At 65.9% G+C, this 115343-nt stretch carries 93 protein-coding genes and 2 pseudogenes (2 of these 95 running past the window's edge); 47 read left to right on the top strand and 48 right to left on the bottom strand.

The window, feature by feature from the left end:
* Both QX121_RS03090 and QX121_RS03085 read right to left on the bottom strand, forming a co-directional pair.
* On the bottom strand, positions 1-1023 hold the 5' portion of the coding sequence (locus QX121_RS03090; RefSeq protein WP_315774611.1) for a pentapeptide repeat-containing protein. 204 nt of this gene lie to the left of the window's left edge; only the first 1023 of its 1227 coding nucleotides appear in the window; the start codon lies at positions 1021-1023; the stop codon falls past the left edge of the window.
* Between the two features lie 108 nt (positions 1024-1131).
* Entirely contained in the window at positions 1132-4905 is a 3774-nt protein-coding gene (locus tag QX121_RS03085) for a vitamin B12-dependent ribonucleotide reductase (RefSeq protein ID WP_315774612.1), read from the bottom strand.
* A gap of 832 nt (positions 4906-5737) precedes the next feature.
* Here QX121_RS03085 and QX121_RS03080 point away from each other — a divergent pair.
* Positions 5738-6631 (top strand): DMT family transporter, encoded by an 894-nt coding sequence (locus QX121_RS03080; protein WP_315774613.1) that lies wholly within the window; start codon positions 5738-5740, stop codon positions 6629-6631.
* Here the strand turns inward: QX121_RS03080 and QX121_RS03075 are convergent.
* From QX121_RS03075 to QX121_RS03065, 3 genes are all read right to left on the bottom strand, one after another.
* Positions 6594-8879: a CHASE3 domain-containing protein gene (locus tag QX121_RS03075; protein ID WP_315774614.1), complete on the bottom strand. Its 2286-nt coding sequence runs from the start codon at positions 8877-8879 to the stop codon at positions 6594-6596. The genes QX121_RS03080 and QX121_RS03075 overlap by 38 nt on opposite strands.
* A 214-nt stretch (positions 8880-9093) precedes the next feature.
* Positions 9094-11412 carry a CHASE3 domain-containing protein gene (locus tag QX121_RS03070; protein ID WP_315811127.1) on the bottom strand — a complete coding sequence of 773 codons (2319 nt, stop codon included), beginning with the start codon at positions 11410-11412 and terminating at the stop codon, positions 9094-9096.
* Between the two features lie 455 nt (positions 11413-11867).
* Positions 11868-12542: a BA14K family protein gene (locus QX121_RS03065; protein WP_315737752.1), complete on the bottom strand. Its 675-nt coding sequence runs from the start codon at positions 12540-12542 to the stop codon at positions 11868-11870.
* 162 nt (positions 12543-12704) lie between these two features.
* Here QX121_RS03065 and QX121_RS03060 point away from each other — a divergent pair, with 162 nt between their 5' ends.
* Complete coding sequence (locus tag QX121_RS03060; protein WP_315755810.1) at positions 12705-13115, top strand: NADH:ubiquinone oxidoreductase subunit NDUFA12; 411 nt, start codon at positions 12705-12707, stop codon at positions 13113-13115.
* Positions 13116-13203: 88 nt separating this feature from the next.
* Here the strand turns inward: QX121_RS03060 and QX121_RS03055 are convergent, their stop codons facing one another.
* Positions 13204-13902, bottom strand: coding sequence for a DJ-1/PfpI family protein (locus tag QX121_RS03055; protein WP_315798513.1), 699 nt, complete (start codon positions 13900-13902; stop codon positions 13204-13206).
* A gap of 200 nt (positions 13903-14102) precedes the next feature.
* On the opposite strand from QX121_RS03055, the gene QX121_RS03050 reads away from it, so the two are divergent.
* The 5 genes from QX121_RS03050 (at position 14103) to QX121_RS03030 (ending at position 18336) form a co-directional block, all read left to right on the top strand.
* On the top strand, positions 14103-15044 hold the full coding sequence (locus QX121_RS03050) for a GlxA family transcriptional regulator (RefSeq protein WP_315755639.1): 942 nt from the start codon (positions 14103-14105) through the stop codon (positions 15042-15044).
* Between the two features lie 72 nt (positions 15045-15116).
* The gene (locus QX121_RS03045; protein WP_315798514.1) at positions 15117-15446 is read left to right on the top strand and encodes a hypothetical protein; all 330 of its coding nucleotides are present in this window, start codon (positions 15117-15119) and stop codon (positions 15444-15446) included.
* A 158-nt stretch (positions 15447-15604) separates the two neighbouring features.
* Positions 15605-16363 (top strand): SDR family NAD(P)-dependent oxidoreductase, encoded by a 759-nt coding sequence (locus QX121_RS03040; protein ID WP_315811126.1) that lies wholly within the window; start codon positions 15605-15607, stop codon positions 16361-16363.
* A gap of 22 nt (positions 16364-16385) precedes the next feature.
* Entirely contained in the window at positions 16386-17636 is a 1251-nt protein-coding gene (locus QX121_RS03035; protein ID WP_315811125.1) for an FAD-dependent oxidoreductase, read from the top strand.
* A 31-nt stretch (positions 17637-17667) separates the two neighbouring features.
* Positions 17668-18336, top strand: a complete 669-nt coding sequence (locus QX121_RS03030; RefSeq protein ID WP_315755635.1) for an amino acid ABC transporter permease — start codon at positions 17668-17670, stop codon at positions 18334-18336.
* Positions 18337-18463: 127 nt separating this feature from the next.
* Here QX121_RS03030 and QX121_RS03025 read toward each other — a convergent pair whose 3' ends face one another.
* The 9 genes from QX121_RS03025 to QX121_RS02985 form a co-directional block, all read right to left on the bottom strand.
* Positions 18464-19342, bottom strand: coding sequence for a transporter substrate-binding domain-containing protein (locus tag QX121_RS03025; RefSeq protein ID WP_315737759.1), 879 nt, complete (start codon positions 19340-19342; stop codon positions 18464-18466).
* A 133-nt stretch (positions 19343-19475) separates the two neighbouring features.
* A complete protein-coding gene (locus QX121_RS03020) occupies positions 19476-20489 on the bottom strand; it encodes a Na+-dependent transporter (RefSeq protein WP_315811136.1) in 1014 nt (337 codons plus the stop codon).
* Between the two features lie 101 nt (positions 20490-20590).
* Positions 20591-21655, bottom strand: a complete 1065-nt coding sequence (locus QX121_RS03015) for a ketopantoate reductase family protein (RefSeq protein WP_315811124.1) — start codon at positions 21653-21655, stop codon at positions 20591-20593.
* Positions 21656-21916: 261 nt separating this feature from the next.
* On the bottom strand, positions 21917-22528 hold the full coding sequence (locus QX121_RS03010) for a YitT family protein (protein ID WP_315811123.1): 612 nt from the start codon (positions 22526-22528) through the stop codon (positions 21917-21919).
* A 25-nt stretch (positions 22529-22553) separates the two neighbouring features.
* A complete protein-coding gene (locus QX121_RS03005; RefSeq protein WP_315737762.1) occupies positions 22554-23720 on the bottom strand; it encodes an amino acid aminotransferase in 1167 nt (388 codons plus the stop codon).
* Between the two features lie 181 nt (positions 23721-23901).
* Positions 23902-24231: a hypothetical protein gene (locus tag QX121_RS03000; protein WP_315811122.1), complete on the bottom strand. Its 330-nt coding sequence runs from the start codon at positions 24229-24231 to the stop codon at positions 23902-23904.
* Positions 24232-24309: 78 nt separating this feature from the next.
* On the bottom strand, positions 24310-24666 hold the full coding sequence (locus tag QX121_RS02995) for a cupin domain-containing protein (protein WP_315737764.1): 357 nt from the start codon (positions 24664-24666) through the stop codon (positions 24310-24312).
* Between the two features lie 182 nt (positions 24667-24848).
* The gene (locus QX121_RS02990) at positions 24849-25811 is read right to left on the bottom strand and encodes an alpha/beta hydrolase (RefSeq protein ID WP_315737765.1); all 963 of its coding nucleotides are present in this window, start codon (positions 25809-25811) and stop codon (positions 24849-24851) included.
* 28 nt (positions 25812-25839) lie between these two features.
* Positions 25840-26613, bottom strand: coding sequence for an SDR family oxidoreductase (locus QX121_RS02985; RefSeq protein ID WP_315811121.1), 774 nt, complete (start codon positions 26611-26613; stop codon positions 25840-25842).
* 213 nt (positions 26614-26826) lie between these two features.
* Here QX121_RS02985 and QX121_RS02980 point away from each other — a divergent pair, with 213 nt between their 5' ends.
* The gene (locus tag QX121_RS02980) at positions 26827-27807 is read left to right on the top strand and encodes a DUF2155 domain-containing protein (RefSeq protein WP_315737766.1); all 981 of its coding nucleotides are present in this window, start codon (positions 26827-26829) and stop codon (positions 27805-27807) included.
* 6 nt (positions 27808-27813) lie between these two features.
* Here QX121_RS02980 and aat read toward each other — a convergent pair whose 3' ends face one another.
* The 10 genes from aat to tcuA all read right to left on the bottom strand — a co-directional run bounded on the left by aat (position 27814) and on the right by tcuA (position 37787).
* Positions 27814-28494 (bottom strand): leucyl/phenylalanyl-tRNA--protein transferase, encoded by a 681-nt coding sequence (gene aat, locus QX121_RS02975; RefSeq protein WP_315737767.1) that lies wholly within the window; start codon positions 28492-28494, stop codon positions 27814-27816.
* Between the two features lie 59 nt (positions 28495-28553).
* Positions 28554-29642 carry a sensor histidine kinase gene (locus tag QX121_RS02970; RefSeq protein WP_315737768.1) on the bottom strand — a complete coding sequence of 363 codons (1089 nt, stop codon included), beginning with the start codon at positions 29640-29642 and terminating at the stop codon, positions 28554-28556.
* Positions 29639-30076, bottom strand: coding sequence for a response regulator (locus tag QX121_RS02965; RefSeq protein WP_315737769.1), 438 nt, complete (start codon positions 30074-30076; stop codon positions 29639-29641). Before QX121_RS02965 ends, QX121_RS02970 begins: the two co-directional genes overlap by 4 nt.
* Positions 30073-31593 carry a sensor histidine kinase gene (locus QX121_RS02960; RefSeq protein ID WP_315811120.1) on the bottom strand — a complete coding sequence of 507 codons (1521 nt, stop codon included), beginning with the start codon at positions 31591-31593 and terminating at the stop codon, positions 30073-30075. The genes QX121_RS02965 and QX121_RS02960 overlap by 4 nt, the downstream gene beginning before the upstream one ends.
* A 114-nt stretch (positions 31594-31707) precedes the next feature.
* A complete protein-coding gene (gene accC, locus QX121_RS02955; protein ID WP_315737771.1) occupies positions 31708-33057 on the bottom strand; it encodes an acetyl-CoA carboxylase biotin carboxylase subunit in 1350 nt (449 codons plus the stop codon).
* Positions 33058-33147: 90 nt separating this feature from the next.
* Positions 33148-33633: an acetyl-CoA carboxylase biotin carboxyl carrier protein gene (gene accB / locus QX121_RS02950; RefSeq protein ID WP_315737772.1), complete on the bottom strand. Its 486-nt coding sequence runs from the start codon at positions 33631-33633 to the stop codon at positions 33148-33150.
* 51 nt (positions 33634-33684) lie between these two features.
* Positions 33685-34164, bottom strand: coding sequence for a type II 3-dehydroquinate dehydratase (gene aroQ / locus QX121_RS02945; RefSeq protein ID WP_315755619.1), 480 nt, complete (start codon positions 34162-34164; stop codon positions 33685-33687).
* Between the two features lie 277 nt (positions 34165-34441).
* On the bottom strand, positions 34442-35104 hold the full coding sequence (locus QX121_RS02940; protein WP_315780587.1) for a DUF1236 domain-containing protein: 663 nt from the start codon (positions 35102-35104) through the stop codon (positions 34442-34444).
* Between the two features lie 183 nt (positions 35105-35287).
* Positions 35288-36385, bottom strand: a complete 1098-nt coding sequence (gene tcuB / locus QX121_RS02935) for a tricarballylate utilization 4Fe-4S protein TcuB (RefSeq protein WP_315772234.1) — start codon at positions 36383-36385, stop codon at positions 35288-35290.
* Positions 36372-37787, bottom strand: coding sequence for an FAD-dependent tricarballylate dehydrogenase TcuA (gene tcuA / locus QX121_RS02930; RefSeq protein ID WP_315811119.1), 1416 nt, complete (start codon positions 37785-37787; stop codon positions 36372-36374). The genes tcuB and tcuA overlap by 14 nt, the downstream gene beginning before the upstream one ends.
* Before the next feature lie 203 nt (positions 37788-37990).
* Here tcuA and QX121_RS02925 point away from each other — a divergent pair, with 203 nt between their 5' ends.
* Positions 37991-38662, top strand: coding sequence for a GntR family transcriptional regulator (locus QX121_RS02925; RefSeq protein ID WP_315772230.1), 672 nt, complete (start codon positions 37991-37993; stop codon positions 38660-38662).
* A gap of 122 nt (positions 38663-38784) precedes the next feature.
* Here QX121_RS02925 and QX121_RS02920 read toward each other — a convergent pair whose 3' ends face one another.
* Both QX121_RS02920 and QX121_RS02915 read right to left on the bottom strand, forming a co-directional pair.
* Positions 38785-39549 carry a DsbA family protein gene (locus tag QX121_RS02920; RefSeq protein WP_315737778.1) on the bottom strand — a complete coding sequence of 255 codons (765 nt, stop codon included), beginning with the start codon at positions 39547-39549 and terminating at the stop codon, positions 38785-38787.
* 128 nt (positions 39550-39677) lie between these two features.
* Entirely contained in the window at positions 39678-41072 is a 1395-nt protein-coding gene (locus QX121_RS02915; RefSeq protein WP_315737779.1) for a M48 family metalloprotease, read from the bottom strand.
* A 152-nt stretch (positions 41073-41224) separates the two neighbouring features.
* On the opposite strand from QX121_RS02915, the gene QX121_RS02910 reads away from it, so the two are divergent.
* Both QX121_RS02910 and QX121_RS02905 read left to right on the top strand, forming a co-directional pair.
* Positions 41225-42424 carry a pyridoxal phosphate-dependent aminotransferase gene (locus QX121_RS02910; RefSeq protein WP_315737780.1) on the top strand — a complete coding sequence of 400 codons (1200 nt, stop codon included), beginning with the start codon at positions 41225-41227 and terminating at the stop codon, positions 42422-42424.
* A 12-nt stretch (positions 42425-42436) separates the two neighbouring features.
* A pseudogene (locus QX121_RS02905) lies at positions 42437-42625 on the top strand (cation:dicarboxylate symporter family transporter); the annotation flags it as partial.
* Between the two features lie 72 nt (positions 42626-42697).
* Here QX121_RS02905 and QX121_RS02900 read toward each other — a convergent pair.
* Positions 42698-45901, bottom strand: a complete 3204-nt coding sequence (locus QX121_RS02900) for an Rne/Rng family ribonuclease (RefSeq protein WP_409999303.1) — start codon at positions 45899-45901, stop codon at positions 42698-42700.
* An 806-nt stretch (positions 45902-46707) separates the two neighbouring features.
* Here QX121_RS02900 and QX121_RS02890 point away from each other — a divergent pair.
* The 5 genes and pseudogenes from QX121_RS02890 (at position 46708) to QX121_RS02870 (ending at position 53921) form a co-directional block, all read left to right on the top strand.
* On the top strand, positions 46708-48033 hold the full coding sequence (locus QX121_RS02890) for an N-acetylmuramoyl-L-alanine amidase (RefSeq protein ID WP_315798563.1): 1326 nt from the start codon (positions 46708-46710) through the stop codon (positions 48031-48033).
* 230 nt (positions 48034-48263) lie between these two features.
* Positions 48264-50771, top strand: coding sequence for a penicillin-binding protein 1A (locus tag QX121_RS02885; protein WP_315737782.1), 2508 nt, complete (start codon positions 48264-48266; stop codon positions 50769-50771).
* Positions 50772-50888: 117 nt separating this feature from the next.
* A protein-coding gene (prfB, locus tag QX121_RS02880) for a peptide chain release factor 2 (protein WP_315737783.1) occupies positions 50889-52023 on the top strand; the annotation gives its coding sequence in 2 pieces (ribosomal slippage) (positions 50889-50957 and positions 50959-52023; 1134 coding nt in all).
* Positions 52002-52907, top strand: a pseudogene (locus QX121_RS02875) (NAD(P)-dependent oxidoreductase); the annotation flags it as partial. The gene prfB and the pseudogene QX121_RS02875, both read left to right, overlap by 22 nt.
* Before the next feature lie 111 nt (positions 52908-53018).
* Positions 53019-53921, top strand: a complete 903-nt coding sequence (locus QX121_RS02870; protein WP_409999302.1) for a DMT family transporter — start codon at positions 53019-53021, stop codon at positions 53919-53921.
* A gap of 15 nt (positions 53922-53936) precedes the next feature.
* Here QX121_RS02870 and upp read toward each other — a convergent pair whose 3' ends face one another.
* Together upp and QX121_RS02860 are read right to left on the bottom strand one after the other, a co-directional pair.
* On the bottom strand, positions 53937-54572 hold the full coding sequence (gene upp / locus QX121_RS02865; protein WP_315755610.1) for a uracil phosphoribosyltransferase: 636 nt from the start codon (positions 54570-54572) through the stop codon (positions 53937-53939).
* Between the two features lie 53 nt (positions 54573-54625).
* Positions 54626-56353, bottom strand: a complete 1728-nt coding sequence (locus QX121_RS02860) for a cation:proton antiporter (RefSeq protein ID WP_315755609.1) — start codon at positions 56351-56353, stop codon at positions 54626-54628.
* A 25-nt stretch (positions 56354-56378) separates the two neighbouring features.
* On the opposite strand from QX121_RS02860, the gene QX121_RS02855 reads away from it, so the two are divergent.
* Entirely contained in the window at positions 56379-56933 is a 555-nt protein-coding gene (locus tag QX121_RS02855; RefSeq protein WP_315811134.1) for a DUF3124 domain-containing protein, read from the top strand.
* 12 nt (positions 56934-56945) lie between these two features.
* Here the strand turns inward: QX121_RS02855 and QX121_RS02850 are convergent, their stop codons facing one another.
* Positions 56946-59096, bottom strand: coding sequence for a methyl-accepting chemotaxis protein (locus tag QX121_RS02850; RefSeq protein ID WP_315811116.1), 2151 nt, complete (start codon positions 59094-59096; stop codon positions 56946-56948).
* A 773-nt stretch (positions 59097-59869) separates the two neighbouring features.
* On the opposite strand from QX121_RS02850, the gene QX121_RS02845 reads away from it, so the two are divergent.
* Positions 59870-61117 carry a LysM peptidoglycan-binding domain-containing protein gene (locus tag QX121_RS02845; RefSeq protein ID WP_315811115.1) on the top strand — a complete coding sequence of 416 codons (1248 nt, stop codon included), beginning with the start codon at positions 59870-59872 and terminating at the stop codon, positions 61115-61117.
* Positions 61118-61324: 207 nt separating this feature from the next.
* On the opposite strand, the gene QX121_RS02840 is transcribed toward QX121_RS02845, so the two are convergent.
* Positions 61325-62761, bottom strand: coding sequence for a PLP-dependent aminotransferase family protein (locus QX121_RS02840; protein ID WP_315811114.1), 1437 nt, complete (start codon positions 62759-62761; stop codon positions 61325-61327).
* Between the two features lie 107 nt (positions 62762-62868).
* Here QX121_RS02840 and QX121_RS02835 point away from each other — a divergent pair, with 107 nt between their 5' ends.
* Entirely contained in the window at positions 62869-63996 is a 1128-nt protein-coding gene (locus QX121_RS02835) for a pyridoxal phosphate-dependent aminotransferase (RefSeq protein ID WP_315780599.1), read from the top strand.
* Positions 63997-64245: 249 nt separating this feature from the next.
* Positions 64246-65412 carry a trans-sulfuration enzyme family protein gene (locus QX121_RS02830; protein ID WP_315737794.1) on the top strand — a complete coding sequence of 389 codons (1167 nt, stop codon included), beginning with the start codon at positions 64246-64248 and terminating at the stop codon, positions 65410-65412.
* Here the strand turns inward: QX121_RS02830 and QX121_RS02825 are convergent, their stop codons facing one another.
* Entirely contained in the window at positions 65413-66771 is a 1359-nt protein-coding gene (locus tag QX121_RS02825; protein WP_315811113.1) for a peptidoglycan DD-metalloendopeptidase family protein, read from the bottom strand.
* A gap of 105 nt (positions 66772-66876) precedes the next feature.
* Positions 66877-67563: a peroxiredoxin gene (locus QX121_RS02820; RefSeq protein ID WP_315811112.1), complete on the bottom strand. Its 687-nt coding sequence runs from the start codon at positions 67561-67563 to the stop codon at positions 66877-66879.
* 514 nt (positions 67564-68077) lie between these two features.
* Between QX121_RS02820 and QX121_RS02815 the strand changes: the two genes are divergently transcribed.
* On the top strand, positions 68078-71788 hold the full coding sequence (locus tag QX121_RS02815; RefSeq protein ID WP_315811111.1) for a DUF3971 domain-containing protein: 3711 nt from the start codon (positions 68078-68080) through the stop codon (positions 71786-71788).
* Positions 71789-71840: 52 nt separating this feature from the next.
* Here QX121_RS02815 and QX121_RS02810 read toward each other — a convergent pair whose 3' ends face one another.
* The 3 genes from QX121_RS02810 to tyrS all read right to left on the bottom strand — a co-directional run bounded on the left by QX121_RS02810 (position 71841) and on the right by tyrS (position 76257).
* Entirely contained in the window at positions 71841-73538 is a 1698-nt protein-coding gene (locus tag QX121_RS02810; RefSeq protein ID WP_315811110.1) for a methyl-accepting chemotaxis protein, read from the bottom strand.
* A gap of 149 nt (positions 73539-73687) precedes the next feature.
* Complete coding sequence (locus tag QX121_RS02805) at positions 73688-74947, bottom strand: MFS transporter (protein WP_315811109.1); 1260 nt, start codon at positions 74945-74947, stop codon at positions 73688-73690.
* A gap of 56 nt (positions 74948-75003) precedes the next feature.
* A complete protein-coding gene (gene tyrS / locus QX121_RS02800) occupies positions 75004-76257 on the bottom strand; it encodes a tyrosine--tRNA ligase (protein WP_315737800.1) in 1254 nt (417 codons plus the stop codon).
* Positions 76258-76450: 193 nt separating this feature from the next.
* On the opposite strand from tyrS, the gene QX121_RS02795 reads away from it, so the two are divergent.
* Both QX121_RS02795 and QX121_RS02790 read left to right on the top strand, forming a co-directional pair.
* Entirely contained in the window at positions 76451-77554 is a 1104-nt protein-coding gene (locus QX121_RS02795; protein WP_315737801.1) for an anhydro-N-acetylmuramic acid kinase, read from the top strand.
* An 81-nt stretch (positions 77555-77635) separates the two neighbouring features.
* Positions 77636-78313 (top strand): glutathione S-transferase family protein, encoded by a 678-nt coding sequence (locus QX121_RS02790; RefSeq protein WP_315811108.1) that lies wholly within the window; start codon positions 77636-77638, stop codon positions 78311-78313.
* A gap of 327 nt (positions 78314-78640) precedes the next feature.
* Here the strand turns inward: QX121_RS02790 and QX121_RS02785 are convergent, their stop codons facing one another.
* Both QX121_RS02785 and QX121_RS02780 read right to left on the bottom strand, forming a co-directional pair.
* Entirely contained in the window at positions 78641-79288 is a 648-nt protein-coding gene (locus tag QX121_RS02785) for an alpha/beta hydrolase (protein ID WP_008971476.1), read from the bottom strand.
* 318 nt (positions 79289-79606) lie between these two features.
* Positions 79607-80458 (bottom strand): LytTR family DNA-binding domain-containing protein, encoded by an 852-nt coding sequence (locus tag QX121_RS02780; RefSeq protein ID WP_315811107.1) that lies wholly within the window; start codon positions 80456-80458, stop codon positions 79607-79609.
* 115 nt (positions 80459-80573) lie between these two features.
* On the opposite strand from QX121_RS02780, the gene QX121_RS02775 reads away from it, so the two are divergent.
* The 8 genes from QX121_RS02775 to QX121_RS02740 all read left to right on the top strand — a co-directional run bounded on the left by QX121_RS02775 (position 80574) and on the right by QX121_RS02740 (position 88273).
* Positions 80574-81737, top strand: a complete 1164-nt coding sequence (locus tag QX121_RS02775; RefSeq protein WP_315811106.1) for a cysteine desulfurase family protein — start codon at positions 80574-80576, stop codon at positions 81735-81737.
* 84 nt (positions 81738-81821) lie between these two features.
* Positions 81822-83318 (top strand): Fe-S cluster assembly protein SufB, encoded by a 1497-nt coding sequence (sufB, locus tag QX121_RS02770; protein WP_315798542.1) that lies wholly within the window; start codon positions 81822-81824, stop codon positions 83316-83318.
* Positions 83319-83431: 113 nt separating this feature from the next.
* The gene (sufC, locus tag QX121_RS02765) at positions 83432-84184 is read left to right on the top strand and encodes a Fe-S cluster assembly ATPase SufC (RefSeq protein ID WP_315712154.1); all 753 of its coding nucleotides are present in this window, start codon (positions 83432-83434) and stop codon (positions 84182-84184) included.
* Positions 84185-84206: 22 nt separating this feature from the next.
* Entirely contained in the window at positions 84207-85529 is a 1323-nt protein-coding gene (gene sufD, locus QX121_RS02760) for a Fe-S cluster assembly protein SufD (RefSeq protein WP_315811105.1), read from the top strand.
* Positions 85526-86773 (top strand): cysteine desulfurase, encoded by a 1248-nt coding sequence (locus tag QX121_RS02755; RefSeq protein ID WP_315798544.1) that lies wholly within the window; start codon positions 85526-85528, stop codon positions 86771-86773. Before sufD ends, QX121_RS02755 begins: the two co-directional genes overlap by 4 nt.
* Positions 86770-87141, top strand: a complete 372-nt coding sequence (locus QX121_RS02750) for an SUF system Fe-S cluster assembly protein (RefSeq protein ID WP_315737808.1) — start codon at positions 86770-86772, stop codon at positions 87139-87141. Before QX121_RS02755 ends, QX121_RS02750 begins: the two co-directional genes overlap by 4 nt.
* Before the next feature lie 61 nt (positions 87142-87202).
* Positions 87203-87604: an iron-sulfur cluster assembly accessory protein gene (locus QX121_RS02745; RefSeq protein ID WP_315737809.1), complete on the top strand. Its 402-nt coding sequence runs from the start codon at positions 87203-87205 to the stop codon at positions 87602-87604.
* Between the two features lie 117 nt (positions 87605-87721).
* On the top strand, positions 87722-88273 hold the full coding sequence (locus QX121_RS02740; protein ID WP_315737810.1) for a TfoX/Sxy family protein: 552 nt from the start codon (positions 87722-87724) through the stop codon (positions 88271-88273).
* 34 nt (positions 88274-88307) lie between these two features.
* On the opposite strand, the gene QX121_RS02735 is transcribed toward QX121_RS02740, so the two are convergent.
* Positions 88308-89375, bottom strand: a complete 1068-nt coding sequence (locus QX121_RS02735) for a GGDEF domain-containing protein (RefSeq protein WP_315811104.1) — start codon at positions 89373-89375, stop codon at positions 88308-88310.
* A gap of 348 nt (positions 89376-89723) precedes the next feature.
* Positions 89724-91184 (bottom strand): DEAD/DEAH box helicase, encoded by a 1461-nt coding sequence (locus tag QX121_RS02730; protein ID WP_315780613.1) that lies wholly within the window; start codon positions 91182-91184, stop codon positions 89724-89726.
* Positions 91185-91668: 484 nt separating this feature from the next.
* Here QX121_RS02730 and QX121_RS02725 point away from each other — a divergent pair, with 484 nt between their 5' ends.
* Positions 91669-93168 carry a caspase domain-containing protein gene (locus QX121_RS02725; RefSeq protein WP_409999301.1) on the top strand — a complete coding sequence of 500 codons (1500 nt, stop codon included), beginning with the start codon at positions 91669-91671 and terminating at the stop codon, positions 93166-93168.
* Between the two features lie 8 nt (positions 93169-93176).
* Here the strand turns inward: QX121_RS02725 and QX121_RS02720 are convergent, their stop codons facing one another.
* From QX121_RS02720 to parE, 4 genes are all read right to left on the bottom strand, one after another.
* Positions 93177-93944, bottom strand: coding sequence for a glucose 1-dehydrogenase (locus QX121_RS02720; RefSeq protein ID WP_315811102.1), 768 nt, complete (start codon positions 93942-93944; stop codon positions 93177-93179).
* 28 nt (positions 93945-93972) lie between these two features.
* On the bottom strand, positions 93973-94158 hold the full coding sequence (locus QX121_RS02715; RefSeq protein ID WP_315712631.1) for a hypothetical protein: 186 nt from the start codon (positions 94156-94158) through the stop codon (positions 93973-93975).
* Between the two features lie 202 nt (positions 94159-94360).
* A complete protein-coding gene (locus tag QX121_RS02710; RefSeq protein ID WP_315751666.1) occupies positions 94361-95137 on the bottom strand; it encodes an outer membrane beta-barrel protein in 777 nt (258 codons plus the stop codon).
* Between the two features lie 238 nt (positions 95138-95375).
* The gene (parE, locus tag QX121_RS02705; protein ID WP_315737816.1) at positions 95376-97439 is read right to left on the bottom strand and encodes a DNA topoisomerase IV subunit B; all 2064 of its coding nucleotides are present in this window, start codon (positions 97437-97439) and stop codon (positions 95376-95378) included.
* 270 nt (positions 97440-97709) lie between these two features.
* Here parE and QX121_RS02700 point away from each other — a divergent pair, with 270 nt between their 5' ends.
* From QX121_RS02700 to QX121_RS02655, 10 genes are all read left to right on the top strand, one after another.
* The gene (locus QX121_RS02700) at positions 97710-98240 is read left to right on the top strand and encodes a DedA family protein (RefSeq protein ID WP_315737817.1); all 531 of its coding nucleotides are present in this window, start codon (positions 97710-97712) and stop codon (positions 98238-98240) included.
* A 250-nt stretch (positions 98241-98490) separates the two neighbouring features.
* Complete coding sequence (locus QX121_RS02695) at positions 98491-99156, top strand: FMN-binding negative transcriptional regulator (protein WP_315811101.1); 666 nt, start codon at positions 98491-98493, stop codon at positions 99154-99156.
* Positions 99153-100145 (top strand): N-acetyl-gamma-glutamyl-phosphate reductase, encoded by a 993-nt coding sequence (gene argC / locus QX121_RS02690; protein WP_315811100.1) that lies wholly within the window; start codon positions 99153-99155, stop codon positions 100143-100145. Before QX121_RS02695 ends, argC begins: the two co-directional genes overlap by 4 nt.
* A gap of 117 nt (positions 100146-100262) precedes the next feature.
* Complete coding sequence (locus QX121_RS02685) at positions 100263-101489, top strand: threonine ammonia-lyase (RefSeq protein WP_315811099.1); 1227 nt, start codon at positions 100263-100265, stop codon at positions 101487-101489.
* A 247-nt stretch (positions 101490-101736) separates the two neighbouring features.
* Positions 101737-102996 carry an extracellular solute-binding protein gene (locus QX121_RS02680; RefSeq protein ID WP_315811098.1) on the top strand — a complete coding sequence of 420 codons (1260 nt, stop codon included), beginning with the start codon at positions 101737-101739 and terminating at the stop codon, positions 102994-102996.
* 1 nt (position 102997) lies between these two features.
* Positions 102998-103939 carry a sugar ABC transporter permease gene (locus QX121_RS02675; RefSeq protein ID WP_315811097.1) on the top strand — a complete coding sequence of 314 codons (942 nt, stop codon included), beginning with the start codon at positions 102998-103000 and terminating at the stop codon, positions 103937-103939.
* Positions 103932-104780: a carbohydrate ABC transporter permease gene (locus tag QX121_RS02670; RefSeq protein WP_315798550.1), complete on the top strand. Its 849-nt coding sequence runs from the start codon at positions 103932-103934 to the stop codon at positions 104778-104780. The genes QX121_RS02675 and QX121_RS02670 overlap by 8 nt, the downstream gene beginning before the upstream one ends.
* Before the next feature lie 22 nt (positions 104781-104802).
* The gene (locus tag QX121_RS02665) at positions 104803-105900 is read left to right on the top strand and encodes a Gfo/Idh/MocA family oxidoreductase (protein WP_315811096.1); all 1098 of its coding nucleotides are present in this window, start codon (positions 104803-104805) and stop codon (positions 105898-105900) included.
* Positions 105901-105910: 10 nt separating this feature from the next.
* A complete protein-coding gene (locus tag QX121_RS02660) occupies positions 105911-106555 on the top strand; it encodes a ThuA domain-containing protein (protein ID WP_315712128.1) in 645 nt (214 codons plus the stop codon).
* Complete coding sequence (locus tag QX121_RS02655) at positions 106552-107601, top strand: LacI family DNA-binding transcriptional regulator (protein WP_315811095.1); 1050 nt, start codon at positions 106552-106554, stop codon at positions 107599-107601. Before QX121_RS02660 ends, QX121_RS02655 begins: the two co-directional genes overlap by 4 nt.
* Positions 107602-107610: 9 nt before the next feature.
* On the opposite strand, the gene QX121_RS02650 is transcribed toward QX121_RS02655, so the two are convergent.
* Both QX121_RS02650 and QX121_RS02645 read right to left on the bottom strand, forming a co-directional pair.
* A complete protein-coding gene (locus tag QX121_RS02650; protein WP_315737826.1) occupies positions 107611-108009 on the bottom strand; it encodes an MAPEG family protein in 399 nt (132 codons plus the stop codon).
* A gap of 73 nt (positions 108010-108082) precedes the next feature.
* Entirely contained in the window at positions 108083-109888 is a 1806-nt protein-coding gene (locus QX121_RS02645) for a class I poly(R)-hydroxyalkanoic acid synthase (protein ID WP_315772192.1), read from the bottom strand.
* 369 nt (positions 109889-110257) lie between these two features.
* Here QX121_RS02645 and QX121_RS31610 point away from each other — a divergent pair, with 369 nt between their 5' ends.
* From QX121_RS31610 to QX121_RS02620, 5 genes are all read left to right on the top strand, one after another.
* Positions 110258-110446: a hypothetical protein gene (locus QX121_RS31610; protein ID WP_409999088.1), complete on the top strand. Its 189-nt coding sequence runs from the start codon at positions 110258-110260 to the stop codon at positions 110444-110446.
* A 234-nt stretch (positions 110447-110680) separates the two neighbouring features.
* Positions 110681-111901 carry an LL-diaminopimelate aminotransferase gene (locus tag QX121_RS02635; protein WP_315737828.1) on the top strand — a complete coding sequence of 407 codons (1221 nt, stop codon included), beginning with the start codon at positions 110681-110683 and terminating at the stop codon, positions 111899-111901.
* A gap of 39 nt (positions 111902-111940) precedes the next feature.
* The gene (locus QX121_RS02630) at positions 111941-113260 is read left to right on the top strand and encodes a homoserine dehydrogenase (protein ID WP_315737829.1); all 1320 of its coding nucleotides are present in this window, start codon (positions 111941-111943) and stop codon (positions 113258-113260) included.
* Positions 113261-113464: 204 nt separating this feature from the next.
* The gene (gene glpX, locus QX121_RS02625) at positions 113465-114466 is read left to right on the top strand and encodes a class II fructose-bisphosphatase (RefSeq protein WP_315737830.1); all 1002 of its coding nucleotides are present in this window, start codon (positions 113465-113467) and stop codon (positions 114464-114466) included.
* Between the two features lie 123 nt (positions 114467-114589).
* A complete protein-coding gene (locus tag QX121_RS02620) occupies positions 114590-115309 on the top strand; it encodes a haloacid dehalogenase type II (protein ID WP_315811094.1) in 720 nt (239 codons plus the stop codon).
* A 10-nt stretch (positions 115310-115319) separates the two neighbouring features.
* On the opposite strand, the gene QX121_RS02615 is transcribed toward QX121_RS02620, so the two are convergent.
* Positions 115320-115343: the final stretch of a methyl-accepting chemotaxis protein gene (locus tag QX121_RS02615; RefSeq protein ID WP_315737832.1), read on the bottom strand. 1065 nt of this gene lie beyond the right edge of the window; the window shows 24 of its 1089 coding nt (coding positions 1066-1089); the start codon falls outside the window, past its right edge; it ends in the stop codon at positions 115320-115322.

The raw sequence follows: 115343 nt of genomic DNA, 5'->3' as shown, positions 1-115343 counted from the left end.
TGCTCCGGAGATATCTAACGACGTCAGATTTGCTCCACAAAGGTCTGTTCTTTCGAGCTTTGTATCTCTGAAGTCTGTGTTGACGATCTGTGCTCCGCCTAGGTTGGCATGTTTGAAGCAGGAAAATCTAAACGATGTGTCCTCAAGGTTCGCGTTCCTAAGGACGGATCGGTCAAATACACTTCTTGCGAAGCTGGATTCATTTAGTTTGGAAGCGTTGAGAAATGACCCGGTAAAGTCAGATCGGTCAAAGTTTAAGCCAGAAAGATCATATCCCACCAGATTGGTATCTCTGAAATCTAAGTTCCAAACGCCATGCTCGGCTTCTTGCCGAACTTGCAAGGAGCGCCGACCTATGATCGTGAGGGCAGCTTGGACATCGCTCCGGCGCGTAGCCTTAGGTGTTCGCGCCCCGAAAAAGAACTCCTGCCGTTCCTTATCTTCTTCTGGGAGTTCGAGAGGAGAGTTCTCTCTCACGTATGCGCACAACGTTTCAAGTATGGCTCGCCGGTCGCTTTTACTCTCGTTGAGCAGGCGCTCTAGAGAGTACAGTGCCCCGAGACGTGCTTCATAATTTGGCATGGATCGGGTTATGGATGTTCCGTCTGGCCGAATCGTCTTCAACTCTCGAATTCCGCCGAGCAGCTCTACAGACTTTGTAAAAATCCCTGTTATCTGGTTTTCGAATGCAACGTTCGCTTGCCGTGCAGCAGCGGCCGCTTGCATGTGAGCTACCCACGTTCTCCAAACGAGAAACGGTGCCCCAAAGACGCCCACGAGTGCGAAGAAGAAGTTCTTAGCGGAATCTTGATAGACGGTGCTTGGAAGCGTTAGAGCATCCCAAATCAATCGAGCTAGAAGGAATAAGCTTAGAAGAACAAGGGCGGCAAAGACTAGCATTGCGATGATCGCAATTACGCTGGCTGAGGCCCGTGCAACAGACGGCAAAGCGCGTATTGCTTTTCTGTTCAGAAAGAAATCGCTAAGCCAATCGGTTTCCGTGTCGGAGTCGACGGCGGCCATGTTGTCAAGGCTCCTGCGTTTCGTCGGCCTTGCAAAGCCGAGAGCGACCTGAAGGTCGCCCTCGATGTCGTCGATGCTTGAGCGAGCAGCACGCCGATCAGAGCGCCCTTACGAACACCCCGTCGTGCTTCCGCACGTATCGCACTTCATGCACGTGCCATTCCGCACCAGCGTGAAGTTGCCGCACTCCGAGCACATCTCGCCTTCGTAGCCCTTGGCCTTGGCTTCGGCGCGGCGTTCGGCCTTGGAGGCGACTTGCGTGTTCGCCGTGCCGGCCTTGCTCCATTGCAGCGCTTCGAGCTTCTCGGTCGGCGAGAGGTCGTGCTGCGGCTCCTGCTTCAGGGCGACGGCGCCTTCGATGGCGTCGCCGGCGCGGGCATGGGAGAGGGCGGTGACAGTCACCCCGCCCCGATCGGAAGCTGCGTTTCCGATCGACCCTCCCCCTGCAGGGGAGGGTGACGAGGAGCCGCCGCGCATCACGACGAGATTGTCGGTGCGGGAGCGGGTCAGGCCGCGCGACACGTACTTCGTGGCCTGCTGGCTCCCGTCCTCCGACGGCTTGCCTTCGTCGACGCCGCGGCCGAGCGCGTCAAAGTTGCTCTCGGAGGGGTCGACATGGGCGAGGTCGAAGCGCGACATGTAGCTGACGGCGAGCTCGCGGAACACGTAGTCGAGGATCGACGTGGCGTATTTGATGCTGTCGTTGCCCTGCACGGGACCTGCCGGCTCGAAGCGGGTGAAGGTGAAGGCGTCGACATACTCCTCCAGCGGCACGCCGTATTGGAGACCCAGCGACACCGCGATGGCGAAGTTGTTGATGAAGGAGCGCAGCGCCGCGCCCTCCTTGTGCATGTCGATGAAGATCTCGCCGAGGCGGCCGTCATCATACTCGCCGGTGCGCAGGTACACCTTGTGGCCGCCGACGACCGCCTTCTGGGTGTAGCCCTTGCGGCGATCCGGCATCTTCTCGCGCTCGCGCATCACGACGATGCGCTCGACCAGCTTCTCGACGATCTTCTCCGAAACCTGCGTGGCGCGCGCGGCCATCGGCTTCTCGTAGAAGGACTCGACCGCATCGTCCTCGTCCTCGTCGTCGGCGATGAGCTGCGAGTTGAGCGGCTGCGACAGCTTCGAGCCGTCGCGGTAGAGCGCGTTGGCCTTCAGCGCAAGCTTCCACGACAGCAGATACGCCGCCTTGCAGTCCTCGACCGTGGCGTCGTTCGGCATGTTGATGGTCTTGGAGATCGCACCCGAGATGAACGGCTGCGCCGCCGCCATCATGCGGATGTGGCTCTCGACCGAGAGATAGCGCTTGCCGATCTTGCCGCAGGGGTTGGCGCAATCGAACACCGCGTAGTGCTCCGCCTTCAGATGCGGGGCGCCCTCGACCGTCATCGCGCCGCAGATGTGCACGTTGGCGGCCTCGATCTCGCGCTTGGTGAAGCCGATCGCGGTGAGCAGGTCGAAGGTGGGGGCGGCGATCGCATCAGTGGTGACGCCGAGCTGCTTGACGATGAAGTCCTCGCCGAGCGTCCACTTGTTGAACACGAACTTGATGTCGAACGCGGTCGGCAGCGCCTTCTCGACCTTGGCGATGGCTTCGTCGGTAAAGCCCTTGGCCCTCAGGGTGGTGGCGTTGACGCCGGGGGCGTTCGACAGCGAGCCGTGGCCGACCGCATAGGCCTCGATCTCGGCGATCTCGCTCTCGCGATAGCCGAGCACGCGCAACGCCGCCGGCACGGCGCGGTTGATGATCTTGAAGTAGCCGCCGCCGGCCAGCTTCTTGAACTTCACCAGCGCGAAATCAGGCTCGATGCCGGTGGTGTCGCAATCCATCACCAGGCCGATGGTGCCGGTGGGGGCGACCACGGTGACCTGGGCGTTGCGATAGCCGTTGGTCTCGCCGAGCGTGAGCGCGTCGTCCCAGGCCTGGATGGCGTGGCTGACCAGCGAGACCTGCGGGCAGTGGGCGTGATCGAGCGGCACGGGCGCGACCGAGAGCGCCTCATAGCCGGTCGCCTCGCCGCGCGCGGCGCGGCGATGGTTCTTGATGACGCGCAGCATGTGCGCGGCGTTCTTCTTGTAGCCGGGGAAGGGGCCGAGCTCGCCGGCCATCTCGGCCGAGGTCTTATACGCAATGCCGGTCATGATCGCCGACAGCGCGCCGCACAGCGCGCGGCCTTCCTTGCTGTCGTAGGGCAGGCCCATGGTCATCAACAGGCCGCCGATATTGGCGTAGCCGAGGCCGAGCGTGCGGAACTCGTAGGACAGCTCGGCGATCGCCTTCGATGGGAACTGCGCCATCAGCACGGAGATCTCGAGCACGACCGTCCAGAGCCGGCAGAGATGCTCATAGGCGCCGACGTCGAAGTGCTTGGTCTCGGTGTTGTAGAAGGTCAGCAGGTTGGCCGAGGCCAGGTTGCAGGCGGTGTCGTCCAGGAACATGTATTCCGAGCACGGATTGGAGGCGCGGATGTCGCCGGACGCCTTGCAGGTGTGCCAGTCGTTCATCGTGGTGTTGAAGTGCAGGCCGGGGTCGGCCGAGGCCCAGGCGGCGTGGCCGATCTTCTCCCAGAGGTCGCGCGCCTTCAGCGTCTTGACGACCTTCTTGTTGGTGCGGCCGATCAGATTCCAGTCGCCGTCGGTCTCGACGGCGCGGAGGAAGTCGTCCTTCAGCGACACCGAGTTGTTGGAGTTCTGGCCGGAGACGGTCAGATACGCCTCCGAATCCCAGTCCGTGTCGTAGATCGGGAAGTCGATGTCCTTGTAGCCCTGCTTGGCGAACTGGATGACCCGCTTGATGTAGTTGTCGGGCACCAGCGCGCGGCGCGCGAGCTTGATCTCGCGGCGCAGGGCAGGGTTCTTCTCGGGATCGAAGCAGTCGTCGCCGGAGCCCTCGCAATTGACGCAGGCCTTCATCACGGCCTTGAGGTGCTTCTGGTTGATCTTGGAGCCGGTGACCAGCGCGGCGACCTTCTGCTCCTCCTTCACCTTCCAGTCGATATAGGCCTCGATGTCCGGATGGTCGGCGTCGACCACCACCATCTTGGCGGCGCGGCGGGTGGTGCCGCCCGACTTGATGGCGCCGGCGGCGCGGTCGCCGATCTTGAGGAAGCTCATCAGGCCGGACGAGCGGCCGCCGCCCGACAGCCGCTCGCCTTCGCCGCGCAGCCGCGAGAAGTTGGAGCCGGTGCCGGAGCCGTATTTGAACAGGCGCGCCTCGCGCACCCACAGGTCCATGATGCCGCCGTCATTGACGAGGTCGTCCTCGACGCCCTGGATGAAGCAGGCGTGCGGCTGCGGATGCTCGTAGGACGACTTCGACTTGGTCAGCTTGCCGGTCTTGTAGTCGACGTAATAGTGGCCCTGGCCGGGGCCGTCGATGCCGTAGGCCCAGTGCAGCCCGGTGTTGAACCATTGCGGCGAGTTCGGCGCGACCATCTGCTTGGCGAGCATGAAGCGCAGCTCGTCGTAGAACGCCACCGCGTCCTCCTCCGACGAGAAGTAGTTGCCCTTCCAGCCCCAATAGGTCCAGCAGCCGGCGAGGCGGTCGAACACCTGCTTGGCCGAGCGCTCGCTGCCGTAGCGCTCGTTCTCAGGGAGAGCAGCCAGCGCCTCGGTGTCCGGCACCGAGCGCCACAGCCAGGACGGCACGGTCTCTTCCTCGACCTTCTTCAGGCGCGCGGCGACGCCCGCCTTGCGGAAATACTTCTGCGCCAGCACGTCGGAGGCGACCTGCGACCAGAACTCGGGCACCTCGACATTCTCGAGCCGGAACACCACGGAGCCATCCGGATTCTTGATCTCGGACGTGGTCAGGCGGAAGTCGATCCCTGCATAGGGCGACTGTCCTTCGGTGGTGTTGCGCCGTTCAATCCGCATCGCGAGCCCCAATAGTTCTTGCCGGACCGCGCTTGGCGGCCGGGATCATTGCATCCAAGGGCGACGGCTGGAAGTCCCCGGACGCTGCCGGAAAATTCGTCTGCCGCCGCAGTTCAACCGGTTGCCCGGTCCGCATCTGTTCAGCCTCGAAGGCGAAGGCCTTGCGCCGTTGACCGGCGTCTCGCCCCGTCTTTCCTCGCCGGCCCGTGCAGCCCGTCCGCTGCCCGCGCCGCCGTCTCAACGCATCACGCTCTCAAACGCATCACGCCCGCCATCCGGCTCCGTCGTCACCGCAGGGGAGCCCCCACATCTAGTGGGGTTCCCTTAAGGGGACACCGGCTGCCACCGTCCCAGCCTGGGACAGACGAGGCCCCGCACGCCGGGCCGACTGGCCAAAGAGCGTGATTGTCCTCGAACCCTGCTGGGAAGCGGCCGGCCAGACCCGAAACTGACTGTGCGCCGAACCGGGCCGGAAGCTAGGACGACTCCGCTTCCCACGTCAAGGACTAGTGGGGGTTCCCTAACCAAACACTAAATATGGGGGAAAGTACGGGAAAACCAGGGCGCGTGCCGGTACCGTGATGGCCGTAACTATCGGCGAGTCCTCGCGGATTCGAAACCGAAAAAATTTGCCCGGAGCGCTGTCCACAGGGCTTCGTCCCGCTGTTCACAGGGGCAGATTTATTCGCGTGCGGACGACGTGTTTCGCTTGCATCGGCGGGACTCACGGGCGCCTACGGAGCGTTCGCGGGGCTGGCATGCCCCACAATCCCTGGTGTGGCCGGAAAAACGCCGGCAAGCTCATCGTCCCACGGACGGTGCCGGTGATTCCATGACAGACAAGCCAGTGGCCAGCGGGCGGATCACGCCCGCCGGGCTGATGTTCCTCGCCATCACCTCGCTTGGCTGGGGCTTCAACTGGCCGGTCACCAAGCACCTGGTCGGCGTGCTGCCGCCCCTGACCCTGCGCGGCACCACCGGGGTGGTCGGCGCGCTGCTGTTGGCGCTGCTGGCCGTCATCCGCAGCCAGAGCCTTGACGTGCCGCGCGAGGTCTGGCCGCGGCTCATCCTGGCCGGGATGCTCAACGTCACCGCCTGGATGGTGCTGATGGGGCTGGCGCTGCTGTGGCTGCCGGCCAGCGAGGCGGCGCTGATCGCCTACACCATGCCGGTGTGGGCCTCGCTGCTGGCGTGGCCGATCCTGGGCGAGCGGCCGACGCTCTTGCGCGTGCTCGCGCTGGTGCTGGCCTTCGCGGGGCTGGCCTCGATCATGGGCAGCAACGGGCTCACCGCCAGCCGCGACAAGCTGCCGGGCATCCTGATGGTGCTCGGCGGCGCGTTCGGCTTCGCGCTCGGCACGGTCATGGCCAAGAAGCTCCCGATCAGGCTGCCGCCGCTGTCGGCGGCGGCCTGGCAGATCGGCATCGGCTGCGTGCCGATCGTGATCGTCGGATTCGTGGTCGAGCACTCCGACTGGACGAAGCTCGACCAGCTCGACTGGGCGCTGATGTTCTATTCCACCGTGATCCAGTTCTGCGTCGCCTATGTCGCGTGGTTCGCGGCGCTGTCGCGGCTGCCGGCTTCCGTCGCGGCGATCGGCACCATGGCGGTGCCGGTGATCGGTGTCTTGGCCTCCGCGATCGCGCTGCGCGAGCCGCTCGGGGCAGGGCAGGTGGCCGCGTTGGCCTTCACGCTGGCTGCGGTGGCGATGGCGACCCGCGGCTAGCGTCAGCCGCCCTGCCGTCCAGCGCCTGCCGCACCATCTGCGCGAGCTCGGCGCGGCGATAGGGCTTGGTCAGCAACAGCGCGTCCGGCACAAGCTGCCGGTTCTCGGCGATCGCCTCGTCGGTGTAGCCGGAGGTGTAGAGCACCCGGAGCGCGGGGCGCGTCGTCATCATGGTTTCGGCCAGCTGCCGGCCGCTGATGCCGCCGGGCATGATGACGTCGGTGAACAGCAGGTCGAAGGGCTGGCTCTGCGCGGCGATGGCCAGCGCCTCCGTGGCCTGCGAGGCGACGAGGGTGGTGTAGCCGAGGCCCTGCAACTGGGCGAGCACGAAGTCGCGCACCAGCGGATCGTCCTCGACCACCAGGATCGTCTCGCGGCCATGCGGCAGCGCCTGCTCGTGCTCCGGCTCGGTCTGCTGCACCGCCTGAGCCGCCGGCAGATAGAGCCGGATCGTCGTGCCGCGGTTCTGCTCGCTCTGAAGCTTGAGGTGGCCGCCGGACTGCCTGACGAAGCCATAGACCATGCTGAGGCCGAGACCGGAGCCCTTGCCGGCATCCTTGGTGGTGAAGAACGGCTCGAAGGCGCGATCCTTCACCTCCCGTGGCATGCCGCTGCCGGTGTCGCTGACCGCGACCATGACGTAGGAGCCGGGCACGATGCCGGGATTGGCGGCTGCGTCGGCCTCGTCGAGCGCGATCTTCATCGTCTCCAGGCGCAGCCTGCCGCCGTCGGGCATCGCATCGCGCGCGTTGATCGCCATGTTGACCAGCGCGTTCGCGAGCTGCGCGGAATCGACATGAGCGATGAGATCCTCGTCGGCGAGAACGGTCCTGATCTCGACCTGCTCGCCGAGGGTCGGCCGCAGCAGCTTGGCGATGTCCTCCACCGTGGCGTTGACGTCGATGTCGCGCGGACGTAGCGGCTGCTTGCGGGCGAAGGCGAGCAGATGCCGGATGAGCTCGGTGCAGCGATCGGTGGCCCTGCCGATCAGGGCCGCGAACTCGGCCGCCGCCGGCCGGTCCTGCACCGCGTCGATCAGGACCTCGATCGACCCGGTGATGATCGTCAGCATGTTGTTGAAGTCGTGCGCGACGCCGCCGGTGAGCTTGCCGATGGCATCGAGCTTCTGCGCCTGCTGCAGCAGGCGCTCGGTCTCATGCACGTCGGTGACGTCGTGATACACCAGCGCCGCGCCGCTGATCGCACCTGCGGAATTGCGCAGCGGCCGCCCGCTGACCATCAGGCGAAACTGCGGCCGGCCGTCGGTCGGCTTGACCACGACCTCGCGGCGGTCGAACGACAGCCCGCGCAAGGCGCACGCGATCGGGAGCTCCTCGTCGACGATGCGGGTGACGGCGTCGCTCTCGTAGAACTGGTTTGCGGCCAGCATCTCGACGAAGGTCTCGCCCACATTCGTTCCCAAGAAACGTCCCACCGCCTGGTTCGACAGCATGATCGTGCCTTCGGGATCGACGACGAGGACGCCCTCGGCCATGCTGTTGAAGGTGTTCGTGAGAATGGCGGAGAAGCGGCGCAGCTCGTCATAGGCGGCGGCGAGATCGCCGCGCTGCTGCACGGCCTGGGCTTCCAGCGAGGTCGCGGTCTCCTGCGACCGGGTGAGGGACGAGCGCAGCGCCCGGTCGGAAAGATGAGCGCGCCGGACGAGATAGGCCGACATCAGGAGCAGCAGCCCGACGCCGGCGAGGTCGATCGCCAGCAGCCAGGATCCGGTCCGTCGCGAGATCGTGGCACGGTCCGCCAGCAGCCGGCGCTCGTCGTCGGTGAAGGCGTCGAGCGCCTGGTTGATCGTCGTCATCGCCGCCGGACCGGCTGCGCTCGCCGCCGCCGCCTGCAGGCCGTCGCGATCGTTCGCCGCGTGACGACGGATCAACTCACCGGCAAGCTGGATGTGCCGCTGCACGATGCCGTCAATCGATCGCAGCCGCTCGCGCTGCGAGGAATTATCCCGGACGAGCCCCTGCAGGTCCGCCCAGGCTGCAGGGATAAATCCGCTCGTCTCCCGAAGCTCGGTGATGAACCGGTCGGCTCCGGACAATGCGAAGCCGCGCGAGGCCGCTTCTGCCTGCCGCAGCAGGACGCGGAGCTCGGAGGATTTCTCCAGCACCTCCATCGTGTGCTCGACCAGGGCGGTGTCGTTGCGCGCCTTGATGTCCAGCCCCGTCGACGCGGCGCCGATCGCGAGCAGAGTTCCAAGGCCGAGCCTGATGACCACGCGCCGGCGGATCATCGGTGGCTTCCAATGGCGCGGGATGCGCTCGGTCGATCAAGCAGCATCGTGACTATGACTTGCCCTATCGTGTATGGCGAATAGTTCGGTCAGCCAATGTCGTGAGTTGTAAGCAGCGCGTCGCGTCCTGCCAATTGCATGGGGTAGGTTTCCATCGGAATTTGTGGCGCCGAGCTCCGTGATGATTGCAGTTCCAATCCGCGCGATGGTCAAGTCAGGAGAAGTGAGCGCGCGTCGGCGCGTCCTCGGAAAAGGCGTTCTCGGCCAAGGCATCATCGGCCAAGGCGTCCGCGGCGGCGCCGGCCAGCGCGAGCCGCACCATCTTGGCGAGCTCCGACTTGCGATAGGGCTTGGTGAGCAGCAGCGCCGCCTGGTCGAGGCGGCCGTGCTCGACCATCGCATTGTCGGTATAGCCGGACGTGTACAGCACCTTGGTGCCGGGCCGCTGCCGCAGCGCCTCCTCGGCGAGCTCCTTGCCGTTGACGCCGCCGGGCATGATGACGTCGGTGAAGAGGAGATCGAAGCTTTGGCCGGAGTCGATCTTGGCCAGCGCCTCGACCCCGGTCGATGCGGTGATGGTCTTGTAGCCGAGGCTCTGCAACTGCGTGACGACGAAATCCTGCACCAGTGGATCGTCCTCGACGATGAAGATCGTCTCCTCGCCGCGCGGCGGCGGCGGCTCGGGCGGAGCGGGGCTCGCAGCCTGTCCCTTGGGTGTGGGGATGTAGAGCCGGATCGTGGTGCCCCGTCCTTCCTCGCTGTAGATCTTGATGTGGCCGCCGGATTGCTTGACGAAGCCGTAGACCATGCTGAGACCGAGGCCGGAGCCCTTGCTGGCTTCCTTCGTCGTGAAGAAGGGCTCGAAGGCGCGGTCGCGGACCTCCGGCGACATGCCAGTACCCGTGTCGCTGACGGCGACCATGACATAGGATCCGGGCGTCACGCCGGCGTTGGCTGAGGCATAGGCCTCATCGAGCTCCACCCGGCGCGATTCCAGCAGCAGCTTGCCGCCATTGGGCATCGCGTCGCGGGCGTTGATCGCCATGTTGACCAGCGAGTTGGCGAGCTGCGCCGAGTCGATATGCGTGATCAGCGTCTCCTCTTCGAGGATCGAGTTGATCTCGATCTGCTCGCCAAGCGTCGGACGCAGCAGCTTTGCGATGTCGAGGATCGTGCTGTTGACGTCGCTGTCGCGCGGATGCAGCGGCTGCTTGCGGGCGAAGGCGAGCAGATGCCGGATCAGCTCGGTGCAGCGGTCTGCCGCCTGTCCGATCAGCGCGGCGGTCGCCGCGGCGGCGGGGCGGTCTTTCACCTCGTCGGCCAGCGTCTCGATGGTGCCGGTAATGATCGTCAGCATGTTGTTGAAGTCGTGTGCGACGCCGCCGGTGAGCTTGCCGATTGCATCCAGCTTCTGCGCCTGCTGCAGCAGCCGCTCGGTCTCGTGCGCCGTAGTGATGTCGTGATAGACCATCGCCGCGCCGGTAATGCCGCCGGCGGCGTCGCGCAGCGGGCGGCCGGAGATCATCAGCCGCAGCGTCTCGTCCCGGTCGGTCCGGTAGACGATCAGCTCGCGGCGGTCGAAGCTCTCGCCCCGCAAGGCTCGCGGCGTCGGCAGGTCGTGCGCTGCGACCGGCGTCACGCCGTCGCTTTCGTAGACGCGGAGGTGCGCGCGGACGTCGGTCAGATTCTTTCCCGGGCTGTAGCCGAGCAGATGTTCGACCGCGGGGTTCGAGAATACCACGGTGTCCGCGGCATCGATGACGAGCACGCCCTCCGCCATGCTGTTGAACGTGCTCTGCAGGATGTCGGCGGAATGGCGCAGCCTCTCATGGGCGGCGATCAAGTCGAGATGCTGCTGCTCGGCCTTTTCCGCCAGCGAGATGGCCTCGGCTTCGGAGCGGACCAGGGACGCGCGCAGCGCACGATCGTGCAGATACGTCCGCCGGATGAGGTAGAAGGCGATGATCAGCAGCAGCGCGAGGCCGCACAGGTCGATCGTGAGCAGCAGCGATCCGGTGGCCTTCGACGTCATCGAACGCTGCGTCAGCAGCTTGCGCTGATCGGCAACGAAACGGTCGAGATGGGCCGTGATCTCGCTCATGGTCGCCGGGCCTTCGGCGCGGCTTCTGAGCGCTTCGAGCCCCGCACGATCCGAGGCGGCGCGCAACCGGATCAGCTCCGCAGCGAGCTCGACCCTGCGGGCAATCAGGGCTTCGGTCTCGGTCAGAAGCTCCAGCGGTTCGGGATTGTCGGCCACGGCGCGCCGCAGCTCGGCCACAGCGACCGGGATTCTCGTGCTGACATCGGCAAACTCCGTCCTGAACTGATCGTCAGCGATGAGCGCGTAGCCGCGAGAGGTCGCTTCCGCTTCGCGGAGCAGCAGGCGCAGATCGGAGGTCTTCTGCAGGATGTCCAGCGAGGAATTCACCCAGGCCGCGTCGTGGCGCGACTTGATGTCGAGCGCCGTGGACGCAGCGCCGATCGCCAGCAGCGTTCCAAGACCGAGCCCCAATGCGAGGCGCTGATAGGTCATCTGCGTTTCTCAATCATCGACATGTCCGCCAGCTGGGCCGGGGATCACCGCGGCCGGCCACATGCATCCGAGTTGCGATGCAGCTGCGTCCAAGCAGTGAAGATATGTCGGCAAGGCGCGCCTCCTTGTTCGAAGTTCCTGGCGCGTTCGCGGGCGGCAGGCCCAAGCCGCTCACCCGCGGCGTTTGCACTGCGCGAGTCCCGCGAAAATCCATGTGTCCATCAACAGATGTCAACCAAGCCTGCGAAACGGCCCGAACGGGCAGAATCACGAGCTCAAACGATATTGGACCGGAACGGGCGGATCATCTGCATGTCGCGGGGCACATTTTGGAATATGGGCGAAAATCAGCCTACAACGTGGCGCTTCAGACACAGAACAAACAACAATGCGGCGCGAAAAAGGCGGCGAGCATAGCCTCGCCGCCTTATTGTCGCAGCTACTACGTCAGACTCTTACGGGCATGGATGGCGAAAACCGTCATAGCCGAGATAGGTTCCCGAAGCCGGATCATACGAGCGGTACCGGCGTGCGCAATAGCTCGGGTCGACGCCTTCGGTTCCGATGACGGCGACAGGCGCGGAGTCGTCATAGTACGAGTAGTCGGAGTAATAGTCGGGCCCGTAATAATACGGATCATTGTAGTAGGCATAGCTGCTACCCAATCCGATCCCGACGCCAACGCCGACACCCGGCCAGAAGCCGCCGCCGCGGCGATGCCAGCCGCCACGGTGACCGCCCTGCCAGCCGCCGCCACTCCAATTGCCGCCGCTCCAGTTGCCGCGGCCGCCACCAGTGTTGACGGCGACGTTGGCGCCGGCCGCCGGGCCGCGGCCCGCCAGGGCTGCGCCGCCAACGGCTGCGCGTCCGGCGAAGCTGCCGCCGCTCATGCCGCCGCCACCCGGGCCGGCCGCAAAGCCGCCGCGTCCGCCGGCGCCGATCGCGCCGCCGCCGCCACCACCGATAGCCGCGCCACCGCCACCGCCCCCGCCACCGCCGATGGCGGCACCACCACCGCCCGGACCACGACCGCCGCCGCCGGGACCCTGGGCAAAGCTCGTCGTCGCTGCCGCCAGCGGCAGAATCAGCGCCACTGCCGCCGCAGTGCTCCATGTCTTCAGTCTGGTCATCGCTATCGCTCCATCAGGGGAAAATGACCTAACCGCAGGCCGCCGATGTCGTTCCCCGCCGCGAACCGATACATCGTCGCGGGCGGAGGCGGTGCAACACTGGACAAGATGCGGGCGGGGTGGCATCAGAGCCGGGACCTTCACAGAACCGGCCCCAAGCCCATGAAACAGTTCTTTCTCAAGCTCTTCACGTGGTGGAACGGCCAGACTTTCGGCACGCAATTGTGGACCTGGCGGTTCGGCGAGCTCGTGGGGCAGGATGCACAAGGCAACCGCTATTACCGGACCGCCGGCGGCAAGATCGATCCGGTGCTGCATTTCGAGCGCAGGTGGGTGATCTACAACGGCCTGGCCGAAGCCAGCCGCATTCCGCCCGAATGGCACGCCTGGATGCATCACATGGTCGACGTGCCGCCGACTCAGGACGGCTACAAGCCGCGCGAGTGGGAAAAGCCGCATCAGCCGAACCTGACGGGGACTGCTCTGGCGTATCGCCCGGCCGGCTCGACCTTGGCCAGCGGTCGCAGGCCAAAGGCCACCGGTGATTATCAGCCCTGGACTCCTGGCAGCTGATTCGATTTCGCTCAAGATGATCCGATCGGAAGAGGCCGCCCCCAGCTCCGGGCGGCCTCTTTGCTTTCGGGAGCCTGCCAAGCCTGCGCTACGTCGGGTTGGTCCTGAGGGCGGCCGCCGCATGCTCCGCCGCCGCAATCCGCCGCTTCCGGGACGGTGCGATCCGCTCCAGCATGCGTGACACCACTTCGGGCGGTGCCGTGTCGGGGGAACCGGCGGTGAAAGGGGGCGCCGGATTGTATTCGAGCCTGAGCTGGATCGCCTCCGCCGTCTGACGATCGACCAACTGCGCCACCAGGGTCAGCGCGAAGTCGATGCCGGCCGTGACGCCTCCGCCGGTGATCCGGTTGCGGTCGATGCAGACGCGCTCGGTGCTGACGGTCGCGCCGAACACCGGCAGGCACTCGCGCGCGCTCCAATGGGTCGCCGCGCGATAGCCATCCAGCAGGCCGGCGGCGCCGAGCGCGAGCGAGCCTGTGCAGACCGACGTGACGTACCTGGCCTTTTCGGCCAGGCGGCGGATGAAGCCGATGACCTCGTCGTCATCGAGGATGGCGTCGACGCCGAAGCCGCCGGGAACGCAGATCACGTCCGCCTGCGGACAGTCGGCGAAGGTCGTGGTCGGCATCAGAGTGAGAACCGAGTCTGTCGGAATGGGCTCGATCCTCTTCCACGCCAGATGTAGCGTCGCGCCGGGCACGCTGGAGAACACCTGCACCGGACCGGTGAGATCGAGCTGGGTCAGATGTGGAAACAGGACGAGAGCGATCGAGAGCGGTTGGGCCATGGCGGTGCTCGCAGGTCTGGTGCTTGACGGCCGTCATTCTGCATGGTCCGCTGGATGGCTGATATGCCAAAGTTCCCTCGTTTCCGGACAGACTTGGGATTTCACACCTGGGCACTCAGACTTGGGATCTCAGACTTGGGATCTCAGGCTTGGGATCTCAGGCTTGGGACCTCAGACTTGAGATCACGGAGCCATCCACCATGATCGGCGTGCTCATCTATCCCGATTTTCAGTTGCTCGACGCCGCCGGGCCGATCTCGGTGTTCGAGATCGCTTCGCGCTATGCGCGTGCCGCGCCATCGATCAGGGTCGTCGCTGCCACGCCCGGACCCGTGCGGTCGTCGTCGGGGGCCGAGATGTTGGCGCGCAAATTCGGTCCGGTGTCGGCGCTGACCACGCTGCTGATCGCCGGCGGCGAGGGCGTGGAAGCGGCGAGCCGCAACGCATGCACGCTGAACTTCGTCCGTAAGGTCGCGCAGCGCGGCACCCGTCTTGCCAGCATCTGTTCCGGCGCCTTCGTGCTGGCCGAAGCGGGCCTGCTGGACGGGCGGCGCGCGACGACGCATTGGCAGCGCACGCGGCAGTTCCTGCGCGCCTACCCCCATGTGAAGCTCGAGCCTGACAGCATCTATGTCCGCGACGGCAATGTCTGGAGCTCGGCTGGGATCACTGCCGGCATCGATCTCGCGCTTGCCATGGTCGCCGACGACCACGGCGAGGAGATCGCGCAGAAGACGGCACGGCAGCTCGTACTGTATCATCGCCGCAGCGGTGGGCAGTCGCAGTTCTCCTCGCTGCTGGAGCTGAAGGCGCCGAGCGGCCGTTTTGCGGATCTGCTCACCTGGGCGCGGGAGCACCTCGATGCCCCGCTGACCGTCGACGATCTCGCCGAGCGTGCCGGCATGAGCACGCGGCATTTCACCCGCGCCTTCGTCGCCGAGACCGGCACCACGCCGTCGAAGGCGATCGAGCGTCTGCGGCTGGAAGTGGCGCGCGATCGGGTGCAGGCCTCGCATCAGCCGATCGAGCTGGTGGCGGAAGCGACCGGCTTTCGCGATCCTGAGCGGATGCGTCGCGCCTTCATTCGCGCCTTCGGCCAGCCGCCGCAGGCCCTGCGGCGCGCGGCACGCGTCACCACCTGACCTGCATCATTGGACGAGGAGCCGCGGGCAGAGATCCTCGTCGGCTATTGAAACAATTTAAAGTTGTGCAACATGCAGGAAGCGCTCATAGTGAGGGCATTGCCACTGTTCATGGAGGATACGATGCGCGTATTGCTTTACCTGATTTTATTCGTTGCTGCCGCGGTCGGCGGTCTCGACAGCGCTTTTGCGGCGAAGGCCGAACTCACCGGAATGTGCGTCTGCAAGAAAGGCGGCAGCGTGCTGAGCACCTATAGCGAGACGCAATGTGTGAAGAACGATCATGCGGGCTGCACGTCGGTGAAGGTGGCCTGCGTGAACGCCAATGCCGCCGCATGCCGCACGGCCGGCGGCACGATCTCCCAGTCGACCAAGACGTGCAGCGTCGGCGCCAAATGCTGAGCAACTGATTTTATCAGCTTCGCTCGGACGGTTCCGAACGTCTGAGGTAACAGGCAGTCCCGCGCGGCGGACATCGGCGCATGTCCGTCCGCGTGTTGGCATCGGCAGGTCCGGGACCTATAGTCCGCCCCGCGAAACGAGGGGCAGACCAGGGCGCGATGCGTGTCACCATCATCACCGGCAGCGGGGCCGGCATCGGCGCTGCCGTGGCGCGCCGCCTGGCCGCGCCGGGGCAGGCCGTGATGCTGCACGGGCAGGGGGCTGACGAACCGGGTCTCGCGCGTCTGCGGGACGTCGCCGCGGCGTGCCGGGAGGCCGGCGCCGACGCCGAGTTTCATTGCGGTGACCTGGCCAGGCAGGGCGTTGCCACCGGTTTGGCGGCTGCGGCACGAACGCGTTTCGGCCGGATCGACGCGGTGGTGCATGCCGCTGGCTTTGCCGACCGCCGCAGCTTTCGCGATCTGCCGCGCGACGGGCTCGACCGCTCACTCGCAGTGATGCCGGCGGCCTTTCATGAGCTCGCCAGCGCCGCGCTCCCTGACCTCGTGCAGAGCACTCATGCGCGCGTGGTCGCGATCTCCAGCTTCGTCGCGCACCGCTTCGTGCCGGGCGGCATCTTCCCGGCCTCGGCCGCCGCCAAGGCGGCGCTGGAAGCGCTGGTGAAATGTCTGGCCATCGAGCTGGCTGCGTGCGGCGGCACGGCGAATGTCGTCGTGCCCGGCTATACGCGCAAGGATGCGGGACGGCTCGGCTCGCTCGATCCGGCCGCGTGGCAGACGGCGGCGTCTGCCAATCCGCAACAGCGCCTCGCCGAGCCCGACGACATCGCCGCGGCTGTCGCCTTCTTGCTGTCGAAAGATGCCGGCCACGTCACCGGCGCGGTGCTGCCGGTCGATGGCGGCCTGACCCTGATGTAAACGGCGGATGGATCGAGAGACGATGGAGCGTGTGCAGCAGACAGCCGACGTGGTCGTGCTGGGAGCGGGGATCGTCGGCGTCTCCTCCGCCTACGCCATCCGGGAGCGTGGGTTCTCGGCGGTGCTGGTCGACCGCAAGGCGCCGGGCGAGGAGACATCGTATGGCAATGCCGGCATTCTCTCCTCCGGCTCGATCCTGCCGCTCAACAAGCCCTCGCTGTTCTCGGCGCTGCCGTCCTATCTCGGCAATCGGAGTGCGGCCGTGCGCTGGGACCCATCGTGGACTCTGCGCAACCTCGAATGGGTGCTGCGCTTCCTCGCCAATGCCGTGGAGTCCCGCGTCAAGCCGCGCGCGACCGCGCTGCATGGCCTGATCGGCGCGTCGCTGACGCTGCATCGCGACTGGATCGTCCGGTCTGGCGAGCCGCAGCGCATCCGCGAGACTGGCTGGCTCAAGGCGTGGCGCAGCGATGCGATCGCAGCCGCCAAGGCCGAGCAGGCGTTCCTGGCCGAATTCGGCATCAAGAGCGAGCTGCTCGACCGCCAGGGCATTTCGGCGCTCGAGCCGAATTTGCTGCCGGTCTACAAGGTCGGCCTGCTTCATAGCCAGACGGCGTCGGTCGATTCGCCCGGCAACGTCACCAAGGCCTATGCGCGCATGTTCGAGGGCACGGGCGGCGTGCTGCGCCAGTCCGAGATCAGGGCCTTGCTGGCCGACGGCGATGGCTGGCGCGTCGTGCTCGGCGACGGCGAGATCCGCGCCCGCCAGGTCGTGGTCGCGCTCGGGCCGTGGTCGCCGGACATTCTCAGGTCGCTCGGCTACCGCGTGCCGATGGCGTTCGAGCGCGGCTATCACCAGGAGTTCACACCCAATCCGGCGCGCATGCTGCACCGTCCGATCCACGACGCCGAAGGCAGCTTCCTGATGACGCCGATGGAGAACGGCGTGCGCGTCACCTCCGGCGTCGAGCTGACCGATCGAGATGCGCCGTCGAATTTCGCCCAGCTCGAGCAGGTGGTGCCGCTGGCGCGCGGCGTGGTCGAGTTCGGCGAGGCCGTGGCCCAGCCCTGGCGCGGCGCGCGGCCGACCTTGCCGGATTCGCTGCCGATGATCGGGCCGGCGCCGCGCCATTCCGGCCTGTGGCTTGCATTCGGCAATCAGCACATCGGCTTCACCACGGGGCCGGCCACGGGCGCGGCGATCGCCGCGATGATCGCGGGCGAGACGCCGTCGTTCGACGCCTCCGCCTTTGCTCCGAGCCGGTATCTGTGAGGGGCCGCGACCGCGTCACGCCGGAGCTGCGATGAACTATACCTGGGATTTCGCCATCCTCGCCAAGTACAGCCATCTGTTCTGGGTGGGGCTCGGCTGGACCATGGCGTACACGCTCGGCACCATCCTGCTCGGCTCGGTGATCGGGCTCGTCGTCGGCATCGTCAGGCTGCGCCGCCCGGTGGTGATCGACTGGCTGCTGATCGGCTATATCGAGCTGTTCCGCTGCACGCCGCTGCTGGTGCAGATCATTTGGTTCTACTACGCATTCCCGGTGGTGATCGGCATCAACATTCCGGCGCATGTCGCCGCCGTCACCGTGCTGTCGCTCTATGCCGGGGCGTTCTATGCCGAGATCGTGCGCGGCAGCATCGAGAGCGTGCCGCGCGGGCAGTGGGATGCGGCACGCGCGCTCGGCTTGCGTCCGTGGCGGATGATGCGGCTCGTGATCCTGCCGCAGGCGCTGAAGCCGATGCTTGCGCCTTATGTCAACCAGTCGGTGACGCAGTTGAAGAACACCTCGCTGGTGTCGGTGATCGCGGTGCCGGATCTCGTCTACAACGCGACGCTGATCAATGCCGACACCTACCGGCCGCTCGAGGTCTACACCATCATCGCGCTGATCTACTTCGCGATCCTGTTTCCGGCGACGCTGCTCGGCCGCCGCTTCGAGCGCGGCATGACCTACGACAAGGCGTGAGGCGATACATCATCGAATGCCTCCGTCATTGCGAGCGAAGCGTAGCAATCCAGGGCGGCACGCGCGGTCCTGGATTGCTTCGTCGCTGCGCTCCTCGCAATGACGCTAGGAGAGAGCGTAGCTTCGCTTAGATATTCACCTCGACCGGCACGTCCTCGGCCTTGACGCCGGCCAGCCCCAGGCCCTTGACGAACCATTCGCGCATCTGGCCGATGCCGCGGTTGTAGTCGATCCACACCGCGAGGAAGTCGCGCCAGCGCTTGTCGGCCTCGCGGCGCACGCCCATGCTGGAGGGGATCGCGACCGAGGGCGACTGCAGGATCTTGTAGGTGCCGAGATTGGGGTTCTTGGCGATCGCGGTGAGGCCCAGGATCAGCGCGTTGACGACGACGTCGACGCGGCCCGAGGCCATCTCCAGCATCACCTCGTCGCGCGACTTCAGCGACTTGATGGTCGCGTTCGGCGCAAAACGGCGCGCCACCGCCTCGTTGGCCGAGCCGACGTCGACGGCGATCTTCACTTCCGGCTTGTTGATGTCGGCCCAGGTCTTGGCCTCCATCCCCTTCTTCAGCATCGCGCCGAACGGATGCGGAAACACCGTGCCGCAGAAGTCGATGACCAGCGCGCGCTGCGGCGTCGGGTTGAGCGCGAAGCCGAGATCGATCTTGCCGGCCTGCAGGTCGAGCACCGAATTGCCGTAGGTCGACTCGACATATTCGAGCTTCACGTCGAGCAGCTTGGCGATGTCGTTGGCCATCTCGATCGAGAAGCCCGACCACGTGCCGGAGGCGAGGTCCTTGTTGAAATAGGGCAGCTCGCCCGGCAGCACGGCGATGCGCAGCACCTTGTTGGCGCGGACCCGGTCGAGCGTGTTGTCGGCCGCTTGCGCCGAGGCGGGCGTCGTCGTCATGGCGGACGCGAGCGCGGCACCGGATCCGATGGCGAGCGCGTAGCGCAGCGCATCGCGGCGGTCTTCGGAAATTTTCTGATCGTCTGACGTGGTCACATAATCCTCCTGCACCAACAGCCACGGAGCGTAGCGCCGGCCTTGCACGCCAGCAACAACCATGTCGGCCTTGATAGTAAGCGGCTGGCCGTCGCGTCATGCCGAAGCGGCCGCATGCCGTTACTGCTTTGCCTCATTCCGATGCAGGGCTGGTCAAGCCGTGATCGGTCCCGCCAGATGGAAGCGCCTTGGGACGCAGGCGCTCGGCGAGCGGCCGCAGCAACTGCGGGGCAAGGTGAATCGGGAACTGGCTCATCGCGAAATACAGCCAGGTGGTGCCCGGGATCGCGCCCTCGGTCGCCGCCAGCATCAGCCCCATGTTGCGCAGCGACACCATCATGCCGAGCGCCATGGCGCGTTCGCGGCCCGCGCCACGAAACAGCAGCATCGTGGTACCAAGCAACAGCAGGAACACGGCGAAGGCGAGCAGCGCCAGTCCCAGCATGCGGAACGGGCTCGCGGCCAGGTCGGCCAGGAAATGAGCCATGATGGCGGAGGCGAACACGAACAGGATGAGGACGTTGAGGCCGTCGATCGGCGCGCGATGGCGGCGGATCGTATCGTTGCCGAAGGCAAGGCGGATCGCGGCGGCCGCAGCCAGCGCGCCCGCAAGGATGGCGGCGAGCTTCAGCCCGAGCGCGGCCGGAGACAGTGACAATGTCTCGCCCAGGAACACATAGGCGAACAGCGGTGCCGTCAGCGGCACCAGCGCGGTCGAGGTCACCAGCGTGATGAGAACGAGCGTCGCGTCGAGCCCCATCAGCGCGGCGAGCGCGGGCGAGGCCATCATCGGCGAGGCCGTCCCCTGCAGCATCAGCGCGAGATACAGGTCGGGTGCTGTGGCATCGACGCCCGTGATGCGCCCGATCGAGCCGACCAGCGCCGGCACGGCGATCGTGGTCCAGGCCGTCGCGGCCACCACCAGCAGCGGGCGGCGCAGATGCGCTGTTAGCATCGCGACGTCGACGCGCATGAACGAGATGCAGAGCAGCAGGAAGATCGCGTGCGTGACGTAGGGTCGCGCCAGCTCGCCGAGCGGCGGCACGGCGATCGCCAGCAGCAGCACCGCGACGATGGCGCGGGTGCCCTGATTGCCGAGCCAGCTCAGGGCCTGCAGAGGAAAAGCGAGAGGCCCGAAGGACGGCATCTTCATCCGAACGCTGTGAATCAATGAACGCGCGAACCATGCGTTGGCCGCGCGTTCATGCAAAGTCACATCTGGTTACGGACGATGTCGGCGCCTGCTCATCACTGCGCGCTGGAGCCGCCGACCACGATCTTCTCGTTGAGCTTGAAGTCGACGGTCTGCACCGTCTGGTCGATCTCGGCATTGGGCATGCCGAGCTGCTGCGAGATCAGCTTCACCAGAAGGTCGACGCGCTCGATGAACGGCGCGCCCGCGGCGACGGCCCGCGCGGCCGACGACGGCTTGAGCAGGCTCTCGGCCGCCTTGGCGTATTTTTCGAACGGCACCTGGTCGCTCGGATCTGCGCCGAGCTTGCGCGCGATGGCATCGACGTGCTCGTAGATCGATTTCGACTGGGCGAGATTGCCATGAACGGCATCACGGATGGCCTGCGGCTCACCGCGCGTGATGCAGCGATAGTTGCCGGTGAGCAGCATCGACCACTTCGCCAGCGGCACGAACAGCGAGTCGAACACCTTCAGCTTCACCGGCACGTCCTGGCCGTCGAGCCTGACCGCGTCGATGTCGCGCTCCAGCTCACGCAGCAGCGCATTGTGCTTTTCGTCCTCGAAGGCGGCGGCCTTGAAGTTGGTCGGCAGGCCGACATGCAGCACGTTGGCGGCTTCCTCCGGCGGACGGAAGGCCTGCGGATCCGGCGAGCACAGCGTGACCAGCCCGGGCGTGAAGCGTTCCCACACCGCGGGGTTGGTGTAGGCCTCGTCGAGGTCGACGTTGGCGAGCGCCGGGATGCGCTTGAGATAGGGCAGCGGCGGCATGTTCATGATCGACAGGCACGGAAGCCTGGCCTCGGCGATCTTCACCATCAGCACGCGAATGGTGTGGTTGGTGTATTGCGGCTCCTGCATCGCAAGACCAACCAGGTCGTAGCGCGACAGGTCGACGCTATCCGGCGTGGCGGCGCCGAGCTTGCCCGGCAGGTCGCGCGAGAAGATCGAGCGATGCGCCGGCTCGTCGCGCAGCTTGATGCGGACCTCCGTGCCGTCGCGGTTGATCAGCTCGGCGGTCTTCTTGCGGCAGACCAGCGTCACGTTGTGGCCGGCCATCAGCAGCTTGGTGCCGAGGAGGGAGCCGTAGGAGGCCCCGAGAATGAGAATGTTGCGTGCCATACCTTGGTCGTCCCCAGAGATCGGTTCGAGATTTTGCGTTCGCGTTTCTTGTTGGCGATCCAGCCGCACCGAAGAGCCCGTCAGGCGCCCCGGACGGGCGGACGGAGGCGGTAACCCATTGCCTCGGTTGCTGGCATACCAGAGCTTTCATCCCACGGAATGCGCCGTCTGGCAAGGTGCAGCGCACCCATGCGGCATCCGGCGCGTGTCACGGTGGGGCTATCCGAGCGCAGATCGACCTTGCGGTTGGAGCTCGGCCGCTCAGCTCAGCGCCATGTAGCGCCCCGGCTTGTGGTTGATTGCGATGATGACGTTGACGATCACGATGCCGATGATCGACAGCGCCAGCCGGTTCACGGGGATGACGAAAAAGGCGGCGATCATGATCAGGACGTCGACCGCGAGCTGGAAGTAGCCGGCCCTGATCTTCCAGTGCTCCTGCAGATACAGCGCCAGGATGTTGATGCCGCCGAGACCCGTGCGATGGCGGAACAGCATCAGCAGCCCTGTGCCGGTCAGGCCGGCGCCGATGATGGTGGCATAGATCGGCTCGATCCACGCAATCTCCACCCAGGACGTCGTCAGGCGCGAGAACAGCGCCACAAGCCCGACCGCCAGGAAGGTGCGGATCGTGAACGGCCAGCCCATGCGTCGGACGGCGAGGACATAGAACGGCAGGTTGATGACGAAGAAGCTGAGCCCGAAGCCATAGCCGCTGATATAGCTCAGCAGCAACGACAGGCCGGCGGTGCTGCCGACCAGCAGCACCGTCTTGCTGTAGATGAGCATGCCCAGCGAGACGAACAGCGTGCCGAGCGTCAGGGCCATTGCGTCTTCGTAGAGCTTGTGCCGTTCCTGGACGATCTCGGTCACGCTGTCATTCCTCGCCCGCGCTCGCTCAAAGCGACTTGAACAGGCCGGCGACGCGCGTCACGTCTGACAGCTTCAGGCCGGCGACATTGATGCGGCCCGAGGTGGGCATGTAGACGCCGCTCTTCTCACGCAGGGTCAGCACCTCCGCCGGGGTAAGTGGCAGCAGCGAGAACATGCCTTCCTGCACGCCGATGGCGACGGTGTTCGACCAGCGGCCGCCGAGCGCCTCGGCAAAGGAGCGGCGCAGCGTCGCTAGGCGCAGCCGCATCGACTCCAACTCCTCGGCCCAGTCGCGGCGCAGATCGGGGCTGCCGAGAATGGTCTTCACGATCGCCGAGCCATGGTCCGGTGGCATCGAATAGCTGGTGCGCGCGATCGCGACGAGATTGGAGCGCGCGGTGTCGGCCGCCGCCTGCGATGCCGCGACGGCGTAAAGAGCACCAGTGCGCTCACGATAGAGTCCGAACGACTTCGAGCAGGACACTGCGACGAGCGCTTCGGGGGCGGCCGCGATCAGCATCCGCAGACCGGCCGCATCGCCGTCGATGCCGGCGCCGAAGCCCTGATAGGCGGAATCGATCAGCGGCACGAGGCCGCGCGCTGTGATCATGGCGGTGATCCGCGTCCAGTCGTCGGCGCTGAGGGGAGCGCCGCTCGGGTTATGGCAGCAGGCATGGATCAGGACGGCATCGCCCGGCTGAGCGCGCCGCAGCGCGTCGAGCATGCTGTCGAGCTGCAGGGTCTGCGATGGCACGTCGAAGTATGGATAGGTCTCGACCTCGAGCCCCGCCGCGGCGAAGATGCCGGCGTGATTGGGCCAGCTCGGCAGGCCGAGCCAGATCTTGCCGGTGCCGGCCTGCCGGATCAGATCGGCGGCGAGGCGGAGCGCGCCCGAGCCGCCCGGAGTCTGCACGCCTGCGGCATGGACCGATGGCGCGGGGCCGCCGACGAGCGACCACAACAGGTCGAGGAAGCGCTGGTCGCCTTCCGGCGCCACATAGCTCTTGCTGTCCTGGCTCTCCCAGATGATGCGCTCCGCAGCTTTCACAGCGCGGAAGATCGGCGAATGGCCGGCCTCGTCGCGATAGACGCCGACGCCGAGATCGACCTTGTCCGGCCTCGGATCGGCTTTGAAGATGCCGATCAGAGCGAGCAGGGGATCATCGGGCTGGCGGGTCAAGCGGTCGAACATCGGGGCGATCCTATCGGAGGAGGGGCCTGCCAGACGGCCACAAGCCGTCCTTGCGGGCGAGGGGACACTATCTCGGTTGCAGCGCAAAAACAGCGGACATTTCGGCGATGCTCCGCTTCGTCCGCTGCATGGGCGGCCGTTGCGCCCTCAGAACTGGCGGTGGCCCGCCTGAGCGACAACGTCAGCGACTGCCTTCTGAGCCAGAACGGGGCTCGGGGGCCGACTGTGGGGGCTCGTTGCGGATCTTGCGCGCGCCCCTGGCGGCAAGCTGTGAGCGAACTCTGCCATCGACTTTGCGCCCGGTCGCACGTTGCCATTTCCGAAGCTCGGCCGCAGTCGGGATCACTTTCACGATCCGCTCGTCCGGGCGACTGCCGATCGTGTCGATGACCTCCTGAGCGCTGGCCAGCCATTCTTCGTAGGTGTCGTGCAGATATGGACAGATCCGCCTGATATCCTCCCACTCTTCGGGCTTGAACCAAGCCAGCGCAATCTCCAGAGTTGGCTCCATGTTTATCCTGCTCACCTGTCCGCTCTGGATGATATCTCAAGCTCGCGGAGTCCCGAAGCTCTGACGTCTTCTGGCGAGTCAGATGCGCGGCTTGGGCGCGGGCACCCGGTCGGAGTCGCCGGAGTTCGGTTCGCCTTTGGGTTCGATCAGGAGCACCTTGACCTCTTTGGCCGCGCGCGGCCGGTGGACGACCCCTTTGGGGACGACGAACAACTCGCCGGCCTTCACCGTCCGCGAAGGCTGCCCCTGAATGTCCATCTCCATCTCGCCTTCCAGGACCAGGAAGAAGTCATCCGTCGTATCATGCTTGTGGAACGGGAATTCTCCCATGAACTTCACGACCATCACGTCATTGTCGTTGTAGTCCGCGATCACGTGCGGGTCCCAATGGCCTGAGAATTGGCTCAGCTTGTCGGCGAGGTTCACGGTCTTCATGCGGGAGTCTCCTGCTGCGAGGAATGAGATGTGAGCTGTCCAGTCGTCCCGCCCGGCTTGCACGGGATGTAGCTGCTGCTCGCGCGCGAGCAAGCCGATCTCACACGAGACGACTTCGGCCGCATGTGAGCACGACCCGCGAACTCGCGGGTCGTTGCGTTCTGAGCTCAGCGCGGTAACGCTCAGATGCCGCCGGGCCGGTCGAGCTGCTTCAGCCAGACGCCGATGTCGCGCGCCGCGACATTGGCCTGGTCCAACAGCTTGCCCATCGTGAAGAAGCCGTGGAACTGGCCGGGATGCGTTCGGTAGGTCACCGCCACGCCGGCCTCGCGCAGGCGCCGCGCGTAGTCGTCGCCTTCGTCGCGCAGCGGATCGGCGCCGGCGGTGAGCACATAAGCGGGCGGTAGCCCCACCAGGCTTCCCGCCTTCGCCGGCGAGGCCCGCCAATCGTGAATGTCGGCGACGCTGTTGAGATAATGGTCGCGAAACCAGCGGATGACCGAATGCGTCAGCAGCACGCTGGTCTCGGGCTCGCTGTGGGAGGGATGGCTCATCGTGAAGTCGGTGGCCGGATAGATCAGCACCTGGCCTGAGAGCTTCGGGCCGTTGCCGTCACGCGCCGAGAGTGCGACGACGGCGGCGAGATTGCCGCCAGCGGAATCGCCGCCGACGCTGAGCCTGGCGGCATCGATGCCGAGCGCGGCGGCATTGTCGGCGATCCATCGTATGGCCGCGACGGCGTCGTCGACCGCCGCCGGAAACTTGTGCTCGGGCGCGAGGCGGTAGTCGACCGAGATCACGATCAGTTCGCCTTCGTGCGCCAGCGCGCGGCATACCACGTCATGCGAATCCAGATTGCCGATCACCCAGCCGCCGCCGTGATAGAACACCAATCCCGGCGCAAGACCGTTGGTCTGCCGCACCGCCCTTGGCCGATAGAGCCGTGCCGGGATTGCGCCATGCGGGGCAGGGATGGCGAGGTCCTTGACGTCCGCAAGCTCGGGCGGCTCGGGATTGCTCACGACGCGCGCGGCCAGATAGTAGTCCCGCGCCTCCTGCGGTGTCAGCGTCTCATAGGCCGGCCGACCGCCCTCCTGGAACGCCTTGTAGACGGCGGCGGCATCGGCATCGAGCTGAACGGGCATTGCAATCGACCTGTGCGTTGAGGGGACGTCAAGCGGCGGTGCGGCCACCATCGACGGTGTAGGCGGCGCCGGAGACGTAGCTGGCATCGTCGGAGGCGAGGAAGGCGACGATCGAGGCCACCTCTGCGCCCTGGCCGAGTCGGCGTGCGGGGACGCGATCGACCACCTTGTCGGCCGGAACCGGGGCGCCGCTGCGTCCTTCGATGATCGCGCTCAGCATGCGGCTCTCGATCAGCCCGGGGCAGATGCAGTTCACACGCACATTGGTCCCGGTGCACTCCCAGGACGCGCTCTTGGTCAAGCCGATGACCGCGTGCTTGCTGGCGCTGTAGACGGCGATCTGCGGCGAGCCGATCAGGCCGGCGATCGAGGCGGTGTTGATGATCGAGCCGCGGTTCTGCTTCAGCATCACCGGAAGCACGTGCTTGAGGCCGAGGAAGACGCCGACGACGTTGACGTCGAGCACGCGACGGAACGCCTCCAGCGGATAGGCGTTGATCGGCTTGATCTCGCCTTCGATGCCGGCGTTGTTGAAGAACACGTCGATGGTGCCGAACCGATCGCACGCTTGTCGCACATAAGCCGTGACCTGGTCCTCGTCGGTGACGTCGGCGGCCACGGCGAGCGCCTCGGCGCTTGCGGGCAGGGCGGCCGTCGCGGCGGCGAGATCGGCCTCGCGCCGGTCCACCGCGACGATGCGGGCACCGCGTGCGGCCAGCAGCCGCATGGTCGCGGCGCCGATGACGCCGGCCGCGCCGGTAACGACGGCCACTCGGCCGTCGAGACGGATCGAATCAGACATCGGTTTCCTTCCCTTTGACGCCGGTTCCGATCCGGCTCTTGATCACGACTATCTCATTGGATGAACCGGCTGACCAGCACGCGGAGCGCTGGCAGCTCGCCCTTCCCCCGCCGTATTCGACATGTTAACGGGAGGGCTGATCGAGAGCGGCGGATGGGTCATGACGCGATTTGATTGTCCCGAACCCCGATTCGCCTGATAAAGCCGCGCGAGATGCACCGAACAATCGTCCTGACCGGTATCGCGGCATTGCTGGCCGCCACATCCCTCACGCTGTCCGTGCCGGCGCGCGCGCAGATCGGTACCATTTTCTCCGATCCCGTTCCGCGCCCGCCGGGCAACATTCCGCGCCGTGGCGAGCCAATTCCGCCTCCCGAGGAAGAGGAGGAGGTCCCGGAGCTGCCGCAGGGCCGGGTGCTGCCGGCGCCGACCCGTCCGCCGCCAGGGCAGGGCGCCGCCCTGCCGGGCCCGGTCCAATCCCAGCCGCTGGCGCCGCCGCCGGGAACGACGATCCTGCCACAGAACAATCCCCCAGTCGCGGCCGTGCCGCCGCCCGGCCAGGCTGCGCCCGGTCAGCGGCAGGCACCGGCTCGCGGCGCACCCCAGAATGCGGCGATCCCGCCGAACGGCGCGGTGCCGCAGACGCCGGCCACCATCCAGCCGGGCGACGAGGTCGTGACCGAGCCGCCGGCGCAGAAGATCGTGAACAAGAAGGCGAGCTTCTCCGGGCTCGACAAGATCACCGGCCGCATCATCAATTTCGACGAGGACATCGGCGAGACCGTGCAGTTCGGCGCGCTCCGGGTGAAGACCGACGCCTGCTACACGAGGCCGGCCACCGAGGCCGCCAACACCGACGCGTTCGTGCAGGTCGACGAGATCACCTTGCAGGGCGAGGTGAAGCGCATCTTCTCGGGCTGGATGTTCGCGGCCAGCCCCGGCCTGCACGGCGTCGAGCACCCGATCTACGACATCTGGCTGGTCGACTGCAAAGAGCCGCAGACCACGGTCGTCAGCGCAGCCCCCGATCAGAAGCCCACGCCCACGGCGCAGCCGGCACAGAAGCGGCCGCCGCAGCAGAGGCAGGCGGCTCCCAGGCCGCCATCGCCGCCGCAGCAATATCAGACCCAGCAGGTGCCGCCACCGCCGCCGCCGCCCCAGGCGGGCGGACCGTTCGGCGGAGTGTTCAGATAGCGGGTCTCAGCCGCGCGCGGCGATGATCGCCAACGCTTCGGTACCCGGCATCGGCCGATCAACCGCCAGCCTGGCGAAATTGGCGGCCGGTCCCCTCAGGGCCTTTTCGAGCAGCACGGTGTAGCGCCGGCGCGGGATCTCGACGGCGCCGAAGGTCTTGAGGTGCTCGGTGACGTATTGGGTGTCGAGCAACTCGAAGCCGCCGGCGATCAGCCGCGCGACGAGATGCACCAGCGCGACCTTCGAGGCGTCGCGGGTGCGATGAAACATGCTCTCGCCGAAGAAGGCGCGGCCCAGGCTGACGCCGTAGAGGCCGCCCACAAGCTCGCCATCCTGCCAGCATTCGACGCTGTGGCAATGGCCGAGCGCGTGGAGGCCGCTGTAGAGCTCGCGGATACGCTTGTTGATCCAGGTGTCCTCGCGGCCGGGCTGCGGCTCGGCACAGCCATCCATCACCGCCTTGAAGGCCTGGTTCACGGTCACGGTGAAGGTGTCCGATCGCACCGTGCGCGCAAGGCGCGAGGCGACGCGAAAGCCGTCGAGCGGAATGACGCCGCGCAGCTCCGGCTCGACCCAGAACAAGGTCGGGTCGTCGGCGCTTTCGGCCATCGGGAAGATGCCGCAGGCATAGGCACGCAGCAGGACCTCGGGCGTGATCTCGGACGCTGCAGAGTCGCGCGTATTCATGGGATCAGCATAGCAGGCCGACGTCGGGTGCGCGATGGTCGCGTGCCGCCTGCGTCGGCTCAGCCGACCCCAGCAGCCGCGGGCTTGGGAGCATCTTTTTCGAGGCGGAAGCGGACCACGATCTTGGTGCCGGCATGGCTCGGATCGGGGCCGACGGTGGCATCGAGCTTGGTCGCCATGGCGCTGACGATGCGCTGGCCCATTCCGGTCGAACGCGGATCGCTGGTTGCGTTGAGGCCGACGCCGTCGTCGGCAATCGACAGCACGATGTCCTCGCCTGCAAGCTTCAGCTCGACATGGATCGGGCCCGGCCCATCGGGGTAGGCGTATTTGACCGCGTTCATGACCAGCTCGTTGACGACGATGCCGATCGCGACCGCGCGATCCGGGTCGATCTCGACCGGCTCCGCCTTCAGGGTCAGCCGCGACATTCGGTTGCCCTCGGCCGAGCGGCGCAGGTCGTCGAGCAGCGAATCCAGATACTGGTTGAGCAGCACGCTCTTGAGATCCTGAGACGTGTAGAGCCGGCGGTGCACCTGCGCCACGGCGGCGACGCGGCCCATCGCATTGGTGAGCGCGGCCTTGACGTCGTCCTGGGTGCTGGAGTTGGCCTGAAGATGCAGCAGTGAGGCGATGATCTGCAGCGAATTGCCGACGCGGTGATTGACCTCGCGCAGCAGGACCTCGCGTTCGGCCGCCAGCGCCGCGTAGCGGTCGCGTGACGCCCGCACTTCGGCCTCCGCCTCGTCGCGGGCCTTCTGCAGCCGTGCCTGCCGCACCGCGCCTTCGGCTGCGACCTGCAGCAGCGGGACGAACTCGCCCTGCACGTCCTTGACGAGGTAGTCGGCTGCGCCCGCCTTCAGGGCCGTGACCGCGATCTTGGAATCCTGCGAGGCGGTGACGAACACCACCGGCGGCGGTTCGGGCAGCGCCATGATGCGCTCCAGCGTCTCGAGCCCGTCGAAGCCGGGCATGTACTGGTCGAGCGCAACGACGTCGATCCCGCCGCGCTCCAGCCGCTGCAAGCCCGAGCTGCCGTCGGCGGCGTGTTCCACCGTGAAGCCCAATCGCTTGAGCCCGCGCTCGACCAGCCGCGCCAGCGCCGCGTCGTCGTCGATGTAGAGCAGCGTGGGGGCGGCGGAGCTCATGCGGCGGGCGGAACCTGGATGACGGAGAAGAACAGGCCGAGCTGGCGAATGGCGTTGGCGAAGCTTTCGTAGTTGACCGGCTTGGTGATGTAGACGTTGCAGCCGAGCTCGTAGCAGCGCTTGATCTCCTGCGAGTCGTCGGTCGTGGTCAGGATGACCACGGGCGCGCTCTTCAGGAAGCTGTTCTGCTTGACCATCTTGAGGATGTCGATGCCGGTCATGTCCGGCAGGTTCAGGTCCAGCAGGATCAGCAATGCTTGCCCCTTGTGATCGAGGCCGGTGCCGTCAGCACCCAGCAGATACTTCACGGCATCTGTACCGTTGGTGAACGGCTTGATCTCGTTGTTGACTCCCGAGCGGCGGATGTTGCGCTCGATCAGGCGGGCGTGGCCTTCGTCGTCCTCGATCATGATGATCGTTACGGGCATGGTCATCGGTCTGAGTTCCGGGTTGAGGCGTTCCAGTTGATCGGGAGCGTGATGGTGAACGTGCTGCCCTGGTCGAGCTCCGACGCGACCGACATGGTTCCGCCGAGCCGGCGCACCAGCGCGCGCACATGGGCCAATCCGATCCCCTGACCCGGACGGTCCTGGGTCCCGGCGCGGCGGAACAGATCAAAGATACGTTGGTGATCCCTGGGATCAATCCCCCGGCCATTGTCCGTGATCTCGAAGATGGCGAAACCGAGTTTGGTGCGGGCGCGAATGGCGATGTCGCCGGCAACGCCGGGCTTCAGATATTTGATCGCGTTGTCGATCAGGTTGGAGAAGATCTGCTCCAGCGCAAGGCGGTCGCTGACGATGGCGGGCAGCGGCTCCACGCGGATGGTGGTGTTGGTTTCCGCAGCCTGATGCGCGAGCGTCGAGACGATGCCCTCGATCAGCTCGCGGGTGTCGATGCGCACCGGCACGAACTCGCGGCGGCCTTCGCGGGTCAAATTGAGGATGGCGGTGATGAGCCGGTCCATTTTTGCGATCGAGGACTTGATGAAGCCCAGCGCCTCGGTGAAATCCTCCGAGAGTTGCTTGTCGGCGCCTTCCAGCTCCGGCTCGGTGCCTTCGGCGGGCGGCGGCGCGTCCGACACCGCGCGCGCGAGCGCCGCGATGCGCCGGAAGATGTCGCTGCGCAGCTCGTCGAGCTCGCTGGTGAAGCCCATGATGTTGACCAGCGGCGAGCGCAGATCGTGGCTCACGATGTAGGCGAAGCGCTGGATCTCCTCATTGGCCTCGCGCAGGTCCGCGGTGCGCTCGTCGACGGTGGCTTCGAGGTTGAGGTTGCTCTCGCGCAGCTTGGCCTCGGCCTCGTCGCGGGCGCTGGTTGAGCGGCGCACAAGGAGCAGCGAGATGACGGCGAGCAGGACGACCAGCGCCGAACCGGCGACAGTGACGATGGTCGCGAGCTGCTGGCTTTCGTCGGCATTGGTGGTTCGCACCGCCAGCAGGCGTTCCTCCTCGGTGCGCATCGCCTCGGCGGTGGTACGCATGGTCGTGCTGCTGTCGATCGATGCGGCATCGCGCACCAGGGCCACCGCACTGGGAAGATCGCCGGACGCGACGAGAGCCTTCTCCCGGTCGAATTGCGCCAATCGGGTCTCGATGATGCTGCGCAATCTGGCGAGGTTCGCCACCTGAGCCTGGTTGTCGGCGAGGAGCGTCGCAAGCTTGTCGAGCACGGGCCGGATCGCGGCAACGGCGGCTTCGTGATCTCTGAGAAAATCCGGGCCCTGGGTCAGCAGGTAGGCGCGGGCGCCGCTCTCGGCGCGGCGGACCTCGAGCAGCAGCGCATTGATCTGGTTCTCCGCCTCGATGGTGTGCACCACCCAGGCGCTGTCTCTGCGGGCCTTGTTGACCAGCAGCACCGAGGCCGTGCTGACGACGACCAGCACCAGGAATCCCGCCGACAACAGCAGGATTTGTCCTAGCGTGCGCCTCTGTCTGATCTCAGGCGCCACCGCTCACTCGCATGCCGATTGAAATACCTGCCCCCTCAGCGGAACCGCCGACAGAGCAGAACGTCGTGCAGACCGAAGAGTTCCCGCCGGGCCGCGGGATTCTTCAGGTGCTGCTCAGTCCGCGTTCTGGCCGGCGAGATACTGCTCGAGCCAGTGGATGTGGTAGTCGCCATCGATGATGGCGGGCTCGCGCACCAACGCCCGGAACAGCGGCAGGGTGGTCTCGATGCCGTCGACGACCATCTCGTCCAGCGCCCGCCGCAGCCGCATCAGGCACTCGACCCGGGTCTTGCCGTGGACGATCAGCTTGCCGACCAGCGAGTCGTAATAGGGCGGGATCACGTAGCCCTGATAGACCGCCGAATCGATGCGGACGCCGAGGCCGCCCGGCGGGTGGTACTGCAGGATCTTGCCCGGCGAGGGCCGGAAGGTGACGGGATTTTCCGCATTGACGCGGCACTCGATGGAGTGGCCGTTGATGACGACCTGATCCTGCGTCATCGGCAGGTCGCCGCCGGCCGCGATGCGGATCTGCTCCAGCACGAGGTCGATGCCGGTGATCATCTCGGTGACGGGATGCTCGACCTGGATGCGGGTGTTCATCTCGATGAAGTAGAACTCGCCGTCCTCATAGAGGAATTCGACGGTGCCGACGCCGATATATTTCAGCTCCTGCATCGCCTTGGCGACGGTCTCGCCGATCTTGGCGCGGCTGGCCGGGTCGAGCACCGGCGAGGGGCCTTCCTCCCAGACCTTCTGGTGGCGCCGCTGCAGCGAGCAGTCGCGCTCGCCGAGATGGATCGCGCCGCCGCGGCCATCGCCGAGCACCTGGATCTCGATGTGGCGGGGCTTCTGCAGATACTTCTCGAGATAGACCGAAGCGTCGCCGAACGCGGATTTGGCCTCGTTGGCCGCGGTGGTCAGCGCCAGTTGCAGGTCCGCCTCGGTGTGGGCGACCTTCATGCCGCGGCCGCCGCCGCCGGCGGCCGCCTTGACCAGCACCGGAAAGCCGATCTCCTTGGCGATCGCCATAGCGTCCTGGTCGGGCGTCACCGCACCGTCGGAGCCGGGAACGACCGGAATGCCCAGCCGCTTGGCGGTCTTCTTGGCCTCGATCTTGTCGCCCATCAGGCGGATGTGTTCCGCCTTGGGTCCGATGAAGTGCAGGTTGTGGTCGGCGAGGATCTCGGCGAAGCGCGCGTTCTCCGAGAGGAAGCCGTAGCCGGGATGCACGGCGTCGGCGCCGGTGATCTCACAGGCGGCGAGCAGCGCGGGGATGTTGAGATAGCTGTCCTTCGACGGCGGCGGGCCGATGCACACGCTTTCGTCGGCGAGGCGGACATGCATGGCATCGGCGTCGGCGGTGGAATGCACCGCGACGGTGGAGATGCCGAGCTCCTTGCAGGCCCTGAGGATGCGAAGGGCGATTTCGCCGCGATTGGCGATGAGGATCTTGTCGAACATGGTGCCTCGGGCGCGAGTGGCGAGTAGCGAATAGGGAGTAGCGAATAGGGAACGGACGGCTATTCGCTATTCGCCATTCGCTACTCGCAATTATTCAATGATCACCAGCGGCTCGCCGAACTCAACGGGCTGGCCGTCCTCGACCAGGATCTGCGTCACCGTCCCGGCGCGCGGTGACGGAATCTGGTTCATCGTCTTCATCGCCTCGATGATCATCAGGGTCTGACCGACCGACACCTTGGAGCCGACCTCGACGAACGGCTTGGCGCCGGGCTCGGGCGCCCAATAGGCGGTGCCGACCATGGGCGAGGGCACCACGCCGGGATGTTTGGACAAGTCCGCGCCGGCGGCTGCCGCCGTCGCAGCTGCGACCAGGGGAACGCCAGCGGCGACCGCTCCGATGGACGAATGGACGGCCGCCGCAACGGTCACGTTGCGGGCAACGCGGATGCGAAGGCCGGCACGCTCCAGCTCGATCTCGGTCAGGCTGGTCTCATCCAGCAGCGCTGCGAGCTCGCGAATGAGCTGGCTGTCTTCGGATTTCGCGATGGTCTTGTCGTCGGGCTGGGGCGCCATGATCTGATCCGGAACGTTGGGTGGCGTGAGGACTGTGACGTCAGGCTTGCGCTAGATGTCGGTCTGCGTATCGGCTTTGGCGCCGATCTTGGCGGCGAGGCCAGTGATCGCGAGCCGGTAGCCGTCGATGCCGAAGCCGCAGATCGAGGCAAACGCCGCCTTCGCGGTGAAAGAATGGTGCCGAAAGCTCTCGCGAGCGTGGATGTTGCTGATGTGCACTTCAACGGTGGGGATCTTCACCCCCATCAGCGCGTCATGCAGGGCGATGGAGGTATGAGAGTAGGCGCCGGCATTGAGGATGATTCCGACCACACCGCGGCTGCGGGCCTCATGGATGGAGTCGACTAGCACGCCCTCATGGTTGGACTGCCGGCACTCCGCCACCAGGCCGAAGCGGGCAGCCGTCTCGACGCAGAGCCGTTCCACGTCGGCGAGGGTGGCGTGGCCATAGGTCTCCGGCTCGCGGGTGCCCAACAGGTTGAGGTTGGGTCCGTTGAGGACATAGATCGTGTTGTGAGCGGCGTCGGCCATTCCCATCCCGGCGGTGTGGCGGCAGTGGGCGGCGTTATAGGTAACAAAGCCGCCAAGGGGAAGCCTTTCGGCAGCTAGGCCGGCCGTTCGAGGCTTGGTCCGTCACACGAAAAAACCGTCTTAAGTGTGCGAAATCGCTGATTAACCAGGTTTGTCCACCGGGCTGCACGGGCTGCGTGTGATCGCCCTTGCGTGCTCTTTGCGCAATAGATTTGCGCAATAGAATGGGGCGGGCATTGCTGCCCGCCCCATGTCCTCATCGCCTGCCTGGTCGGGATCAGGCGTCGAGAACTGCGACGATCTCGTGGGTGCGAGGATCGATTACGATGATCTGCTCACGAACCAGGATGAAGTCATATCCGCGCCATTCCGGATAGATCGTCACGACTTCGGCCGGGAGCCTGTGGAAGTGAACGTCGCGCGGCACCCGGGTGCCGACCGAGATGTTGAAGTTCACGTTGGTCACCGGTTCGACGCGCTGGCTGCGGATCACGCTGGTGATCTTGGTGCGCTGCTCGGTCGTGAGCTTGGCGCCGGCGCCGGCCAGTCCGGTGGTGGTCTGCGACCGGTCGCTGCCGGTCTTGGTTTCGGCGTTCGTGCTGGTGCCGCTCTTGCTGTCGCGGCTCTCGGCCTTCATGCTCTTGGAGCCCGCCTTGTCGCTCTCGGAGGTCGCGCCCTTGGCAGTCGGACCCTTCATGCCTTCCTCGGCGCGCTGGCCCTTGGTCGCACCAGACTTCTGATCCGACTGGCTGGAGCGCATGTCGGACGCGCCGCCGGCCGCAGGCGAGGCGCTGTCGCGATGCATCGTGCCGCCGGGCGCGTTCATGCCGCCGGACTGTCCAACTGCCCCGCCCGCACCGCCGGCGCTCTGCGCATGAGCAAAACCTGCACCCGCCAGGAGCGCGATTGCAGCAACTGATACCATCAAGCGATTGGTCATCCTCTATCCTCCTCGTATTGGCACTGCCCGCGCCGACAACGGCAGGAGGTAGGAGTCGTTCCGTGCGTCTCCGATCGTTCCGGAAAAATGTCGCAGATCGCAACTTTATGAACGGATGCTCAGGGTCATGAATGCTGCATGACGACGGCGATCAGTTGCGCGTTGACGGCGACCTCGCGCGAGCTACGCGCCGTGACGTTCGCGCGCGTAGCGGAGGAGCGCCAAGAATCGATAGAGGCCGTGCACGAACTTGCCATAGGGCATCGTGATGAAGATCGCGAACACCGCACCGAGATGGACCGCGAGCAGCACGCCCATCGTGCTGGTCTCGCGAAGCACGAGGAGAGCGAGTCCGGTCGCGCCGGTGAGGACGAGCATCGCCAAGAACGCGACATCCATGCCGCGGCTGCCGCCGTCCATCATCGCCGGCTCACGCCTGCGCTTGGCGGCGTAGAGTCCGAGCGGACCGACCACGATGCCTATTCCGCCGAGCGTGCCGAGCACGACGGGTAGATCCCACAACGGATAGGGCGCCTCGCGGTGCAGAAGATAGTGATAGAGCGTCGCGACGCTGGTCGATGCGAAGCAGAGCACGAAGCCCCAGAACGTCAGATGGTGATAGAACCGCCGGGTGTCGCGCGGCCGCTCATCCTCGTTGTAGCAGCCGACGCCGCCGCCATCGAGATAGCGCAGGCTGCCTGCGTCGCGAACGGCGCGCAGCAGCGGACGTGAGCGCGTCAGGGTCGAGCTCGGCTCGCCGATGTCATTCCAGAAGGCCCGAGCGCCCATGATGATGGCGATGATGGCCCACAGGAAGGCGGCGCCGAACAACAGCGCCATCGTGTTGTGAGGCATGAGCGCGTAGAACGATCCCGGGCCGTGCCGGCTTGCAAACAGCGCGGCGGGATCGTTGAAGGCCACGAAGCCGAGGACGAACGCGGCCATGCTGATGACCGCGATGAGCGATATGGCAAGGCCGTTGCGCCTGAACAGCGGCGCCAGCGCGCGCGGCCAGGCATAGTCGGCGTAGCTCTCGTGCCGTACCCGGGTCAGAACGGACGGGACGCGAACGTCGAATTCGTGCGGCGGCGAGAATTGGCAGTCGACGTAGCAGGCGCCGCAGGCATGGCAGAGATTGGCGAGATAGTTGAGGTCGCCGCCGGTGAAGGCGCGGCGCATCTCCATGGCCGGAAACACGGCGCAGAGGCCCTCGCAATAGCGGCAGGAATTGCAGATCGTCATCAGCCGATCCGCCTCGGTCAACGCCTCACTGCGCTGCATGTGTCGCTGCTCCCCGGCCCGCGATGCGGCCGAACACGCTGCCGATCGTCATGCCGATGCCCGCAGCATAGCCGCGGCCGAGCACGTTGCCGGCCATGATCTCGCCGGCGGCGTACATGTTGTCGGCTGGCCCGCCGGCCTTCATCATCATCCTTGCCGCTTGATCGACGCGCACGCCGAGGTAGGTGAAGGTGATGCCGGGCTGGACCGGATAGGCGTAGAAGGGCGCTGAATCGAGACGGCGCGCCCAATGCGATTTGGGCGGCGCCAAGTTCTCGGTGCGACAATCGTCCAGGATGTCGGGATTGAAGCTGCCGTCGCGCACCGATGCGTTGAATTGCGCGACGGTGGTGGTCAGCTTGTCGGGATCGAGGTCGAGCTTGCCGGCGAGCTCGGTGATGCTGGCCGCCTCGATCGCGGGGTAGAGCGATGGCATGAACAGGTTCGCCGATTTCGCGTCGAAGATGATGTAGGCAATCTGGTTCGGCTGGGTCGCGACCAGGCGGCCCCAGATGGCGTAACGCTTCGGCCAGACATCCTCGCCTTCGTCGTAGAATCGCTCAGCGTTGTTGTTGACGACGATGCCGAACACGACGCAGTCGAGCCGCGTGATGATGCCGCCGTCATATTTGGGCGCCCGCGCATCGATCGCCACCGCATGGCATTGGGTCGGGTCGCCGATACTGTCGACGCCGGCGCCGAGCAGCATGTCCAGCACCGCGCCGCGATTGTTAGGCGTGCCGCGGATCAGGAAGTTACGGGCGATCTCACCCCAGCCCTCGACCAGCTTGTCGATGTTGGATTCGAAGCCGCCCGCGGCCGCCACCAGCGCCTTGCCGCCGATGCGCATCCTGCCGTTGCCGTGCTGCACGATCGCCGCGCGGAAGCGGCCGTCGTCCATCTCCAGCCCCACCACCTCGGCCTCGTAGCGCACGTCGACGCCGAGGAGCTCGGCGGTGAGATACAGCGCATTGAGCATCGCCCGGCCGCCGCCCAGGAAGAACGAGTTGGTCCGTCCTAAGCTCAGCGTTCCGCCGAGCGAGGGCTGGAAGCGCACGCCTTGTTCGACGATCCAGTCGAGCATGTCCTTGGACTCGCGGATCATCAGGCGCGCCAACTGCTCGTTGGTCTGGCCTTCGGTGACGCGCAGGAGATCGTCCCAGAACTCGTCCTCGGTGTAGGGGCCGCTCAACGTTGCGGTCGCCGCGTCATGGGCGCAGCGCATGTTGCGGGTGTGGCGCGTATTGCCGCCGCGATAGAACTTCGAGGCGGCCTCCAGCACGATGACCGAGGCCCCGGCGCGCCGTGCTGCAATGGCGGCGCAGAGGGCCGCGTTGCCGCCGCCGGCCACGACGACGTCGTAGGTCAGGGGATAGTCGACGATATCGCTCTGATCAGTCATCGCAGGCCCTTGCGAACGCAAGGCGGCAGGCCCTGGATCGGCGTGCGTCCGCACAGCCACGCCATCGGCATGCCAGCCGTCGGCCTAGCGATGATGGACAGTGCTGAAGTGCCGGCTGCGGAGGCATGTGTTCGTATACTATTGTATACGAACACATGCAAGAGATACTGTTGTTCGGAACAAGGTTGTGAGACAGTGACCCCATGTCCTCGGAATCGCCATCGCTCACCATCGATCGTGACAACGTCTCTCTCGGCGAGGCGGTATTTCGTGCGCTGTGCCATGCGCTGGAGAACGGCCTCTATCGCTCCGGCGATCGACTGCGTGAGGACGAGGTCGCCCAGAAGCTGAACGTCAGCCGCACGCCGGTCCGTGAGGCCTTCGGCAAGCTGGTGGCCAAGGGGTGGGTGCAGCCGGCTGGTGGCCGCGGCCTGATCGTGCGAAGTCTCGACGAGAATGAAATCCTCGAGCTGTACGCGATGCGGGAGATTCTCGAAGGCGCTGCGGCCCGGCTCGCGGCACAGTATGCCGTGCCGGCCGAGATCGCGGCGCTGCGCGACATTCATGCGCGCTTCGTCAGCGGGGAGGGCGACGCCGTCGAGCTCGCGCGGCTGAATCGGCTGATGCACGGTGCGATCCAGCGCGCCGCGCGCAACCGCTATCTCGATGCCGCCCTCGAGGACATGCATGTGGCGACAGCGCTGCTGGGAACCACAACGTTTGCGGCCGAAGGACGTCAGGCAACGGCCGCGGCCGAGCATGGTGAGCTGATCGAGGCGATCGCGATCCGCGATCCCGATCGGGCCGAGGCGATTGCACGCGGCCACATCCGCGAGGCACTTCGAACCCGGCTCGGCATGAAGCTGACGGGATAGGCGAGGGCGGCGGCGCCACCGGTCTCTTGCTTCTTCACCGGCTCACGGCAAAAGCAGAAGGCCGGCTGATACAGCCGGCCTTCGATTGATCTCGTGATGGCGAGACGCTTTGACAGATATGCTCAGCAGCTCGCCTTGCCGCAGCGGGCCGTGCTGATCTTCTCGCGCAGGCCCTCGACGCCGACGGCGCCGATCACGACCTGCTTGCCGATCACGTAGCTCGGCGTGCCGTTCATGCCCATCTCCTCGGCGAGCTTGAAGTTCTCCTCGATCGTCGCCTTGGCCTCGGGGCTCGCCATGTCCTTCTCGACGCGGGCCATGTCGAGGCCGAGTTCCTTGGCCACCGCGAGCGCGTGGGCCTTGTCGGCCTGGCCGCGGCCGCCGAGCAGCTTCTGGTGGAAGTCGAGATATTTCTGCGGGGCCTGCATCCGAACGGCAACCGCGACCTGCGCGGCCTCGACCGAGCCCTGGCTCAGCACCGGAAATTCCTTGAGCACGACCTTCAGCTTCGGGTCGCTCTTCATCAGGTCCATCATGTCGGCCATCGCGCGCTTGCAGTAGCCGCAATTGTAATCGAAGAACTCGACGAACGTGACGTCGCCATCCTTGTTGCCGAGCACGACACCGCGCGGCGAGTTGAAGATGGTTTCGGCGTTCTTGCTGATGCTGGCCTCGTGCTTGGCCGCCTCGGCCGCCGTCTGGCGCTTCTGCAGCTCGGCCATCGCCTCTTCGAGCACCTCGGGATGCGCGATCAGGTAGTTTCGGACGATGGTCTCGATCTCGCCACGCTGGCTGTCGGAGAAGCTCTCCGCCGACGCGAGCTGAGGCACGCCGCAGAGCGAAAGCGCGAACAACATCGCGGGAATGAGCGTGCGGACTGACGGCATGAAGGAGGTCCTCTGGGTCAAATGATCGGGTCCTTGTCGATGGTCGTGATCGGTATCTTGATATTCTGGATCGGATGATAGCAGTAATTCAAAACTTCAACGGGCGCCAACCCCCGCTGTCCGACACATTACTGGCCGGAAAGCGGCTTTGCCGTGACGATGTCGTCGGCCTTGACCCAGCCCGGCGACCCTACCGCGAAGCGGGTTTTCGCACGCGAGGCAAGCTCGCGCGCCGTCTTGTTGTCGCCACGCAGGAAGGCGGCCTGCGCCGAGGCGAGATCCGCCTCCGCATAGTCGCCCTTGCGGCCATAGGCCATCGCGAGCTGGGAATAGCCGAGCGGTGCCTCGGATTCGCGCGCGACTGCCGCGCGCAGGATCGAGATCGCCTCGTCAGTGTAGGCTTTGTTCTCGGATGCCACCAAGGCCTGACCAAGTAACATCTCGATGAGCGGAGCGTTATTGGACAGGTGCACCGCCTTGCGCAGCGGGGCGATCGCCTCAGTGGGACGGCCGCCCTCCAGCAGGGCCTGGCCACGGACCTCGTAGAAATAGGCGTTGTTGGGTTGCACCTGGATCAGGGCGTCGATCTGGCTCAGGGCGCTGCGCAGGTCGCCATGCAGGTAGGTGGAGATTGCCCTGGCGTAGCGGGCGGGCAGGCTGGTGTCCGACAAGGGATATCGCCGTGCCACCGTGTCCGGCCGTTCCATGAAGGCCGAGATCTTGGCCCGGACCATGTCGTGGCGGAGCTGCAGCGCGGGGTCGTCCTTCTTGTCCCAATAGGGGCTCTGGCGCGCAAGGCCCTCGAGCGCCTCGACGCGATCGGCCGGCATCGGATGTGATTGCAGATAGGGGTCGGCGCCACGCGCGGCGAACAGGCTCTCATTGGTGAAGCGCTTGAACGTCTCGTACATGCCCTTCGGCGATTGCGCTGCCGCAGTGAGGAATTTCACCCCCGCACGGTCGGCGTTCTCCTCCTGCTGGCGCTGATACGACAACAGCGAGCGGCGGATGACCTCGCCCGGCGCGGACAGCGTCGCGGCGCCGGCATTGGCGAGGCCGCTGCCGCCGCCGCGCGCGCCGACGGCGAGGGCGCCGGCGCCGAGAATGGTGGCGATGATCATCTGGGTCTGGGCGGTGGCGAGCTGCTGGCGCAGCTTGGCGAGATGGCCGCCGGCGAGATGGCCGGTCTCGTGCGCGAGAACGCCGATCAGCTGGTTCGGATTTTCCGACTGAAGGATCGCGCCGTAATTGACGAAGATGCGGCGGCCGTCGGCAACGAACGCGTTGAAGGACGCATCGTTGATGATGACCATCTGGATGTTCTGCCTTTCGAGTCCGGCGACGCGCAGGATCGGCCGCGTATATTCACGCAGCAGCACCTCGGTCTCGGTGTCGCGCAGGATCGGCGGTCCCTTGCCTTGCTGCGCCGACGCAGGCGCGAGCGGCGCCAGCGTCACGGCCGCAGCGACGACCGCGGCAAGCCCGCCGGACAGTTTCTTGCGAAGCACGATACGGAGCGACATCAGGCGATCTTTGCAATTGGCGCGAGGCTCGAGACGGGCTATTGCCCACCAAACGGCGGAATGCGGCTCATCTGCGGCGAATGAGGCCCATGGGCTGACCTCGACCGGTTCACGGAGCGGGTCCGAACAGCCGGGGTCAATAGCAGATATCGATGGTGGATGCGACAGTGATACCGACATTGGAACAGCGGATCGCCAACCTGACGGCGCCGTCCGCGCGCAGCAATGTTCCGCCGTTCATGGTGATGGACGTGATGGCTGCGGCCGAGCGGATCGAGGCGGGCGGCGGACATGTCATCCACATGGAGGTCGGCCAACCTGCGGCGCCTGCGCCGCGAGCGGCCATCGCGGCCGCGCACGCTGCGCTCGATCAGGCACGCATCGATTACACCTCGGCGCTCGGCCTGCTGTCGCTGCGACAGCGAATCGCGCGGCACTATCGCGAGACGCACGCTTGCGAGATCGATCCGGCGCGGATCGTGATCACGACGGGATCCTCGGCCGGATTCATCCTCGCGTTCCTGGCGATGTTCGAGCCCGGCGATCGCGTGGCCGTGACCGTGCCTGGCTATCCGCCCTATCGCCACATCCTGACGGCGCTGGGCTGCGAGCCGGTGCTGATCGAGACCACGGCGGAGAACCGTCACGCCCTGACCGGCGAGGCGCTGCTTGCCGTTCACCGCAAGACGCCGCTGAAGGGCGTGCTGGTGGCAAGTCCCGCCAATCCGACCGGCACCATGATGTCGCGTGAGGCGCTGGGCGGCGTCATCGCAGCCGCGCGCGATGCGGGCATCCGCTTCATCTCCGACGAGATCTATCACGGTCTGGACTACGCGTTTCCGGCGGTGACGGCGGCGGAGCTGTCAAGCGAGGCCCTGATCATCAACTCGTTCTCGAAGTACTTCTGCATGACCGGCTGGCGCATCGGTTGGATGGTGGTGCCGGATGCGCTGGCGCGGCCGATCGAGCGTCTGCAGCAGAACCTCGCGATTTCGGTTCCGACCCTGTCGCAGATCGCTGCGGAAGCGGCGTTCGACGGCCGGACCGAAATGGAGACCATCAAGCACGGTTATCAGGAGAACCGCCGCATCCTGATCGAGGGTTTCCCGAAGGCCGGCCTGACCCGCTTTCTGCCGGCCGACGGCGCGTTCTACCTCTATGCCGACGTGTCCGACTTCACCTCCGACAGCTTCGACTTCGCCAAGCGGATGCTGGAGGAGACCCATGTTGCGGCCACGCCGGGCGTCGACTTCGATCCGATCCACGGCCGCAGCTTCGTGCGCTTTTCCTATGCGCGTTCGGCCGAGGACATGCGCGAGGCCGTCTCCCGGATCGCCCGCTGGCTCGCGTAGGGCGGGCAGGGCGTCGGCGCCCTGGCGCGCGGCGACATCCTGCAGGTGCTGCCGTTCGCGATCCCGTTCGGCTTCGCGCTGATATCGCGCGGCGAGCGCGGTCAGCGGCCGCGGGACGTGATCGACGGTACAGCGCATGCGGTGTTCGGCGTCATCGCCATCGTCATGAAGTCGGCGCCGGTCGGCGCATTCGGTGCCATGGAAGAACGTCATATGAAAACGCCCGGCCATCTGGCCGGGCGCTTTGCATTGAAGCGTCGGAAAGCGGGGGGCTTACTGCCCGCCACCGAAACGGCGGGACCACCAGCCGGCCCGGCGCGGGGCCGCAGGGGACGAGGAATCGGTGGCCGCCGGCTCGGTGGCAACCGGCTCGGACGCAGCGACGTCGACAGCCGGAGCGGGCGCGCTGCTCTCGGCGACGTTGACGGCCGAAACCGCGCTCTCGGGCCTGGGCTCGGTGAGGAAGCTGACCTTCTCGCGAACCGTCGAACGGCGCGGGGTCTTCTCGGATTCCGTCTTCGGAGCCTCGGTCTGCTGCACTTCGGGTTGTCGAGGAGCAGCCTGGGGCACGGGCACGGAGGCGTCAGCGATGGGCTCATCGGCCTCGGCTGCGGCCGCCGCATGGACCGGCGCCGCGGGTTCGGCCGGTTCTTCCTCGTCGTGGCGGGAAGCGCCATTGCCGTCGAAATCGGCCACGGCGGCTTCTGCCTCCGATGCCGAAGCCGGCGCTAGCTCGTCGCCGATTGACGCGGCGAGACCTTCTTCCGCGCCACCGCGCCGACGGCGACCGCCGCGGCGTCCACGCCGGCGCGGACGCCGCTCGCCGCCAGGCTGATCCGTCTGCTCGCCTTGGGCGAACGCAGGCTGTTCCTCCGACTCGTCGTCTTCGCCGTCGGAGTCCTCGGCTGACTGCTCGGCGGCAAGGCCCGGCTCTGCGGGCTGCAGTCCGGCCGTTCCTTCAGGCAGCGTGCCCTCGCGGGTCTCGCCGCCGCGGCCGCGCCGGCGCCGTCGCCGCTTGCGGCGCGCGCCGTCCCGCTCGCCGTCGGCAGCGCTGCCGTCGGCCGCGTCCTCGGACAGACCTTCGGTCTCCTCGGTCTCGACCTCGGATTCCGTCTCGATGTCGAACGTCTCCTCGTCGTCGAAGACTTCCTCGGCCACCAGCGGCGGCGCGGAGGCCTGCGCCGCGAGCAGCGCCTTGGCGGCCTCGAGCGTATGCACCTGCTCGCCGCGATCGATGATGAAGGATTGCTGGCCGCTCACAGTCGGATCGGCGATGACCGCGAGCGACACCTTGAAGCTGTTCTCGAGGTCGCGCAAATGGCCGCGCTTGTGGTTGAGCACGTAGAGCGCCACCTCGGTGCGGGTGCGGACCACGAGGTTGTGGGTCGCGCCCTTCATCAGCGTCTCTTCGAGGCTGCGCAAGAGCTGCAGCGCCACCGAGGATACCGAGCGCACGTGGCCGGTGCCGCCGCAATGCGCGCACGGCTCGGTCGAGCTTTCCAGCACGCTGGCGCGGATGCGCTGGCGCGACATCTCCAGCAGGCCGAAATGCGAGATGCGGCCGACCTGGATGCGCGCGCGATCCTGCCGCAGGCAGTCCGACAGCTTGCGCTCGACGGAGCGGTTGTTGCGCTTCTCGTCCATGTCGATGAAGTCGATGACGATCAGCCCGGCGAGGTCGCGCAGCCGGAGCTGGCGCGCCACTTCCTCGGCGGCCTCCATATTGGTCTTGAGCGCGGTGTCCTCGATGTGATGCTCGCGCGTGGCGCGGCCGGAGTTCACGTCGATCGAGACCAGCGCTTCGGTCTGGTTGAGCACGATGTAGCCACCCGAGCGCAGCTGGACGGTCGGCGAGAACATCGCGTCGAGCTGGCTCTCGACGCCCATGCGCGAGAACAGCGGCTGGCCGTCGCGATACTGCTTCACCGCCCGGACGTTGGTCGGCATCAGCATCTTCATGAAGTCGTGCGCCTCGCGATAGCCGGCTTCGCCGGCCACCAGGATTTCGTCGATCTCCTTGTTGTAGAGGTCGCGCAGCGAGCGCTTGATCAGCGAGCCTTCCTCGTAGACCAGGGTCGGGGCCTGCGACTTCAAGGTCATGTCGCGGACCGTTTCCCACAGCCGCAGCAGATATTCGAAGTCGCGCTTGATCTCGGGCTTGGTGCGGTTGGCGCCGGCGGTGCGCAGGATGACGCCCATGCCCTCGGGCACGTCGAGGTCCTGCACCACTTCCTTCAGCCGCGAGCGGTCCTGCGCCGAGGTGATCTTGCGGCTGATGCCGCCACCGCGCGCCGTGTTCGGCATCAGCACGGCGTAGCGGCCGGCCAGCGACAGATAGGTCGTCAGCGCCGCGCCCTTGTTGCCACGCTCCTCCTTCACGACCTGCACCAGCATCACCTGGCGGCGTTTGATGACCTCCTGGATCTTGTACTGGCGGCGCGGGCGGAAGGTGCGCTCAGGCACTTCTTCCAGCACGTCATCGCCGCCGACGGATTCAACGAGCTCTTCCTCGATCTCTTCGCCGTCGTCCTCGTCGTCCTCGTGGTCGCCGGACCCGGATTCGGCGCCGTTGTCGTCGCCCGGCACGATCGTGACGCCGTTGCCGTCATGCTCGGCTACGGGCGCGCCGTCATCGTGGTGATCATGTTCGTCGTGATCGTGATCGTCATGACCATGCTCGTCATGATCATGGCTTGCATGGTCATATTCTTCGTCGTGCTCTTCGGCGGCGACAGCGGGGCTGGCCGCCTCGGCAGAGGTCGCGTCGCCGTTCTGCGCGACCGCGGTGTCCGCGGCTTCGCCGGCGGGCTGTTCCGCAGCCGCCACACGGTCCTGCGCGGCGACGGCATCATGCGGCTCGTCGGCCTGGTCGCGCGATTCGTCGGCTGCACCGTGGTGAGCTTCGCCCGGCGCGTCCTGACCCTGGGCCTTGACCGGGCCCTCGGAGAAGCCCTGCGCCTCGCTGGGATCGGTCGCGTCGGCGTGCGGCTGATCGTCCTGCGCATAGGCGTGGTGCTCATGCGCCTCGTGGTCGGCCTCATGCCCTTGGGGCTGGGCAGGGAGGCCTGCCTCGGCGGCCTCGACGATCTCGCTCTGAACCCGTTCGCCGCTGCCGCGGCGTCGCGAACTGCGGTGCCGGTTGCGGCGGCGATTGGAGCGGTTCTCGCTTTCCTCTTCGGCTTCGCGGTGCGCGCGCTCCTCGGCCTCGATCAGAGCCTGCCGGTCGGCGACCGGGATCTGATAATAGTCCGGATGGATTTCGCTGAAGGCCAGGAAGCCGTGGCGGTTGCCGCCATACTCGACGAAGGCGGCCTGCAGCGAGGGCTCAACGCGGGTAACCTTGGCCAGGTAGATGTTGCCGCGGAGCTGCTTGCGTTGGGCCGTTTCGAAATCAAATTCCTCGACGCGGTTGCCGCGGACGACAACGACCCGGGTCTCTTCCGGGTGGGTAGCATCGATCAACATCTTGTTGGGCATATTGGAACTCTTGGAGGCGACGGGCGCGATTGGCCGCGAGCGCGTGGCGCGCTGTCGGATGACGCGACGGTCCACCTGATTCGGGGGTGAGGGGAAGGCCTAAACGCAGCTGGTCGCGCCGCGCCAACCCTGATGCCGGCGGGGCGATTGGCCGGGCAGGGGTCTGGCCCCGCATCGGCGCGGATCGTCCGCTGGTCATGGTTGGCAACTCAGTCTGGCGCATCAAGCGTCGGCCCGTCTGGAATACGTGGGCGGCAGCGGGTGCCGCCTTGCTCTGTTGCCGAAGGCCAGATTGCGCCGAAACGCTTGCCTGGATCGAATACCCACCCTGTCACGGGTGCGGTATCAGGCTATACCGTGTCTGACCTGGTGCCCGGGCGGTCTCTGCGAGGAGGCGCCTGACAGGCGCCACTCGGCTCGTGACCGGCTCTCCGTTGCGGCCGCGCGGGATCGCGCAGGCTTTGGTGGAGCGTCGGAAAGGCGCTGGAATCTCCGCCACGATCGAGGACCCGATACCGAGCACCCCGATCACGAAGCTTCCGGCGTTTCACCGGGAGGTTGAACGCGACACAACCGGCAGTAAGGATTAGCCTTCAGCCCTTCGTACATACGAGGAATGGTCAGGTCGCGCAAGCGAAGCGTCGCGGAACCGCAACAATCGGTGGCCTTTAACGAAAATGACAAAATTTGGCGGTTAACCCCTGGGATTGGTTGCGGTAAGACCATCCCGCGGAGGCATCGATTTGGCAGCTGGCCGGGCGAATTACCTTTCTTTGCTGGGATGCGCGTCGCTGTGCGTCACGCAAATGTTATGTGCGGCCGTCATTCCGGCCCGCGCCCAGAGTGGGCCGGTCGGCCAGGTGCCGCCTGCCGTGGTCGGGCCCGGGTTCCCGATCGCCACCGATGCGCGGGTCGCCGGCGATTCCCGACAGACCCGATTCGTGCTCGATCTCGACCGGACGGTGCCGTTTCGAGCCTTCCTGCTCAGCGAACCCTATCGCGTCGTCGTCGACCTGCCCCAGGTCAGCTTTCATCTGCCCACCGGAGCCGGGACCAGCGGCCGGGGTTTGGTGAAGGCGTTCCGCTATGGGATGGTGATGCCCGGTGGGTCCCGCATCGTGTTCGATCTCACCGGCCCGGCCCGAATCGCCAACTCCACTGTGCTGGATGCCGCCAACGGTCAGCCGCCGCGGCTGGTGCTCGAACTGGAGGAGGTCGACGAGGCGACCTTCGCCCGCGCCATCGGCAGCGACAGTCGTCTTGCCGCCAGGCCTGCCGATTCGAGTTCCGCGACGGCGTCGGTCGCTGTCGCAGGAAACCCTGCGCCGCCGGCAGTCCGGCCGCCGCCGACCACGGTTGCCATCGCCCCCCTTCCGACGGACGGCCCGCCGGACACCCGCCCCGTGATCGTGATCGACCCCGGTCATGGTGGCGTCGACTACGGCACACAGGGCGGGGAGGTGCCGGAGAAGAATCTGGTGCTCGCCTTCGGCCAGGCGCTGCGCGACCGGCTGGAACGGTCGGGCAAGTTCCGCGTGGTCATGACCCGAGACGACGACACCTTCATCCCGCTCGGAGACCGGGTCCGCATCGCCCAGAAGCAGTCGGCGGCGCTGTTCGTCTCCATCCACGCCGATGCGCTGCCGCGAGGTGAGGGCACTGCGCAGGGCGCGACCATCTACACGCTGTCCGACAAGGCGTCCGACGTCGAGGCGGAACGGCTGGCCGAGGCCGAGAACCGCGCCGACCAGATCGGCGGGGTCAATCTGACGGAGGAGCCGGCTGACGTGGCCGACATCCTGATCGATCTGGCCCGCCGGGAAACGCGGACGTTTTCCAACCGGTTCGCCCGTCTGCTGATGAACGACATGAAGACGGCGGTGCATATGCATAAGCGTCCGCTCAAATCGGCCGGTTTCCGCGTGCTCAAGGCGCCCGACGTGCCATCCGTGCTGGTCGAACTCGGCTATGTCTCCAATAAGGGCGATATGGGAAACTTGGTCTCCGACGCATGGCGGTCGCGCACGGCGGACGCAATGGCGCGGGCGATCGATGCCTTTCTGGCCAAGCGCATCGCCAATGCGGGCCCCGACAGGCCGGACAAGCCGGGGCCGGTACGCGCAAAGCCCTAGTTTGGCCACAGCAACATCCCTATAAACGTGCTGCGAGGCACCCGGAATCAGTGAAGATTCCTTCTCGGCAGACTTGTGATAGGCTTGACCGCTGATAGGCTTGACCGTGCGTTTCTCTGGCATGGGTCACGTGGCATTGCAGCCGACCGTGTGATTTTTGGCGGTAGCGCCCGTGGGTGCGCCGCGTCCGAGCCGAGAGACGAAACAAGAGTTGGAACGGATATTCGCCGATGCGCTTTCTGGTGCGGTTTTTGGGCTTCCTGTTCGCGGCCGGTACCGTCTTGTTCCTGGTCGGTGTGGCAGCAGCGGCCGGCCTGATCTGGCATTTTTCCAAGGACCTGCCTGATTACTCCCAGCTGCAGGATTATGAGCCGCCGGTGATGACGCGCGTGCACGCGGCCGACGGCTCGCTGGTCGGTGAATATGCCCGGGAGCGTCGGCTGTACCTGCCGATCCAGGCGGTTCCCAAGCTCGTCATCAACGCCTTCCTCGCCGCCGAGGACAAGAACTTCTACGAGCATGGCGGCATCGACTTCACCGGCATGGCGCGCGCTGCCGTGGTCTACGCCCAGAACTTCGGCTCGAATCGCCGCCCGCAGGGTGCCTCGACGATCACGCAGCAGGTCGCCAAGAACTTCCTGCTGACCAACGAGGTATCGTTCGCCCGCAAGATCAAGGAAGCGCTGCTGGCGATGCGCATCGAGCGCACCTACTCGAAGGACAAGATTCTCGAGCTCTATCTCAACGAGATCTATCTCGGCTCCGGCGCCTACGGCATCGCCGCGGCGTCGCTGGTCTATTTCGACAAGTCGGTCAACGAACTGACGGTGGCCGAGGCCGCCTATCTGGCGGCTCTGCCGAAGATGCCGGGCAGCCTGCATCCGATCCGGAATCGCGACCGCGCCATCGAGCGCCGCAACTATGTCGTCGATCGTCTGCTTGAGAACGGCTGGATCAAGCAGGCCGACGCCGACAAGGCGCGCAAGGACCCGCTGACGATTGCGAGCCGCAACACCGGCGCCCACATCTTTGCAGGTGAATATTTCGCCGAGGAAGTGCGCCGTGACATCTTCGAGCGTTATGGCGAGAAGAAGCTCTACGAGGGCGGCCTGTCCGTCCGGACGACGCTCGATCCGAAGATCCAGGTCATGGCGCGCAAGGCCATGGTCGCCGGACTCGTGAGGTACGACCAGGAGCAGGGCTATCGCGGGCCTGTCTCCAAGCTCGATACTTCGGGCGACTGGGGCGTGAAGCTCGCGGACATCAAATCGCTCTCGGACATCTCACCGTGGCGGATGGCCGTGGTGCTCGAGACCAGCGACCAGTCCGCCCGCATCGGCTTCCAGCCGCCGCGCGAGCTCGGCGGCGCCGTGAGCAAGGAGCGCCAGACTGGCCTGATCACGCTCGACGGCGTGAAATGGGCGCGGGCTGCGACGGCCAATGGCCGTGGCAAGGTGCCGACGTCGGTCGCCCAGGTGCTGCAGCCGGGCGACGTGATCTATGCGGATCCGCTGTACAAGGAAGGCAATCCGGTCGAAGGCCAGTATCGCCTCGAGCAACTGCCCGAAGTGTCCGGCGCGATGGTTGCCATGGATCCGAATACGGGCCGTGTGCTCGCGATGGTCGGCGGCTTCTCCTTCGACCAGAGCCAGTTCAACCGGGCAACGCAGGCCTACCGGCAGCCCGGATCGTCATTTAAGCCGATCGTCTATTCGTCAGCGCTCGACAACGGCTATACGCCGTCGACCCAGGTCGTCGACGCACCGATCGAGATCGACCAGGGGCAGGGTGGCCAGGTCTGGCGCCCCGAAAACTTTACCAACGGCAAGTATCTCGGGCCCACGACCTTGCGCAACGCGCTGCGCCTGTCGCTGAACACGGTGACCGTGCGTCTCGCGCAGGACGTCGGCATGCCGCTGATTTCCGAGTATGCCAAACGGTTCGGAGTCTATGACGAACTGCCGAATTACCTGTCCTACGCACTCGGTGCGGGCGAAACCACGGCCATGCGCATGGTCACGGCCTATTCGATGATGGCCAATGGCGGCCGCCGGGTGAAGCCGACGCTGATCGACCGGATCCAGGATCGCTACGGCCACACCATCTTCAAGCATGATGCCCGCGAGTGCCGCGGCTGCGACGCGCCGGACGGCTGGAAGAACCAGAGCGAGCCGCAACTGGTCGACCGCCGCGAGCAGGTGCTGGATTCGATGACCGCCTATCAGATCACCTCGATGCTCGAGGGGGTGGTGCAGGCGGGTACGGCAACCGTGCTCAGGGAGGTCGGCAAGCCGATCGCCGGCAAGACCGGCACCACCAACGAGGCCAAGGACGCATGGTTCGTCGGCTTCTCGCCGGACCTCGCCGTCGCGATCTACATGGGTTACGACAAGCCGCGGCCGCTCGGTAAGGGTAATGCTGCGACCGGCGGTCATCTGGCCGCGCCGATCGCAAAAGATTTCATGAAGCTCGCGCTGGCCGACAAGCCGGCCACGCCCTTCAAGATCCCGGCTGGCATCAAGCTGGTGCGTGTCGACGCCAAGACCGGCATGCGGGCGAGCCCGGGCGACGGCGGCCGTACCATCATGGAGGCGTTCAAGCCTGGTACGGCGCCGCCGGACAACTACTCGGTCATCGGTGTCGCCGACGCCGATGGACGTGTGATGCCGTCGCAGGGCGGCGGCCAGCCTGATGCGGGCAGCTTCATCATCCGTCCGGGTACCGGTAGCCTCTACTAGACGGGCGAAACTGTGCTGGTGCGGTGCAGAGCGATTGCGCTTTGCGCCGAGCGCCGTTACATCCCCCTGTGAGAGATGATGCCGCGGCGCTTCGAGCCGTGGCCTGAAGAGAGCGACATGCGCGCCGAAATCGAGAAAATCGTAGAAGAGATCAAGCAGTCGGTCGGGCTGCTGAGGAGGCATCTTTGACGTCGAGACATCGACGGCAAGGCTCGCTGAGCTGAACAAGCTCGCCGAAGATCCCAATCTCTGGAACGACCCCCAAAAAGCTCAGCGGCTGATGCAGGAGCGGACCTCGCTGGAGGATTCGCTGACCGGCATTGGCAAGGTCGAGCGTGAGCTCAGCGACAACATCGAGATGATCGAGCTCGGCGAGGCCGAGAACGATCCGGGGGTCGTCACTGAAGCCGAGAATGCGCTCAAGGAGCTGAAGAAGGAGGTCGCGCGGCGCGAGCTCGAGGCGCTGCTGTCCGGCGAGGCCGACAAGTTCGACACCTATCTCGAGGTCCATGCCGGCGCCGGCGGCACCGAGAGCCAGGACTGGGCGCAGATGCTGCTGCGCATGTACACGCGCTGGGCCGAGACCCATGGCTTCAAGGTCGAGTATCTCGAAGAATCGCTGGGTGAAGAAGCCGGCATCAAGTCCGCGACCATCCAGATCTCCGGCCATAACGCCTATGGCTGGCTGAAGACGGAAGCCGGCGTGCATCGTCTGGTCCGAATCTCGCCGTTCGATTCGAATGCGCGGCGGCACACCTCGTTCTCTTCGGTGCAGATCTTCCCGGTCATCGACGACAGCATCAAGATCGACATCAAGGAGTCCGATGTCCGGGTCGACACGATGCGGTCGGGCGGCGCCGGCGGCCAGCACGTCAACAAGACCGAATCGGCGGTGCGGCTGACGCACATCCCGACCGGCGTTGCCGTGGTCTGTCAGGCCGGTCGCTCACAGCACAAGAACCGCGCTCAGGCCTGGGACATGCTGCGCGCACGTCTCTATGAGATCGAGTTGAAGAAGCGCGAGGAGAAAGCGGCGGCCGACCAGGCGGCCAAGACCGAGATCGGCTGGGGTCACCAGATCCGTTCCTACGTGCTGCAGCCGTATCAGATGGTGAAGGATCTGCGCACCGGCGTGCAGACGTCCGACACCGCCGGCGTGCTCGACGGCGATCTCGACGAGTTCATGGCGGCGACGCTGGCGCAGCGCGCGTTCGGCACGACGCCAGGCGCTGCGATCGAGGACGTCGATTGAGCGTGGTGCGCGTTGCCTTCATCGGGCTCGGGCGCATGGGCCATGGCATGGCCGGTCGTTATCTCGACGCAGGCTATTCCGTCGCAGTCTGGAATCGCAGCCGGGCGAAGGCGGAGGATCTGATCGCGCGCGGCGCGCGCTGGTCGACCTCGCCAGCTGATGCGGCAATCGATGCCGATGCGGTCGTTACGATGGTGGCTGATGACGACGCCTCGCGCGCGGTGTGGCTCGGGCCGGATGGCGCCGCGGCCACCATGCGGGTCGGCACGATCGCGATCGAATGCTCGACCGTGTCGCGCGACCATGCGCTGCGCCTGTCGCGCGAGCTGGATGCGCGCGGCGTGACCTATCTCGACTGTCCGGTGACCGGGCTGCCCGACGCGGCCGCGAGCGGCAAGCTGACCTTGCTGGTCGGCGCCGACGCCGCCGATCTCGACCGCGCGCGACCGTATCTGGCGCCGATCGGCTCGACCATTCGCCATTTCGGGCCCGTGGGCGCCGGGACAGTCTACAAGCTGATCAACAATCTGCTTGGCGCGATGCAGATCGCAGGTCTCGCCGAAGGCCTCGCGATCGCCGAGCAGGCCGGGCTCGACATGAACCTCGTGCTGGAGGCGATCCAGGGCGGCGTCGCGGCGAGCCCGCAGGTTCTGCGCCACGCGCCGCGCATGATCGCGCGCAACTTTGCCGATGCCAGCTTCACGGCGGCGCTCCGTCACAAGGATGCAGCCTATGCGCTGCAGCTCGCCGAGGAGCTGCTCGGTGAGCGTCCCGTCATGGCCCAGGCAGCCGTCGATGCCTATGCGCGGGCGAAGGCGGCGATGCCGGATGAGGACGAAGGCCGCATGATCGAGCTGGTCTCGCGGCCAAGAGATACGCGGTAGAGCGCGACGTCTGCGCCGACGGAAAGCGGGTGGACCTTGCTCCGCTTCATCTGCAACGTTCACGCGGACATTGAACAGCGGTTTGCGGTGATGACATCCCCGAACGACAGGATGGACACGCGGGATTGGTCGCTGCTTGGGCTGCTGTCGCTGCTCTGGAGCGGATCTTTCATCTTCAACGGCCTTGCCTTGAAGGAATTGCCGCCGCTGACGCTGGTGCTGCTGCGCATCGTGTTGGCGGCCGCGATCCTGCTGCCGCTGTTGCGGCTGCGCGGGCTCGGCTTTCCCAAGGGGGTTGCCGGCTGGCGACCGTTCTTTGCCGTGGCGCTGTTCAACAATGTCGTGCCGTTCTGCCTGATCGTGATCGGCCAGACGTTCATCACCTCCGGCCTTGCTGCCGTCCTCAATGCGACGACGCCGCTGTTCACGATCGTGGTGATGGCAGCCGCGGGAGAGGAAAGGCTGTCGGCCCGGCGGGCAGCGGGTCTGGTTGTAGGCTTCGTCGGCGTCGTGATCCTGCGAGGTGGGCCGGGGCTCGACGGCTCGGGAGGCGGCTACGGCTTTCTGTTCGGTCTCGGCGCGTCGCTCAGCTACGGTATCGCCGCGCTGCTGGTGCGCCGCCATCTCGCCCATTCGCCGCCGCTTGCGACCGCCACCTTCCAGCTCTCGGCTTCCAGCGTGATGATGCTGGCCATCGCCGCTGTCGTCGACCAGCCATGGCGTCCTCCAATTCCCGGACTGCAGACCTGGCTCGCGGTCATCGGGCTTGCGGTGCTGTCGACGGCCTTCGCCTATATCGTGTTCTTCCAAATCCTGCGCCGCTCCGGTGCAACCAACGTGACGCTGGTGACGTTGTTGATCCCGTTGACGACGATCCTGCTCGGGTCGCTGGTGCTCGGCGAAAGCATCTCGTTGCGGGAGATCGGCGGTGCGCTGGTGATCGGGAGTGCGCTGCTGGTGATCGATGGTCGCATCTTCAGCGTCATTCGTCCTTCGCCGCGACCGTCCTGCTGAACCGCTCGCGCACGATCACTTCGTGCCGAACATCCGATCGCCAGCATCGCCGAGACCGGGCACGATGTAGGCGTGGTCGTTCAGCTTCTCGTCGATCGCGGCGGTCCAGATTGGAATGTCCGGATGCTCCTTCTCGAATTGCGCGATGCCCTCAGGTGCCGCCAGCAGGCAGACGAAGCGGATGTCGCGGGCGCCGCGCGTCTTGAGGAGCTCGGCTGCCGCGCAGGCCGAATTGCCGGTCGCGAGCATCGGGTCCATCAGGATCACGGTGCGGTCGGTCAGGTCCTGCGGCGCCTTGAAATAGTACTCGACGGCCTGCAGCGTCTTCGGGTCACGGTACAGGCCGATATGGGCGATGCGCGCGGACGGCATCAGCGCCAGCATGCCGTCGAGGAAGCCGACGCCGGCGCGCAGGATCGGCGCAAGCGTCAGCTTCTTGCCGGCGATCTTCGGCGCCTTCATCGGCGCGATCGGCGTTTCGATGTCCACCAGCTCGAGCGGCAGGTCGCGCGTGACCTCGTAGGCCAGCAGCATGCCGATCTCGTTCAACAGCTCACGGAAGCCCTTGGTCGAGCGGTCACGCTCGCGCATCAGCGAGAGCTTGTGCTGGACCAGCGGGTGATCGACGACGTGAACGTTCGTGTTTGCCATGCTTCAAGTCCAGCGGGATCGGAGATTCTGTGGAAGATGGATGCGCGCCGGCCTCATGGCAGCACCTCGCGGCGATCGGCGAGCATGGCCTCGGCCTCGTTGCGGCGCTCCGACAACAGCCCGGCGCTGGCGTCCTGGATCAGGTTGAGCAGAACCTGCGCATCGCTGAGCCGCGGCACCGTCACATAGTCGGCGCCGGCGTCGTAGAGATCGTTGACGTCCGCGAGCAGGTCGGCGGTGGCGACGATCTTGGCCGTGGCATTAATGCTGCGGACGTGCCGCACCAGCTTCTCGTTGTTGGCGCCCTTGAGCAGCGAATCCGGGATGCTCAGGATGATCAGCTCGGCCTGGCCGACCCCCGCATGAACCAGCGTGTCGACATTGCTGATGTCGCCATAAGTCACCTGGATGCCGCGATCGGACAGGGTGCGAAACACCACCGGATTGAAATCGACCACGCCGATCTGCTCCAGCAGCGCCGGCTGGCTGCGCTCGATTTCGCTGAGGAGGGCGCTGGCGGTGCGGAAGAATCCGAGTAGCACGATCGGACGCCCGGCGCCGTGTCCGCCCTCGTGGCCGGCCTCGCCATCCTTGCTTGCATCGAGGTCGCGCAGACCGATCCGCTTGAGCAGCGGGATGCTTCGCCGCGCGATCGGATCGGAGCGGACGATGACGAAGGTCGAGAGCACCGCGAGCAGCACGAAGGCAAAAGACGCCGCGCTCGACGTGCCGTTCTTGAGGTGACCGGCGGCCGCGCCGGTCTGGATCACCACCAGCGAGAATTCGCTGATCTGGGCCAGGTTGAGCGCCGGCAGCAGGCTGGCGCGCAGGCCCTGCCGCATCATGTACAGCGGCGTGAACGTGGTGAGCAGCCGGCTCGCCACCGTGAACAGCGCGATCACCAGCGCCAGCCCGACAACGGACATCGTCGGGATCGGGATGGTCATGCCGAGCGCGACGAAGAACAGCGTGATGAAGAAATCGCGCAACGTCGTGACCTTGGCGGTGACGTCGAGCGCATAGGGGAAGGTCGATAGCGAGACGCCCGCGACCAGCGAGCCCATCTCGCGTGACAGGTGCAGCCTTTCTGCGATCTCGCCGATCAGGAAGCACCAGGCCAGCGCGCCGAGCAGGATCAGCTCCGGGGTACGCGCGATGCGATGGAACACCGGCGGCAAGACGTAGCGGCTGAGGAGCAGGGCGATCGCGACCAGCGTGCCGGCGCGGGCGAACGACAGCAGGATCACGCTGACATGGAGGTCGTCGAGGCTCGGCTGCACCGCCAGGAACAGGATCGCGAACACATCCTGCAGCACGAGCACGCCGAGCGTGATGCGGCCGGGCAGGGTGTCGAGCTCGCGCTTCTCGTACAGCACCTTGACGATAATGACGGTCGAGGACAGCGCGCAGGCGACGCAGAGATAGAGCGCGTCGTAGCTTTCGGCGCCCATCCGCATGCCGATCGCGACGAAGAACAGGATGCCGAGCGCGGCGCCGCCGAGCAGCTGGACGCCGCCCGCGATGAGAATCACCGGGCCGGCGCGGATGATCTTCTTGAGGTCGATCTCGAGCCCGATCATGAACAGCATGAAGATCAGGCCGAGCTCGGAGATCACCGAAATCGACTCCTGGGACTTGACCCAGCCGGTGCCGAAGGGGCCAATGGCGAAGCCCGCGACCAGATAAGCGAGAATCGAGGGCTGGCGCCATTTATGCGCTGCCAGTCCAAGCACCCACGCAAACAGGATGCAGAGCGTGATGTCGCCGATCAGTTCATGCATGAAGCAACCCCCGGGGCGGCAACTTATGTCGTGCCGCCGCGCAAGGAAACCCGCAATCTGTCACATCCGGACCGGCGCATTCGCGCTGCTGCTCATCGCAGCTGCTGCGGTCGGCGCGGCGCAGGCCGCGGACGACGTGACCGCCGCTTTCGCGAGCTCGCTGACGCCAGTTCCGGCGGAGCCCGTCACGGTCACGGGCGCCGTCTATGTCCCCGTCTATTCCAGCGTCGCGATGACCCCGGGCCGGGTCCAGGCCGATTTCTCGGTGACGCTGAGCATCCACAACGCCTCCGAGCAGCGGCCGCTGATCGTCCGGCGCATCAACTATTACGATACGGCCGGCACGCTGGTGGAGGCGCATCTGCGCGAGCCCGTCGCCTTGAAGCCGTTCGCGACCGTCGAGGTCTTCGTGCCCATCAAGGACACCCGCGGCGGCACGGGCGCCAATTTCGTCATCGACTGGGCCGCGACCGGTGAGATCGCCGAGCCCGTCGTCGAGGCGCTGATGGTCGGCGGCATCGGCACCGGCCATTACGCCTTCATCAGTCAGGGCCGCCCGATCCGGCTGACCGGGCGGTGAGCGCGGGGCGGCTCAGGCCGCCCGCACGTTGCCGAGGAATCGGTCGACCTCCTGCCGCAGCCGGTCGCTCTCCTGCGACAGCGACTGCGCGGCCGACAGCACGTTGCCCGAGGCAGAGCCGGTCTGCGAGGCGCCGCGCTGGACGTCGACGATGTTGGCATTGACCTCGGCGGTGCCGCGCGACGCCTCCTGGATGTTGCGCGAGATCTCCTGCGTCGCCGCGCCCTGCTGCTCGACGGCGGCGGCGATGGTCGAGGAGATTTCCGACAGCCGCTCGATCGTCGTGCTGATCTCCCGGATCGCCGACACCGATTCCTGCGTCGCCGCCTGGATGCCCGAGATCTGCTGGGCGATCTCACCGGTGGCCTTCGAGGTCTGCTCGGCGAGCGCCTTGACCTCGGACGCGACCACGGCGAAGCCGCGGCCGGCATCGCCGGCGCGCGCCGCCTCGATGGTAGCGTTCAGCGCCAGCAGGTTGGTCTGGCCGGCGATGGTGTTGATCAGCTCGACCACGTCGCCGATCCTCGCAGCTGCCTTCGAGAGCTCGTTGACGCGGTCGTTGGTGGTGCGCGCCTGATCGACGGCGCCGTTGGCGATGCGCGCCGATTCCTGCACCTGGCGGCTGATCTCGGTCACCGACGAAGTCAGTTCCTCGGTGGCCGAGGCGACCGACTGCACGTTCGTCGCGGCCTGCTCGGACGCGGCGGCCACGGTGGTGGCGAGCTCCTGCGAGCGCGTCGCGGTCGAGGTCAGCGTGCCGGCGGACGTCTCGAGCTGCGACGACGCCGAAGATACCGTCTGCACGATGCCGCCGATCGCGCTTTCGAATTCGCTGGCGAGCTTGTTCATTCCGGCCTTGCGCTTGACCTCGGCCGAGTGCTGCACAGCCCTCACTTCCTCGCTGTTGAAGCGGACGATCGCCTGCACGGTCTGCAGGTTGCGCAGCGCCTCGCCGAGCTCGTCGTCGCGCTCCACCGGGATGCGGTTGTCGAGCTTGCCCTGGCTGATGTTCTGCATCGCGTCGTTGAGCACCTTGAGCGGCCGCAGCACCGCGCGGATGCTCTGCAGGCTGAACGTAGCACCGATTCCGATACCCGCCAGGATCATCACAGAAATGATCGCGAGCACCACCAGATATTGTCTCTCGGCCTCCTCGTAGAGCGCCTTGCCTTCCTTCACCTGGATCTGAACGAGCTTGTCGAGCTCGTGCTTGGCGGCCTCGAACAGATCATGCCCCTTGGTGGCGATATGCTGGCTCGCCTCGTCGAACTTGCCCTGCTCGAGCAGAGCCAATCCTGGCCTGATGCCTTCTTCCAGATAGGCCTTGCGTCTGATCGCGAAGGCATCGGCGGCGATCTTCTCCTCCGGCGTCAGGTAGCTCGCCATGTAGTCGGCCCACACCTTGGTGATCCTGGCGCTGTTTCCGTCCACCAGCGCCCTGATGCCGTCGATCGGTTTTCCGGCCTTGCCGTTCGCCGCCGCGGACTGTTGCGACGACATGTTCTGCAAGGTGCGATCGTTGATCTCGAGCAATTGCGCCAGCGGGATCGTGCGATCTTCGTACAGCGACTTCATGGCGACGTTGGTGGAGCGGGTCGACAGCAGGCCGGCCGCGCCGATGATCAGCATGAACACGCCCAGCACCGCGGCCAAGGTCGTCAGGCGCGCCCTGAGCGTACCCGTGAACAGCGACAGGCGGTCGAACACCGAGCGGCAGCGGATGACGCCCGCGCTGATCGCGTAGCCCTGCGCCTTGTTCTGATTCAGCAGCCCGTAGACCTTCTCGGCCTCGGCGCGCTGCTCGGCCGGCAGCTTGGTGCGGATGGAGGTGTAGCCCGTGATCTCGCCATTCTCGCGGATCGCCGACGCGGTCGCCTGCACCCAGTAGAAGTCACCGTTCTTGCGGCGGTTCTTGACGGCGCCGGCCCACGGCTTGCCTTGCTTCAGCGTGTCCCAGAGGTTGGCGAATGCGGCCTCCGGCATGTCGGGATGACGGATGATGTTGTGCGGCTGGCCCATCAGCTCGTCCGGCGTAAAGCCGGCGGCGTCGACGAACTGGTCGTTGAAATAGGTCAGCTTGCCCTTGAGATCGGTGCGCGAGACGATCAGCGTCTCGTCGGTGATCGGGTATTCGTTGGACGTGACGGGTAGATTCTTGCGCACGGATATGAACTCCAGCTGCCCAGTCGTATTCGGTGTCGGAATGCCAACCTTGGAACTAACAAGAGGCCCCAATCCGTTAAAGGTTGCGTAAAAGATGGGCACCGTAGGACTACGCGTTGTGCATTGCAGTGGGGCGGGAGCTGGGCACCACCTCAAACAACCAGCAATTGATACCGCATGCGAAATGCCTCGTGACGCATAAGCGTCCGAGCTTTGGGCAGCGAGCCCTCGAAACGAGGGCGCAGGGAATGCCGGGTGAAGGCCTCACCCATGGCCCGCCTGCGAAAAAAATGCAGGCGGCAGGTACCACAGGCAAAGCCGTAGCCGGCATTCCCTGCGCGATGGTTTTAACAACTTATACGCGATCTCCCCGGGGACCGGGCTTTCTTGCCCCCGTCATCCGCGCCGTGACTTTATCGGCACCGGCACGAACTTAGCGCCAGCATCGGGGCGCCAGGACCACGCGACTTCGTCGTCCGCGAGCGGCCATGCCCGTCGTGCATCGCAGCCCACGTCCACCGCAGCCCGCCCCAACGTCCGTGACGACGCGTACGCCCCTCGCAACGAGGCGGGATGGGGAGATCATACATGATTTCTGGAAAAAAGAAACAGCAAAATGGCATGGGGGTATTCGGCTAAAGGGGATGATGCCGAGCATGGGCCCGTTCAGCCGAATGATGGCGTTTCGGCGAACATGGTGCTAAGAGCGAACCGAGCATCCTGCTGGCGGAGCCGTCGTCTCCGTGTTCGCCGCGAACAGGACGGAGCTACGCATGAGCACCGGAATCAGTCGAGGCGTGTTTTGGGCAGGCGGTTTCGTGGCCGCGCTCGCGGCGGGCGCTGCCGCGATCGTGCTGGCGCCTGGTATCGATCTCGACCTTTCGATCTTCAAGCGTGAGCTGTCGGCCGCAAGCCCGACGGATGCTGCAGCACCGCGAGCGGCGTCTGCCCCAGCGGCTCCGGGCCGCGCGGTGGTGGAGCAGGAGCCGGCAGACCCGGGCGGCGCGAAGCAAGCTGCGGCCGCGCTGGCGACTGCCCGGCAACAGGCTAGCGGTCTGGCAGCGCTGTTGGCGCCGGTCGCGCCAGCCGCTCTCGACAGCGACGAGCCGTCGTTCGACGTGGTCAGCGTGGAGCCCTCGGGGGAGACCGTGGTCGCAGGCCGGGCCGCGCCCGGCGCGACCGTCGAACTGCTGCGCAACGGCGAGCCGCATGCGCAAACGGTTGCCGATCGATCGGGACAATTCTCCATGGTTCCGCCTCCCTTGCCGGCTGGAGCGTTCGACCTGACCCTGCGGTCACGGCAGCTCGACGGCCGCGAGGTGTCATCCAAGCAGAGCGTGGCCGTCGTGGTCGACGCCCGAAAGCAACCGCCTACGGTCGCGTTGATCGCGCCGGACCAGCCGACCCGCGTGCTGTCGAAGCCTGAGGGGGCGACGCCTCAGGCCGTGGCGATAGAGGCCGTGGACTTCGAGCCGAACGGAAATCTGCGCGTCAGTGGACGGGCCCGGCCCGGCGCGACGGTGCGGCTCTATCTCAACGATCGCCTGGTCAGCTCGGCCATTGCCGGTGCTGACGGTCGTCTCGCGGCGACCATCAAGGACGCCGCCTGGGGCAGCAAGGACCGGTTGCGGCTCGACGAGGTGGATGCCAAATCGGGCACGGTTCAGGCCCGCGCGGAAGTGCCTTTGAACGTACCGGAGACGCTGACCACGGCCTCGCTGCCCGCGGCCGCTGGCCAGGGGAGCGCAGCCGCTCCCGCGAGCGCAAGCGCTCTAGGCGCGCGCACGCAGCTTGCGGCGGCATCGCCGGCCGACCTCAAGGACATGGCGGCATCACCCGCCCGCGGCGGTGGCGCCAGGACGATCACCGTGTCGCGCGGCGACAGTCTGTGGCACATCAGCCGGCGCCTGCTCGGCGAGGGCACGCGCTATGCGGTCATCTACCGTGCCAACCGCGAGCAGATCCGCCGGCCCGATCTGATCTATCCCGGCCAAGTGTTCGTGCTGCCGGCCAAGCGCTAGGCGGGGCTGAACTGACCGCTCGCGCAGATCCATGGTTGAACCATCGCTGTCATCGTCCGCGAAGGCGGACGATCCAGTACGCCGAGACGTCGCGGTTCGCATCTTCTGCCGCGGAATACTGGATGCTCCGCTTTCGCGGAGCATGGCGAGGGTGGAGACGGCCAGACTTCCACCGCCCATCAGTTGCCGGCTCTCAGGAAACGGTGTCTAGGCGAGCGGCTCATGAGCCAGCTCCCCCAGCCGTTCGACGCTGCGCTCGATGCGTGCGTCCCAGTCGTGGCTGCAGCTCAGCCGCAGGCAGTTGCGATAATCTGATGTCGCCGTGAACAGGCTGCCGGGCACGAAGCAGATGCGTTCGCGGATGGCGCGGTCATAAAGTGCGTCGGAATTGAAATCCGCGGGCAGCTCCAGCCAGAGCACGAAGCCGCCTCTGGGGTCGGTCATCCGCGTCTCCTTGGGGAAGCTGCGGTCGACAGTGCGGCGCATGCGGTCCATGTTGGCGGCGAACACCTTGCGGATGCGCCGCAGATGGGCGTCGTAGCCGCCGGAGCCGAGGAAATCCGCCATCGCCTTCTGCGGCAAGGCCGCGCCGCTCAGCGACAGCGCGAACTTCGCGGCAAGGATCTGATCGTGGCGGCGGTTGGAGGCGAGCCAGCCGATGCGATAGCCCGGCGCGATGGTCTTCGAGAACGAGCTGCACAGGATGATGTCGGCCTTCGGGGCTATCGCGGCGAATGGGCGCGGCCGGTCGTCGCCGAAGCTGATGTCGCCGTAGATGTCGTCCTCGATCAGCGGCACGCCGTGGCGCGTGAGCACGCGGATGATGGCGGCCTTGCTGGCATCGTCGGTGCGCGTGCCCAGCGGATTGTTGAAGCTCGAGGCGAGCAGGCAGGCGGCGACGCGGCGCGCGCCGAGCGCCTTGTCGAGCGCGGCGACGTCGACGCCACGGGTCGGATCGGTCGGCAGCTCCAGCGCGCGCAGGCCGCGGGCTTCGAGCACCTGGAGCAGGCCGAAATAGGTCGGGGATTCGATCGCGACCGCGTCGCCCGGCCGGGTGGTGACGCTCAAGGCGATGTTCAGCGCCTCGGTGCAGCCGTTGGTGATGAGGACGCCATCGGGCGGCACGGCGTGGCCGAGGCGCAGTGCGCGCGCGGAGATCTGCGCGCGCAGCTCGGCATCGCCATGCGGATCGGCGTAGATGTTGTAGTGGCGGCCATGGACGCGGGCGCAGCGGGCGAGATGACGGTCGAGCCGCTCGGCGGCGAGCAGGCTGGCGCTCGGGAGGGCGCAGCCCAGCGGCGCATAGGTCGGGTCGCCGGCAAAGGCGAGCACGCTGAAGACGGGACTGGAGACGGCCACCGGGTTGGCGCGCTGCGGCGGCTGCGACGCGGTCGGCAGCGCGCGCTGCCGGTGGCTCCGCTGCGTGACGTAGAAGCCGGATTTCGGCCGGGCTTCGAGCACGCCGCGATCTTCCAGCAGGCGATAGGCCTGCACCGCCGTGGTCAGACTGACGCCGTGCTGGGCGGCGAAGGCGCGCACCGAGGGCGCGCGCATGCCCGGACGCAGGACGTTGTCGTCGACCAGCGCCGTGAGGTGGCCGGCGAGGGCTTCGTAGAGCGGCGAAGACGGGGTGCGCTGGTCCATACAGATCATCCAATCGCAAATCTGTACTGGTGGCAATCGGGCGTCTCTGTATCTGTCATCCCCAGCCCCCCGGGCGGTAGCTTGAGCGCATCACTCGGAGCTCAGCCATGCCGCACGTGCCCAGCCGTTTCCCGTACAACGACATCATCAGCTTGACCTCGCAGCCGGTCCGCTACGATCTCGCCGAGAGCATCGGCCCGGATCTTGGGCTTGACGAGCTGCTCGCGGACGGGCTCGGCGACGCGCTGACGGATGTTGTGCTGAGCTATGGTCCGACCGAAGGCCACCTCGAGCTGCGCGAGCTGATCGCCGCGCGACACGGTGTCGGCGCTGACGACGTCATCACCACCGTCGGCGCCATGCAGGCGCTGTTCCTGACGGCCTTCGTTCTCAGCGCGCCCGGCGCGGAGGTCGTGATCGGACGTCCTGCGTTTCCCAACGCGCGCAACGTGCTTGCGTCGGTGGGCCTGCGCGTTCTCGACCTGCCGCTGCATTTCGATGACGGCTATCGTCTCGATGTCGGCCGCCTGCGCTCGTTGCTGACGGCGCGGACGCGGCTGGTCAGCCTGGCCTCGCCGCAGAATCCGTCCGGCGTGGCGCTGTCCGATGCCGAGCTGCGCGAGGTGCTCGCGGCGATGGACGAGATCTGCCCCGATGCGTTCCTGCTGGTCGACGAGACCTATCGCGAGGCCGTGCATGGCGAGGCGGAGCCGCGTCCGAGCGTCGTCGCGCTGGATCGGCGCATCATCAGCTGCGCGTCGTTCTCGAAATGCCATGGTGCGCCGGGCATCCGCACCGGATGGGTGATCACGCGGGACGAGGCGCTGCGCGCACAGCTCGTGCTCGGCAAGTTCAACACCACGATATCGAACTCGGTCGTCGATGAGGCGATCGCGCGATCGATCCTGCGGAATCTCGACGGGATCATGGGCGAGCGGCGCCGTCATCTTGCCGAGGGTCTGGCGCGCACCGCCGGCTTCGTTGCCGCCCATGCCCGCCTGCTCGAATGGATCAGGCCGGATGCGGGCGCGCTGTGCTGCATCAGGCTCAGGCGCGAGATGTTCGAGGACGCGGCGGTGGCGCGCTTTCATCGCGAGCTGGCCGAGCGCGAGACTCGCGTCGGTCCGGGATCGTGGTTCGGCGACGAGGCGCGGGTATTCCGTCTCGGCTTTGGCGTGCTCGCGTTGCCCGAACTCGACGAGGCGCTGCGGCGCGTCTCACAGGCGCTGAAATAGGCGTCCGTTATGGCGGTCGATCAGCCGTCATTGCGAGCGAAGCGAAGCAATCCAGGGCTGCGAGTGCGACTCTGGATTGCTTCGTCGCTTCGCTCCTCGCAATGACGGTGCCCCAAGATGACCTTTCGCCAAGCGGCGGGCCTCTTCTCAGTTGGATCGGTCACTCCCCAGTTTCGGTTATCGAAACCGACCCCCTGACCTCGCGCATTTGCGTTACGATGGCTGCACGCATTGTCTCACGAGGTGTCCATGCACGATCTCACCCGCTGCGTTCAGCATCCTGCCGTGTCGCATGACGGCTTCACGTCGCTGGCCGTTCCCACCTATCGCGCCTCGACCATCGTCTATGACGATCCGCAGGACTTTGCCGGGCGCGCCGCGCGCGGCCTCGACGGCTACACCTATGGCCTGCACGGCACGCCGACGACACGGACGCTGGAAGCGCAGATCACCGCGCTGCATGGCGGCGAGCGCACGGTGCTGGTGCCGTCCGGACAGGCCGCGGTCGCGATCACGATGCTCGCCGTGCTCAAGCCCGGCGACACCGTGCTGATCCCCGATCACGTCTATCCGCCGGTGCGGCATCTGTGCGCCAATTATCTCGCCTCGCGCGGCATCGCGCATCGCGTCTATGATCCGCTGATCGGCGCCGGGATCGCCGATCTCATCGACGCCAGCACCAAGCTGGTCTGGCTGGAGTCGCCGGGCTCGGGCACGATGGAGGTGCAGGACGTGCCGGCGATCGCGCGGGCCGCGCGGGCGCGGGGCGTGCTCACCGGTTGCGACAACACCTGGGCGAGCCCGCTGCTGTTCAAGCCGCTGGCGCATGGCGTCGATTTCGCAGTGGAGGCGCTGACCAAATATGTCGGCGGTCATTCCGACCTGCTGCTCGGCTCGATCACGGTTGGGGATCTCGGCCTGCGCAAAGCGCTGAAGGAGGTGCTCGGCGTGCTCGGCATCGGCGTCTCGCCGGACGAGGCGGCGCTGGCGCTGCGCGGCATCGAGACGATGGGCGTGCGCATGGCGCATTCCGGCCGGGTCGCGCGCGAGTTCGCCGAGCGCCTGCAGGCCGCGCCGGCGGTCGCGCGCGTGCTGCATCCGGCGCTGCCGTCCTGTCCCGGCCACGAGATCTTCGCGCGCGACTTCAAGGCCGCGAGCACGGTGTTCAGCCTGGTGATCAAGCCGGAGTTCACGGCGCGAATTAATCCGGCGCTCGGCCATGTCCGCCTGTTCGCGATCGGCGCCTCCTGGGGCGGCACCCACAGCCTGATCGCGCCGATGGATGTGGTCGCCGACCGCACGGTGCGGCCGTGGAATGCCGCGGAAGGATTGGTGCGGCTCAGCATCGGACTCGAGGAGCCGGGCGAACTGTGGGACGACCTGTCGCGCTTTCTGGATGCGCTGGTGGCGGGCTGATCAGCCAGCGCTCAACCTGATCCCCGCGCGCAAGAATTTCTGCGGGTCGACGGCTTCGCCGTCGATGCGGGTCTCGTAGTGCAGATGCGGGCCGGTCGAGCGGCCTGTCGAGCCGACCTCGCCGATGATGTCGCCGATCTTCACCTGCTGACCGATCTTGACGTTGATCTCGGAGAGATGGCCGTAGCGGGTGGAGAGGCCGTTGCCGTGATCGACCTCGACCATGCGGCCATAGCCGCCGGCCCAGCCGGCATTGACCACCTTGCCGTTCGCGGTCACGCGAACCGGATCGCCGGTGGCAGCACGGAAGTCGAGACCGGTATGCATCGCGGGGCGGCCGACGAACGGATCCGAGCGCACGCCGAAGCCGGAGGTGAACTCGACCTCGCCGATGACCGGCTTGCGATAGGGTACCAGCGACAGCGCGCGGTTCATCTTCTCGACCTGGGCGCGGGTGATGCTGATGCGGTAGAGCTGACGCTCGAACGGACCGGATTCGGCGCCGAGCTTGACCGGCACGAACGGGCCGCCCATGCCGCCCTTCGGCGCGGCCGCCTCGAGCTGGCCCATGTCGAGGCCGAGGTCGGTGATGACGCCGCGCATCCGCCGCAGCTTCGATTCCAGCGTCTCCTCGGCCGAGGACAGCATCGCGATCTGCCGCGCCTCGACTTGGTCGAGCGAGCGCGTCAGCCGCGTCAGCACGCTGTCGACGCCGGCGAGCTTGGTCGATGGGTTCGGCTGCGCATTCGCCATCACGGGGCTGCGCGATTCGAGCCGGGCCTCGCGGTCCGGCGGCGCGGTGAAGATCACGGTGTCGCTGATCGGCGACGGTTTTGGCGCGGACGACGCCGACTCGGTTGCCGCGGGTCCGCGCGCCGGCAGACGGATCGAGCCGGTGACGTCGGGCATGCTACCCAGCGCGGTGGCGCGACCTTCGAGCGCGGTCTGGCGCTTCAGAATCTGGTCGAGCTTCTGGTCGAACTGTTCCTGGTCGAGCAGCTGGCGGCTGGTGGCGCGGTCGACCTTGGCGCGCAGCTCGGCGATGCGGTCCTCATAGGCGTATTGCATCTCGGCCTGGCGCGCGATCAGCCGCGTCAGCACGTCGTCGCGGAAGGCGAAATAGGTCGCGGTCGCCGCCGACCAGAGGCCGAGCAGGCTGACGGTGCCGACCACGATCCAGAACACCACGGGGCCGATGCGCACCTGCTTGCCGGCATGCACCAGCGTGTAGTCGCTCTGCGATGCGGCCGCGACCTGCGCCGGATGGCTGACGGGTGCACGCCGATGGTGGTGGGCGTGCCCGCGATCATGAGGATGGTGCTGGGGATATTCGGCGTGATGGCCGGAACGATACGACATCGGCACTCCCGCGCCGGCCGGAGATCGTCATTCCAGCGGCGTCATTTACGGGAGCGATTTGACCCCTGCATGGTTAATTTTCCGCCAACGCCGTCAGGCGCATTCTCAGAGCGCGCGCGTCGCAGCCAGCACCGCATCGGCGTGGCCGTCGACCTTGACGTTGCGCCACACTTTGGTGACGCGGCCGTCGGCGCCGATCAGGATGGTGCTTCGGATGATGCCGAGAAACTTGCGGCCATAGAGCGACTTCTCGCCCCAGGCGCCGTAGGCCCCCAGCATCTCGTGCGTCTCGTCCGAGATCAGGGGCACGGCGAGATCGTGCTTGTCGCGGAAATTGTCCTGTGCCTTGACCGAATCGGCGGAGACGCCGAGCACGGCGGCGCCGGCGGCGGCGAAGTCCTTCGACAGGCGGGTGAAGTCGATCGCCTCCTTGGTGCAGCCGGGCGTATTGGCCTTGGGATAGAAGAACAGCACGAGTTTCCGGCCGGCATAGTCGGCCAGCGAGACGGTTCCGCCGCCATCGCGCGGCAGCTTGAAGGCGGGCGCCTTGGCGCCCTCGGCGAGGCCCGTTCCGGCCGCAGCCGGCGTCGCGGGCTTGGCCTTCGCCGCCCCGGTTTTGGTGGGCGCGGCTTTGGTCGTCGCGGTCTTGGCGGAGGTCGTCTTGGCGGCTTTCGTCAATGCCGGTTTGGCCGTCTTCTTGGTGGCCTTCTTGGCCGCGGTGGCGAGCCGGTTCCCGTCAATCGCCCCGTAGGACGCCGGGTTGGAGGATTTCTTTTGTGATTCCTTTGACATACGCCTTCCTTTCGTCGCTTTCGGCGGCTCAAAAATGAAAGTATCTCGGTTCTTGTCCGGTGTCCCGGGATCGATCTGGCATCCGTGCTTCGCGGCGCGCAGGGGATCACGCCTCTTGCGATGAAGGGAAGATCATGGCTACCAGCAGGCGTGAGCACCAGCGCAGTCGAGCACAGTGCAATGACGACTCTCGTACCGTCCGGATCAGACGCTCCACCAAAAATTTCGTCCGGCGGTGGAGCGGCGCCGGTCCGCTGGCGCGAGCAGGTGGGCAAACCTGACGGCGGTGGGGTATGGTGACGGGGATTTCGCGCGTCGTCCGCGCCGCCGGCGTACCGCCGGCAGGCGTGTTGACAGCTCCCGCCGAAGCGTGACGGGATCATTGGGGGATCGGGCCCTGCCGGCAGTGAGCACGCGCGCAGCGTGAACGGGCTGGGCTACACCGGCGACCAACCTGGCCGAGGCCAGATTGGCACGAAATGTTTCGGACACGAGGGGCCGGCACCGAGAGGCAATGGCAAGACAGACATCACCCCACCGGCCCCATCTGCAAACGGACACCCAGGGCCAACAGTGGGATGAGGCCGACTGGGATGTGGCCGACCAGTACGAGGCCGCCGCCGAGCCCGACGAGAGGGCCGGGCAGCGCGGCCGCCGCCTGTTGTCGCGGTCCGATTCGGGCGAGAGCACCGGTCGATTCGGCGGATCGCGCCCGCGCGTGCCGGGCGGCCGCATGGTCAAGCGGGTCGTCGTCACGTTGGCATCGCTGATGCTGCTCGTGGGGCTCGGCTTCGCCGGCCTGTGGCTGCGGCTGGGTGCGGGCCCGATCAGCCTCGATCTGGCGACGCCGTGGCTCGCGGCGGCGATCGAGGACAATATCGGCCACGGCAACACTGTCGAGGTCGGCGGCACCCAGATCGAGCGCGCCGGCCGGATCCGGATCGCGGTCCGGATCCGCGATATCATCGTGCGCGATCAGGATCACGCCATCGTCGCCAGCGCGCCCAAGGCCGAGGTGCGGCTGTCCGGCGCTGCGCTGCTGATGGGCCAGCTGCGCGCCGAGAGCCTCAAGCTGGTCGACGCCGAGCTCGCGATCCGCATCACGCCGGACGGCACCGTCACCGTATCGACGGGTGAGACCAACAAGCCGCTGGCGACGGGCGTCGCCTCCAAGCGCGACGCCGGCCTGCCGCCGACATTCCCGCGGCCGGGACAGGCCGCGCCACCGCCCAATGCGCCGGGACCGCAGGCCGGCTCGCAGCCGTCAGCACCGACCACTTCGACTTTGCCTGCGACTGCCGCGCCGGCCGCTCCCCAGAACGGCCTGCTGGCCGGCCTCGACTGGCTCGACAGCCTCAGCCTGACCGGGCTCGATGGCCAGAACCTGAACGAGATCGGGTTGAAGAACGGCGTGCTGGTCGTCGACGACCAGCAGCGCGGCAACAAATGGACGTTCGAGAACATCAGCCTCAGCCTGCGCCGGCCGTCCGGCGGCGGGGTGGCGCTGAGCCTCGGCGAAGAGGGCGCCAAGCCGTGGCAGCTGCGCATTCTGGTCGGGCCGCAGGCCAACGGCGTGCGCACGGTCGACATCAAGGCTGACAAGGTCTCCACCAGCAACATCCTGCTGGCGATGCGCCTCAAGGATCTCACCTACATGGCGGACCTGCCCATGAGCGGCGAGATCAAGGGCGAGCTCGCGCGCGACGGGCTGCCGACCTATCTGCGCGGCAAGATCAACATCGGCGCGGGCAAGATCATCGACACCGATACGCCCGACTATCCGATGGCGATCGACTCCGCCGAGATCAGCATGGAATGGGATGCCGGGCGCCGCGTGCTGGTCGCGCCGTTGAAGGTGATCTCGGGCGCCAACCGCGTCACGCTCAACGCCAATCTCGAGCCGCCGAACGACACCGCAAACGACTGGCGGCTGGGTCTCAACGGCGGCACCATTCTGCTCGGCGCCATCGAAAACGAGCCGCCGCTGATCTTCAACCGCATCTCGATCAACTTCCGCTTCGACACCGAGGGCAAGCGCGTGCTGCTGACGCAGGCCGAGGTGTCCAACGGCGAGATCGGCGTCGCCGGCACCGGCAGCGTCGAATATGCCGGCGAGCCGCGGCTGAAGCTCGGCTTCGCGGCGACGCCGATGCCCGCGCTGGCGATGAAGCGGATCTGGCCGGCGCTGATCGTGCCGGAGGTGCGGGCCTGGATCATCGAGCGCATCGAACGCGGCTCGGTGCAGCGGATCGATGTCGCGGTCAACTCGCCGACGCGCAACCTGCCGCGCAAGGGGCCGCCGATTCCCGACGATGGTCTCGACGTCAACATCGTCGCCACCAATGTCACCGTGCATCCGGTCGACGGCCTGCCGTCGGTGCGCGATGCCGACGTGAAGGCGCATGTCACCGGCCGCACCGCGACGGTGACGATCGGGCAGGGCGTCGCGGATACGCCGGCCGGACGCAAGCTCAACTTCTCCGACGTCGTGTTCGAAGTGCCGGACATGGCGCCGAAGCCGTCGCCGTCGCGGGTACGCATGCGCGTCGAAGGTCAGGTCGCCGCTGCCGCCGAGATCCTCGCCTCCGACCGGCTCAACGATCTGTCGTCGATGCCGATCGATCCCAACCAGACCAAGGGAACGTTCCAGGCCAGCGTCAATCTCGCGATGCCGGTCAAGGGCGAACTGACCAAGGCCGACACCAGTTACGCGGTCACGGCCGATCTCAACGGCTTTGCCGCCGACAAGCTGGTGATGAACCAGAAGCTCGAGGCCAACACGCTCAAGATCGTGGCCAACACCGCCGGCTATCAGGTGAAGGGCGACGTCAAGATCAACGGCCAGCCGGCCACGCTCGACTATCGCAAGCCGACCGAGGGCGACGCCGACATCAAGATGCAGGCGATCCTCGACGATGCCAGCCGGGCCCGGCTCGGCATGGATCTGGGCACCGCGATCACCGGCAACGTGCCGCTCAAGCTCAATGGCAAGATCGCGGGCTCCAGCGATCGCGACAGCCGCATCGGCGTCGAGGCCGATCTGACCCAGCTCAAGCTCGACAACCTGCTGCCGGGCTGGGTGAAGAATCCGGGCAAATCGGGGAAGGCCACCTTCAACGTTGTCGCCAAGCAGCAATCGACACGCTTCGAGGACATCAGCATCGAAGGCGGCGGCGTCTCCATCAAGGGCTCGCTGGAAGTCGATCAGAACGGCGACCTGATGAACGCCAACTTTCCGACCTATTCGCCGTCGGAAGGCGACAAGACGCAGCTCAAGGCCGAGCGCGGCCAGGACGGCGTGCTGAAGCTGTCGATGCGTGGCGACGTGTTCGACGGCCGCGGCTTCCTGAAGTCGGCGATCTCGGGTACCAACAAGGACGCCGACAAGAACAAGGCGCGCTCGAACCTCGACTTCGACGCCGAGGTCAAGCTCGGCGCCGTCGCCGGCTTCAACGGCGAGGCGCTGCGTAGCGTCGACGTCAAGCTCTCCAGGCGCGGCGGTGCTTTCAAGAGCTTCAATCTGAGCGGAAAGGTCGGCCGCGACACGCCGGTGACGGCCGACCTGCGCATCGGCCGCGAGGCGCCCAGCGCCGATCCGCGGGCACGCCGCCAGGGCCGCGAGGTGATCTATCTGGTGACCAATGATGCCGGCGCGCTGCTGCGGTTCGCCGACACCTATTCCAAGATGGCAGGCGGCGAGCTGGAGCTTGCGATGGAGCCGCCGACGGCCGACACCAGCCCCAAGGAGGGCCTGGCGATCGTTCGCAACTTCACCGTCAGGGGTGAGCAGGCGCTGGATCGCGCTGCCTCAGGCGCCGCACAGGGCGCCTCGCAAGGCATCGCCTTCACCATGCTGCGCGCGGAGTTCACGCGGCAGAACGGGCTACTCTCGATCCGCGACGGCGTGGTCAAGGGACCGACGCTCGGCCTGACCATCGAAGGCAGCATCGACTACAACGTCAACCAGGTCCGGGCTTCGGGCACGATCGTGCCGCTGTACGGGCTGAACAACATGTTCAACCAGATCCCGATCGTCGGCCTGTTCCTTGGCGGCAGCAATGAGGGGCTGTTCGGCGTGACCTACGAGGTTGTGGGCACGCCGAGCCAGCCTGTGGTGCGCATCAATCCGATCTCGGCCATGCTGCCGGGCGTGACGCGCAAGATCATGGACTTCAACACCGGCAAGCAGCAATACCCGCCGGCGGAGCTGCCGCCGAACAATTGACGCCGCTGGTCGCGTCAGCGTTTGGCGACGCCGTTGTGGCGGATCGAAGCGGTCAGGCGGCTCTGACGCCCGCAAGGAAGGTGTCGACCTCGCGGGAGAGCTGCTCGGCCTGCTTGGAGAGGTTGCCGGCGGCGATCAGCACGTGGCCGGCGGCGCTTCCGGTCTCATTGGCCGCCGTCGAGACGCCGCCGATGTTGGCGGTGACCTCGCGGGTGGCCTGCGCCGTCTGGGTGACGTTGCGCGCGATCTCCGCCGTTGCGGTTCCCTGCTCCTCGATCGCCGATCCGATCGTCGCGGCGATCGCCGACACCTCCTCGATGGTCAGGGTGATGCCGTCGAGCGCGCCGACCGCTTCCCTGGTCGCGTTCTGGATCTGGGCGATGCGGTCGCCGATCTCCTGCGTGGCCTGCGCGGTCTGGTTGGCCAGGCTCTTCACCTCCGCTGCGACCACGGCGAAGCCGCGGCCGGCTTCGCCGGCGCGCGCGGCCTCGATCGTGGCGTTGAGCGCCAGCAGGTTGGTCTGGCCCGCGATGCTGGAGATCAACTCGGCAACGTGCTCGATCTGCTTGGCGCCGTCGGCCAGTGCGCGAACGATCCCGTCGGTGTGGCGCGCGCTTTCGACGGCGCGTCCGGTGACCTCGGCGGATTGGGCGACCTGACGGCTGATCTCGGTGATCGACGAGGTCAGCTCCTCCGCAGCGGTGGCGACCGTCTGCACGCGCGAGCTCGCTTCCGTCGCCGCGGAGCTGACGGCGGTGGCGCGCGCATTGGTGCTCTCTGCCGTGCCGGTCATCGATTTTGCCGTCGCCTCGAGCTCTCCGGCGCCGGACGCCATCAGGGCGACGAGCTGGCCGACGGAGGCATCGAAGCGGTCGGCCATCGCAATCAGCGCGTCGCGCTTGTCCGCTTCGCTACGCTGCTTGGATGCGGCCTGCTCCTGCTCCAGCATGCGCGCGGTGATCGCCGTCTTGCGCAGCACCTCCAGGGTCTCGGCCATGCGGCCGATCTCGTCGCCACGCTCGGTCTCGGCCACCGGCTGCTCGAGCCGCCCGCCGGCGATGTCCTGCATGCGATCCTTCAGCCGATGCAGCCCGCCGACCACGTTGTGCGAGATGAGGAAGGACAGGAGGCCGAGCAGCACGAGCAGCGCCGCGCCGATCCCCGCGAGCCGCATCAGCAGTGCATAGACATCCGCCTCGATGTCGTCGACATAGAGCCCGTAGCTCATGACGATGTTCCACGGCGCGAAGCTGCGGACGAAGACGACCTTCCTGAGCGGCTCGGTCTGGCCGGGCCGGGGATAGAGATAGGACGTCGTGCTGCCTTCGGGTTTCTGCTGCGCAGCCTTGATCTGCGCATCGGCGATCATGACGCCGTTGGCGTCCTTGGTGCCGAGGATCTTGCCTTCCAGCTTCTCGTTGGCGGCGTTCAGAAGAAGCGCCGAATCGGACGCGTTGTAGGCGATCGGATATCCCTGGCCGTTGTTGAACGTCATCCGACGCGCAAGATAGCGGAACTTGTTCTTGGCCTCGTCCACCGACATCTTTCCTGCCGCGACCTCCGTCTGCAGCGTCTCCGCGAGGCCGTAGACGAGGTCGACCGCCGTATGCATCTGGGTGATGCGGTCCTCCAGCATGCGCGCGCGGCTGAGCCAACCGGAGACGGCCACGATCGCGATCACCGTTGCGATCGCAAGGATCACCATGCTTGCAAGCTTGGTGCGGAACTTCATGCGGCTGAGCAGTGTCACGGCGTCCTCTTCGTTGTTGTTGCCGGAACAACTATCATCAAGCTGCTTACTAATCATGAATGCGGCTCTGTCGAGCCGAGTCCACTATGTGGACTGACGCGGCAATCAGGCGCGTCCCAGCACATCGTGCGCGGATGGCCCGACCGCAACTACGTGCGGAGGGCAGGAACCACGAGGAACGGGATCATGCCGATGACGACGCTCACAAGCGCGAGCAGAATGACGGCATCGTAGCCGTGGGTGAGATCGTGGATGACGCCGCCGCTCCACGATCCCAGCGCGGATCCGAGCCCGCTGCCGATCGTGATGGTGCCGTAGATGGTGCCGAGCCGCTTGCCGCGGAAGATCTTCATCGCGGTGGCCGACAGGAGCGGTCCGCGCGAGCCGATCATGCTGCCAAAGCAGACGACGAAGCCGGTGAGCAGGAAGATGTTCGGCGAGAATTGCAACGCCCACAGCATCAGGATTCCTGCGATCGATACGGCGTAGGAGAACAGCACCGACGGCCGTCGGCCGATCAACCCATCGAGGGCCGAGACGCCGAGCATGCCGAACAGCAGCACCACGCCCGAGAAGCCCCAGGCGGTGGCGGCCTGCAGCGGCGCGAAGCCGGCGTCGATCAGATAGGCGACGACCTGCGGTGCGATCGCATACATGCCAACGGCGGTGAAGAAGAAGGTTGAGAACAACGCCCAGAAGGCGTGATGGCGCAGCGCCCGCGACAAAGTCCAGGCATCGTCGGCGAGCTCGTCGGCGACGGGCCTGGTGATGTGGGGCGCGCCGGCGGCAAACAGCCGCCAGGGCAGCAGCGCCAGCGGCACCAGCAGAATGAAGGCGGCGGCGCCGAACGCCTGATATGTGCTGCGCCATCCGATCGCGTCGATCAGCAGTTGCGAGCCCGGCAGCAGGATCAGCACGCCGGCGCCGGTGGCGGAATAGATCACCGCCATCGCGGTCGGCAGCTTCTTGCCGAACCAGCGGCCCAGCAGGATCGAGTTGGGGACGTTGCCGATCAGCGCGATGCCGATGCCGACGCACAGGCCGATGCTGATCTGGAATTGCCACAGCGCCTGCGCGTGCGCGGCGGCCGTGAAGGCTGAACCAAGCAGCAGGAGGCCGAGCGCATAGACGGCGCGTGGTCCGGAGTGGTCGAACAGCCGCCCGATCAGCGGAGCGGCGAGGCCGCCGGCGAGCGCCGTCAGCGAATAGATCGAGACGACCTCGGAACGATCCCAGCCGAAGCTGTCGGAGATCGGCTTGAGAAAGACGGTGAAGCTTTCTCCCAGCCCGCGGCCGATCACCGATAGCGCAAAGCAGAGACCCAGCACCACGAACGCCATGCGCAGTCGTGGTGGAGCTGTCGGGGTTTCCTCGGCTTGCGCAGGCTCTCGCGGCGCGCTGCTCGTCATGCCGTCATGGGAGCGCCTTTCGGCCTTCCCTGACAAGCAGGCAAAAAGGAATGCGGCTATGCAGGCTTGACCAGCACGTGGCGCTTCTTGCCCAGCGACAGCTTGATCACGCCCTCGCTGGTCAGCGCCGCCGGCGTCAGCGCCATCTTCTCGTCGGTGACCGCAACGTCGTTGACGCGCAGGCCACCGCCCTTGATCTGCCGCCGCGCCTCGCCGTTGGAGCCGACGAGGCCGGCCTTGACGAAGGCGTTGAGCACGCCAAGGCCGGCGTCGAGCTCGGCCTGCGGCACCTCGACCGTCGGCAGGTTCTCGGCGATGGCGCCTTCCTCGAAGGTGCGGCGGGCGGTCTCGGCAGCGGTGCGCGCCGCCTCTTCGCCATGCAGCAAGGTGGTGGCCGCATCGGCCAGTGCCTTCTTGGCCTCGTTGATCTCGGCGCCCTGCAGTGCAGCGAGCTTCTCGATTTCGGACAGCGGCAGCGTGGTGAACAGCTTGAGGAACTTGACGACGTCGGCGTCCTCGGTGTTGCGCCAGTACTGCCAGAAATCATACGGGCTGCACTGGTCGGCATTGAGCCAGATCGCGCCCTGCGCGGTCTTGCCCATCTTGGCGCCGGACGCGGTGGTCAAGAGCGGCGTGGTCAGCGCGAACAGCTGCTCGGTGCCCATGCGGCGGCCGAGCTCGACGCCGTTGACGATGTTGCCCCACTGATCGGAGCCCCCCATCTGCAGCCGGCAGCCGGTGCGCCGCGCCAGCTCGACGAAGTCGTAGGCCTGGCAGACCATGTAGTTGAACTCGATGAAGCTCATCTCCTGCTCGCGCTCGAGCCGCAGCTTGACCGAGTCCATGGTCAGCATGCGGTTGACCGAGAAGTGCCGGCCGATGTCGCGCAGCATCTCGATCCATTTCAGCTGCGTCAGCCATTCGGCATTGTCGAGCATGATGGCGTCGGTGGCGCCATCGCCGTAGCGCAGCACCTTGGCAAACACGCCGCGGATCGACGCCTTGTTGGCCTCGATCTCCTCGACCGTGCGCATCGCGCGGGTCTCGTCCTTGCCGGAGGGATCGCCGACCATCGTCGTGCCGCCGCCCATCAGGGTGATCGGCTTGTTCCCGGTCTGCTGCAGCCAGTACAGCATCATCATGGTCAGGAAGTTGCCGATGTGCAGCGAGCGTGCGGTGCAGTCGTAGCCGACATAGGCGGTCGCCTGGCCCTTGGCGGCGAGGGCATCCAGCCCCTCGAAATCCGAACACTGATGAATGAACCCGCGGCTCTGCAGCACGTTCAGGAAATCAGACTTGAAGCCAGTCATTGTCGGCGACTCTGAGCATTTGTTTACGGTATTGACCGCTTGTCGCGGGGACGTGCGGGGGGCACATGCCACGGATACGGGCGTTGTGGCATTATAAGATGCGCCGGGCTTGTACAAGCATGTGCACGGCCTGGGCGGGACCTCAAATCGGCCGTACTTGGCAAGCAGGGCAGGGTTTTTAGGTTCGACTGCAATGATTCTGACCGCACTTGGCCTCATGAGTGGCACCTCGCTCGACGGGGTGGACGTGGCCCTGATCGAGACCGATGGGCGGCAGATCAAGAGCCTCGGTCCCTCGGGCTACCGGGCCTATAGCGCTGCGGAGCGCAGCCTGCTGCGCGAGGCGCTCGCCGATGCGGTGCAGATCGAGCGGCGCGATGCGCGCCCCGGACGGGTGCGCGACGCCGAGCGCGTCGTGACGGTGGCGCATGCCGAGGCGGTCGCCGCGTTCCTGGCGCAGCACCGGCTGAAGCCCGAGGACATCGATATCATCGGCTTTCATGGCCAGACCGTGCTGCACCGCCCCGAACGCCGCCTGACCGTGCAGATCGGCGACGCGGCCGCGCTCGCCAAGTCCGTCCATATCCCGGTGATGCACGATTTCCGCGCTGCCGACGTCGATTTCGGCGGGCAGGGCGCGCCGTTCGTGCCGGTCTATCACCGCGCCCTGGCGCAATCGCTGTCGCGCGCGGGGCCGATCGCCGTGGTCAATATCGGCGGCGTCTCCAACATCACCTATATCGACGGCGACGACGTGCTGATCGCCTGCGACACCGGTCCCGGGAATGCGCTGCTCGACGACTTCATGCACCGGACCACGGGCCAAGCATTCGATCAGGATGGCCGCGTGGCGGAGCAGGGCAACCCGGACGAGGCCTGGATCACCAGCGCGCTGGAAATGCCCTTTTTCGCGCTGCCGCCGCCGAAATCTCTCGACCGCAACGATTTTGCCGCGCTGAAGCTGGGCGATGTGAAGCCGGCGGACGGGGCCGCGACCCTGACGGCGTTCACGGCCGCAGCGATTGCCCGCATCATCCCGCTGCTGCCGAAGCCGCCGGCGAGCTGGATCGTCTGCGGCGGCGGCGCCCGCAACCATACCATGATGCGGATGCTGCGCGAGCGTGTCGCGCCGGCGAGCGTCGAATCGGCCGATGCGCTGGGCTGGTCGGCGGACGCCATCGAGGCCCAGGCGTTTGGCTTCCTGGCGGTACGCGGCATGAAGGGCCTGCCGCTGAGCTATCCCACTACCACAGGCGTGCCGTTTCCGATGACCGGCGGGGTCATTGCGCGCCCTTGATTCATGCAATTGCATGAACCTTGACAGTTCGATGCGTATGCATCTAGTTTGATGCATCTGCATCAAACTGCCGAGGATGTCATGGCGCCTGTCCTGAAGCTGATCAGCCACAAGCTCTGCCCCTATGTGCAACGCGCCGTCATTGCGCTGAACGAAAAGGGCGTCGCATTCGAGCGGATCGACATCGATCTCGCCAACAAGCCCGACTGGTTCCTGAAGATCTCGCCGCTCGGCAAGGTGCCGGTGCTGGTGGTACCCTTGGGCCAGGGCGAGGTGGCGCTGTTCGAGAGCAACGTGATCTGCGAGTACATCGAGGAGACGCAGCCGGCTGTGAGGCTGCATCCCGAGGACGCGCTGGTCCGCGCGCAGCATCGGGCCTGGATGGAGTTCGGCTCAGCGATCCTCGGCGATCTCTGGGGCCTGGAGACGACGCAGGATGCCGCATTGTTCGCCGCCAAGCGCGAGGCGCTGACGGCGAAGTTTGCTCGCGTCGAGGATGCGCTGGGCGAGGGGCCGTATTTTGCCGGCGCGCGTTTCAGCCTGGTCGACGCCGTGTTCGCGCCGATCTTCCGCTACTTCGATGTGTTCGATGCGTACGGTGATCTCGGCATCTTTGCGTCCACGCCGAAAGTTCGGGCGTGGCGCGATCAACTCGCGCAGCGGCCGAGCGTGAGGACGGCGGTCAGCGTCGACTATCCGCAGCTGCTGCGCGCGTTCCTCGCGCGGCACGATGCGTATTTGTTGAAGCAGGCGGCGTAGAGAGGCACGACGTTGTCATGGAAGGTGCCGGCTCCACTCGCAGCGTCATCGTCCGCGCAGGCGGACGATCAAGTATTCCGAGACGCCGGTGACGAACTGAGAAGCCGCGGCGCACTGGATCACCCGCCTGCGGACGATGACGGCGGAGGATGTGGCGGCAGTTCGTAGTTCGTAGGGTGGGCAAAGCCGCAGGCGTGCCCACCATTGTCTCCGAGCCGCCAAATGAAGATGGTGGGCGCGGCGCGTTGCGACCATCCGCGTTGACGGAGTGTCGGACGCGCCTTTGCCCACCCTACAGATCGAGGGCTTTGCAACGACGCGCCGACCTCACCTCACATTGGCGAGGCGCATGTCGAGATAGGCGGTGATGGTTTCCATCAGCGGCTCGAGCTTGCCGTCGAAGAAGTGGTTGGCGCCGGGGATGACCTGCTGGTCGATCACGATGCCCTTCTGCGTCTTCAGCTTCTCGACCAGCGTGTTGACGTCCTTGGGCGGCACCACCGCGTCGCGCTCGCCATGCACGATCAGCCCGGAGGACGGGCAGGGCGCCAGGAACGAGAAGTCGTAGAGATTGGCGGGCGGGGCGATCGAGATGAAGCCCTCGACCTCCGGGCGGCGCATCAAAAGCTGCATGCCGATCCAGGCGCCGAACGAGAACCCGGCGACCCAGCAGGCGCGAGCCTCGGGGTTGATGGTCTGCGCCCAATCGAGCGCGGAGGCCGCATCGGACAGCTCGCCGGTGCCGTGATCGAACGAACCCTGGCTGCGGCCGACGCCGCGGAAATTGAAGCGCAGCACCGAGAAGCCGCGATGCGCGAAGGCGTAGTAGCACTGGTACACGATCTGATGGTTCATCGTGCCGTGGAACTGCGGATGCGGATGCAGGATCATCGCGATCGGCGCGTTCTTCTGCTTCGCCGGATGGTAACGGCCTTCGAGGCGGCCGGCCGGACCGTTGAAGATGACTTCAGGCATCAGAGAATCCTTGGCAGAGCGTCGACCGACTTCGTCCGAGCTTCATCTGGCGCCTCGCCGACGAATTCCGCAGGACAAGTGGTGATCGAGCGCCATCCGTTCGCTTGGACGGAGCAGCGCTGGCGTGACTGGAAGTTGGCCTTCTAGCATGGAGCGCGGGGCAAAAAGCAAGGATTTTCAACGCCCGGCAAGGCGGCTGCGGCAGGGATGCAGACCGGGCCGCCGATACAGCGGCGGGGCGAAGCGGCCGCGGAACGTCATCCGAATGCGCCTGCAATTCTATGAAAATACTGGCGTTTTCGTCTGCAGCCCGGCCGTTCAGCGCAGCGACGCCGTCTGCTCCAGCTGCGCAACGGCGCTGCGATAGCGGCGGCTGCCCTGCACGGATTGTCCGTTGTCGAAGGTCAGGCCGAAATCGCCCGTTGGCAGGACCGAAAGCGCGGCGACCCGGGCCATGTTGACCAGCCGGCCGCGGTGGATGCGGACGAGCGCGAAGCGGGCGAGCTCGACCTCGGCGGCCGACAAGGTGCCGCGGATGAGATGCCGCCTGCCGTCGGCCATGGCATATTCGACGTAGTTGCCGGCCGCGGCCACCCACAGGATGTCGGCCGGCGAGATGCGGATGCGGCTCGGGCCGTCGCGCAGCCAGAGCGTGGCAGGGGCAGGAGGCTCGGATCGCCGTGTCGGCTCTCGGACAGCGCTCGCGCGATAGCCGTCGTACAGCCAGAGCGTGCCACCGATGAGCAGCGCCGTCATGACGTCCTTGCGGAACTCGTACACGATGGTGGCAAGGGAGAGCTGGAAGTCGTACGCGCCGCCCGCGGTCCACATCAGCAGCTTGCGCAGCGTCACCATGCCGATCATGTGAAGCGCAGAGAAGGCGACGACGACGGCGGCGACGGCGAGCGCGATATGACGTGCCATGGCGGCCGGGCCCAGCCGGATGGAACGAACGGTGGCGACCGGCAGCGGCGCCAGCAGGATGATGACGACAATGCTCGTCATTTCCCACAGCAACTGCTTTTCCAGATCATAGGCCGCGCCCCGCCTGACGGCATCGTGGGCGGCGGAAAGGGCGTTGACGACGCCGATGCCGAGCGAGAGCCCGGCCATGATCGCGTAGAAGGTACGATCATTCGGACGCAGCATCGAGCCGACAAGCTTGTTCATGGCACCGGACCCGCTATCTCAATCTCGCGCCCGACGATATCACGCTGGCCGTCGCGCATCATCATGGCGCGGGCGAGCGATGGTCGTTCGTGTCCCGAGTTGATAAGAACGAGCCATGGCCGACAGGATCTATCTCGACTGGAATGCGACGACCCCGCTGCGACCGCAAGCGCGCGCGGCGATTCTCGCCGCCATGGATCTGGTCGGCAATCCCTCGTCGGTTCACGCCGAAGGCCGCAAGGCGCGGCGGCTGACGGAGGAGGCCCGCGAGGTGATCGCCCGGGGGCTCGGCACCGTCGCGCGCCGCGTGGTGTTCACCTCCGGCGGAACCGAGGCCAATGTGCTCGCCTTGAGCCCAGGCCTGCGCGCGCCGGCCGGCCCGGTCGAGCGGCTGCTGGTGTCTGCGGTCGAGCATGCCTCGGTGCTGGCCGGCGGCCGGTTCGCGCCATCAGTAGTGCAGACGATCCCGGTCGACTCCTCCGGCGTGGTCGATCTCGGACGCCTGGAAGCCCTGCTGGCCGGCGGGCCGCCGGCGCTGGTGTCCGTCATGGCCGCCAACAACGAGACCGGGCTGCTTCAACCGGTTTCGAAAGTCGCCGAGATGGTGCACCAGGCGGGCGGCGTGCTGCACGTCGATTCGATCCAGGCATTCGGGAAAATACCCCTCGATATCAAGCAGATGGGCGCGGACCTTGTGACCATCTCTGCGCACAAGATCGGCGGACCCAAGGGCGTCGGCGCTCTGGTCCTGGGCGCCGGCGTGGAGGAGCCGATTCCGGTTCTCCGCGGTGGCGGCCAGGAGCGCGGTCGCCGGGCTGGAACCGAAAACGTGGCCGGAATTGCTGGATTTGGCGCCGCGGCCGGCGCTGCCCTGGCTTCGCGCGAGGTGGACCTGACCCGGATCACGGCGCTGCGCGACCGGCTGGAAGCGGGCCTTCGTCAGACCGCTGGCGTGACGGTATTTTCGTCCGAAGCGGCGCGGCTTCCGAACACGACGCTGTTCACCGCACCGGGGCTCAAGGCCGAGACGGCCGTGATCGGCTTCGATCTCGAAGGGATCGCGGTGTCTTCCGGCTCGGCGTGTTCGTCCGGCAAGGTCCAGCCGTCCCATGTGCTGGAAGCGATGGGCGCCAGTTCCGCAGCGGCCCAGGGAGCGGTGCGCCTCAGTCTGGGCTGGTCCACCACGGAGGCGGAGGTCGATCGTTGCGTCCAGGCTTGGCGAAAGCTGTCATTGACCCTACTTAAAGGAGGCGACGAAACCGTGCTTGAGCGATTCTAAGGGCGTGATTTCGTCGAGGAAACGTCGTAAGACGGTTCCAGAAGATGTCCACCGCGGTCCTTGAAACCGCGAGCGGAGGATGGAATGCCAGCCGTACAAGAGACGGTCGACCGCGTCAGGCGGATCGACGTCGACCAATATCGCTATGGGTTCGAGACTGTCATCGAATCCGAGAAGGCTCCGAAGGGGCTTTCCGAAGACACCGTCCGCTTCATCTCGGGCAAGAAGAACGAGCCCGCCTGGATGCTCGAATGGCGCCTCGAGGCCTATCGCCGCTGGCTGACCATGACCGAGCCGACCTGGGCGCGCGTCGACTATCCCAAGATCGATTTCCAGGATCTCTACTACTACTCGGCGCCGAAGCCGAAGAAGCAGCTCTCCTCGATCGACGAGATCGATCCTGAGATCCTGAAGACCTATGAGAAGCTCGGCATTCCCCTGCGCGAGGTTGCGATCCTCGAAGGCGTCGAGCCGGTGCCCGGTGCCGGCAGCCCCGAGACGCGCAAGATCGCGGTCGATGCCGTGTTCGATTCGGTGTCGGTCGCGACCACGTTCAAGGAGGAGCTGAGGAAGGCCGGCGTGATCTTCATGCCGATTTCGGAAGCCATCCGCGAGCATCCCGAGCTGGTACAGAAATATCTCGGCAGCGTGGTGCCGACCTCGGACAATTTCTATGCGACGCTGAATTCGGCGGTGTTCTCCGACGGTTCGTTCGTCTACGTGCCGCCGGGCGTGCGCTGCCCGATGGAGCTGTCGACCTACTTCCGCATCAACGAGCGCAACACCGGCCAGTTCGAGCGAACGCTGATCATCGCCGACAAGGGCGCCTACGTTTCCTATCTCGAGGGCTGCACCGCGCCGCAGCGCGACGAGAACCAGCTGCACGCGGCCGTGGTCGAGCTGGTCGCGCACGATGACGCCGAGATCAAGTACTCGACGGTGCAGAACTGGTATCCGGGCAATTCGGAAGGTGTCGGCGGCATCTACAATTTCGTCACCAAGCGTGGCGACTGCCGTGGAAACAATTCCAAGATCTCGTGGACCCAGGTCGAGACGGGATCGGCGATCACCTGGAAATATCCGAGCTGCATCCTGCGCGGCGACAATTCCCGTGGTGAATTCTATTCGATCGCGATCTCGAATGGCTATCAGCAGGTCGATAGCGGCACCAAGATGATCCATCTCGGCAAGAACACGACCAGCCGGATCATCTCCAAGGGCATCGCCGCAGGCCGCTCGCAGAACACCTATCGCGGCCTGGTGACGGCGCATCGCAAGGCGTCCAACGCGCGCAACTTCACCGCCTGCGATTCGCTGCTGATCGGCGACAAGTGCGGCGCGCACACCGTGCCCTATATCGAGGCCAAGAATTCCTCGGCCACTTTCGAGCACGAGGCGACGACGTCCAAGATCTCCGAGGACGTGCTGTTCTACTGCGTCCAGCGCGGCCTTTCGCAGGAGGAGGCGGTCGGCCTCGTCGTCAACGGCTTCGTCAAGGACGTGCTGCAGCAGCTGCCGATGGAGTTCGCGGTCGAGGCGCAGAAGCTGATCTCGATCAGCCTCGAAGGATCGGTCGGCTAAGACCACATGGGAGCGGGTCCGCGGCGCGGCCCGCTCTTGCTGACATCAACATCATCCGCCCTCGGACCCGATCGATCGGTTGCTCCAGGGCAAGCGTTGAGCGGAAACATATTATGGCACTACTCGAAATCAACAACCTGCAGGTCCGCGTCGAGGAGCGCGAGATTCTCCACGGCCTGACGCTTTCGATCGACGCCGGCAAGGTGCACGCCATCATGGGGCCGAACGGCTCCGGCAAGTCGACGCTCTCCCATGTCATCGCCGGCAAGCCGGGCTATGAGGTCACCGGCGGCGAGATCCTGTTCAAGGGCGAGGATCTCCTGGCGATGGCGCCGGACGAGCGCGCCGCCAAGGGCGTGTTCCTGGCGTTCCAGTATCCGGTCGAGATCCCCGGTGTCGCCACCATGACGTTCTTGCGCACCGCGCTGAATGCGCAGCGCAAGGCGCGCGGCGAGGAGGAGTATTCGACGCCGGACTTCCTCAGGAAGGTGCGCGAGATCTCGAAATCGCTCAGCATTCCGCAGGACATGCTCAAGCGCGGCGTCAATGTCGGCTTTTCCGGCGGCGAGAAGAAACGCAACGAGGTGCTTCAGATGGCGCTGTTCCAGCCGTCGCTGTGCATCCTCGACGAGATGGATTCCGGTCTCGACATCGATGCGCTGCGCATCGCCGCCGACGGCGTCAACGCGCTGCGCTCGCCGGAGCGCTCGATGATCGTGATCACCCACTATCAGCGGCTGCTGAACTACATCGTGCCCGACGTCGTTCACGTGATGTCGAAGGGCCGCGTCGTGAAGAGCGGCGGCAAGGAGCTCGCGCTGGAGCTGGAGGCGTCCGGTTACGCCCAGTTCGAAGACGCGGCCTGATCGCTGCGTGAATGGATCTGTGATGAACGTAGCTTTGGTCAAGAACGACAGCGGTACCGTGGCGAGCAGCTTCTTTGCTGCCGCCCAGGGCCGGCTGCCCGGCGCCGGCAAGGTCGCGGATATCAGGCGCGAGGCCTTCGCGGCTTTCGAGCGCACGGGCCTGCCGCACCGGCGCATCGAGGAATGGAAGTACACCGACCTGCGTGCCCTGGTGCGCGAGGTGCTGCCGCTCGCGGGCGCGCCAGATGCGGCCGCCTTGGCGCGGGCGAAGGCCGCGATCGCGTCAATCGCGATCGAAGGTGCGACCAAGCTCGTGTTGGTCGATGGTGTATTTGCCGCCGATCTGTCGGACCTCGCGGCTATGCCGTCGGGCGTCACGGTGAAGACGTTGGGCGCGGTGCTGGACGAGCAGTCCAACGAATTCCGAGGCGACCTGCTGCTGGCCACGGTGGCCGACCCGATGCTGTCGCTCAACGCGGCGCTCGCGACCGACGGCGTCGTGGTGACGGTGGCCGATGGTGTGCAGCTGTCGTCGCCGCTGCAGCTCATTCACGTCGCGACCGCTCCCAAGGCGGCGCGCTACAGCCGATCGCATGTGCGGATCGGGCAGGGCGCCCGCGCGACTTTGGTGGAGACCAGCATCGCCGCGGACGGCGCGTCCGCCTATCAGGCGAATGATGCGGCCGTGATCTGGGTCGGCGACCAGGCTGCGCTGTCTCATGTCCGGCTGATGCGCGACGCCGCTGATGCGGTGAACATCTCCTCCGAGCTGTTCACGGTCGGTGCCAAGTCGAAGCTCAGCCTGTTCAACATGACCAGTGGCGGCGCGATCAGCCGGCTGCAGGCGTTCTTCACGCTCGCTGGCGAGGGGAGTGAGCTCATCGTCAACGGTGTCAACCTGCTGCGCGACAAGCAGCATGGCGACATGACCCTGGTTGTCGACCATGCGGTGCCCGGCTGCACCAGCCGCGAGAACTTCCGCGCCGTGCTCGACGATCGTGCCCACTCGGTATTCCAGGGCCGTATCATCGTGCGCCCCGACGCGCAGCAGACCGACGGCAAGATGATGACGCGGGCGCTGCTGTTGTCCGACGAGGCCGAGGCCGACAGCAAGCCGGAGCTCGAGATCTTCGCCGACGACGTCTCCTGCGGCCACGGCGCCACTGCCGGCGCGCTCGACGAAAGCCTGCTGTTCTATCTGCGCGCCCGCGGCCTACCCGAGAAGCAGGCGCAGGCGCTGCTGATCCAGGCTTTCGTCGGTGAGGCGATCGAGGCGATCGAGGATGATGGCCTGCGCGAGCGCGTCATCGCCGCCGCCCAGGACTGGATGGAGGCGCGCGCATGAGCACGCATCCCGCTGTCTCAAACGGCTCCTACGACGTCGCCCGCATCCGCGAAGATTTTCCGGCGCTGGCGCTGCAGGTCTACGGCAAGCCGCTCGTCTATCTCGACAATGCGGCGTCGGCGCAGAAGCCGCGCGCCGTGCTCGACCGCATGACGCAGGCCTACACCAGCGAATACGCCAACGTGCATCGCGGCCTGCATTATCTCGCCAATGCCGCGACCGAAGCTTATGAGGGCGGCCGCGAGCGTGTCACGCGCTTCCTCAACGCGCGGCGCAGTGAAGAGATCATCTTCACCCGCAACGCGACCGAGGCGATCAACCTCGTCGCATCCTCCTGGGGCGGACCGAACATCGGTGAAGGCGACGAGATCGTGCTCTCGATCATGGAGCACCATTCCAACATCGTGCCGTGGCACTTCTTGCGCGAGCGCCAGGGCGCCGTGATCAAGTGGGCTCCGGTCGATGATGACGGCAACTTCCTGATCGACGAGTTCGAGAAGCTGCTGACGGGCAGGACCAAGCTGGTCGCGATCACGCAGATGTCGAACATGCTCGGCACGCTGGTCCCGGTGAAAGAGGTCGTGCGCATTGCGCATGCGCGCGGCATCCCTGTGCTGGTCGACGGCAGCCAGGCCGCCGTGCACCTCGCAATCGATGTCCAGGACATCGATTGCGACTTCTATGTCTTCACCGGCCACAAGCTGTACGGGCCGACCGGCATCGGCGTGCTCTACGCCAAGTACGACCACCTCGTTGCCATGCGTCCCTACAATGGCGGCGGTGAGATGATCCGCGAGGTCGCGCGCGACTGGGTCACTTATGGCGATCCGCCGCACAAATTCGAGGCCGGCACCCCGATGATCGTCGAGGCGGTCGGGCTGGGCGCGGCGATCGATTACGTCAATTCGGTCGGCAAGGAACGCATCGCCGCGCACGAGCACGACCTGCTCACCTATGCCCAGGATCGGCTGCGCGAGATCAATTCGCTGCGGCTGATCGGCACCGCCAAGGGCAAGGGCCCGGTCATCTCGTTCGAGATGAAGGGCGCGCACGCGCACGACATCGCGACCGTGATCGATCGCCAGGGCGTCGCGGTGCGCGCGGGCACGCACTGCGTGATGCCGCTTTTGGAGAGATTCAACGTCACGGCGACCTGCAGGGCCTCGTTTGGCATGTACAATACGAGGGAAGAGGTCGATCAGCTTGCACAGGCATTGATCAAGGCGCGGGAATTGTTTGCATGACCGACACGGCCGACGTCAAAACTCAGACTGTCGAAACCCATTCGGCGCTGCCGCCGGAGGAGACCGAGCGGCTCTCCACCGAGATCATCGCGGCGCTGAAGACGGTGTTCGATCCGGAGATCCCGGCCGACATCTACGAACTCGGCCTGATCTACAAGGTCGACATCAAGGACGATCGCAGCGTCGACGTCCTGATGACGCTGACGACGCCGAACTGCCCGGCGGCCGGCGAGTTGCCGACCATGGTGGAAAACGCGATCGCCAGCGTTCCGGGGGTCGGCGTGGTCAATGTGAGCATCGTCTGGGAGCCGCAATGGACGCCGGACCGGATGAGCGACGAGGCCCGGCTCGTCCTGAACATGTGGTGAGACGAGCGGGCACGAAGTTTGAATAGTAAGGGCGGATCACATACCCCGCCGGGATGACGCCATGACCAGCACGACGAATTCGACAGCGCCTGTTGCCAAGCCCAAGCCGCGGCCCCGTCCGCAGGTGATGCGGCTCACCGATGCGGCGGCCAGGCGCATCCGTGAGCTCACTGATCGCGCCGAGTCCGAGATCATCGGATTGCGTGTCGGTGTCAAGAATGGCGGCTGCGCCGGTCAGTCCTACACGGTCGAATATGCCCATGATATCCGGCCGACCGACGAGGTCGTCGAGGACAAGGGCGTCAAGATCCTGGTCGATCCCAAGGCCGTGCTGTTCCTGCTCGGCACCGAGATGGACTATCAGGCCGACAAGATGCAGGCGCAGTTCGTGTTCAACAATCCGAACCAGATCAGCGCCTGCGGCTGCGGCGAGTCGGTTCAGCTCAAGCCGGCCGAGGTCTGATCGTCCGCTTTCAGCCAGGGCGGCACCGGAGCTGTCGCGTTCCGGACATTGACACGCGCCACCCTCTCGACCGAAAACTCCAGGCGGGCAACTGGGGCGTTGGCGAGAGCTGGTGCGATGGACCGCGAATTCCTGATCGATCTGTTCGCCGGTTTCGGTCCGGTCACGATCCGGCGGATGTTCTCCGGCTTCGGCATCTCCGCCGACGGCATCAACTTCGCGCTTGCGCTGCGCAGCGGCCTTTATCTCCGTGCTGATGAAACCAGCTTTGCCAGGTTCGAGGAGGCCGGATCCAAGCCGTTCTCCTACGAGACCCGCGCGCGGACCATGACGGTGCGCTCGTATTGGCAAGTGCCGGCGCATCTGTTCGACGACTCCGACGAGTTCGCGATATGGGCCCGAGATGCGTTTGCAGCGGCGCAAAGAGCGGCCCTGAGCAAGCAGACCAGGAAGCGGGCGGCATCTCGCCGCGGGCGCGAGCAGGGTCCGGCACGTGGCGGGGTGCAGCCCGGTGCGACCAAGCCAGCGGCGAAAACGGCCAAGCCGGCCAAGACGCGGAAGGTCGCCAAGACGATCCGCAAAGCGCCCGCGGCAGGTCGCAAGACGCGCAGTGCGACAGCAGCGTCGGGCCGACAGAAATCCCGCACGCCATCATCGCGGACGCGTTGATGCTGCTGCCGGGGCAACGCCGGCACCGTCGCAGTCAGGCCACCCGACCTCGCGTCGTCGTCGCGTATTCGGGATCGTTCTCGCACACCACCTTGTTGCGCCCGTTGCGTTTGGCGGCATAGAGGCAGGCGTCGGCGCGTTCGATCAGCGTATCGGTATCGTCGCCGGCCCGCAGCAGCGACACGCCGACCGAGATCGTCACACGTCCCAGGATCTCCCCGGTCGACTTCTTCTTCAGCTCCTTCGCCGTCACGGCGCGGCGGATGTGATCGGCGACTGTCAGCGCGTGCTGCAGCGAGGTGTTCGGCAGCACGACGGCGAATTCCTCGCCGCCGTAGCGCGCCGCGATGTCCTGCCCCTTGATGGCGTGCTTCAGGGTCATCCCGACCAGGCGCAGCACCTGGTCTCCGGTGAGATGTCCGTAGGAATCGTTGAAGGACTTGAAATGGTCGATGTCGAACATCAGCAGCGACAGCGGCTGTTGGGTCGCGAGCCCCGATTGCACGGTCGTTTCGATCATTCGGTCGAAATATTTGCGATTGCCGAGGCCGGTGAGCGGATCGGTCAGGCTCTCGGCCCGGATCACCTCCAGGCTATGCTGCAGCCCGCTGATCTCGTCCTTCGACAGCGTCAGCCGCTCTTCGAGGATCCGGTTGGTCTCGCGCATCTGTCTGGTCGAATCGGTGAGCGCCTCGATGATGTCCACCAATTGCTCGCGGCTGGTCGCCGACGCGAGCCGCTGATCGGCGCCCGCGAGGCTCGCATCGTAGCTCGCCGTTCTGCCGAGAGCATCGGTGAGCATGTTCACCAGGTCGTCGATCTCGACGACGACGCGCGCGCCGACCTTGTCGATGCGATCCGACGTCTTGAGCTGCGCGAGGTAGGAGTCGTAGAGCTGATCGAGATCGGACTGCGACAGCTTGCCGTTGCGCGACAGAGTCTCGTTGATGATCTCGTTCAGCGGTGCGTTGTAGCCCGTCGCGTAGACGTACCAGACCTCGTAATTGCGCGGATTGGCCGAATGGCGAAGCGTTCTGATCTGGCTGAGCGCGACTTCGGCGAAGCCTATCGTGCGTTCGTGTTCGTCAAGCGCATTGACCACCACAGGTTCTCCCCAATCGCCCGCGTCGCCGCCGTCACAGCAATGAAATAAACAATGCCGGCCAAGCTAAAGGACGTTTGTGAACCAGGGGTAAATACGGCCGTAGTATCCCGGATACACCCAAGCCACGCATACGGGAAAGGCACCTCATATGTTCAATGAGCTACATAGGATGCTTCTGGGAACTTGCGGAAGCGGGCTGGAGCTGTTCGCTCGGGTGTGCGCCTCGCTGATAGCTCAGCGCTGTCGTCGACTTAGGTCTCATGTCTGACGGAAGCGGCAGCTGATCTTTTTGCGGACGCGACGTTCCGGGCGACCGCATTTGGAACAGCCCGGAATCTTGCTTGCTCAGGGAAGCGGTGCCCTCACCGGGCGAAGCAGGAACGCCGGCAGATGTGAGTGATCAGCGGGCTCGTTGTCGAGGTCGCGCCGCGGCCGCCGTGCTTCATTGCGAGGCTGTTCGTTACGAGGCTGTTCCTTGCGAGCGCTCGGCGCGGCAGGCCGAGGAGAATTTGCCTGTGCGGCGCGCGGCGCTGCCGCCCGCGGCTCACGCTCGCGCGGGGCTGCATCACGCTCGCGAGGGGCCGCATCGCGCTCCCGCGCCTTGCCGCGGCTGCCGCGACGCGCGGCGTCACGCGGACGGCGCTCACGCGTGTCCTCGTCGCCCGAGGATTCCTGCACCTCGTAGTCGCCCTCGATCGTCGGAATGCCCTGTCCGATCAGCTTCTCGATGGCGACCATCGACTTCTGGTCGGCCGGGGCCACGATCGAGATTGCGGTGCCGGTCCGTCCGGCCCGGCCGGTGCGGCCGATGCGGTGAACGTAGTCGTCGGAATGATGCGGCACGTCGAAATTGAAGACGTGGCTGACTTCCGGAATGTCGAGGCCGCGTGCGGCGACGTCGGAGGCGACAAGCAAGGGCAGTTCACCCTTGCGGAATTGATCGAGCGCGGCCGTGCGGGCCGACTGGTCCATGTCGCCGTGTAGGGCGCCAACACTGAAGCCGTGCTTCTGCAGCGACTTGTGAACGATGGCGACGTCGCGCTTGCGGTTGCAGAAGATGATCGCGTTGTTGAGATCCTTGGCGTTCCGCAACAGCCTGCGCAGCACCTCGCGCTTCTGATGCGCCTCGCGTCCGGATGGGACCTGCAACTGGGTCACGGTGACGGCGGTCGTGGCCGGCTTGGAGACCTCGACCTTCTGCGGGTTGTGCAGGAAGGCTTCGGTGATGCGCCGGATTTCCGGCGGCATGGTTGCTGTGAAGAACAGCGTCTGGCGGGTGAAGGGGACGAGCTTGCAGATGCGCTCGATGTCCGGGATGAAGCCCATGTCGAGCATGCGATCGGCTTCGTCGATGACCAGGAGCTCGACCCCGGTGAGCAGCAATCCGCCGCGCTCGGTATGGTCGAGCAGGCGGCCCGGCGTGGCGATCAGCACGTCGACCCCGCGGGTCAGCTTGGCGTCCTGGTCGCCGAAGGAGACGCCGCCGATGAGGAGCGCGACATTGAGCTTCTGCCCGGCGCCATAGCGATCGAAATTCTCCTTGACCTGGGCGGCCAGCTCGCGGGTCGGCTCCAGGATCAGGGTGCGCGGCATTCGTGCGCGGGCGCGGCCCTTCTCGAGGATCGTGAGCATCGGCAGGACGAACGCGGCGGTCTTGCCGGTGCCGGTCTGGGCGATGCCGAGCACATCGCGGCGCGCCAGGACGTGAGGAATCGCTTGTTCCTGAATGGGCGTGGGGGTGGTGTAACCGGTGGCCGCAACTGCAGCCAACACCTTGTCGGACAAGCCGAGATTGGAAAAAGACATCGAGCCTCTATGTCACGCGCCGATAGGCACGGGGCCTCTGTTCGACGCCGCCGTTAGGAATCGAGGGGTAAAAGGCTGTGGTCGCGCTCAACCCCGAAACGGCATGCTCTAAGGAAGCTGGGGGTTTTCTGACTAACGCCGACCCGCGGTCAATCTCTCAGGAATCGGATGCGATCCGGCCGCGCTGCTGCGGAAGATAGGGGCGAATCCTGCAAAGTCAATGGAAGAGGGGAACGAAGTACCGAAAAAGCTTAATGTTTTTGCATTATTTGCGGGCAACCTGTCGTCGAGCTGTCGTATTCGGCTGCTCCGAAGCTCTGGCCGGCCGTTGGCGGAAAGCGCTCTGGTCGAATTGTCGACGGAATTGCGGCGTGTGTTCGGCAGGGAGTTGGAGCGGCCCGCGGGCGCCTCGGAGATGAACCGGTGGCGGCGTGCCGCCGACTATCGATGGCGGCAGCCCACGCAATGAAGGCAGGGACGGACGATGAGATCGATGCGGACGTGGCTGGCGTGCGGGCTGGCGATGGCGGCGGTGGTTCTGGCGCCGGCCGCCGCGCATGCCGAGAAGCGCGTTGCGCTCGTGATCGGCAACAACGACTACCGCTACGTTCCGAAGCTGCAGAAGGCCGTCAACGACGCGCGCACGATGGGCGACACGCTGAAGCAGCTCGGCTTCAATGTCATGGTCGCGGAGAATCTCAGTCGCCAGCAGTTCAGCCAGACGCTGCTGGCGTTCGACAATGCCGTCGAGCCGGGCGACACCGCGTTCTTCTTCTATGCCGGCCACGGCTTCGAGATTGCCGGTCAGAACTTCCTGCTGCCGACCGACGTGCCGGCGGCGACCGAAGGGCAGGAGGAGCTGGTGCGCGACGCCTCGATCCTCGCGGACCGCGTCATCGAGCGGCTGCAGAACAAGAAGGCGCGCACCTCGATCCTGGTGTTCGACGCCTGCCGCAACAATCCGTTCGAGCGCTCGGGCACCCGCGCGGTGGCGGGCGGGGGTGGCCTGGCCCCGATGACGCAGTTGCCCGAAGGCGTATTCTCGGTGTTCTCGGCCGGTCCGCGCCAGACCGCGCTCGATCGGCTCTCCAACGATGACGCCAATCCGAACTCGGTGTTCACGCGCACCTTCACCAAGGAGCTGACGCAGCCCGGCGTCAATCTGGTGCAGGTCGCACAGCGCACCCGCCGTCTGGTCAGCGAGCTCGCCGAGACCGTGCGGCACAAGCAGATTCCGGTCTATTTCGACCAGATGGTCGACGATGTGTTTCTCAACGGCATGGCGAAGGGCCCGGCCGCGGTCGACAAGCCGGCCGAGCCGCAGCAGAAGCTCGCGGCGCTGCCTCCCGTCTCGGCGCCACGCATTCCGCCGGCGAACGAGAGCCTGAACGCACCGATTGCGATGTTCTCGCGCCACAATGGCGGCTGGACCGTCACGTTCTCGATCGCCGATCCGACGCTCGGTATTTCCTGGCGCATGGGTGAGGCAGGGGAGTTTCGCGAGACCGGCTTCATGGACGTGCTCGATCCGCGCACGCGCAAGCGCATGCCCAATCCCTCGATCCAGCTGTCGGCGGATGCGCCCGCGGGCACCATCCAGGTCCGCTATGTCGATGCGACGGGCGAGATGCAGGGGCCGTTCCCGATCCGCTTCGAGCCGGAGGCCGCGCTGGTGCGTGACCAGCGCAAGATCCTCGACATGACGGCGACCAGCTGGCTGTCGTTCCGCGAGTTCAACGGTCTCCTGGTCTACTACACGCACCTGATGTCGTATCGCTGCGCGATCCGCGAGGTCCGCATCGGCATCGACACGGCCGTGCCGGACAAGGTCCTGAACATGCCCGGCTGCGACATGCGCGATCCCATTGCGATTCCATCCAACGCCACGCCCTATTTGAAATTGCCGCCGGCGACGAAGTTCGTCTCGGTGGAGTTGACCTATCGCGACGGCAGCGTCTCCGAGATCAAGAGCTTTCGACGTTGAGGCCTCGGCTACGCCATGATCGAATAGCCGCCGTCGACGGGAATGGCTGTGCCGGTGACGAAGTCCGAGGCCGATGAGCTCAGAAACGTGGCGATGCCGGCGAAGTCGTCGATGTCGCCCCACCGTGCCGCGGGCGTGCGCGCCAGCACGCGGTCGTGCAGGCCGTCGATCTGGCTGCGCGCCGCGCGCGTCAGGTCGGTGTCGATCCAGCCCGGCAATATCGCGTTCACCTGGATGTTGTCGGGCGCCCAGGCGCAGGCACAGGCGCGCGTGTACTGCACGATTCCGCCTTTGCTGGCTGCATAGGCCGGCGCGAAGCTGGCGCCGAAGATCGACAGCATCGAGCCGATGTTGATGATCTTGCCGCCGCCGTTCGCCTTGAGGGCCGGGTAGGCGGCCTTCGAGCACAGGAAGGCGCTGGTGAGATTGGTGTCGATCACCTCCTGCCACTCCTCCAGCTCGAGCACGTGCGGCGGCTTGCGGATGCTCATGCCGGCATTGTTGATGAGGATGTCGATGCGACCGAGCTCGCCGGTCACGCGCGCGACCATGGCGGTGACGTCGTCCCTGTTGCTGACGTCGGCCGTGACAGCGATGGCGTTGACGCCGCGCGCCGCCAGATCGGCAACTGCCGCCTGCGACTTGGCTTCGTTGCGGCCGACCACGGCGATGTCAGCGCCGGCATCGGCAAGCCCGCGCGCCATCCCCAGGCCAATTCCGCCGTTGCCGCCCGTCACGATCGCAACCTTGCCCCTCATGTCGAAACGGTCCGCCATGCGGTGTCTCCATTGTTGTGGTCAGAGATCAGCAGGTGCCCTGCCAGATCATCACCAGGCCGAGCGCACCCATGCCGACGCCGTAGCCTGCCCACTGCAGCTGGTTGATCATGAAGCTCGTCCGCGGCCATGCCACGACCCCGGTGCCCTGACCGACCCAGAGCAGGCCGATGGCGAGCAGAAGCAGGCCGCCGATCATCAGGAATTTCCGCATGGCCACTTCCTCCCTCATCGACCGCGTCACAGCATCGGAAACGCTGCTGCCGTCTTTTTTGTGAAGTTTTGTGACGAGGAGGCTAGCGGCCGGCGCGGCAGATGACCAGCGGCTCCAGCCGCCAATATCCGAGCCAAAAACAAAAAGCCCCGGATCAACCGGGGCTTTTCGCAGAATTATTGAAAGATCGAGTGCGTTCGGCTCAGTACTTGACGACCGGGCCGGTCCAGTTGAAGCGGTAGACCAGCGAGGTGCTGATGGTCTGCACCCACGGCTTGAAGCTGACCGAGTCCGTGCTCAGAGCATTGGTGCCATCGAAGCGGACGGCAATGTCCTTGCGGTCGTAATAGGCCGCGCGATATTCGGTCTTCATGAACCAGCCCGGCGCCGAGATGCCGAAGATGTTCAGGTTGTTCTCGACGCCGCCGCCGACGAACCAGCCGTTCCGGTTGAACGAGTCGGTATGCAAGCCCGAGGCAGCACCGGTGAGGGTGGTCAGACCAGTGCCCGACCAATGCGATCCGGAGTAACCGGCATTGACGTATGACAGGACATTCGGAGCAACCAAATAGCCAATGCGAGCGCCCGCGGCCCAGGCATCCTGCATCTTGATGCGGCCAGTGAGGGCCGGCGCAATCTGGTCCTGCACGGTGCCGCGCATGCTGCCGAACTGACCATCGGCGAACACGCCGAAGACCCAGGACGGATTGAACTGCCAGTCGTAGCCGGCGCCGACGGTGCCGAACCAGCCGTCGCCGCCGACGCGCTGATCGATCGTCACCGGCACGCCGTTGAAGTTGGTGTGCGAGTCTGCATCCCAGATGCCGCCGCCGGCACCACCGAAGATGTAGAAGCCGGTCCAGCTCGGCGCCACCGGCATCATCGGAGCCTTCACATAGGGGCGAGCCGCCAGATCAGCAGCCGAAGCGGCACCCGTGATCGCAACCAGCGCAGTGGCAGCAAGCAAAAGCTTTTTCATATTCAATTCCCCAAGATCGTCATGTCGCAGGTGCCGGGTTGCGGCGGCGATTCCCTCGCCAGATGTGCCCGAACTATAGCCGATTGGTGCCCAAAAGCTGTTGCCGGTTGACCACACCGGAGGGGAAAGTGCGGTGCGGGACGCCTTAGCTTTCTGTAAACAACTGAAACAGAAAGAGAAAAGCAGGCCCAGGCGAGCGAATGGAACCTGCAATCGAGGCGTGAAATCGGGTCAAAAGCTAGACGTCGAGCAGCTCGTCGCTGGCGAATTCGGCCTTTTCCGAAATGAAGGCGAAGCGGGCCTCTGCCTTGGTCCCCATCAGCCGCTCGACCGAGTCGGCGGTGCCGTCGCGATCCTCGGCCAGCAGAACCACGCGCAGCAGGGTGCGCTTGGCCGGATCCATGGTGGTTTCCTTGAGCTGGGCCGGCATCATCTCGCCGAGACCTTTGAAGCGGCCGATCTCGACCTTGGCGTTGGCATTGAACTCGCGCTTCAGGAGCTCGTCCCGATGGGCATCGTCGCGCGCGTAGAACGTCTTGCTGCCATGGGTGAGCCGGTAGAGCGGCGGCACGGCGAGGTAGAGATGCCCTTCGTCGATCAGCGGCCGCATCTGCCGGTAGAAGAAGGTGATCAGCAGCGAGGCGATGTGGGCGCCGTCGACGTCGGCGTCGGTCATGATGATGATGCGCTGGTAGCGCAGATCCTCTTCGCGATACGACGTGCCGGTGCCGGCGCCGATCGCCATCACGAGATCGGCGAGCTGGGCGTTGGCGGTCAGCTTGTCCTTGCCGGCCGAGGCCACGTTGAGGATCTTGCCGCGCAGCGGCAGCACCGCCTGCTTCTTGCGGTCGCGCGCCTGCTTGGCGCTGCCGCCGGCCGAATCGCCCTCGACAATGAACAGCTCGGAGCCCTCGGTGCCCGCGTCGGTGCAGTCGGCGAGCTTGCCGGGCAGGCGCAGCTTCTTGGTCGCGGTCTTGCGCGCCGTCTCCTTTTCCTGACGGCGGCGGATACGCTCCTCGGCGCGCTCGATGACGAAGTCGAGCAGGCGATTCGCCTGCACCGGGTTGCCGGACAGCCAGTGATCGAACGGGTCCTTGACGGCCTGCTCGACGATGCGCTGAGCCTCTGCGGTGGCGAGGCGGTCCTTGGTCTGGCCCTGGAATTCCGGCTCGCGCACGAACACCGAGAGCATGATGGCGGCGCCCGCCATGATGTCCTCGGAGGTGATGTTGGCCGAGCGCTTGCCCTGGCCGACGCGCTCGGCGTGGTCCTTCAGGCCACGCAGCAGCGCGCTGCGGATGCCGGATTCGTGCGTGCCGCCGTCGGGTGTCGGAATCGTGTTGCAATAGGAGGACAGGAATCCGTCGGCGTCCGCGGTCCAGGCGACCGCCCATTCGCAGCCGCCATGGCCACCGGTGCGGCCCGACTTGCCGGCGAAGATATCCGGATGGACCAGCGTGTCGGCATGGATCGCGGCGGCCAGATAGTCCTTCAGGCCGCCGGGGAAGTGGAAGGTCGCCTCGGGCTGAACGTCCTCGATGCCTTTCAGCAGCGACGGATCGCATTTCCAGCGGATCTCGACGCCGCCGAACAGATAGGCCTTCGAGCGCGCCATCTTGAACAGGCGCTGTGGCTTGAACGTCGCCTTGGCGCCGAAGATGGTTGGGTCGGGTTGGAAACGCACCCGTGTGCCGCGGCGGTTGGCGACCTTGCCGACCTCCTCGAGCTTGCCCTTCGGGTGGCCGCGCTCGAACACCATGCGGTAGAGCTTCTGGTTGCGGGCAACCTCAACCTCGAGCCGGGTCGACAGCGCGTTCACCACGGAGATGCCGACGCCGTGCAGGCCGCCCGAGGTCTCGTAGACCTTGGAGTCGAACTTGCCGCCCGCGTGCAGGGTGCACATGATGATCTCGAGCGCCGACTTCTTCGGAAATTTGGGATGGGGATCAATCGGAATGCCGCGGCCGTTGTCGGTCACGGTGAGGAAGCCTTCGGCATCGAGCTCGACCTCGATGAAGGTGGCGTGGCCGGCCAGCGCCTCGTCCATCGAGTTGTCGATGACCTCGGCGAACAGGTGGTGCAGCGCCTTCTCGTCGGTGCCGCCGATATACATGCCGGGGCGGCGCCGCACCGGCTCCAGGCCCTCGAGGACCTCGATGTCACGGGCAGTGTAATCGCCCTCGGCACCCGCAGAGCGGGCGGCTGGCTTGGCCGGAGCCTTGCCCTTTGCGGCGAACGCCGCCAACGGGTCCGTGACGCCCTTGGCCTTGGCTTTTGCAGCTGATTTCAACGGCTTACCCATGGAATCTGATGTTGCGTGTGCGCAAGATGGAACGAATCGTTGGGCCTGACTATGCCATGGACCGGCATAAAACAATGACCCGGGAAACAACGACGTTCACCGGCCCGCCACGTCTTGGCCGGTTCCGATCGCCGGATCGACGCTGTTCACGCGGTTCAGCCGGTTGTTGTGACTTGAAGTGGGCGGGTTCGGTGGCGTACCAGTCTGCGCCAGGGAACCGCGAAGGCCTTCAAGCACTTAAGCGCCCCGGAGCAGAAAGGCGTCGAGCAGATGGAAGATTTTGGCCGCGCGGTTGCCGACTTCGTGCGCGACCATCAGGCCTGGGCTGCTCCGATCGTTCTGTTGCTTGCCTTTGGCGAGTCCCTGGCCTTTGTCTCACTCCTGATTCCTGCCTGGGGCGCCCTGGTCGCGATTGGAGCCCTGATCGGCGCCACCGGGATCAGCTTCTGGCCGATTTGGCTGGCCGGGGGCATCGGCGCCGCGCTCGGCGACTGGCTCTCCTATTGGTTCGGCTACCGCTACAAGGATCGTGTCGCCCAGATGTGGCCACTGTCGCGCTACCCGGAGATGCTTCCGCGCGGCGAGGCCTTCGTGCGCGATTGGGGCGTGCCGAGCATCTTCATCGGCCGGTTCTTCGGCCCGTTGCGTGCATCGGTGCCGCTGGCGGCGGGCATTTTCGAGATGCCCTACATGGTGTTCCAGATCGCCAACTTCGTGTCGGCGCTGGTGTGGTCGGCGGTGCTGCTGCTGTTCGGCGACATCATCGGGCGCATCATGGAATGGCTGTGGCATGCGGTCTGATGCCAGCCCCAAAAACGGGGGCCGGGCCGACTTGCGAGCTTGACGCAGGAACCCGGCGGCCTTATAGGCCTGCCCCCATGATCAACGCAGCGACCAACATGATCGCCGAAATGCGCCGTCGTACCCCCGCGGTACGGGCGATGATCTGCGTCTAGATCACAGCCCCTGCCGCCGGATCCGAATCCCGCGGCAGACTTTCTCCTTGCAGCGCGATTGATCAGGCGGCTCCTTCGTCCAGCAGGAGTTTCCGATGTACACGCCACCACCCTTCAAGCCCGATCGCGCCGCGAGCCTCGGCTTTGCAGACGCGCGCGGCTTCGGCACGGTGTGCGCGTCGGACGGCACCAAGCCGATCGCGTCCTCCGTGCCGTTTCATCTCGGGGCGCTCAACGACGGCACGCCGCAGGCGTTCTTCCACGTCGCACGCGGCAATCCGCTGGCGAAGCTCGCCGACGGCGCGACGCCGTGGCTGCTCGCCGTCAACGGCGCCGATGCCTATGTGTCGGCCGACTGGTACGTCTCGCCCGATCAGGTGCCGACCTGGCTTTATCAGGCAGTGCATCTGACCGGCCCGGCGCGCATCCTGTCGGAGGCGGAGCTCGCAGAGCAGGTGGATGCGGTCAGTGCCGAGTTCGAGCAAAGGCTGTTGCCGAAAACGCCGTGGACCTCGGACAAGATGAGCGCTGGCCGGCTGGAGGCGATGCGCAAGGCGATCATCGGCATCGTGATGACGATCGACCAGGTCGAAGGCAGTTTCAAGCTCAACCAGCACAAGTCCGAAGCCGACTATGCGGCGGTCGCAACCCGGCTCGGCGAGCGGCCCGACATCGGCTCGCAACAGATATCGTCTCTCATGCGGCAGGCGCGGCCCCAGGCCTTTGCCGGCGAAACCCACCCCTCAAGGAGCGTGTCATGACCGTGATCGATAGCAACTTGCCGAAAGCTCACACCGCCTCCGGGGTTGCGGCGCGCGCCGTGTTCGTCGACGGCGGCTCGGGCACGACTGGCTTGGGAATCGCCGAGCGGCTCCGGCACCAGCCGGACATCGTCGTGAAGACGATCGCCGAGGACAAGCGCAAGGATCCAGCGGCCAAGCGGGCGCTGATGGCGGAGGTCGATCTCGTCATCCTCTGCCTGCCGGATGATGCGGCCAAGGAGACGGTGGCGCTGATCGACGGCATGGGACATGCCGCGCCGAAGGTGCTGGACGCGTCGACCGCATACCGGGTCGCGCCGGACTGGGCCTATGGCTTTCCCGAGCTCGCCGCCGACCAGGCCGACAAGATCCGGAATGCGCGGAAGGTCTCCAATCCCGGCTGCTATCCCACCGGCGGCATCGCGCTGCTGCGGCCGCTGGTCGATGCCGGACTGATGCCGCAGGACTATCCGGTCACGGTGAACGCGGTGAGCGGCTATTCCGGCGGCGGCAAGACGATGATCGCGGCCTTTGAGAATGGCACCGCGCCGAACTTCGAGCTGTACGGCCTCAGCCTCGAGCACAAGCATCTACCCGAATTGCAGCTCTATTCGCGGCTGACCCGGCGGCCGATCTTCATTCCCTCGGTCGGCAACTACCGGCAGGGCATGCTGGTCTCGGTGCCGCTGCAGCTCGACACGCTGCCGGGCAAGCCGTCTGGCTCAGACCTGCAGACCGCCCTGGCGAAGCACTATGCCGGCAGCCAATACGTCTCGGTGATGCCGCTCGATGGTGCGGCGGCCAAGAGCGGCCGGCTGGAGCCGGAGGCGCTCAACGAGACCAACAAGCTCGAGCTCTACGTCTTCGCCAGCGACAAGCATCACCAGGCGGTGCTGGTGGCGCGGCTCGACAATCTCGGCAAGGGCGCGTCGGGCGCGGCCGTGCAGAACATGCGGCTGATGCTCGGGCTGCCCGATCTCGGCAGCTGAGATCGATCTGGATCATCCGGTCGCGGAAGCGCCCGGCACGATCGGCAACATCATGCGACGGCCGGCGTTCCGCCGGCCGCGCTGTGCAACGACGCACGCTGAGGAATGGGCAGACCCATGACCCCCACCGATCTGAATGCGCTGGCCGTCACCGTGAGCGATGTGCGAGCCGCCGCGGCGACCATCCACGGCGCCGTACTCGCGACCGCCTGCAACCAGAGCCGGACGCTCGGCGAGATCTGCGGATGCAACATCTGGCTGAAATTCGAGAACCTGCAGTTCACGTCCTCGTTCAAGGAGCGCGGCGCGCTGAACCGGCTGAATGCGCTGTCCGCCGAGCAGCGCGAACGCGGCGTGATCGCGATGTCGGCCGGCAACCACGCGCAGGGCGTCGCTTACAACGCGCGGCGTCTCGGCATTCCCGCGACCATCGTGATGCCGGTGGGCACGCCGATGGTGAAGGTGGAGAACACCAGGCGGCACGGCGCCGAGGTCGTGATTTCCGGCGCCACCTTGGAGGAGGCGGGCGCGTTCGCCAGGGAGCATGGCGCGGCTCTCGGCATGACCATGATCCATCCTTACGACGATCCGCTGATCATCGCGGGGCAGGGCACGGTGGCGCTGGAGATGCTCGCGGTGGTCCCCGAGCTCGATACGCTCGTGGTGCCGATCGGCGGCGGCGGGCTGATCTCCGGCATGGCAGTCGCGGCGCGCGCGATCAAGCCGGGCTTGCGCATCGTCGGCGTTCAGGCCGAGCTCTATCCGTCGATGTACAACGCCATCCGCGGCAGTCAGCTGCCGATGCGCGGCGACACGCTCGCCGAGGGCATCGCGGTGAAATCGCCGGGCCGGATCACGACCGAGATCATCCGCCATCTCGTCGACGACATCCTGCTCGTCACCGAACCGCAGATCGAGCGGGCGCTCGCCACCCTGATCTCGATCGAGAAGACGGTCGTCGAAGGCGCCGGCGCGGCCGGTCTCGCTGCCGTGCTTGCGCACCCCGCGCAGTTTGCCGGATGCAATGTCGGGCTTGTGCTGAGCGGCGGCAACATCGACACCCGGCTGATCGCCTCGGTCCTCACCCGCGAACTGGCGCGCGAGGGGCGGCTGACGCAGCTGTCGATCGACATCGTCGATCGTCCCGGACAGCTTGCTGCCGTCTCCACATTGCTGGCGGACGCAGGCGCCAACATCATCGAGGTGTCGCACCAGCGCACGTTCTCCGACCTGCCGGCGAAGGCGACCTTGCTGGAGCTGGTGATCGAGACGCGCGACCAGGGGCATCTCAACGACGTGATGGCAAAACTGGTGGCCGCCGATTTCAAGGCGCGCTGCACCTGAGCGTCAGGCGATCTCCAGCAGATCCTTCGCGGTGCGGCAGACGTCCGCTCCGCATTTTCCAGGCGAAAGGCGCGTGCGGCTGCCCGCCGATTCTTGCTCAGCCCAATTAGCAATCTCTCTGTCTGCTCGTGAAGCTGTTCGCAAATGCGAACACGTTTGAGGTTTGCTCGGTCAGAATTTCAGTTGCGTACCTCAAAAAATGAGGACAGGATTACCGCAACAAAAAAGACGGTTGGGAGGATTTCTGATGAGACTGCTCGCGAAGCTGGGACTCGCCGCTGCCGCATGCCTGCTCTGGGCCAACGCCGCGAGCGCCGATACGACCGTGAAATGGCTGCATATCGAGGTCAATCCGGCCCAGGTGAAGATCTGGGAGGAGGTGGTCCGCGCCTATGAGGCGTCGCATCCGGGCGTCAAGATCGAGATGCAGTTCCTCGAGAACGAGGCCTACAAGGCCAAGCTGCCGACTATCCTGCAATCCAAGGACCGGCCGAACATCATCTACAGCTGGGCTGGCGGTGTCCTGAAGGCGCAGATCGAGGCTGGCGTGCTCGAGGACATCACTGAGCAGGTGAAAGGCTACAGCGACAGCGTGACTCCGGCGGCGCTCGCGGCATTCACCGACAGCGGCCACGTCTACGGCTTGCCGATCTCGCTGTCGCAGGTCGGCTTCGTCTGCAACAAGGAGCTGATGGCCAAGGCGAAGGTCGATCCCACGGCGATCAAGAGCTGGAACGATCTGCTGAGCGCCGTGAAGACGTTGAAGGCGGCCGGCGTGACCCCGATCGTGGTCGGCGGCGCCGACAAATGGCCGCTGCATTTCTACTGGACGCATCTTGCGGTGCGGATCGGCGGTAAGCCGGCATTCGACGCGGCGCTGCGTGGCGAGAATGGCGGCTTTGCCGGCGACACCTTCGTCAAATCAGGCGAGCTGTTCAAGCAGCTCGTCGATTTGCAGCCGTTCCAGAACGGCTTTCTTGGCTTCAAGAATCCGCAGGCGGTCGGTTATTTCGGCGATGGCAAGGCGGCGATGACGCTGGCGATCAGCTCGGTCTACAATCTCCAGCGCGCGCTCGCTGCCGATAAGGTCGGGTTGAGCGAGGACAAGATCTGCTGGTTCGATTTTCCCACCGTGGCCGGCGGCAAGGGCGCGCCGACTGATACGCTCGGCGGCATCACCGGCTGGCTGGTCACCAAGGGCTCGCCGAAGGAAGCGGTCGATTTCCTGAAGTACTTCATCTCGAAAGATGTGCAGACACGGCTGGCGGCAGGGAATTTCGTCATCCCGGTGGTGCAGGGCGCGGAGGCAGGCCTCAACAACTCCTTCATGAAGCTGATCGCCGCCAATCTGGCGAAATCGAACTATCACCAGAACTTTTATGACCAGAGCCTCGGCCCCTCGGTCGGTCGCGTCGTCAACGACGTCTCCGCGGAGATCGCGGGTGGCAGCATGAGCCCGCAGGACGCCGCCAAGGCGATCGAGGCGGCGCGGAAGCAGGGCAACTGACGTGGCAAGGCCATTCGCGGGCTCGCCGGCGATGGATGTGTCGCCGGCATCGCTCTCGTCACGCGCGGTGCGTGGCCCGAGCTGGGACGGCCGCTTCACCGTCCTGATCCTGTTCCTGCCGCCGGCGCTGCTGCTGTTCACGCTGTTCGTGGTGCTGCCGATCGGCGAGGCCGCCTGGTACTCGGGCTTCAATTGGAATGGGTTTGGCAGGCCGACCAACTGGATCGGCTTTGACAACTATCGCTTCGTGCTGGAGACACGGGCGTTCTGGCTCGCGCTTCGCAACAATGGTCTGATCGTCGCGGTCTCGCTTTGTGTCCAGCTACCGCTTGCGCTGACGCTGGCCTTGATGCTTGCGGAGCGGTTCCGCGGCGCAGTGGCGCTGCGGATGCTGTTCTTCATGCCCTATATCCTCGCCGAGATCGCGACCGGGCTGATCTTCAGCTTCGTCTATGACGGCGATTACGGCCTGGTCGCCTCGATCTGGCGCAGCTTTGGCGCCGACCCGCCGCATCTCCTGGCCTCGACCGACACGGCGATGCTGGCAGTGCTGATCGTGATCGTCTGGAAGTATTTCGGCTTCCACATGATGCTGTTCATCGCCGCGCTCCAGAGCATCGACAAGAGCCTGATCGAGGCCGCCCGGATCGACGGTGCGACGCGGTCGCAGAGCCTGCGCCACGTCGTCATTCCCTTGCTCCATCCGACGATCCGGCTCTCGGTGTTCTTCGCCATTGTCGGCTCGCTGCAGCTGTTCGACCTGGTCATGCCGCTGACGCGCGGAGGGCCCGCCGACTCCTCGAATACGATGGTGAGCTTTCTCTACAACAACGGCATCTCCCGCATGCGGGTCGGCTACGGCAGCGCCATCGGCGTCATCCTGTTCGTGATCTGCGTGACCTTTGCCTTCACCTACAAACGATGGTTCATGCGCGATGAATAGTGCCGAGGCCACCAGGGCGCCGTTCGATCCTGCCGTGCTGTTCAAGGCAGCGTTCCTCGCCATCGTCGCCATCTTCGTGCTGGTGCCGCTGCTTGCGACGCTGCTCGGTGGCTTCAAGTCGCTCGGGGAGCTGCGCGTCAACCCGTTCGGCCTGCCACAGCATTGGGAGTGGCAGAACTATGCCGACATCCTGTTCTCCGGGCGCTACTGGCAGCTGCTGCGCAATTCGCTGATCATCTCGACGCTGACGGTCGTCCTGACTCTTATCGTCGCCTCGATGGCGGCCTTCACCTTTGCCCATGTCCGATTCTACGGCAGCTCGATGCTCTTGAGCTATTTGACGCTCGGTCTGCTGTTTCCGGCGGCGACCGCGGTGTTGCCGCTGTTCATCAAGGTGCGCGATCTCGGGCTGCTCGACACCTATTTCGGCGTCGCACTGCCGCAGGTCGCCTTCAGCCTCGCCATGAGCGTGCTGCTGCTGCGCCGCTTCTTCAAGGACATCCCCTACGAGCTGCTCGAGGCCGCGCTGGTCGACGGCTGCAGCTATATAAAATTCTTCCGCTACGTGACGTTGCCATTGTCGCGCCCGATCCTGGCGACGGTCGGCACCATCACCTTCGTCAACAGCTGGAACGCCTATCTGCTGCCGCTCGTGATGCTCAACACCGATGCGCTGTATCCATGGCCGCTCGGCATCATGGTCTATCAGGGCGAGTATTCGTCCGAGTGGCACCTGATCCTCGCCTTCATCACCCTGACCATCCTGCCCACCATCATTCTGTTCCTCCTGGCGCAGAAGCACATCGTTGCTGGCCTGACATCGGGCGCGGTCAAGGGATGAACGGGACCTCACGGAGACCACAATGAGAAAAGTCGGCATCGGCATCATCGGCTGCGGCAACATCAGCACCGCCTATCTGAAGGCGGCCGAGCGCTTCCCCGTTCTGGACATCAAGGCGCTCGCCGACATGCGCAGCGACGCAGCCGAGCGACAGGGCGCAGCCTTCGGCCTGCCGGCGATGCGGGTCGATCAATTGCTGAAGCGCGATGACGTCGAGATCGTCATCAATCTCACCGTGCCGCTCGCCCATACCGACGTCAGTCTCGCCGTGCTGAATGCCGGCAAGCACGTGCATTCCGAGAAGCCGCTCGGAATCGACGTCGCGGAAGCCCGCAAGGTGATCGAGCTTGCCGCGCAGAAGAATCTGCGGGTCGGCTGCGCGCCCGACACGTTCCTTGGCGGCGGCCACCAGACCGCGCGCAAGCTGATCGACGACGGCGCGATCGGCACGCCTGTCGCGGGCAGCGCGTTCTTCGGCTGTCCCGGCCATGAGCGCTGGCATCCGGCGCCGGGCTTCTATTACCTGCGCGGCGGCGGGCCGATGCTCGACATGGGCCCGTACTACATCACCGATCTCGTGCAACTGCTCGGCCCGGTCGTGAGCGTCATGGGCTCCACGGCGCGCCCGCGATCAGAGCGCCTTGTCACCAGCCAACCGATGAACGGCACACTGATCCCGGTCGAGGTCGCGACCCACGTCGCGGGCACGCTGGAGTTCGAGAGCGGGGCGGTGGTCTCGGTCACGATGAGCTTCGACGTTCCGAAGCACCGGCACGCGCCCATCGAGATCTATGGCGCCGAGGGTAGCATGCTGGTGCCGGACCCCAACCGCTTCGGTGGAGAGGTCCAGGTCGCCAAGACCGGCGGCGACTGGCAGACGATGCCGTTGACGCATGGTCACGTCGACGGCGAGTTCCGCTCCATCGGCGTGGCCGATATGGCGACCGCGATCCTGAACGACCGGCCGCATCGGGCTAGCGGTGCGCTCGCCTTCCACGTGCTGGAGGTCATGGAGGCGTTCCAGACCTCCGCAAACGAAGGCCGGCGGGTCAGGATCGAGAGCCGCGTGGAGCGGCCGGCGATGTTGCCTGTTGGACGCGACACCGGACAGATCGACTGAGGACAGAGACATGCGCAAGGCAATGATTGTATGGGGCGGCTGGCCAGGACATGACCCCGATCTGTGCGCCTCGATGATCCGCGGCTGGCTGAAGGCGGAAGGCTTCGAGGTGCGGATCGAGACCACGACGGCCGCGTTCGCAGATCCTGCGATCCACGATCTGTCGCTAATCATTCCAATCTACACGATGTCCAAGATCGAGAAGGCGGAAGCGCTCAATCTCTGCGCGGCGGTGCGCAGCGGAGTCGGGCTCGCCGGCCATCATGGCGGCATGTGCGATGCCTTCCGCGATTCGGTCGACTACCAGTTCCTGTGCGGCGGGCAATGGGTCGCCCATCCCGGCAACATCATCGACTATCGGGTCGACTTGACCAGGCCGGACGATCCCATCATGAAGGGCCTGACAAGTTTCGAGCACCGTTCCGAGCAGTATTACATGCACGTCGATCCGGCCAACGAGGTGTTGGCGACCACGACCTTCACCGGCGAGCACGCCCCATGGATCGAGGGGGTGGTGATGCCGGTGGTCTGGAAGAAGCGTTACGGCGCGGGCAGGGTATTCTATTCTTCGCTCGGCCACCGCGCCTACGAGCTCGACGTGCCGGAGATCCGGACGTTGATGACCCGCGGCATGCTATGGGCGGCGCGCGAGTGACGGCTGACGCGAACCCGTTACCGGTCCGGGCCACGCTGGAGGACGTCGCGCGGACGGCGGGCGTGTCGCTCGCCACCGTCGACCGCGTCATCAACCGGCGCGAGGGCGTGCGTGCCAAGACCGTTGCCCGGGTGGAGGCCGCTGTTGCCAAGCTGGGTTATCGCGCCGACGTCGCAGCGGCACGGCTCGCGCGCGGCCAGAGCTTCCGCTTTGCCTTCGTGCTGCCGACCGGCGGCAACAGCTTCATGACCATCCTGACCGAGCAGGTCCAGCGCACGGCAGAGTGGCTGGCCGGTCAGCGCGGCTTCATCGATATCCTCCACGTCGACGTGTTCGATCCTGACGTGCTGGCCGGTGCGCTGGAGAACCTGTCGCCGGCCTATCAGGGCGTTGCGGTCATCGCGCTGGATCACCCCAGAGTGCGCGCCGCGATCGACGAGCTCACCGCGCGCGGCGTCGCGGTGGTGACCCTGGTCTCGGATGCCCCGAGCTCGCGCCGCCTGCACTATGTCGGCATCGACAACCCTGCCGCGGGACGGACGGCGGCCACGCTGATGGGGCGCTACCTCGGCGGCCGCGAGGGGACGGTTGCCGTGATCGCGGGATCATTGTCGCTGCGCGATCACGCCGAGCGGCAATTCGGCTTTCACCAGATCCTGTCCAGCGAGTACCCGAACCTGCTCGCGCTTCCGGCCATCGAGGGCCGCGATGAGAGCGAGCGCACGCGGGAGCTGACCGCGGCGCTGCTCGCCCGCCATCCGGATCTGCGCGGCATCTACTGCTGCGGCGCCGGCAACCGTGGCATCGCCGACGCGCTCGAGGCATCCGGCCGCGCCCGGGAGGTGGTCTGGATCACCCATGAGCTGACCCAGCACACGCGGCGGTTCCTGGTCCGCGGAACGCTGGACGCCATCATCAACCAGGACCCCGGCCACGAGGCGCGCTCGGCGGCGCGCATTCTGCTCGCGCACTGCTCGGGGGAGCCGATCAGTCCGGACCAGGAGCGCATCCGCATCGATATCTTTCTGCGGGACAATCTGCCCTAGCAGATCGGCCTAGAGCCAGCCGAAGATGGCGAGCGCCAGGATGGCCTGGGCGATGAAGCCGACCACGAACGCCAGCGTCCGGAACACGGGCAGGCCGATCGCGTAGACGATGACGTGGGCCACCCGCGACCAGAAATAGACGGCGCAGGCGAGCACGGTCCATTTGGTCGAATAGTCGATCGCGTTGAGGATCAGCACCAGCGGCGCGAAGATGACGAGGTTCTCGACCGCATTGTCGTGCGCGAACATCAGCCGCGTTGCCCACGGCGCGTGCGGCTTGTCGTTGCGGGAGGGGTTGGCCATCGCGCCCGTGAGGCCGCGGACCTGGCAGCGGTTCAGGATGTAGGGAACCCACAGCAGGCCGGTCAGAATGACCGTGAGCGTCAGCCAGAACAGTTCGCGCGTCATCGAGATCCCCTCAACTGATTCCCGTCCCGTCCCGGCGGGACGGAGCGGTTATAGTCAATCGCGGCGGATCACGCTATGCGCGGACGCGGACATAGGAGCCCGGCGCATCCTCGAGCGGTGGATAGGCCTCGCTGCCGACGCCGCGCGCGGGAACCTCTTCCGGATCGAGCTGGCTCAACCATTCGCGCCAGTCCGGCCACCAGGAGCCCTTGTGCTCCTGCGCGCCCTTGATCCAGTCCTTCAGCGAGATGTCGTGGATCTGGTCGTTGGTCCAGTACTGATACTTGCCGGAGGAGGGCGGGTTGACGACGCCGGCGATGTGGCCGGAGCCCGACAGCACGTACTTCACCGGCCCGCCGAAGAATTGCGAGCCGTACAGCACGGAGTCGGCCGGCGCGATGTGGTCCTCGCGGGTGGCGAGGTTGTAGACCGGCACCTTCACCTTGGAGAGATCCAGCAGCGTGTTATCCAGCACCATCGTGCCCTGCGTCAGCCGGTTCTCCAGATAGCAGTTGCGCAGGTAGTAGGAATGGTTCGCCGCCGACATCCGCGTGGCGTCCGAGTTCCAGTGCAGCAGGTCGAACGCCTGCGGCGCCTGGCCTTTCAGGTAATTGTTGACGACATAGGACCAGATCAGGTCGTTCGAACGCAGCATGTTGAAGGCCATCGCCATCTTGCTGCCCTCGAGCACGCCCGACGCCTGCATGTCGCGCTCCAGCGCCGAGATCTGGGTCTCGTCGACGAACACCAGCAGATCGCCGGCATGGGTGAAGTCGACCTGTGCGGCAAGGAACGTCGCCGAGGTCACGCGCTGGCGGCGCTTGTCGGCGAGCCAGGCGAGCGTGGTCGCGAGCATGGTGCCGCCGACACAGTAGCCGAGCGTGTGGACCTTCATCTCGCCCGTCACCTTCTCGATGACGTCCATCGCGGTGAGCGGGCCTTCCTTCATGTAGTCATCCCAGGTCTTGGTCCCAAGCTTTTTGTCGGGATTGACCCAGGAGATCACGAACACCGTGAGGCCCTGATCGACGCACCATTTGATGAAGGATTTCTCGGGGCGCAGATCGAGGATGTAGAACTTGTTGATCCAGGGCGGCACGATCAGCAGCGGCGTGCGCAGCACGTTCTCGGTCGTCGGCGCGTACTGGATCAACTGCATCATCTCGTTCTGGAAGATCACCTTGCCCGGCGTCGTCGCCATGTTGACGCCGACCTCGAGATTGCCCGGGTCGGACTGGCGGATCTTCAGCGAGCCCTTGCCGGCTTCGATGTCCTCCGCGAGCATCTGCATGCCGCGCACCAGATTGTCGCCGCTCGATGCCACCGTCTGCCGCAGCACCTCCGGATTGGTCAGGACGAAATTCGAGGGCGCCAGCGCATTGATGATCTGGTTGACGTAGAACTCGGCCTTCTTGCGCGTGTGCGGGTCGAGGCCTTCGGCATTGTGGACCAGGTCCTGGGCCCACTGCGTCGTCAGCAGATAGGCCTGCATCACGAAATCGAAGAACTGGTTCGACTTCCATTCCGGATCGGCGAAGCGCTTGTCGCGCGGGGAGGGCGAAATGGCCGGGGGTGCGTCTTCGCCGGCGAGACGGCGCGAGGCCGAGCCCCACAAATCGAGATAGCCCTTGGCGATCTTGGTCTGGATGTCGCTGGCGCGCTCCTTGTCCGACAGCCAGTAGTCGGCGACGGCGGTGAAGGATTTGACGACCTCGGTCAATTCGGTCGGTGGCCGGTCCTGAACTTCGCCTGTCTCGCGCGGCTTCAGATAGGCCGAGAGCGCCTTGCCGCTGCTTTCCATGGCTTTCGCGATGTTCATCGCGAACGCTTCCGCATCGAATGTTTTTTCTGGATTGCTGCTGTTCTGAACGTCGGTCATGGCTCAATCACACTATCGCGTCGGGACCGTCTCGTCACCGCGCGAGATCAATAATCCGCGAGTTTGCGACAAATTCGATTTCTGATTGTTGCGTTGCGAAAAAATCTCTCGCTTCCGACATGTTGATCACGTAGCTGGATGAAATTCCTGTTCAAGCCGGTAACGTTTCGAGTGACAATTGGTTGTACTGCGGCAAAATGCGCCGCGCCGCGGTCGGACTGGGCACCGCTGACTGGAAGTTGGGGACCGAGGGACGTGCGCGTGGGGACGCAGGGGCGAGGCTGGAGGTCGGAACGGCGCGCCCTTGTTGCGGGGCTCGTTGTGTTCGGCGCGCTCGCGCTTGCCGGGTGCTCCAGTCCAATCGCGGACATGCCGTCGCTCGACGCGGATGCGGTCGCCCGACCCAAGGAGCCGGGCGGGTATCTGCCCGTCAACGACGTGCCGCGCGACCGCGATGCGCCGATCATTTCGCCGCAGGAGCGCGCCAAGATCGAAAAGGAGTTGCTCGCGGCGCGTGACCGCCAGGCTTCGGCGGGCACCAGCACCAGGCCCAAATGATCGGCCAGGCGACCAAGGGCTGGGAGATCGGCCGCTCTGAGCGGCGTAATTGTCTGGCGTGGCGCGGCGGCCATGATAAAACACCGCAATCAACACCTCCGCGTGTCGTTGCCAGCCAAGCCGCGAGCCCGTGCTAAACTCCTGATCCAGCACCGGTTTCAATGCATGGCCCGCGTCGCCGCAGCGCCAGCTCTGCTGGCGAATCCGCCCCCGGTTGCCGGAGCCGAGAGACCCATGGAAGATTTCTATCGCATCCGCCGTCTGCCGCCTTACGTGTTCGAGCAGGTCAACCGGGCCAAGGCGGCCGCGCGGAACGCCGGGGCCGACATCATCGATCTCGGCATGGGCAATCCGGATCTGCCGGCGCCGCCGCACGTGCTGGAGAAGCTCAAGGAGACCCTGGGCAAGCCGCGCACCGACCGCTATTCGGCCTCGCGCGGCATCGTCGGACTGCGCCGGGCGCAGGCCGCCTATTACGATCGCCGTTTCGGGGTGAAGCTCAATCCCGACACCCAGATCGTGGCGACGCTCGGCTCCAAGGAAGGCTTTGCCAACGTGGCGCAGGCGATCACCGCGCCGGGCGACGTCATTCTCTGTCCCAATCCGAGCTATCCGATCCACGCCTTCGGGTTCCTGATGGCGGGCGGCGTGATCCGCTCGGTGCCTTCGGAGCCGACGCCGCAGTTCTTCGAGGCGGCCGAGCGCGCGATCATTCATTCGATTCCGAAGCCGCTGGCGCTGATCGTCTGCTATCCGAGCAACCCGACCGCCTATGTCGCGAGCCTCGATTTCTATCGCGACCTCGTCGCATTCGCGAAGAAGCACGAGATCCTCATCCTGTCGGACCTCGCTTATGCCGAGGTGTATTTCGACGACAAGAACCCGCCGCCGTCGGTGCTGCAGGTGCCTGGCGCGATGGATGTCGCGGTCGAGTTCACCTCGATGTCGAAGACCTATTCGATGGCCGGCTGGCGCATGGGCTTTGCCGTCGGCAACGAGCGCATCATCGCAGCGCTCGCCCGCGTGAAATCGTATCTCGACTACGGCGCGTTCACCCCGGTGCAGGTCGCGGCCACGGCTGCCCTGAACGGTCCCGACGACTGCATCCGCGAGATGCGCGACGTCTATCGCAAGCGCCGCGACACGCTGGTCGAGGCGTTCGGCCGGGCCGGCTGGGAGATCCCGTCGCCTGAGGCCTCGATGTTCGCCTGGGCGCCTTTGCCGGAGAAGTTCAAGAGCCTCGGCAGCATGCAGTTCGCGACGCTCATGGTCGAGAAGTCCGGCGTGGCGGTGTCGCCGGGCGTCGGCTTCGGCGAGCATGGCGAGGGCTATGTCCGCATCGCGATGGTCGAGAACGAGCAGCGCATCCGGCAGGCCGCGCGCGGCGTCCGCCGCTTCCTTGAAAGCGGGATCGAAACGTTGCACAACGTCGTTCCCATCGCCAACCGGCGTTGAACCCTCCCGTATTTTCCTTTCGACAGGTTCTTTGATTCCATGGTCGCACCCCTGAGAGTGGGCATCGCGGGCCTCGGCACCGTGGGTGTCGAGGTCGTTCGTCTCATCGAGCGTCAGGGGCGCGTGCTCACCGAGCGGACGGGACGCCCGGTGAAGGTCGTTGCCGTGACGGCGCGGTCGAAGGCCAAGAAGCGCGGCATCGATCTGTCCGGGATCAAATGGGCCAAGGATCCGATCGCACTGGCTGGTGATCCCGAAATCGACTGCCTGGTCGAGCTGATGGGGGGCGCGGGTGATCCCGCGCTGTCGGCGATCGACACCGCGCTCAAGGCCGGCAAGTCGGTGGTGACCGCCAACAAGGCACTGATTGCGAAGCATGGCCTGAAGCTCGCCAAGGCGGCCGAGAAGCATGGTGGCGCGCTGAACTTCGAAGCGGCCGTCGGTGCCGCCATTCCGGTGATCAAGACCCTGCGCGAGGGGCTTGCCGGCACCGGCATCAACCGCGTCTATGGAATCCTGAATGGCACCTGCAACTACATCCTGACGCGGATGGAGCAGGAGGGGCTGTCGTTCGACGAGTGCCTCAAGGATGCCCAGCGCCTGGGCTATGCCGAGGCTGACCCGTCGTTCGACATCCACGGCCATGACACCGCACAGAAGCTTGCGATTCTGGCGAGCCTCGCCTTCGGCACCCAGGTGGCGCAGAACTCCGTCTATGTCGAAGGCATCTCCTCGATCGCGCCGGAGGACCTGCGCGCGGCCGCTGAGCTCGGCTACCGCGTCAAGCTGCTTGGCGTTGCCGTGCGCACCGCCAAGGGCATCGAGCAGCGGGTGCATCCGACGATGGTGCCGAAATCCTCCTCGATCGCCCAGGTCATGGGCGTGACCAACGCGGTCACGATCGACGGCGACGGTATCCCGCCGATCACGCTGGTCGGTCCGGGAGCAGGGGGCGCCGCCACGGCCTCCGCGGTCGTCGCCGACATCGCCGATGTCGCGCGCGGTATCCGCGCGGCGCCGTTCGGACGGCCGGTCGATAAGCTGCAGGCGACCGAGAAGGCGCCGATGGAGCGGCACGAGGGCGGCTACTACATCCGCTTGATGGCGCGCGACCATGCCGGCACGGCAGCGACCATCGCGACCCGGCTCGCCGAGCAGAAGATCTCGATCGAATCGATCGTGCAGCGCCATCCCAACGGCAGCGAGCCGGCGAAGACCGCCGGCAAGTCCGCGCCGGTCCCGGTGATCCTGATCACCTACGCGACCCACGAGGACGCCGTGCATCGCGCGCTCCAGGCGGTGCAGCGCGACAAGGTCATCAGCGGCAAGCCCCAGGTGATCCGGATCGAGAAGAACTAGCGCATGATGCACAGGGAACCGCTTGTCCCTGCTCAAACAAACGCGTGGCGTTTGGTATAGGTTCATGCTCAAACCGGGAGAGTAGACAGGCGGGGAACGGCCATTCGTGCCGACCGCCTGACCCGGCTGCCGCCCAGGGGGGCGGCGTGCGAGCGGTAGATTTTGATGGCGGATGTCCGCCGTGACGTCTTGAGGAGTTGACCGATGTCGACGCAGATTTCTGTCCCGCAACAATTGCTGCTCGAGCGCATCCTGACGCTGGAGCTGGTGCGCGTGACCGAACGGGCGGCGGTATCGGCGGCGCGGCTTCGCGGCCACGGCCAGGAGAAGCCGGCCGACCAGGCCGCCGTGGATGCGATGCGCCGCGAGCTCAACAAGCTGCCGATCGAAGGCACGGTCGTGATCGGCGAGGGTGAGCGCGACGAGGCGCCGATGCTCTATATCGGCGAGAAGGTCGGCCTCAATGCCGGCCCCAGGGTCGACATCGCGGTCGACCCGCTCGAGGGCACCACCCTGTGCGCCAAGAACATGCCCGGCGCGATCGCGACCATGGCGATGGCCGATGGCGGCACGCTCCTCCATGCTCCCGACGTCTACATGCAGAAGATCGCGGTCGGCCCCGGCTACGCCAAGGGCGTCGTCGACATCGACGCGACGCCTGCCGACAACGTCCGCCGGCTCGCCAAGGCCAAGGGCGTCGAGCCGGGCGCGATCACGGTGCTGGTGCTGGACCGCCCGCGCCATGCTGACATCATTCAGGGCGTGCGCTCGACCGGCGCCGCCGTGCGCCTGATCACCGACGGCGACGTCGCCGGCGTGATCCACTGCGCCGATCCCGACAACACCGGCGTCGACATGTATCTCGGCACCGGCGGCGCGCCGGAGGGCGTGCTGGCCGCGGTGGCGCTGCGCTGCATCGGCGGCCAGATGCAGTGCCGCCTGATCCTCGACACCGAGGAGAAGCGCGAGCGCGCCCACAAGATGGGCGTCGGCGATCCCAAGATGATCTACGGCATCGAGGACATGGCCCGCGGCGACTGTCTGTTCGCGGCCACCGGCGTCACCACCGGCTCGCTGCTCTCCGGCGTCAAGTTCCGCAAGGACGGCGTCATCGAGACCGAGACCGTCGTGATGCGCTCGGTCACCGGCACGGTGCGCTACATCCGCGCCGAGCACCGCCAGCTGGCGAAATTCCACCTCGACTGATCCAGCACAGTCGTACCGGGGCACGCGGAGCGTGAACCCGGAATCTCGAGACCGTGGCGCGAGATTCCGGGTCTGCGCGCTGTGCGCGCATCCCGGAATGACGAAATTGGAGAGCGGCTCAGCATGTCCGATCTGTCCATGGTCAAGGCGCTGGTGTTCGACGTGTTCGGCACTGTCGTCGACTGGCGCACCAGCCTGATCAACGACTTTACCGCGTGGTCGAAGACCCACGGCATCCAGGGTGACTGGACCGCACTGGTCGATGGCTGGCGCGGGCTCTACGTCGGCTCGATGGACGAGGTCCGGAGGCATCCGGAGCGCGGCTACGTCATCCTCGACGTGCTGCATCGGCGCTCGCTGGAGACGCTGGTCGCGCAGCTCGGCATCACCGGCCTCACCGAAGCCGATCTCGATCATCTCACCCGCGGCTGGCACCGGCTGCATCCGTGGGCCGACAGTGTCGCCGGGCTGACCCGGCTGAAATCCAGATACATCATCGCGCCGCTCTCCAACGGCAATGTCGCGCTGCTCACCAACATGGCGAAGTTCGCGGGTCTGCCCTGGGACCTCGTACTCTCCGCCGAGCTGTTCCAGCACTACAAGCCCGACCCCGAGACCTATCTCGGCGCCGCGCGTCTGCTTGGTCTTGCGCCCGGCGAGGTGATGATGGTCGCCGCGCACAACAATGATCTCGAGGCGGCGCAACGTTATGGCCTGAAGACCGCCTTCGTCGCCCGCCCCACCGAATACGGCCCGCTGCAGAGCCGCGACTTCGACGCCACCGGCGCCTGGGACATCGTCGCCGATGATTTTGGCGGCATCGCCGACCGGCTGGGTTGCTGATCCTCCTGCCTCACGCACCCGACACGATCACGCC

This window comes from Bradyrhizobium sp. SZCCHNR2028 (genome assembly GCF_032380995.1).
GTDB lineage: Bacteria > Pseudomonadota > Alphaproteobacteria > Rhizobiales > Xanthobacteraceae > Bradyrhizobium.
The sequence above is the reverse complement of the archived record's forward strand: the minus strand, read 5'-3'. Positions and strand labels throughout refer to the sequence as shown.

What these genes read in the sequence shown, in the direction of transcription:
- sufD (WP_315811105.1), top strand. Translation starts at nt 84,207, where the DNA reads ATGAACGTAGCTTTGGTCAAGAACGACAGCGGTACCGTGGCGAGCAGC.
- QX121_RS02775 (WP_315811106.1), top strand. Translation starts at nt 80,574, where the DNA reads ATGGCCGACAGGATCTATCTCGACTGGAATGCGACGACCCCGCTGCGA.
- accC (WP_315737771.1), bottom strand. Translation starts at nt 33,057, where the DNA reads ATGTTCGACAAGATCCTCATCGCCAATCGCGGCGAAATCGCCCTTCGC.
- sufC (WP_315712154.1), top strand. Translation starts at nt 83,432, where the DNA reads ATGGCACTACTCGAAATCAACAACCTGCAGGTCCGCGTCGAGGAGCGC.
- QX121_RS02870 (WP_409999302.1), top strand. Translation starts at nt 53,019, where the DNA reads ATGGACACGCGGGATTGGTCGCTGCTTGGGCTGCTGTCGCTGCTCTGG.
- QX121_RS02650 (WP_315737826.1), bottom strand. Translation starts at nt 108,009, where the DNA reads ATGACGCGCGAACTGTTCTGGCTGACGCTCACGGTCATTCTGACCGGC.
- tcuB (WP_315772234.1), bottom strand. Translation starts at nt 36,385, where the DNA reads ATGCAGCGCAGTGAGGCGTTGACCGAGGCGGATCGGCTGATGACGATC.
- QX121_RS02985 (WP_315811121.1), bottom strand. Translation starts at nt 26,613, where the DNA reads ATGTCTGATTCGATCCGTCTCGACGGCCGAGTGGCCGTCGTTACCGGC.
- QX121_RS02995 (WP_315737764.1), bottom strand. Translation starts at nt 24,666, where the DNA reads ATGAAGACCGTGAACCTCGCCGACAAGCTGAGCCAATTCTCAGGCCAT.
- QX121_RS02680 (WP_315811098.1), top strand. Translation starts at nt 101,737, where the DNA reads ATGAGACTGCTCGCGAAGCTGGGACTCGCCGCTGCCGCATGCCTGCTC.
- QX121_RS02635 (WP_315737828.1), top strand. Translation starts at nt 110,681, where the DNA reads ATGGAAGATTTCTATCGCATCCGCCGTCTGCCGCCTTACGTGTTCGAG.
- QX121_RS02910 (WP_315737780.1), top strand. Translation starts at nt 41,225, where the DNA reads ATGGTGGATGCGACAGTGATACCGACATTGGAACAGCGGATCGCCAAC.
- tyrS (WP_315737800.1), bottom strand. Translation starts at nt 76,257, where the DNA reads ATGACTGGCTTCAAGTCTGATTTCCTGAACGTGCTGCAGAGCCGCGGG.
- QX121_RS02805 (WP_315811109.1), bottom strand. Translation starts at nt 74,947, where the DNA reads ATGACGAGCAGCGCGCCGCGAGAGCCTGCGCAAGCCGAGGAAACCCCG.
- QX121_RS02620 (WP_315811094.1), top strand. Translation starts at nt 114,590, where the DNA reads ATGTCCGATCTGTCCATGGTCAAGGCGCTGGTGTTCGACGTGTTCGGC.
- QX121_RS02745 (WP_315737809.1), top strand. Translation starts at nt 87,203, where the DNA reads ATGACCAGCACGACGAATTCGACAGCGCCTGTTGCCAAGCCCAAGCCG.
- QX121_RS02915 (WP_315737779.1), bottom strand. Translation starts at nt 41,072, where the DNA reads ATGTCGCTCCGTATCGTGCTTCGCAAGAAACTGTCCGGCGGGCTTGCC.
- aroQ (WP_315755619.1), bottom strand. Translation starts at nt 34,164, where the DNA reads ATGGCCGACGCCGCTCACAACACGATCTATGTCCTCAACGGACCCAAC.
- QX121_RS02780 (WP_315811107.1), bottom strand. Translation starts at nt 80,458, where the DNA reads ATGAACAAGCTTGTCGGCTCGATGCTGCGTCCGAATGATCGTACCTTC.
- QX121_RS03040 (WP_315811126.1), top strand. Translation starts at nt 15,605, where the DNA reads ATGCGTGTCACCATCATCACCGGCAGCGGGGCCGGCATCGGCGCTGCC.
- QX121_RS03055 (WP_315798513.1), bottom strand. Translation starts at nt 13,902, where the DNA reads ATGGCCCAACCGCTCTCGATCGCTCTCGTCCTGTTTCCACATCTGACC.
- QX121_RS02665 (WP_315811096.1), top strand. Translation starts at nt 104,803, where the DNA reads ATGAGAAAAGTCGGCATCGGCATCATCGGCTGCGGCAACATCAGCACC.
- QX121_RS02940 (WP_315780587.1), bottom strand. Translation starts at nt 35,104, where the DNA reads ATGACCAATCGCTTGATGGTATCAGTTGCTGCAATCGCGCTCCTGGCG.
- QX121_RS02900 (WP_409999303.1), bottom strand. Translation starts at nt 45,901, where the DNA reads ATGCCCAACAAGATGTTGATCGATGCTACCCACCCGGAAGAGACCCGG.
- QX121_RS02815 (WP_315811111.1), top strand. Translation starts at nt 68,078, where the DNA reads ATGGCAAGACAGACATCACCCCACCGGCCCCATCTGCAAACGGACACC.
- QX121_RS02710 (WP_315751666.1), bottom strand. Translation starts at nt 95,137, where the DNA reads ATGAAAAAGCTTTTGCTTGCTGCCACTGCGCTGGTTGCGATCACGGGT.
- QX121_RS02795 (WP_315737801.1), top strand. Translation starts at nt 76,451, where the DNA reads ATGATTCTGACCGCACTTGGCCTCATGAGTGGCACCTCGCTCGACGGG.
- QX121_RS03000 (WP_315811122.1), bottom strand. Translation starts at nt 24,231, where the DNA reads ATGGAGCCAACTCTGGAGATTGCGCTGGCTTGGTTCAAGCCCGAAGAG.
- QX121_RS03020 (WP_315811136.1), bottom strand. Translation starts at nt 20,489, where the DNA reads ATGCCGTCCTTCGGGCCTCTCGCTTTTCCTCTGCAGGCCCTGAGCTGG.
- QX121_RS03015 (WP_315811124.1), bottom strand. Translation starts at nt 21,655, where the DNA reads ATGGCACGCAACATTCTCATTCTCGGGGCCTCCTACGGCTCCCTCCTC.
- QX121_RS02970 (WP_315737768.1), bottom strand. Translation starts at nt 29,642, where the DNA reads ATGAGCTCCGCCGCCCCCACGCTGCTCTACATCGACGACGACGCGGCG.
- QX121_RS02670 (WP_315798550.1), top strand. Translation starts at nt 103,932, where the DNA reads ATGAATAGTGCCGAGGCCACCAGGGCGCCGTTCGATCCTGCCGTGCTG.
- tcuA (WP_315811119.1), bottom strand. Translation starts at nt 37,787, where the DNA reads ATGACTGATCAGAGCGATATCGTCGACTATCCCCTGACCTACGACGTC.
- QX121_RS02825 (WP_315811113.1), bottom strand. Translation starts at nt 66,771, where the DNA reads ATGTCGTATCGTTCCGGCCATCACGCCGAATATCCCCAGCACCATCCT.
- QX121_RS02715 (WP_315712631.1), bottom strand. Translation starts at nt 94,158, where the DNA reads ATGCGGAAATTCCTGATGATCGGCGGCCTGCTTCTGCTCGCCATCGGC.
- accB (WP_315737772.1), bottom strand. Translation starts at nt 33,633, where the DNA reads ATGGCGCCCCAGCCCGACGACAAGACCATCGCGAAATCCGAAGACAGC.
- QX121_RS02730 (WP_315780613.1), bottom strand. Translation starts at nt 91,184, where the DNA reads ATGTCTTTTTCCAATCTCGGCTTGTCCGACAAGGTGTTGGCTGCAGTT.
- QX121_RS02700 (WP_315737817.1), top strand. Translation starts at nt 97,710, where the DNA reads ATGGAAGATTTTGGCCGCGCGGTTGCCGACTTCGTGCGCGACCATCAG.
- QX121_RS02980 (WP_315737766.1), top strand. Translation starts at nt 26,827, where the DNA reads ATGCACCGAACAATCGTCCTGACCGGTATCGCGGCATTGCTGGCCGCC.
- QX121_RS02725 (WP_409999301.1), top strand. Translation starts at nt 91,669, where the DNA reads ATGAGATCGATGCGGACGTGGCTGGCGTGCGGGCTGGCGATGGCGGCG.
- QX121_RS03060 (WP_315755810.1), top strand. Translation starts at nt 12,705, where the DNA reads ATGAAACAGTTCTTTCTCAAGCTCTTCACGTGGTGGAACGGCCAGACT.
- QX121_RS03050 (WP_315755639.1), top strand. Translation starts at nt 14,103, where the DNA reads ATGATCGGCGTGCTCATCTATCCCGATTTTCAGTTGCTCGACGCCGCC.
- QX121_RS03045 (WP_315798514.1), top strand. Translation starts at nt 15,117, where the DNA reads ATGCAGGAAGCGCTCATAGTGAGGGCATTGCCACTGTTCATGGAGGAT.
- QX121_RS02790 (WP_315811108.1), top strand. Translation starts at nt 77,636, where the DNA reads ATGGCGCCTGTCCTGAAGCTGATCAGCCACAAGCTCTGCCCCTATGTG.
- QX121_RS02785 (WP_008971476.1), bottom strand. Translation starts at nt 79,288, where the DNA reads ATGCCTGAAGTCATCTTCAACGGTCCGGCCGGCCGCCTCGAAGGCCGT.
- sufB (WP_315798542.1), top strand. Translation starts at nt 81,822, where the DNA reads ATGCCAGCCGTACAAGAGACGGTCGACCGCGTCAGGCGGATCGACGTC.
- QX121_RS03035 (WP_315811125.1), top strand. Translation starts at nt 16,386, where the DNA reads ATGGAGCGTGTGCAGCAGACAGCCGACGTGGTCGTGCTGGGAGCGGGG.
- QX121_RS02885 (WP_315737782.1), top strand. Translation starts at nt 48,264, where the DNA reads ATGCGCTTTCTGGTGCGGTTTTTGGGCTTCCTGTTCGCGGCCGGTACC.
- QX121_RS03080 (WP_315774613.1), top strand. Translation starts at nt 5,738, where the DNA reads ATGACAGACAAGCCAGTGGCCAGCGGGCGGATCACGCCCGCCGGGCTG.
- QX121_RS02820 (WP_315811112.1), bottom strand. Translation starts at nt 67,563, where the DNA reads ATGTCAAAGGAATCACAAAAGAAATCCTCCAACCCGGCGTCCTACGGG.
- QX121_RS03075 (WP_315774614.1), bottom strand. Translation starts at nt 8,879, where the DNA reads ATGATCCGCCGGCGCGTGGTCATCAGGCTCGGCCTTGGAACTCTGCTC.
- QX121_RS02740 (WP_315737810.1), top strand. Translation starts at nt 87,722, where the DNA reads ATGGACCGCGAATTCCTGATCGATCTGTTCGCCGGTTTCGGTCCGGTC.
- QX121_RS02645 (WP_315772192.1), bottom strand. Translation starts at nt 109,888, where the DNA reads ATGACCGACGTTCAGAACAGCAGCAATCCAGAAAAAACATTCGATGCG.
- QX121_RS02890 (WP_315798563.1), top strand. Translation starts at nt 46,708, where the DNA reads ATGTTATGTGCGGCCGTCATTCCGGCCCGCGCCCAGAGTGGGCCGGTC.
- QX121_RS02750 (WP_315737808.1), top strand. Translation starts at nt 86,770, where the DNA reads ATGACCGACACGGCCGACGTCAAAACTCAGACTGTCGAAACCCATTCG.
- QX121_RS02845 (WP_315811115.1), top strand. Translation starts at nt 59,870, where the DNA reads ATGAGCACCGGAATCAGTCGAGGCGTGTTTTGGGCAGGCGGTTTCGTG.
- QX121_RS02660 (WP_315712128.1), top strand. Translation starts at nt 105,911, where the DNA reads ATGCGCAAGGCAATGATTGTATGGGGCGGCTGGCCAGGACATGACCCC.
- QX121_RS02965 (WP_315737769.1), bottom strand. Translation starts at nt 30,076, where the DNA reads ATGACCATGCCCGTAACGATCATCATGATCGAGGACGACGAAGGCCAC.
- QX121_RS03085 (WP_315774612.1), bottom strand. Translation starts at nt 4,905, where the DNA reads ATGCGGATTGAACGGCGCAACACCACCGAAGGACAGTCGCCCTATGCA.
- QX121_RS02630 (WP_315737829.1), top strand. Translation starts at nt 111,941, where the DNA reads ATGGTCGCACCCCTGAGAGTGGGCATCGCGGGCCTCGGCACCGTGGGT.
- QX121_RS31610 (WP_409999088.1), top strand. Translation starts at nt 110,258, where the DNA reads ATGCCGTCGCTCGACGCGGATGCGGTCGCCCGACCCAAGGAGCCGGGC.
- QX121_RS03030 (WP_315755635.1), top strand. Translation starts at nt 17,668, where the DNA reads ATGAACTATACCTGGGATTTCGCCATCCTCGCCAAGTACAGCCATCTG.
- QX121_RS02720 (WP_315811102.1), bottom strand. Translation starts at nt 93,944, where the DNA reads ATGGCGGACCGTTTCGACATGAGGGGCAAGGTTGCGATCGTGACGGGC.
- QX121_RS03070 (WP_315811127.1), bottom strand. Translation starts at nt 11,412, where the DNA reads ATGACCTATCAGCGCCTCGCATTGGGGCTCGGTCTTGGAACGCTGCTG.
- QX121_RS02685 (WP_315811099.1), top strand. Translation starts at nt 100,263, where the DNA reads ATGACCCCCACCGATCTGAATGCGCTGGCCGTCACCGTGAGCGATGTG.
- QX121_RS02695 (WP_315811101.1), top strand. Translation starts at nt 98,491, where the DNA reads ATGTACACGCCACCACCCTTCAAGCCCGATCGCGCCGCGAGCCTCGGC.
- QX121_RS03005 (WP_315737762.1), bottom strand. Translation starts at nt 23,720, where the DNA reads ATGTTCGACCGCTTGACCCGCCAGCCCGATGATCCCCTGCTCGCTCTG.
- QX121_RS02840 (WP_315811114.1), bottom strand. Translation starts at nt 62,761, where the DNA reads ATGGACCAGCGCACCCCGTCTTCGCCGCTCTACGAAGCCCTCGCCGGC.
- QX121_RS02835 (WP_315780599.1), top strand. Translation starts at nt 62,869, where the DNA reads ATGCCGCACGTGCCCAGCCGTTTCCCGTACAACGACATCATCAGCTTG.
- QX121_RS03065 (WP_315737752.1), bottom strand. Translation starts at nt 12,542, where the DNA reads ATGACCAGACTGAAGACATGGAGCACTGCGGCGGCAGTGGCGCTGATT.
- aat (WP_315737767.1), bottom strand. Translation starts at nt 28,494, where the DNA reads ATGAATACGCGCGACTCTGCAGCGTCCGAGATCACGCCCGAGGTCCTG.
- QX121_RS02855 (WP_315811134.1), top strand. Translation starts at nt 56,379, where the DNA reads ATGTCGTGCCGCCGCGCAAGGAAACCCGCAATCTGTCACATCCGGACC.
- upp (WP_315755610.1), bottom strand. Translation starts at nt 54,572, where the DNA reads ATGGCAAACACGAACGTTCACGTCGTCGATCACCCGCTGGTCCAGCAC.
- QX121_RS02830 (WP_315737794.1), top strand. Translation starts at nt 64,246, where the DNA reads ATGCACGATCTCACCCGCTGCGTTCAGCATCCTGCCGTGTCGCATGAC.
- glpX (WP_315737830.1), top strand. Translation starts at nt 113,465, where the DNA reads ATGTCGACGCAGATTTCTGTCCCGCAACAATTGCTGCTCGAGCGCATC.
- QX121_RS02990 (WP_315737765.1), bottom strand. Translation starts at nt 25,811, where the DNA reads ATGCCCGTTCAGCTCGATGCCGATGCCGCCGCCGTCTACAAGGCGTTC.
- QX121_RS02860 (WP_315755609.1), bottom strand. Translation starts at nt 56,353, where the DNA reads ATGCATGAACTGATCGGCGACATCACGCTCTGCATCCTGTTTGCGTGG.
- parE (WP_315737816.1), bottom strand. Translation starts at nt 97,439, where the DNA reads ATGGGTAAGCCGTTGAAATCAGCTGCAAAAGCCAAGGCCAAGGGCGTC.
- QX121_RS02920 (WP_315737778.1), bottom strand. Translation starts at nt 39,549, where the DNA reads ATGCCGTCAGTCCGCACGCTCATTCCCGCGATGTTGTTCGCGCTTTCG.
- argC (WP_315811100.1), top strand. Translation starts at nt 99,153, where the DNA reads ATGACCGTGATCGATAGCAACTTGCCGAAAGCTCACACCGCCTCCGGG.
- QX121_RS02755 (WP_315798544.1), top strand. Translation starts at nt 85,526, where the DNA reads ATGAGCACGCATCCCGCTGTCTCAAACGGCTCCTACGACGTCGCCCGC.
- QX121_RS02925 (WP_315772230.1), top strand. Translation starts at nt 37,991, where the DNA reads ATGTCCTCGGAATCGCCATCGCTCACCATCGATCGTGACAACGTCTCT.